We start from the raw sequence: 114,416 nt of genomic DNA, 5'->3' as shown, positions 1-114,416 counted from the left end.
GGTCGGCGACATCCTCACGTTCGCGAACCCGGTGTTCGACAAGGCGAATGCAAACCAGGTCGCGACGGACCAGGGGTATTGCATTCGCACCGAGGTCGGGAAGTCCTGGGAGTGCGAGTGGACGATGTTCCTCGCCGACGGTCAGATCTCGGTCGCCGGGCCGTTCTTCGACACGGAGGAGTCCGTGCTCGCAATCACCGGCGGCACGGGCATCTACGCGCAGGCGAGCGGCGAGATGTACCTCGGCTTCCGGGACGTGGCGCCGCCGAAGGTCGAATACGATTTCGTGTATCACGTGATCGTCCCGTATTGAGGGACGTCCCCGTCAATCGACGCGCGAGGCGGCCCCGGCCATTCGGTCGATCCAGGCCGCCTCGGTCGCGCCGAGCGGCGGATTGCGTTCGAGGCGCGCTTCGAGCGGGCGCGGGCGGGTGAGCGGATCTTTGGAATGCGCTCGCAAATGCGCCGAGCGAATCACGCCAGCGCGGCCGTTCATGCCGAAGAAGAGCGCGAAGAGGTCGGGACCGACGGCGCGGCGTGGTGAGGGGCGCACCTCGAATTCGGCGCCGGAACGCAGGCGCGCGGTGAAGCCGGCGACGAGGTGATCGGCCGGATCGAGCCACGGATCGGGCGCGCCGGGGGCGCCACGCGCGAGCCAAGCATCGACGGTCGTCCCAGCGAGGTCGGGCGCGCCGCTGCCGAGTCCGAGCGTGAGGCCCGACCGAGAGAGAAACGTCTCCACCTCGGCGAGCGTGGCCTCGCCGCTCGCATGCACGAGGAGCGAGGCGCGGTCGAGCGTGGGGCTCTGAGGCGGCGGCGGGACGGGGCGACGCTCGGGCGGGTCGCGTGGCAAGAGGTTGCCGGGGTTCATGATGCCGCGCGGGTCGAGGACGTGCCGGAGGGCGTGCACGACGTCGATGCCGCGCCCGAGCTCGGCCCCGAGCCGCGGCGCCTTGCTGCGGCCCACGCCGTGGTGGTGCGAGAGCGTGCCGCCCGCGCCGATCGCCGCGTCGAGCGCGGTGCGCCAGGTCCAATCGTAGACGGATTCCATCGCGGCGGGCGTGGGCGCGCTGCCGGCGAACGTGAAATAGATGCTGCAGCCGTCCGGATAGGCGTGCGAGAGGTGCGCCATGACAAACACGTTCTTGCCGAGCGCCTCGCGCACAGAGCGGTAAAGCTCGCCGAGGCGCGACCACGGAGCCGCAACCTCCATCGTGTCGCTGAAGGCGCCCGCCATGAAGACCGGCGATTGCCGATAACTCACGCTGTATCGATGCGAGAGCCAATGCCGGGCCGGCCCCTCGCCGAGGTCACGCGCGCCGCTCGAGAGCGCGATCTGCCTCGCCCGCACGAGATCCGCCTCGCTCTGCGCGGCCTGCCCCTCGAAGACCAGGATCAACGTGGCGCCGCCGAGCCAATCCGACGGCGCCGCATCGACGATTCGATTGAGCACGCCCGGACGGCGCAGGATCCGCCGCAGGACAGCCGCGCCAAACCCGGCGCCCTCGCCCCGTTCTTCGAGCGTCTTTTTCGGCCCGGCATGTTTGCGCCGGCGCACCGAACCGAGGCGGGCGATGAACGAATCGAACACGTCGTACAGGCGCGCGACCGCGGGGCGGATCCCGCTCTGGAACATCTGCCGCATCGCCTCCCAGCCGGCCTCGACCGTCGGGAACGAGAAGGCGCCGAACGCGCGCGCCGCGGGCGCTGGGTGGAGCCTGAGCCGCGCGGAGGTGACCACGCCGAGCACGCCCTCGCTGCCGATGATCAGCGGCGTCGCGTCGGGCCCGTGGAGGCGGCGATCGAATCGGACGATCTCGCCCTCGCCGACCACACATTCGAGCGAGGCGACCATGTCCTCGATCTTGCCGTAAAGCCCGGAGCATTGCCCCGCGCTGCGAGCAGCGACCCAGCCGCCGACGGTCGAGCAGAGAATGGACGAAGGAAAATGCCCGAGCGTATGGCCCGCGGCATTGAGATCCTCTTCCAGCCGGATCCCCAGCGCGCCGGCCTCGACGTCGAGCACGCCCGCCTCCGCGTCGAGCCGTCGGACGCGGTCCATGCGCTTCAGGTCGAGGACGACCGTGCGTTCGTCCGGTAAAACACCGCCGCACACGCCCGAGCCCGCGCCGAACGGGACGAGCGGGATGCCTTCCTTCGCGCAGAAGCGGACGACGGAGGCGACGTCCTCCGTGTTGTTTGGCCAGACGACCACGCCGGGCCGGTGGTCGGCGATGCGGCCGTCGGAGACGGCGAGGTGGTGGCGTGGCCAGAGATCGCGCGCGTAGGCGATTCGATCGACCGGCGAGGCCGAGACCGTGAGGTTCGGCAGGGCCTGACCGAGCGCCGCTTCGAGGTTCACTTGCGCTCGGCCACGATGACGAGCCGCGGCGACTCCGAGCCGAAAAAGACGCCCGGATGCGCGGGGTGGCCGGTGACCTCGACGACCTTGAAATCGGCGTCGTGCATCATCTTGCCGATCTCGTGCAAGGCGTAGAGGCGGATCGAATAGTCGATTTCACGCGAACGGCCGTCGTCGAACATGGCCGTGCGCTTGACCTTGAGGCGGCTCGTGAAGAAATCGACCTGCATCTCATCCATGCACACGCAGCCGTCGCCCTCGAACCAGACGAGGCTCGGCTGGCGAGGGACCACGTAATCACGGTTGATGATGTCGAGCACGAGGATGCCGCCGATGCGCAAGGCGCGGTGCATGCGGCGGAGGACGTCGAGGTTTTTCTCGTCGTCGAAATAACCGAAGCTCGTCGACCAGCAATACAGGCCGTCGAAGACCTGGTCGAACGCCATCTCCCGCATGTCGCCCTGCAGGAAATTGAGTTTTTGTGCGCGGCCCTGGGCCTCGTCGGCCGCGAGCGCGAGCATGTTGAGCGAGAGGTCGTAGCCGACGACGCCATACCCGCGGCTCGCGAGCTCGACAGCGTGCTGGCCCGTGCCGCAGGCGAGGTCGAGGATCGTCGCGCCTTTCTCCAGACCAAGGCACGCCTCGATGAAATCGGCCTCGCGACGGATCACCTTGGACTCGGTGCGATCCATCGTGCGGATCATGTCGTCGTCGAAGAGGTCCTCCCACCAGGGGCGCTGACGACGGCGGCTCGGCTCAGGAAGGCTGGGCGGCTTGGATGACGCAGCCGCAGGCGGCGGGGTCGCCTGCGCGGCCGGCGGCGGGGGCGGGGCCTTGGGCGGCGGGAGCGAGGTCGACGTGGTCGGCACGACGCCCGGGTCGGGGACCGTCGGCGCCTGACGCCTCGGCGGCGGCGGCGGGGGCGGCGGCTTCTTCGGCGCGGACGCCTGCTGCGCGTCCGCCAGAGATGCCTTTCGCTCGCCCTCCGAGACACGCTCGGGCTCGATCTCCTCGAACGCCTCGACCTCGTCCGCCCTGGCCTCCTCGGCGACGGCGGAAACGAGGTCCTCGTCCGCCTCCTCCTCGGCCACCTCGACCACGAGCTCGGGCGCCGATTCGAGCGACTTCGCCCGCGGAGCCGCCTCGAGCTTCTCGATCGGCGTGACCGGCGTGTCCATCGCGGGTCGGGGCGGGGCCGCGGGCGGCGGCGCGAACGCCACGGTCTGCGCCTGCTCGGCCGCGAACTGCGCGGTGAGGACCGCGACCTCGGGCGGACGCGGCGTCCAGCCCTCCTCGACGAGCTCCTCTCCGGGGAGCTTGGCCGGCGGGACCCACGAGCCCCGCGGCTTCGACGTCGTCGCCTCGGCCGCGGGCATCGCGGGCGGCGGCTCCGAATAGACCTTGACGGGCGGAAGATCCTCACCGACCGAGAGGATCCGCATCGGCTGGATGACCTCGGCGCTCGCATCCGGCGAAGCGGGGAGCGGCTCGGGCGGCGCGGCTTCGGCCACGGGCTCCGGTGCCGGCGTCGCCGTGTCGTCCGGCAGGACGATCTGCCCCTCGGACGCGGGCATCGTGTCGTCCTCGGTCCTCACCGCGCGGCGCGAGCGACGGCGCGGCAGCGGCGGGGGCGCGGCGCGCTCCGGCTCGACGGCGGCGGCGGCCGGCGTCTCCGTGGGCGTCTCGATCTGGGGCACCGCGGGCGCGGGGGGCACCGCGGGCACGGGGGCCGCTGCGGGCGGGTTCGACGCGCGGGGCGGCGGGACGTTGGTGTTCGGGCGCGGCGGCGGGGACGAGGCGCTCGCGGGCACGCGCGAGGGGCGCGGCGGCGCCGGGACGCTGCCTCCCGGGCGGGGCGGAAGGGGACGAGGCGGCGCCCCGTCCACGCTCCCCACGGCACCGGCGACGTCCGGGACGCCGGGAGGGGGCCCGTCGATCCCGTTCGAGGTTTGCGTCGCCGTGGAATCTTCAATCCCGCGGGGAGGTGTCTCGTTCATCGGCTGTCGGCTCCGTGCAGAGACTCGCCCATCCGGATCGGACCGCCCTGGATCCCCCAGGGACGGGCCTTGCCCGGCTCGACGAAGAGAACGGCGGTCGAGCCGAGATGGAACATGCCGATCTCGTCCCCGCGCTTGACGGCGTACCCCGGCGCGATCGTGTGCTCGCCGTACGGCACGTCGCGCGCCTCGATCCCGCTCACCGTGATACGACCGACGATCATCGCGGCCACCATCACCACGGTGATGCGCCCGTGCGCCTCCGTGTCGATGCAGATCGCGACGCGGCGGTTCACCGAGAAGAGCTTCGGCACGTGCATCTCGCCGATCGAGTTCACGGGGAAGTACTCGCCGGGGAACGAGCGCACGAGCGAGATGGTGCCGCCGGCGGGGGCGTGCACGCGGTGGTAGTCGCGCGGGCTCAGGTAGACGATCGCGAACTGACCGCCCTCGTAGCGGCGCGCGTCTTCGGCGTCGCCGACGAGGTCGAGGGCGGAGTAGTCCTTGCCCTTCACCCGGAAGACGCCGTCTCGTTCGATGAGCCCGAACGAGTCGATGCGCCCGTCGGCTGGGCTGAGGAGGGCCCCCTCGTCGGGGCAGAGGGGTCTGGCGCCGTCATGCAAGGGGCGCGTGAAGAAGGCGTCGAAGCACGAGAAGCCCCCTTCGGGGCACACGGCTTCGGCCATGTCGACGCGATAGGCGCGGGCGTAGATCCCGACCACCGCGGACGTGACCGCTTGGGGTAACGGGAGGTCGCAGAGACGGCCTACGGCACGGGTGATGCGCTCCCGCGGGAGCGCACGCAGGATCTGGGCGGCAGCGTACGTGGCGATCATCGTAGAGATCGGAAAAAGTCGGCCTGGCGGAGCTTAGGCACCGGGCGGGATTAGGGTCAACGGCGGAGCGCGACCGCGGAATCGGTTTTCACGGGGTTTCACTCGTACGACCCTGCTGCCCGACGCACGGATGGGTGCGCCTGGACGGTTGGGTCGTGAGGCGTGTGTGTGTTCGGACCAACATGACGGCCCCGCACCCCCTCGTCAACGTGGACGGGCGCCCGCCTTTGGGGTGCCGCGCATGGGGCGATCCGTTTCGGCGCGGCGCCGCTCGGTCTTGGTGCAGTGCCGGCGAGGCTTCCTCGCGATCTGCGGGAAAAGGGCGGGATTTCGCGTCGGCACGGCCTTCGCAAAGGGGAGGCATCGAAGGCAACGACGAGGAGGAATCACATGGAGATCACGTTCTGGGGCGTTCGCGGCAGCATTGCTTCTCCGGGTCCGGACACGATCGGCATCGGCGGCAACACGAGCTGCGTCGAGGTTCGCTGCGGCTCGACGAAGTTCATCCTCGACGCGGGCACGGGCATCCGCGCGCTCGGCGACAAGCTCATGCGCGAGGGGTCGGTCGAGGCGACGCTGCTCCTCTCGCACGTCCACTGGGACCACATCCAGGGCATCCCCTTCTTCGTCCCGGCGTACGTGCCGAGCTCGAACATCCAGGTGGTCGGCAGCGCGAACGGCGTGATGTCGCTGCGCGACGCGCTCGCCTACCAGATGACGGCGCCGGTCTTCCCCGTGCGGCTCGACCAGCTCGGCGCGAAGATCGACTGGCGCGAGGTCCGGAGCGGCGAGCGCTTCCAGATCAACGACGTCGTCGTGCGTGTGGCCCGCCAGAACCACCCGGGCGGCTCGTTCGCGTACCGCCTCGACTGGAACGGCCGGAGCGTCGTCTACGCGACGGACACCGAGCACTTCGCGTGTATCGACCCCGAGCTCTACGCGCTCTCGCGGGGCGCCGACGTCCTGATCTACGACTCGCAGTACACGCCCGACGAGTACCGCGGCACAGCGCCGGGCAACTCCAAGGTCGGCTGGGGTCACTCGACGTACGTGGCCGGCGTCGAGCTCGCGAAGGCGGCGGGCGTCGGGCAGTACGTGCTCTTCCACCACGACCCGCGCCGCTCGGACGCGGGGGTCTTGGACCTCGAGCAGAGGACGCGCGAGCTCTTCCCGAACGCCGTCGCCGCGCGCGAGGGCATGGTCATCGGCCTCGACTCCATCGCCAGGGCGGCCTGATGGGCCTGCCCGCGCTCCGCGTCCGGGACGAGCCGACGATGGTGACGTCGGCGGCGTGGCACCTTATGCTCGAGCTCGCCCCAGGCTCCATGTCGCGCCTCTCCCTCCTCGTCGATCTCGCATCGCTCCTCGCGCGCGAGGTCGACCTCGACGCGCTCCTCGGCACCGCGTGCGAGCGCCTCGCGCAGGCGATGTTCGCCGACCGCGCGACGATCTGGCTCGTCGACGCCGAGCAAGGCGACCTCGTGACGCGCGTGGCGCTCCTGCCCGAGCTGCCCGCGCTGCGCCTTCCGCTCGGCCGTGGCATCGCGGGATACGTGGCCCGCACGGGCGAGGTCGTGCGCGTCGGCGACGCCGCGACCGACCCGCGCTTCGATCCGACGGCGGACCGGGCCACGGGCTACACGACGCGCTCGATGCTCGTCGCGCCGATCCGCGAGGAGGCGCGCGCACCGGTGCGCGGCGTGGTGCAGCTCCTCAACAAGCAGGGCGGCGGCAGCTTCGACGAGGAGGACGAGCGGTACCTCGTCGCGCTCGCGAGCCAGCTCGCCCGCGCGCTCACGATGACCACGCTGCGCGCGGCCGACGGGGGCAATCCCGGCCTCGTGCTGCAAGGTCCGTTCAACCGCATCGTCGGCCGCAGCGCGCCGATCACGGCCGTCTACGAGAAGATCCAGCTCGCCGCGCAGACCGACGCGACGGTGCTTCTGCGTGGCGAGACCGGCACCGGCAAGGGCCTGTTCGCCCGCGCGATTCACGTGAACTCTCGGCGCCAGGCGCGCCCGTTCGTCACGGTCGACTGCACGACCCTGCCCGCGCAGCTCGTCGAGAGCGAGCTCTTCGGCCACGAGCGTGGCGCGTTCACAGGCGCGGATCGTCGCGTCCCGGGCAAGGTCGAGCTCGCCGAGGGCGGCACCTTGTTCCTCGACGAGCTCGGCGACCTGCCGCTCGACATCCAGGGCAAGCTCCTCAGATTCCTTCAGGATCGTACATTCGAGCGGGTCGGCGGGCGCAACACGATGCGCGGCGACGTGCGTGTCGTGTGCGCGACGCACCGCGATCTGGAGAAGGCCGTCGCCGAGGGTCGCTTCCGCGAGGACCTCTACTACCGCGTGCGTGTCGTGGAGATCGAGCTGCCGCCGCTCAGGACGCGCGGTCGCGAGGAGATCGAGGCGCTCACGCGGCACTTCGCCGACCTCTACGCGCAGCGCTACGGAAGGCCGACGCCCACGTTCGATCCGGCCGCGCTCGCCGCCATCGGCAGCCACACCTGGCCGGGCAACGTGCGCGAGCTCGAGCACTGGATCGAGAGCGCCATCGCGCTCGCGCCCGACGGCCGCATCACGCCGGCGCACCTGCCCCGCAGGCGCCCGACGACCATCTCCGACGGGCGCTCGAGCAGCGAAGAGGAGGTCCGCTTGCCGCTCCACCTCTCGCTCGACGACGCCATCGAGCGCTACGTCGGCTCGGTGGTGGCCGCGTGCGACGGCAACAAAACCGAGGCCGCGCGCAGGCTCGGCGTCGGTCGAAACACGATCGCGCGCGCCCTCTCGCGCCGCCACGGCGGAGGCCCGACCTCACGCGGGCCCGACTCACTCCTCGGCGGCTCGCACAGCCGCGGCGACGACGACTGACGACGATTCCTAACGAGGCATGCGGCGCGCGGCTTCGCAGATCGCCGCGCGGATCGCGTCTTTCGGCAACTCCGGCGCGGCCTTCTCCTCGCACGCCACCGCGGGTTCGAGCGGGTCGAGCGCGATGCCGAAGCGGAACGGGCGATCGAGATCGCTCGCGTCCGGGTGCAAGAGACCGTTCAGCGAGTGCCACCGCCCGAAGCGGTTGTACACGTCGTCGATACGCTCCACGAGCGGCGCGGCGTTCTGCGTGTCGCCCATCGCGAGCAAGGACTCCGCGAGGTGGCACCGCACCGACGCCTCGTGCGGGATGAGCGCATGCGCGCGCGCCCGCTCGATCGACGCCGCCCGCGCGTGCCCTCGACCCTGCAAGAGCTCCCCCAGCCGGATTCTCCGCGCGATCTCCTTCACGTTCGCCGGCATCGCGCCCGGCTCGAGCTCCGGCGGCAGATCCTTCGGCAGGCTCGTGATGTGCCCGCGCCAGCGCTTCACCCACGTCTGGAAGTCCGCTGCGCTCACGTCGGCGATCGCCTGCTCGAAATCCTTCGAGCTCTCGGCCGCCTTGAGACGCACCACGAGCTGCGGCAGCGCTTCTTCTCCGGCCTCGCGCGCCCAGTACCGCACGAAGCTCGCCACCTCGGCGAAGGCCACCTGCGCCTGCTCTGCCGACGGCAGCATCGCGATCGACGGCCCGATCTTGTCGAGCTCCACGCCGAGCCCCTTGTCGAGGCCCACGCGCGCGACCACGTCGGCCGCCGGGAAATCATCGAGCGGCTCCTTCTCGCGCCACCGCACCTCCTGCCGCTTCGCCACGCCTTCTTGCAACCACAAGGGCGCCTTGTCGCGCGTGCCCCGCGTGAGCGCGAGGTGCGTCAGCTCGTGCGCCAGCGTGTCGAGCCACGCGTAACCGTTCGTCGTGGCGCGCGGCGAGATCATCGTCACGCGCCCCCACTTCGCCACGGCCACCGTGCCCGTCGTCTGCGCCGCCTCCTCGGGCAAACCCGTCATCGCCGCGAGCGTGAACTGATCACGCACGAGATCGATCCGCATCGGCAAGGGAAGCTCCACGCCGAGCTCCTTCGCGAGGTTCTCGCGAGCCTTGAGTGCCACGTCCACGATCAGCGGCACGAGCGCGCGATCCTCGTCGTCTTGCAACCGCACGATGACGCCGCGCTCGTCGTCGCGCACCGTCACCGTCCCGGCCGTCGCGCGCGCGCATCCGCGCGACACGTCGCCGAGGTCCATCGCCTCCGGCCGGTTCGTCAGGTCCGGCCGCGACAGCACGGCCACGGCCCCGTCGCAGTCGCCTTCGTAGAGCAGGAGCCGCGCCGTTTCGAGCGCGAGCGCCGTGTCCGACGTGTCCGCGCCGTCCAGAATCTTGCGCGCCGCTGCTACATCGAGCTCCAGCGTCGCTTCCCGCGCGCGCCGCGCCCGATCGAGATCGCCGAGCAGCGGCACGTACGCCTCGCTCGCCGCCGTGACGCTCATCGACGTCACGACCGCGAGCGCGCCCAGAAGAACCTTCCGCATCGCGACAGACCTCATCGCAGGAGCCCCTCCGCGTAACGCTTCACGGCTTCCTTCAGCAGCGGATCCGACGAACCGCCGAGCCCTTCGAGCACGCGCTTGCGGAACGCGTCGGGGCCCTTGTGCCCTTCTTTGCCGGGGATGTCCGCCTTCTTCGCCATCGGGCCATCACTCGACTCGGACCGCTCCTGGCTGTTCTCGTTCTCTTCGTTGTTCCGCTCGCCGCGCGCCATCTCCAAAAGCCGCTGCGCGTTCTGCTGATGTTCGAGCCCCGCCTCGCCGTCCCCCTCGGCGAGCGCGCGCTCCGCGTCACGCATGCTCTTCTCCGCGCGGTCGAGCAGATCGAGCGTCTCTTCGGGCAGACTTCCATCACCCGCCGCTCCCTTCTCCCCGAGCTTGCGCGCGCGCTCGGCCATCTGCGCCTCGCGCTTGCCGCTCTTCTCGAGGTCGCCCTTCGCGCGCTCCGCGGCCGATTTCCGCAGCTTTTCGAGCGCCTCCTCCGCCCACGCGAGCTCCTCGCCGAGGCCTGGCCGCGCTCGCTCCGCCTCGCGACCGGCGCTCTGCTCGCCGAGGTCCCATTCCTGGGCCGATTGCCCGCGCTTCTTCGCGTCTTCGAGCGCGCGCATCGCCTCCTTGCCGCTCTGCACCGCGTCGCGCGGACGACCTTGCTCCAGCGCGTCGGCCATCGACTCCGCGAGGTCACGCGCTTGTTTGCCCGCGGCCGTCGCCGAACCCGGCTCGCCCGCGCGCCTCGGCAGATCCTTGATCGCCTCGCGGATCGCCTCCGCGTGCTTCTTCGCCTCGTCCTTCAGCTCGTCGAGCTCGTCCTGCGAGAACGCTCGTTCGAGCGCCTGCTCCACGTCTTCGAGCTCGTTCGCATGCTCGCGGATCAGGTCTTCGAGCTCTTGCTCGCCCGCCTCGGCCGCATCGTCCGCGCTCGAAGGATCGCCGTCGCCCGTCCCGCTCCCGCCCGCGGCCGACTCCGTCCCGCTCCCGCTCCCGCCGCCACCCGCGAACGACGGATCCGGATTTCGCAGACGCGCCGCGAGGTCTCTTGCCGCGAGCTCCGCATGAAACAGATCGTTCGCCTTCCGCGCCCGATCGATCCGCCGGAGCCCATTCGCCACGATCTCCCCGAGATCCAGCCCGAGCGTCCCGAGCCTAAGGAGCTGCTTCCCTCCCCCGTCGAGCACGGTCACTGCCGCGTCGAGCCGCACCACGCCGTTCGCCGTATCGCTCCCGCGTTGCCCTGCCGCGACGGCCGTCGCCTCGGCGGCCTCGTCCGCGACCACCGCGAGCCGCTTTGCCACACGACGCGTGTCCGACGTCCCGAGCGAGCGCGCGGCCGCGTCGATCGCGAGCAGCACCTCCTCGCTCTCCTCGACGAGCTTCTGGTGCGTCGTGGCCGACGGCTGCTTCTGCTCCTCCGCGAGCGCGACCTCGAGCCTGCGAAGCTGCCCGCGCGCGAGCGCGAGTGCGCGACGCGGAAACCGCAAACCGCCGTACGTCCCGGCGAGCGCCTCCTCCACCACGCCGAGCGCCTTCTCCTGCGCCTCGCGCTCCTTCTTCACGTGATCGGCGTTCTGCGCGCCCTTCGGCGCGTCCTCCACGAGCCGCATCGCGACGAGGTCCGTGAGCGCGTCGCGCGCCCGCACGAGCGCTTCATACCGGAGCGCCTCCGGCTCACCGACCTGCGGCGGGATCACCACGATCGCTGCGCTCTTGCCCCACTTCGATCCGACGATCGGATCGTTGTCGCGCGCCTCCACCGTGATCTCGACAGGCAGGAAGTTGCGCTTGAAGAACGCGTCGCCGCTGAAGACGATCCGGTGCGATCCTCGATCCGACCTGGGATCACCCTGCGGCCGCGACAACACGCGCCGCGCCTCGCGCCCGCCCGAGCGGTACACGAGATCCACCTCGCGCAGGCCGTGATCGTCCGTCGCCTCGTACGACACGACGATCTCCGGCTCGTCGAGCATCCGCACCGTGCGCGGCGCGTCCTCCACCAAGACCTTCGGCGCGAGGTCCGGGATCGACGTCACCTGTTGCTCATCGGCCTGCGGAATCCGCACGTCGCCGAACCGCGCCGCGATCCGGAGCGTCGCCGTCTCACCGAGCTCCCACCGCGCCACCACGCCGCCCACGCCATCGAACGCGAACGGCACCTCCACCTTGCCGTCCGTCAGCACGAGCGTGCGGCTCGGGTACGTCGGGCGCCCGTGCACCGTGATCATCGTCCCGCGCGGTAGCGACGTCGCCTCGAACGTGTCGATCACGCGCCCGTGCTGATGCAGGTACTCGGGCGGTTTCGCGACGATGTTCACGTCCTCGAGGTACGCGAGCGGCAGCGGCGCCTCGCCGCCCCGCGCCACGAGCACATCGAGCCCCTCGATCACGCGTTGCTCGATCGCCGCGCCGAACACGGCCACGAGCGCGAACACGAGGCCCGCCACGGACCAGCGCCGCGCCGTGACGGAAGCACGCTCCGCGATACGCTCGATCGACGCGCGGCTGAGCAAACGCGCCAGGTGCAGACGCGCGAGCGACGGCGATCCACGCGTCGCGTCCTTCGCCGTCTGCTCCACGAGCCCGAGGCCTCGTACCGTCGCGGCGGCGAGCTCCGGGTCCGTCGGACCGATCGTCTCCAGGATCGTGCGCCGCGGGTCTTGCCGACGCCGATGCAGCACGATCGCGCGGGCCACGAGGAACACGCAGAACGCGGCGAGCAGCGCGGCCACGGTCGCTCGCACGGCTGGCGTCCCTCGGCGGGCGAGGTGAGCCAGGCCGATCACCAGGGCGGCGGCGAGCGCGGTCAGCGCGCGGCGCGCGGAGGGACGGATCTCGGCTTCCCAGGTGGAACGAAGCTGGGCGAGCAAGGCAACCGGGACGTCGTGCTCCACGGCGGAGAACGTAGCAGACCGGAGGCTCGTCGCTTCTCCCCTCCGTTGCCGCCCTCGGGCGCCTCCCGTACGATGCGAGAGCGGCCCTCGTCCTTGCGGCGCCCGGGCTCCTGCTTGCTCACGCATCCCGACATCCGGGAGATCTCGCTTGGCGAACATCGGCTACATCCAGGTCGTCCGGCATTGCAACCATTTTTGCGGGTTCTGCTCGAACCCGACGACGCCCTACGTGCACACCTTCGAAACGATGAAGGTGCTCGTCGACGATCTGGTGAAACGCGGGTATTTCGGGGTCATCCTCACCGGCGGCGAGCCCACGCTGCACCCGGAGCTGCCGCGCATCGCGGCGTATGCCTCCGCGCAGGGCCTCCACGTGCGCATGATCACGAACGGCTCGCGCCTCGCGGATCCCGAATTCGCGCGCAGCCTGGCCGAGGCGGGCGTGCGGCTCGTGCACGTGTCCGTGTATTCGGTGCGCCCCGACGTCGAGGCAATCCTCCGCGGCACGGACGGCACGCTGGAGAAGGCGTTCGCCGCCGTGCGCAATGCCCACGAGAATGGGATCGAGGTCAACATCAACTGCGTGATCAACAAGCTGAACGCCGATCACCTCGACGAGAACATCGACCACTTTATCACGCACCACCCGTACGTGCGCCATTTCGTGTGGAACAACCTCGACCCTTCGATGGGCCGCGCCGAGGTGAACCAGGCGCAATTCACGCCGCGCCTCTCCGATTTCGAGGTCTCGCTCCAGCGCGCGATGCGCAAGCTCCACGCCTCGGGCCGCTCGTTCCGCGTGGAAAAGGTCCCGCTCTGCTACATGACCGAGTTCGCCTGGGCGAGCACCGAGACGCGCAAGATCGTGAAGGGCGAGGAGCGCATCGTGCATTTCCTCGACAACAAGCAGACCGTCCGCCAGACGGACTGGGAGCACATTTACGCGCCCGCCTGCAACCATTGCACGCTCCGCCCGATCTGCGGCGGCCTCTTCGATCGCGGCGCGGCCTACGACCCCGAGGAGCTTTATCCCGTCTTCGTCTCCATGGACGCGGTCGTCGATACGATCATCACCGACCCGAGCGATCCGAGTTATCCACTGCGCACCTTGCCCGCATGGAAAAAGGATTTTGAACATCGCCTCGCCGCCGCGCGCTCGGGCGAGGACAAACCACACGCGTCCGCCGAGGAAATGCGCCCGCCGGATGCGCCGCCCGTCGGCATCGTGACGGAGAAGGGCCTCCGGCTCTTCGAGGCGAAGCGCAAGAGCGAGGCGAAAAAGGCCGAATCCCTCGGCGTATCGATGGAGCGCGTCGATATCGCCCTGCCCGAGGACGGACCGAACGGGGTCTAGGATGTACCGTGCGAAGTAAACTCGATTCGGCGGATCTTGGCGGCGAGCTCTGGGCCGGCCCGTATCGACTCGACTCGCTCATCGCCCGCGGCGGCTTCGGGTTCGTCGCACGCGCGACGCACGCGCCCACGGGCCGCGCCGCCGCGGTGAAGGTCATGCACGCCGACCTCTTCGCCGATCCCACGGCGATCCCGCGGTTCGAGCGCGAGGCGGCCATCATCTTCGAGCTCCCCCACCCGAACGTCGTCCGCGTGCACGAAGTCGGCCGCCTCGCCGATGGGCGCCCCTATTTCGCCATGGAGCTGCTCACCGGCCAGAGCCTCGACGCGCGCCTCGCCGACGCCGGCAGGCTCGCGATCGACGAGGTCCTCGGCATTCTCGAACCCCTCGGAGGCGCGCTCGCCGCCGCCCACGCACGCGGAATCGTCCACCGCGACATCAAACCCTCGAACGTCTTCCTCGCCGAGGGCCGCGCCGAAGGCCGCGTCGTCCTCCTCGATTTCGGCGTCGCCAAGCTCCTCGACAACGCCGGCCCCTCGCTCACCGCTTCCCGCGCGACGCTCGGCACGCTCCCCTTCATGGCGCCCGAGCAGGTGCTCGGCCAGCCGCTCGATACACGGGCGGACGTGTATGCGCTCGGCGCGCTCGCATTCGCCATGCTCACGGGAAAACCGCCGTTCGGCGATCAGGCCACCGCCGTCGTCCGGCAGATCCACCTCCACGCCCGCCCGCCCAGGCCGAGCGAGCGCGCGCCCGTCGATCCCGCGCTCGACGAGCCCCTCCTCCGCGCGCTTTGCCGCGATCCCGCAGGCCGATATGCCACCGCGCCGGAGTTCGTCCGGGCACTCCGCACCGCAAGCTCTGCCGCGACGAGCCCGCCAAACCCGAAGCGCCATGCTGCTTTGATTCGCCCTTCCATGGCCGTCTCCGTCGCGCTCCGCGCCGATCCGGCCGCGCTCGCGGACGGCGACGAGGCGCTCCTCACGGCCCTCGAAACGAGTTTGCCCCTCGTCTCCGCCGAGCTCACCGCGGCCGGGCTCGTGCTCTCCAAAGAGACAGCGACAAACCTGCTCGCCGTATCGCCCACGCCGCCCGACCCGCCCTTTGCCCGGCGCGTGCTCGAAGCTTGTGTCCGCGCTTATCGCCGGGTCCTCGCGGGTCCCTTGTCCGGACAACCTGCCGACCTCGGCATCGTCGCGCACGTCGGCGTGCTCCACACGAGCGAAGCCGGCACGATCCTGCCCGGCGGCCTCCTCGATGTCACCTCGTGGTCGCCGGCACCGGTACGGGGCGTCGTCGCCACGCAGCAAGCGCTCGACCGCCAGGACCTCCCGCGTTCGCCCTTCCCGAACGACCCGCGGTTTTTCTTTCTGGAACGATGACGAGCGCCGTCACTCCTCCGTGGCCGAAATCCCGTGCCGCCGCAGAAGCTCCCGCAGGTGATTCCGATCCATGTGCGCCGAGCGCGCCGCGCGGGATAGATTCCCTCCGCTCTGCCGCACCAGCGTCTCGATGTATCCACGCTCCCACCGCGCCACGGCGCGCTCCTTCGCCGCGCGGAACGAGCCGAGCGCGATATCGTCCTCGTAATCGGTCGTGGCCGGCGCCGCCGCCTTCGGCGTCGAACCGGGTGGCGCCCCGAGCGTCGCCTCGAACCAGAGCTCCTGGTCCTCCATCAGGATCGCCCGCTCCACCGCCGCCCGCAATTCCCGCACGTTCCCCGGCCAATCCTGCTTCGTGAACGCCGCCACGAGCTCCGCTGGCGGCAGCGGATCGCCCGACCGCGCGAATTGCTCGTAAAAATGCGCAACGAGCGGCGGGATGTCCTCACGCCGCTCCCGCAGCGGCGGCAATCGAATCCGCACGATGTTCAGCCGATAATAAAGATCCGAGCGGAACGTCCCGCGGTTTACCTCCTGCCTGAGGTCGCGGTTTGTCGCGGCGATCACCCGCACGTCGAGCTTGATCGGATCGAGGCTCCCGATGCGCCGCACCACGCGCTCTTCCAGGGCCCGGAGCAGCTTCGGCTGCATGTCGAGCGGCAGCTCGCCGAGCTCGTCCAGAAACACCGTCCCGCCCGCCGCCGCTTCGAACGCGCCCGCCCGCGATTGCAACGCCGTCGTGAACGCGCCGCGCATGTAGCCGAAGAGCTCCGCCTCGATCAACGTCGGCGGGATCGAGCTGCAATCGATCACCACGAACGGCCCTTGCGCGCGTGCGCTCTTCTGATGAATCACCTCGGCGAGCAGGCCCTTGCCCGTGCCGGTCTCGCCTTCGATGAGCACCGTCGAGTCCGAGGTGGAGATCCGCGGCAGGGCCGCGAAGAGCCGGCGCATCGCCATGCTCTGGCCGAGGATCCGGCCATAACGCTCCTCGTCGGCGAGCGGCTCGACGATCTCGTCGGGCAGCGGATCGAAGCGCAGCGTCGATTTGCCCACGCCGAGCACGGCGCCGGCGCCGAGGTAGGCGCCTTCCACGCGGAAGCCGGAGACCCGCGTGCCGTTGCGGCTGCCGAGGTCGCGCACGAGAAACCCGCGGTCCGTGACGGTGATGACGCAATGGTGGCGCGACACGGCGCCGTCGGTCAGGACGAGGTGGTTACCGGCGGCCGTGCCCACGGAGAGCTCGGCGCCGTCCGAGACGCGCTCGACGCCTCGATCGGGCCCCGCCGTGACCTGGAGGCGAAAGCGGCCGATGGCGCACTCGCGTGGGCGAACGACGAGGGCCACCGTCTCCTTCGCGTGCGGTTCCTTGCTCATGGTGCGGGCACGGTATATCAGCTACTCTGACACGACGCACGAGGTCATGGTCCAGAACCGAGACAGGGTCTACCCCATCAAGGCGCCGGACCCCGATGGGATGCTCTCTCCGACCCGCAAGATATGGTTTCGCGAGCGGGCGACGCTGTGGAGGCAGTATCTCGACGAGCGCGAACCTCGGAAGTACGAATTACGTCGGCGAGGGGCATTGCCCCCAATGCGGCGCGGTCGCGATGAGGCCGAGCACGAACCCAACGCGTGCGGCGCGTTGTGCGCCGATCCGGGGCGCGGATAGCATCACGGCGCGATGAGGCTTGCCTCCTTGCTCTTGCCGGCTGCGGTCGCGGCGACGCTCGCGCCGGCGTGTCGCGGCGTGCCGGATACGGCGAAGCCTGACGCGCAGACCAGCACGGACGCGGATGCGCCGTCCTCGGGGTCGAACGAAGCTGCGTGCCTGAGCCTCAACACGTGTGGCACGTGGAGTGGGTGCGTGAAGGCGCGGCCCCAGCCGCTCCCGTTCTCGGTGTCTCCGGCTGACCCGCCAATCACGCGCGGCGACTGGTACCGCTTCGACTGGGACGACCGGCCGAACCAGGTCGGCGATCGCAGGCCGATCTGCGTGGGCGACGCAGGCGCGTGCTTCGAGGGGCTCAATCACTTGATCCCTTGTCTGCCTTATTTCAGCCCGACAGCGCCCGACTATCGCTGCGAGATGATTGACGGCGTATGCACGAAAGTCGCGGCGTTGACGCCGCCCGCCCAGGTCCGCTGAATCCGCCCTTCGTTTCGAACGCTCCTCGGCATTCAATCGCGCGCGGCGTCGCGCCGACGGCAGGTCCGCCGGGACCCCGTACCGGCCCTCGTGCTTAGAGGACCGTGCAGCCAGAATTACACTGTCGACGTCAGCCGGCAGGAGCTCCCCGAACGAAGCCGGAGAACACGAACTCCCATACTTGCTCGCCCGAAGCAGTTGCTCTTCGTCGGGCGCTCGGTACCATGCCCCCGGATGATTGGTCGGCAGCTCCTCACCGACTACGAGATCGTCCGCGTGCTGGGTCAAGGCGGCATGGGGACCGTCTACGAGGCGAGGAGCACGAAGACCGGCCGTCCCGTGGCGATCAAGTGGCTGCACGTGCGCCCGTTCGCCCCCGACGATCCGGACCTGCTCCGCTTCGAGCAGGAGGCGCGTATCGCCGGCTCGCTCGCCTCGCCGCACGTCGTCGCGGCCTTGGCGGTGGATCACGATCCCGAGACCGGCGTGCCGTTCCAGGTGATGGAGCTGCTCGACGGCGAGGATGTGCGCGCGCTCCTCGGGCGCTTGGGCCCGCTCCGCCCCGACGTCGCGCTTCGAATTCTCGCGCAGGCTTGCGAGGGGCTCGCGGCAGCGCACGCGGTGAACGTCATTCACCGCGACATCAAGCCCGAAAACCTCTTCCTCGCGCGGGGCGAGGGCGGCGACATCACCGTAAAACTCCTCGATTTCGGGGTCGCCAAGATCCGGCGCACGCCCGAGGCTGTGGGTGAGGGCGGCGCGCTCACGGCGCCCGCGATATCGATGACGCAGAGCGGGCAGGTCATCGGCACGCCGCTCTACATGGCGCCCGAGCAGATCGAGAATCCCAAGAAGGTCGACGCGCGTTGCGACGTGTATTCGATGGGCGTGACGCTCTACGCGATGCTCGCGGGGGCACCGCCGCACGCGCACGTAAAATCGCTCGTGGAGCTGCTTTATGCGATCACGACGCAGCCGCCGCCGCCGCTCGCGGAGGCCGCGCCCTGGGTACCGGCCGAGATCGCGCGGTTCGTGGACAAGGCGACGGCGCACGTCCGTGAGGACCGTTTTCCGACCGTCGAGGCGATGCGCGACGCGCTCCGCCCGCTCCTGCCCGAAGGTTTTTCCTTGCGGCAGGAAGCGCTCACCTCCGTGATCGAGGACGAGCGGAAGGTTGTCGCGACGAACCCGGCGGCTCTCCCACAGACGAAGACGGAGCGGTCGGCGGAGACGGTGAAGACCGCGCGGGCGGGCGCGGCAAGGCGAGCGTGGATGGCGGCCGCGATGGCGATCATGGTCCTCGCCATCGCGGCGTTTTTCCTGGTCGGCCGTTAGAAGCAGGCGGTGGACGTTTCGCGGCGCGGCGCACTCCGGACTGTCGCAATCGGAGCTTACAAGTCGTACCCCTCCTCGCGCCTGGTGATGTGCCTGTTCCCCGACGAACCGCATTGCAAGACGCCGCCCAGGGGGTCGTAGGAGCACGCGGAGTCGCAGTTCCCCACGACGTTGAGATTGCAAGAGGGGTTCGTGCCGCAAAGGCGCTCGTCGAGCAGTTGCTCCGCGTCGCAAGTGTCCGCCACGTCATCGAAGTAACAGACGTTGGCGACGAAATTCGGCGCGAACAGGTTCCCCCATGCGCGCGACTCCGACACCGGGAACTCCGTAAGCTGCGCCGAGGTCGGCTGGAGCTCCGCGCGATCTCCCTGGAGGAGGATGGGCATCACGATGCCGTATCCATTGAGGTGGGCCAGCAAGCAAGACGTGACCCACCATTGATTGTTGCTGCTGAGAGAGCTCGTCCGCCACTGCCCCGCGAGCCCGAGCCAACCCGCGTAGGTGATGCCCGTATCGGGGTCCGTCATCGATGTGCCTCTGGGCAATGCGCACTCCGCGAGGTATTTGAGGGCCTCGCTCCTGCACGCGTTCGAGACCGCGGACAGATCCGCGACGCCGCCTTCGGGGAGGTTGCCCTCCGCATCATTGTGGAGCGGCTCCTGCGAGAGGTTCCTGTACGCCGACTGGACGCTCGGGTTCCAGAAGCAATCGACGCTGAAGCCATTGGTGTTGCCCGGCGGATTGTCGTCCGGCCCCAGCGTCTCGAGGCCCACCGCGAAATCGTCCTGCTCGAACGGATTCGAGTTCGCGGCCACGCAGCCGGAGGCAAAGGTGCCGGTCAGCAAGGTAAGAATGGCAAATGAGCGCATTGCAGTCATGGGGATCTCCTTGTGTTGACGGGGGACGTGCACGTTCCGGGCCAAGGGCGAGATCCTTCCAACGTGAGGCTTTTTCGAGGAAGCCTCGCGCCCCGGGGCGGGCGACTGCGGGGGCGGGCCTGCAGCAGGCGCAGGCCCGCGCCATCACCCCCCGTGGAGCAGCGCGGCGCGGCTCACTCCGGGATTTCGCAATCGGAGCCGTACCAGTCGTAATCCTTCACGCGCACGCTGATGTGCTTGTTCCCGGACGAACCGCAGTGCAAAAAGCCGCCGATCGGGTTGTAGAAGCACGCCGTGTTGCAGTTCCCCACGAGATTGAGATTGCAATACGGGCTCGTGTCGCAGATGCGCTCGTCGAAGAGTTGGTTCACGTAGCAAGACGTCGCCATGTTCGTGAAGTAACACACGTTGGCAACGAAATTCGGCGCGAAAAGGTTCCCCCACGCGCGCGATTCGGGCACCTGGAACTCCGTGATCTGCGCCGAGGTCGGCTGGAGTTCGGAGCGGTCTCCCTGCAGCAGAATGGGGACCTCGATCCCGTACCCATTGAGGTGCTCAAGCAGGCAAGACGTGACCCACCACTGGTTGTCGCTGCTCAGCACCTGCGTCTTCCACTGATCCGCGAGGCCGAGCCAGCCGTTGTACGTGATGTTCGTATCCGGATCCGTCATCGAGGAGCCCTCGGGCAATGCACACCGGGCGAGATACTTGAGGGCCTGGTTTCTGCACGCGGACGTGACCTGGTCCAGGTACGAGATGGTATCGGAAATATTGCCCTGCGCATCCACGTAAAGCGGCTTCTGCGCGAGGAGCCGGTAGGCCGCCTGGATGTTGGGATTCCAGAAGCAACCAGGGTTGAACAGGTTGTTGCTGCCCGGCGGCCTGGGATCGGGGTCGCCGGGATCTTGCGTCTCCAGGCCAACCGCGAAATCGTCGGCGCCAACCGGATTCTCCGCCTCGGGCGCCGCGCAACCCATGAAGGCGACGCTGGCAGCAACCACGACAAAGGAAAAGCAATGCGATTTCAGCATGGGGGGCTCCTCTTCAAGAACGACGTGGGGAACGGGTAGCACAGCTCGTGCCACGTACCCCAGCCCGGCACGGGCGCGGCTTTTCGTGGGTTCTCGGGCTCATGGCGCAGACCCCTGCGGGGAGGTCCCTGCAGGCGATGCTGGCCACGGCATGCAAGCCCGCCACTCGGGCGACGTTCACGGGAGGAGAGCGCCGATCTCCTTCCGTTCGTCCTCATACTTCCGCGCGAAGAGCGCGTTCTCCCGGAGCGCCGCATCGAAGGCCTCCTTCGCGCGGCGCGCGGCCTCCACGCGCTCCCTCTCGACCCGCGACGTGCGTGCCTGCACGAGGCGGAGTTGCCCCATCGCTGCATACGCAGTTGCCATGTGCGGGTTCTTGGCGAGCGCCTTCTCTGCCATGCGGAGGCCCTCGGCGAGGTCCGCCTGGAAGCTTTGACCGGACCTCGCCGACCATTGCGCTCGCAGACCATACACCTCGCTCATGATCTGGTAAGGCGTGGATTGCTCCTTGGCCTCCTCCAGGACGGGGGTCATGATCATGAAAGCGGTGTCGAAGCTCGATGCGGTCGCGCTGCCACGCCGCACTTCGGCGCGAATGGTCAGGATCTGGATGCGTGCGTCGAGGATGCGCAGCGCCATGTTCGCGCCGCCATTGATGGCCGCCGCGTCCCCCACCCGCCGCCGTGCCTCACCGAGGAGAGAGCTCGGATCGAGGCCCTCGCGCAGCGCGTGCTCGGCCGAGAGCTGCCGGCACCTCGCCACCTCGATGAGAAAAAACATGTCCCGCGGTGATTCCCCCGCGAATCTACGGATGGCGTCGATGGCGGCCTCGGTGAATCGCCGAGGGTCGCGGCCGAGGGCCAGCTCGTGACCGCCGAGGATTCGGTACGTGCGCGCCTTCCAATAAGCCGTGCGCCACGGATCGGCGGCGCTTCGCTCGTCGAGGGCAGCCAAGGCGTCGAGCGCGGCCTTCACGTGCCCGTCGGCGGCCTCCCCCCGCTCGAGACTGTTGTCCACGAGCATCGCGAGCACCTCCACGAGCATGAATGCGGGGATCGAGAACCGGGGGTCCAGCGCGAGAGCGCGCTCGAATTGTCGCCTCGCTTTCTCCAGCGCGCCCCTGGCATCCCGGCCTTTTCGGCGGTCGATGTCGGAGGCGAGGATGTACACCTGCCCGAGCTCGTTGTACGACCAGGTGAACAACGGATCGAGCTCCTGGACGCGCAAATAGGCCTGGATGACGTCCTCGATCGGGACGTCCTGACCTCGGGTATCCAGGTGCTTCGCGCGCTCGTACAAAGCCACGGCGACCGCATAATGAGCCATCACGTCCTGCGGTCGCGCGCGCAGGGCCTCCCCGGCAGCGTCGACCGCATCCTGGGCGGTGGTCAGCGCCGAATCCTTTGCGTTGCTGCCGGATACGGCATTGGCCCGCGCAACGAGGAACAACGCGCGCTGCACGAGCGACCTGCCATCCCTGCTGCTCGCCTGCACGGCCCGGTTGCAAGCCTCGACGCCGGCCTCGAACGGGACCTGCCGGTTCGTGTTGCTGTTCAGCGCCGCCCACCCCATCTTCTCCCACAACTCGCACTCCGCCCGGTGCACCTCCGGATCACTCCGCCCCATGTTCGACGCGGCCGCATACGCCCTCGCCGCAGGCTCGAAATACGATTTCATCTTCTCGTAATCGAACGCCGCGTCATGCCGATACTTGCTCCCCTCCGCGAAGAGCGCGTCCCCTTCGAGTTTCTTCGCCTCGTGCATCCAGGGCGCCTTCTCGAATGCCTCCCGCGCCTTCGCCGCGGCCTCCTCGTTTTTCCCCTCGTACAGCGCGATGAGCCCCTCCGCGTAGGCCGGCACCTCGATCCGCGCCCCCATCGCTGCCCGCAAATGCCCGAGCGCCGGATCCCGGAGATCCCTCGAAAGCTCCGCGACCTTCTTCTGCCGCTCCTCCTCGTTCGTGATCCGCCGCGTCTCGGCGAGCGCCTGCTGATAGATCTCGCCAATCGCCCGCCCGAGCGCATATCGCAAATCCGGCGACGAATACCCCGCCGCGATCGCCCTCTCCAGATGCTCCCGCGCCCCCTCCGGATCCCCGAGCGCGAGATATCCACGCCCGATCGCATAATGCCCCGGCCCCTCCCCCACCTTCCCCGCGGCTGCCATTCGCTGCTCGATCTCCGCGAGCCGCGCGCGCACCACGTCCCTTTCCCGCTCCACGTCGTGCAGCGGATACGCATACGCCGCCCGCAGGAACAGCTCCATTTCCTTCACGCCCTCGCCGAGCTCCCGCGCGAGCTCCGCCTGCTCCGCCGCCTGCCGCTGGGCCCGCACCCACACGCCGCCGAACCCCAGCGACGACGCGACGCCGAGCGCCAGAAGCGCCGCGACCAGCTTATGCTTGCGCGCCCTCTTCCAGAGCAAGTATCCGACCGAGGCGCGCTTCGCCTGGATCGGCTCGCCGTCGAGGAACCGCTGCAAATCCTCCGCGAGCGACCGCGCCGAATCGTATCGCCTCGAAGGATCCCGCTCGAGGCATTTCATCACGATCGTTTCGAGCTCCGAAGGCACCCCCTTTTGCACCCTCCCGATCGTCGGCGCGTCCTCGTACGCCACCATCATCAAGAGCTTCCACGGGTGCTCCGCAATGAACGGCGGATGCCCGACGATCATGTCGTAGAGCGTCGCCCCCAGCGAAAACACGTCCGAGCGCCGATCCATCGCCCGCACGTCCCCTTTCGCCTGCTCCGGCGGCATGTACGCCGGCGTGCCGACCACCGCGCCCGTGCGGGTTTGTCCGCGCTCCGAGACCTCCCGCGCCAATCCGAAATCCATGATGTACGGCTTGAGTGAACCGTCCTCGCGCTTCTCCACGAGGATGTTCCCCGGCTTGATGTCCCGGTGAATGATCCCGAGCCGGTGCGCCTCGTGCACCGCCGTCGCGATCTCGCACATCAGCTTGACCCGCTGCTCCAAGGTCAGCCGATCCTTCCAGCGCGACAGCGGCTCGCCGTCGATGAATTGCATCGCGATGTACGGCTCGCCGTCGGCCTGCCCGGCCTCGTACACGCGGCAAACGTGCTCGTGCTGAATGCGCGCCTGCGCCCGCGCCTCGCCCAGGAATCGTCGCCAGAGCTCCGGATCGTCGCCCTTCAAGAGCTTGAGCGCCACGGTCCGGCCGAGGCGCGGATCCATGGCGCGGTAGACCGTGCCCATCCCGCCTTCGCCGACGAACGTGATGTCCTGGTATCGCTCCGAGAGCGACGGCGGCACGCCCCGCCGCTCGGCCGGCGGGCCGGGCAGGACGAGCGGCACCGTCGACGCGTGCCCGATCTCCGCTTGTCCTCCGTCCTCCGCCGACATGGGACCGGGAAGATACACGCGCGAAGGCGGCCACGACAGGTCCACGTGATACCCTGTCCCCCCGGCCATGCTCCGCGCCCTCCTCGACCACCTCGCGCGCCTCTTCTCCCCGGCAAAACCGAAAGAGCCGCCCGCGCCCGCGCCCGACGAGGCCGAGGACGACGAACCTTTGCCCGACCCCGACGCAATCGCCGTGCTCCCGATCGAGGACGCGATCGACCTGCATGGCTTTGCGCCCCGCGACATCCCCTCCGTCGTGGAGGAATATCTGCACGAGGCCCACGCGCGGGGTTTTCCCGAGGTGCGGCTCATTCACGGCCGCGGCAAAGGCGTGCAGCGGCGCGTCGTGCAATCGATCCTGGCGCGTCACCCGCTCGTCGAATCGTTCCGCGACGCCCCGGCCACGCGCGGCGGCTGGGGCGCGACGATCGCGCGGCTCCGCGTCAATCGATCGTGACCGTCACGCCCACGCCGAAATGATCCGAGGCGAACGCTCGGCCCTCATACCTTGGAGGACAACCCGAAAGCTCGCCGAGCGGCGCGACGAACTCCATCGCGATCTGCGTCGGCGCGGCCCGCCGCGACGTCCACACGTAATCGATGAGCGCCCGCTCCGGGCCGCCCTCGTGAAACGCCCGCGCCACGTCGTTCAACTCCGTATCGTACGTCAAGAGCCCCGCGCGCGCCGTGTGGTCCGTCAAGCTCTCGCCGAGCCGCCGCGCCAAACCCTCGTATTCGCGGGTTCCGCAAGGCACGTTCAGATCCCCGCAGAGCACCGTGGGCACGCCGCTCGAAAGCGGCTCCCGCAGCGCCTCGCAGAGCTCCTCGACCTGCGCCTTTCGCACCGCGAGGCACTCCTCCGGCGACACGCGCCCGTCGTCCGCCTGCAAATGCGTGTTCACCAGGAAAAGCTCGCGCCCGCCGGGCAAACGAACCTCCGCGAGCGCGGCGCCCTTCCGGGCGAATCCGTCCGCTCCCACGCCGTGCGGCAATCGCAAAAAACGCGCTTTCACGGGGAAACGCGAGAGGATCACGAGGCCCGCGCCGACGAGCGTCTTGGTCACCGCGCAGGGACCCGGCGGATCGTGCCAGAGCTCGGAAAAACCTCCCGCCGTCCGCAGCGCTTCCAGCCGCTCGTGCACCCCGCCCACGAAGTTCTCCTGGATGCACACGATGTCGAAGCGCGAGAGCGCCTCGATCACCGCCGGCGCGCCGAACCGCTCGGGCCAGAAAGGCCGGCCCTCCAGAAAATCTTCGAGGCTCTGCGGCGCGCCGAAGCAGTTCCAGGTCGCGAGCCGAACGGACAGGGGCCTTTGGTCATCCATCGGGAAATCATCCTAAGCAATTCGCGTGCGCCCGGCTACTTGCCGCTTCCTTTCCTGAAAGAAGCGTTTTTCCCGCGCTTTCGCTCGGAAAGCGCCCAGCGGATGCCCATCTCCAGCGTCGAGCGCGTCACGATCGTGCCGAGATCGAGCCCGAGCCCGACGATCGTGTGCGCGACGTCCGGCCGCAGGCCCGTGAGCAGCACCTCCGCGCCGAGCAGCCGCGCCGCTTGCGTCGCCGAGACGAGCGCGCTCGCCACCTGCGCATCCACGACGCCCACGCCCGTCACGTCGAGGATCACGACCTCCGCCGCATGCGCCACGATCCCTTCGAGAAGCGTCTCGAGCACCTGCCGCGCCCGCGCCGAATCGAGCACACCCACGATCGGCATCGCGAGCACACCCTGTCCAATCGGCACGAGCGGCGTCGACAGCTCCCGCAGCGCGTCCGCCTGCCGCCGGATGAGCTCCGACGTCGATCGCTGCTCGGTGATGTCCGTCGCGAGCCCCACGAGCCGCACGACCTTCCCCGACGCATCCTTTACCGGAAATGCCCGATCCCGCACCCAGCGGATCGTCCCGCCCGGCCGCACGACCCGATATTCGATATCGTATTCGCCCTTCTCCTGCAGCGGCAGCGCTTCGAGGACGCTCGAGTGATCGTCGGGGTGAATCGCTTCGAGAAAATTGGAACGGTCTTCGTATACTTCCGACCGCGGCCGGCCCCACACGTTCTCGTAGGCAGGGCTCACGTACACGAGCCCGTGTTCGTCTGCGTTCGTCATCCAGAAGACGTCGGTGATCGTCTCGGCGAGGAGGCGGAACGTCTCCTCACGCTCGGCGAGCGCGCGCGTGGCTTTTTGGGCCTCGGTGACGTCACTGAGCGTCGCGACGTACTGCTCGATCGCGCCGTCCGCGCCCCGTTGCACCATCACGTTGACCAGGATCCACACGCGATCGGCGGTCTTCGGCCGATCCACGCCGATGATCATGGCCGAAAGCGACTCGCCTTTCCCGAGGGCGCGCGCCATCGGGGCTTGGTCGGGGGGCAAGGGTTTGCCGTCCTCGTCGAGCATCGCCCAGCCCGGATCGCTCGGGGCGCGGCCGAGCATCTGCGCCTCGGTCAAGCCGAGTAGCTCCAGCGCGCGGCGGTTCACGAAGCGCATCTCCCCCCGCGGCCCGCGGATGATGAGGCCGATCTGGAGGTTCCTTAGCAGCCCGTCGAAGCGCGACTCCATGGCCGTGAGATCACGCGTCCTTCGGGCCACGGTGTCCTCGAGCTCGCGCCAGCGCGCCGAGGTGTCGGTCATGTCGCGACCGATCGACACGATGAACGAAACGCCGCCGTCCGCGCCGCGCATCGGCGTGTAGCTCGTGTCGAGGTAGACGACCTCCCCCGATCCGCCGCGGATCTTGTGCACCACCTGCACGACCTCGCCGCTCGAAAACGCGCGCTCCACGCACTGCTCGATGCTCGAAGCCCGGTCCCCATAAAGATCCCGCGGCGACTTGCCCGCGAGCGCCGCCGGCTCGAACGCGAACAGCGCGGTCGCCGCCGGGTTTGCATAGACAAACCGCCGCGCCACGTCGTAGACCACGCAGACATCCTTCGACTGCGCGAAAAACGTAGGCGCATCGAACGGCAGCGGTGGGGCGGGGGCGATTGTAGAGGTGACCATGGGCCTATCGTATTCGCAGGATCGCGCAAGGGACGTGCACCACGCAACTGGGATCCGAAAGCCAAGACCGGAGCAGGATTTCGCGGGGCTTCCGCCAGGGGCGTGACACGCCACGCATGGCGGGCGTGCTGGGCCACCTCGACCGGGGCGTTCGTTGGGAGAGCCAAAAACTAAGGGCGTGACAAACGTGGGGATTCGTTGAAAATGGTGGCAGAGCGCGGCCACGATCCGCGCTGCCTTCGAGGCACGATGAGCAAGGCGCGCGCAGGATCGAAGCCAAAGCCCACGAAAAAGGCCGCCGCAAAGGCCACGAAGGTCGGAAGGAAGACGACCTCGAAGGCCGCCGCGAAAAGGCCCGGGGACGAGCCTGCCCTCGCGCCGAACGCGCCCGAGATGCCCGAGGTTCGGTCCGCACGCACCGAGCCTCCGCCCGCCGCGGACGCGTCGCTCGTCAAGAAGTGGGCCGAGCGCGGGGCCGCGCTGCTCCGCGAGCTCGCCGCGCACGGCGCCGAGGACCACGAGTATCGCGTGGACCTGAAGGACGGACGTTTCGTGTGGCTCGACCCGCGCGGACGCGTCTCGGCCGAGGCCCGCGCCCGCGCGCTCTGCAGCTACGCGCCCACGACGTCCTCGCTGACCATGGCCTGGGCCGATCCGCTCCTGCGCGCGGCCTCGGTGCGTCCCGTCGAGCGGCTGCCGACGGAGCGGGACGACGTCGACGAGGAAGAAGCCTGGGGCGTGGCGATCGCCGCGGCCGAGGCCTCGGGCGCCGAATGGCTCTACCGCGTGGCCGCGCCGCACTCGTGGTACTTCCTCGCGCTCTCGGACCTCTCGTTCCAGCCGATCAGCGCGTCGTTCACGCCCGGTTCGCCCGCGGGGCTCGTTCTCTTGGAGCTCGAAGCAAGTCGCAGGGCGATCCGCTCGGGCGCGGAGCCCGCCGTGGTGGTGCGCGAGCGCCTCGCGCGCGTGGGCAGCGCGCTCCTGCACGAGGCCGAATACGCCTACCGCAGCACGGACTGGGTCTCGCGGCTCGCGCGGACGGGCAAACGGCTGGAGAAGCTCGCGGGCAAGGTGCCGGTGCCGTCGTTCGAGTCGGTCGCGAAGGGCGCCTCGTCGTCGGAATGGCTTTCGCCGGACCTCGCAGGTAGCCTCGACGAGGCGCTAGGGCTGCTCGTCGACGAGTGGCGCCTCTTCGCCTAGGGCCCGCACGATCGCATCCACCCCCCCCGCGCCCGCCGCGATCTCCACCGCGGCCTCGGGTTTGTCCGTCTGGATGATTCGCACGGCCCCGTCGTTCCCCTCGGTCACGACGTGCGAGAACCGATGCGCCGCCGCATATCGCAAGGCATCCGCCCCCGACGCGTGAAACGCCGTCGCGATGCCCCGTGCTCGCAGCGACGCGGCCAGCGCCTCCCCCGGCGGATCCGCGGACACGAGCACCCTGAGCGGCCGCTCCTCCCGCACGCCCGCGGCCTCCCGCGCCCGCGCAATCGCGTCGAGGTGCAGACCAAACCCCACGGCTTGCAGCGGCAAACCAAAACGCCCGAGCAAATCGTCGTATCGCCCCCCCGCGCCCACGGGCTCGCCCGGCCCCGGCGCGAGCACGTGGAAGATCGGCCCCGTGTAATACGCGAAGCCCCGCACCTCGCCGAGATCGAGCCGCAAGACGTCCCCGAGCCCGCTCTCCCCCGTCCCACGCGCCGTCTCCCAGAGCGCCCGAAGCTCGCCGAGCGGCCCCTCCGCCCTCGTCCCGGCAAACAGTTTTTCGGCGCGGGCGAGAATCTCCTCGCCCGGCCGATCCTCCGCCCCGCCCGCGAGCTCCGGCAGCGCCACGAGCGCGTCCGCCACGCGCGCCGGCACCCCCGAAGCCTCCCGCCCCGCAAGCAGCGCCCGGAGCCGCGTGGCGTCCTTCTGCGCCAGCGCGTCCGTCACCTCCACGTCGAGCGGCGACGGCACCACGTCGACCAGGGCGCGCGCGATGAGCGCATGGCCGAGGTCGATCACGAACGATTCGAGGCCCACCGCGCGCGTCACCGAGGCGAGGAGCCGCAGCGCTTCGAGGTCCCCCTCCGGCGACGGCGCGCCGTAGAGCTCCACGCCGGCCTGCGGGATTTGCCGGTGCTTCTTGGCGCGACCTTGGCGGCGCCGGACGATGGTCCCTTCGTAGCAGAGCCGGATCGGCACGGGCTCGGCGGCGAGGCGCGTGGCCACCATCCGCGCGATCTGCGGCGTCATGTCGGGACGGAGCGCGCACACCTCCCCCGACTCCGGCTCCACGAAGCGCAGAACGTCGCCGGGGTCGAGGGCGCCGAGGCCTTTTTCCAGCACCTCGGCCAGCTCGAACGCCGGGGGCGTGACCGGGTCGTATCCGTGCAGAGCGAAATGGTCGAGAATTGCCCGGGCGAGCGCGCGCCTTCTTCGCGTCTCCTCCGGTAAGAGATCACGCATCCCGGCGGGCAGCGGATGCGATAGCGCCTTGGGCGGAGAGCCAGAACGGTCCACGTCAGGCTTATACCGCGGCTGGGCAATCCGTGCGCATCGTTTGTGCCCTCGCTGCGATGGCCCACGCGATCCGCGAGGCGCGGAGGCACATACCTCACGCCCCGACGTGCCAGCGGCGCCAGCCATTCGCGCGGATCCCGACCTGCCATGCCTGGCAGATGACTTGCTAACTCCGACCACCTGCCAGGCGCGCCCACGAAGTGCCGGGAATGCGCTGGCGATGGAGGCTCTCATGGCCGTCCAGGCCGTCACGACGACGCGTACCTCCGCGGCACCGCCCGCGCCTGCCGGGGCCGAGGCCCGGCTCAGCGAGCTCATCGAGCGCGTCAAGAATGGCGACACCGTGGCGCTCGACGCGCTCACGCGTGCCATCCGACCGCATGTGGAGCGGCAGCTCGCTCGGTATCCCGTCTCGGACGAAGACAGACTCGATCTCGTTCAATCGACGCTCCTCCAGGTCATCCGACGAATTCGCTCTTTCCGCGGCGATTCGAGCTTCACCACGTGGCTCTTCCGGGTCACGGCGAATGAAGCTCTGATGCTGATGCGCTCCCAGAGGCGTCAGCGGGCGCGGTTCGTCGGCGGCCTCGACCTCGAGGACCTCAGCGTTCTGCCCACGATGCGCGCCCCGGCGCTCGAAGACGACGCGGCGAGCGTGGCCGAGCGCGAGCGGTTCGTCCGGCTCGCCCTGGGCGAACTGCCGAACGACTATCGGGACGTGGTGATGGCGCATTACCACGAGGACCTCGGGCTCCAGGAAATCGCCCAGAAACTCATGGTGAGCGAAAGTGCCGTCCGTTCGCGGCTGCACCGCGCGCGCCTGCGCCTGCGCGCCATTCTGAACGCGACACCTTATGGTCGCGAGCTGCAGGCGGGATTCGGCCCGGTCGAGCGCCGGGGACCGACGGCTGGGTGACGCCCCACCCACCCCTGTGCGGCCTCCCGTACGCAACGCCAGGGTGACACCGATTTGCCACCGACGGACCCTGTTCGGCATGGAAAACGGTGGTAAGGTCCGACCATGCGCCCTTGCGTCTTGCTTTCGCTCTTCGCCTCGTCCCTCGCCACCATGGTTATTGCGTGTGCCACCTCGAACGGAGGCGACGGCCCGTCGGGCCCTTCGGGAGACGGCGGAGCCGGGGCGACCGGGGGAGCCGGTGAGGGAGCGGGCGCGGGCGGCTCGGCGGGCGCGGGCGGATTTTTCCTGGACGACGGGGGGACGGGCACGGACGCGCCGTTCTCGGACGACGCCGCGTGCGCCTCGACGGCGTCCGAGGCGACGGTCGAAAAACTCCCCGTCGACATCATCTGGGTCGTCGACAACTCGTCGAGCATGGAGCCCGCGATCATCGAGATCAAAAAGGGCCTCAATGCGTTCGCCGCGCTGATCGCGGCGAAGAACCTGGATTACAAGGTCATCATGCTCTCGCTCCGGAACAAGACGAGCCCGGTGCAGATCAGCGGCAGCACGCGGTATCCGATCTGCATTCCGGCGCCGCTCGCGGGCGACGACAATTGCGGCAATGGCGCGCGTTTCTTCCATTCGAGCGTGGACATCCGCAGCGTCCAGCCGCTCGAGCAGTTCCTCGGCACGCTCGGACAAACGGACGGCTACAAGCTCGGCGACGAGAGGGGCGGCGAGCCGTGGAAGCAAGAGCTCCGGCCGCAGGCGACGAAGACGATCGTCATCGTATCGGACGATAACTCCCGGCTCTCGGCGGCCAATTTCGAGTCGTTCCAGGGCGGGAAGAACCCGGCGAACACGCTGACCTTGCCGCCGGGGATCCTGAACCCGACGTGGAACGGGCTCTTCACCGATTACGTATTCAGCGGCATCTACGGCTGGGACTCGCTCTCGAACCCCAACACGGTCTGCCAGTACGCGGACGGCACCGAGCCGCCGAGCTCGGGCCCGACGTACACGACGCTCGTGAACAAGACGGGCGGCGTCCGGGCGAAGCTCTGCGACGGCAGCGCGGCGTGGCAGCCGTTCTTCGACGCGGTCGCGCAGGCGGTGGACCAGACGGCGAAGCTCTCGTGCGAGCTCGCGATCCCGAAGCCGCCCTCGGGCGAGGACCTCGATCCGGAGCTCGTGAACGTGGCCCTCTCGGACGGCGGCGCGCCGACGTACCTGCCACGCGTGGCCGACGCGGCCGCCTGCAATGGCGGCGGCTGGTATTACGACGATCCCGCGGCGCCGAAGAAGGTGATCCTCTGCGAGAGCTCGTGCGACCAGGCCCAGGCCCTGGTCGGCGAGGACAAGACCGGGAAGATCGAGGTCTTCTTCGGCTGTCAGTCGATCATCAAATGACCACGCCGATCCGCTCGAAGGGCGCCCGGAGGTCCTCCGGCAGCGCCGCTTCGAACGTGATCGGTCGCCCCTCCCACGGATGCACGAAGCCGAGCGAGCGCGCGTGCAGCGCGAGCCGCGCGAGGCCGAAGCGATCCCGATATTCGCGGTTCAGCGCGCCCTTGCCATAATTCGCGTCCCCGATCAGCGGGTGGCTGATGTGCTTCATGTGCCGGCGCACCTGGTGGAGCCGGCCCGAATGCGGCTCCGCGTCGACGAGGGAAAGGTGTTCGCCCCGCCAAACCCGGCGGAACGACGTCGAGGCGGGTACACGCGGGCCGCCCTCGCGGCGGGGGATCGGGTGGTCGATCGTGCCGGCCTCGGGCGTGACGCCGCGGACGAGCGCGAGGTAATGCTTTTCGACCCGGCCCTCCTCGAACATCTCGCAAAAGACGCGGGCGCTCTCGGGATCGAGCGCGAAGACGAGCACACCGCTCGTGGCGCGGTCGAGGCGGTGGACGGGAAAAACCTTCTGGCCGATCGAATCGCGGACCTCGTGCATCGCGGTCCGCTCGTCGTCGGACCAGCCGGGATGGACCGCGAGGCCGGAAGGTTTGTCGACGACGACGAAGCGTTCGCCGTGGTGGAGGATCGAGAGCAACGCGCCTAACGCAGCTTGATCTTCGTCGTCGGCTCGCGCCAGCGCTGCACGATGCCGGGCAGCATCGACAGATCCCGCACGGTCACGTCCGGCCCCGCCTGCACGAGCGCCTCGACCGTGGAGAAGCCGGACTCGACGCCCACGGCCCAGGTCCCGGCGTTTCGAGCACAAAGGATGTCCTGCGGGCCGTCGCCAACCATCACCACCGCCGCCGGCATCGAGCCGAGCTGCTTCGCCGCGAGCAGGAGCGGCGCCGCGTCGGGCTTGCGCTCCTTCGTGTCGCCGCCCGCCACGATCACCCCGAACCGATCCTCGATGCCGAGCGCACGCAGCACCACGTCGGTCGTCGAGCGAGGCTTGTTCGTGCAGATGCCGAGCGCCATGTTCTCCATCGAGGAGAGCGCCTCGATCGCCTCCAGCGCGCCTTTCGCCCAGCGCGTGAAATCGAGCGGGTGCTGCTTGTAGTAGTCGACGAAGAGGCGGACGAGCTCGTCGACCTCCGGCGCGTCCTCCGGGATCTTCGCCGTCCTCGCGCAGAGGGCGCGCGCGCCGTCGCCGACGAGGCGCACGATCACCTGCGCGGGCTGCGGATTGCGCCCCGTCGTGAGGAGCGCGTGGTTGATCGCGGCCACGATATCGCCGCGGCTGTCGAGCAGCGTCCCGTCGAGATCGAACACGACCGCAGTGGGGGGAAGCACGGGGCTCATCCTAGGCGATCGCCTACCGGGTCTGGAAGGGGCTCCCCGGGTTTTACTTCCGCGGGCCGGTCACGCGGATCTCCCGGAGGCGCGCGCGCAGGGCCGCGTATCGCTCCTCCATACCCCGACGTGTGTCGGGCGAACGCCAGAGGTCCTTTCGTTCCTCGGGATCCTGGCCGAGGTCGTAGAGCTCGTAGCCAGCGTTGTTCGAGACGATCAGCTTGAGATCGCCGTGGATGAGCGCGCGGCGCGCGTCGTTGTAGGGGCCGGCCGGCATGTCGATGACGACGTCACGCTCGGCCGGCGTTTGCCCCTCGGGCAAGAGCACGTCGGAAAGGAGCGAGGTGCCCGAGAGGAAATCCGGGCCGTCGGCGGCGGATTTCGGCGGCTCGATGCGGAAGAGGTCGAGGACCGTGGGCGTGAGGTCGATGAGGCTCCTGCGCGCCTCGATGCGCGCGGGCTTGGCGCCCGGGACGTGCACGAGGAGCGGCACGCGCACGAGCGGCTCCCAGAGCTCGAAGCCGTGGCGGAACATCTTGTGCTCGCCGAAGGCCTCGCCGTGGTCGCTCGTCACGACGATCGCCGTGCGTTTGCCCCAGGGCGCCGCGCGGATGCCGTCGATGAGCCGGCCGATGTGTTTGTCCGTGAACGCGACCTCGCCGTCGTAGAGACCGCGCTGGCCGGCGCCGAAGCTCGGCACGTCGTCGTGGCGCAGGTAGTCGGCGTGCGGGTCGAGGTAGTGCACCCAGAGGAAGAAACGTCCCTGCGTGTTCTCCGGCTTCGCGAGCTGCGCCAGCGCCGCGTCCGTGAGCGCGTGGCTCGACTTCATGTCCGCCACGTCCCAGGGCGCGTTCTCGGGTGGCGCGGCCGAGAGATCGACCACGTCGAAGCCGGAGTCGAGGCCGCCGAACTTGCCGAAGTAGCGGTGCGCGTGGACGCCCATCGTGCGGACGCCCGCGCGCGAGAGGCGCTCGGCGAGGAAGGTCTCCGTCTCCTCGAACTTGTTGAAGTGCCCCCAGTTGCGCTGCGTCTCGCTGCCGTACTTGCCGATCAGCATCGGGCCGACGCTCTTGCCCGTGTACGAGGCAAGCGAGTAGGCCCGGAGGAACACGGCGCTCTCGGCGGCGAGCTTGTCGAGGTTCGGCGAGACGGGCTGCGGATAACCGGCGTAGCCGAGGTCGGCGCGCAGCGTGTCCACCGTGATGAGCACGACGTTGAGATCGGCGGGGACGTCGGCGCTCTTCGGCGCGGGCGCTTGTGCTGCGGGCGCGGGCGCGAGCGCGGCGAGGACCTCGGCGCGGAGGTCCGTGCCCGAGCAGTCCTCGTCGATGCCGTTGTCGGGGATCTCCACGCCGAGCGGCCCGACCGACGCGTCGCCCTCGCGGCAATCGCCACCGCCGAAGAGCGCGCTCGCGCCGTCGTGATCCCGATCGGCGAGCTTGCGCATCGCCGCGAGCGAGAGCTTGCCGAGCGGCGCATCCCGCTCGATCGCCTGCGCCACCGGCGCGCCCTCGCCCCCGAGCGAGACGGCCGTCCGCGGCGCGAGGAGGACCGGCGCGAGCGCGACGAGCGCCGCGACGAACGACCTGCGCGGCGAGGCAAGCGCGGACGAGAGGAACGCGGCGAACGCGACGAGCGCGAGCATCCCGACCGCGCGCAGATCGAGCTCGGGGCGCTTGAGCACGCCGTAAATCCCGAACAGCCCGCCTTCGCCGCTCGGCCCGCCCGTCGCGACGCCGAGGCCGAAGAGCAGGCCCACGACCACGAGCGCGGCGAAGGCCGTCTTCGCGGGATCGACGAACGCGGGCCGGCCCTCGCTCGCCGTGGCCAGCGCTTGCCGCAGCGCCGGCGTGAGCGCGAGCGAGAGCAGCGTCGCGAGCAGGCCCACGAGCAGCGTGCCCGTCGCGATGGAGAGCCCCGCGAGCGGCGCGGCGACGTCGAGCGCGAGCAGCGCCCGCGCGAGCTGCGCGGAGAGCGTCATCCACAGGAACGCGGCCACGATCGCGAGCGGCACGAACGCGGCCACGTCCGCGGGCCGGCCCTTGGCGCGCGCTCGCAGCCACGCGACGGCCGACGCGGGTGTCGGCGCCGCCTCCGGGAAGAGGAACACGAGCGACGTCGCCACGACGAGCCCCACGACGAGCGAGACGGGCGCGACGAGGCCCGCGTCGGCCACGAAGATCGCGAGCGCCTTGCCGGCCTCGATGCGCTCCTCCTCGCCGCCGCGTGCGTAGGCGGTGTCGAGCGCGGCGGCGGCGAGGCCCGCGATCGACGCGCCCATCGCCCCGCGGGCGATCCGGCTCGCCCAAGCTCGAACGTACAGCGCCGTCTTCATCCCTTGTTTCGAGCGCGCGGCGCGCCTCTCTTCGCGAGCGGGTGCGCCGCGTCGTACACCCGGGTCAGGTGATCGATCGAGACGTGCGCATACCGTTGCGTCGTCGACAGGCTCGTGTGCCCGAGCATCTTCTGGATCGCCCGCAGATCCGCGCCGCCGTCGAGCAGGTGCGTGGCGAACGTGTGCCTGAGCGCGTGCGGATGCAGATCTGCGCGGCCCGCTCCGAGCGCGCCGTACCGATGCACGAGGTGTTGCACTTGTCGCACGCTGATGCGCCGGCCGAGCCTCGACACGAAGAGCGCCCGTTCGTCGAGCGCGCCCGTCTTCGGGTTCCTGAGCTCCTCCCGCCGCCCGAGCCATCGCACGAGCGCGGCGCGCGCATGCGAGCCGAACGGAACGATCCGCTCCTTGCGCCCCTTGCCGAGCACGCGCGCCCGTCCTCCGTCCGCCTCGATCTCCACGTCGCCGACGTCGAGCCCCACGAGCTCCGACACGCGGAGCCCCGAGCCGTACAGCACCTCGAGGATCGCTCGATCCCGCTGCCCCTCCGCCGTCGCCTCGTCCGGCGCCTCGACGACCTCCGCCGCGGCGTCCGCGTTGACGAACGTGGGCATCGGCCGCCGCACCTTCGGTAGCTCGAGCTCGGCCGCGGGGTTCTTCTCGATCTCCCCGCGCCGTTCGAGCCAGCGCAGGAAAGCTCGCACCGCGGCGATCTTCCTGCCGATCGAGGGCGGCGCGTGCGTCCGGGCGAGCTGCCCGAGGAACCCTCGCAGGACGAACACGTCGAGATCTCCGGGGCCGCGAACCCGCCCGCGCCGCTCCTGCACGTGAGCGACGAGCTGGGCAAGGTCTCGACGGTACGCGGCCACGGTATGCGGCGACGCTCGACGCTCCTCGCCGAGATGGCGCACGAAACGCGCCACGGCCTCCTCGAGGCCCGCGCCCTTCGCGGCGTTCTCCGGGACCGCGCTCTTCACGGCCCTTCCCGTAGCATCGCCCCCCGCCCCCGGGCAAAGAGACGACGGTCCCCATCGATCGACCGGCCCGAACCGGAACGTTCCGCGAAAAGATGCCTTCCGTGGGAGGGAACGGGTAGATTGCTCCTCGGGGAACCTATGGAAGGCGAGACACTCGACGGCCGCTACAAGCTCGGGGAGGAGCTCGGCCGCGGGGGTCATGGCGTCGTGTACAGGGCCGAGGACCTGCAAACCGGGACCGAGGTCGCCCTGAAGCGCCTGCGCAAACAGGTGAGCGACGACCCGCAGCTCCCCGCGCGCCTCCTCCGCGAGGCCCAGTCCCTCGCATCGCTCTGGGGCACGAGCGTCACGCGCATCCACGCGTTCGGGACCGACCCCGAGGGCGCCTTGTACGTGGCCATGGAGCTGCTCGATGGCGAGAGCTTCGAGGCGCACCTCCAGGACCTGGAGTGCTTCGGCGATCGTTTGAGCTCGTACAACCTGCTCACGCTCCTCGATCCGATCGCGCGCGCGCTCCACACCGCGCATGCGCTCGGCATCGTCCACCGCGACGTCAAACCGGCAAACCTCTTCCTCGTCTCGCCCGAGCGCGGCGGCGGCGTGCGGCTCCTCGACTTCGGCCTCGCCCAGGTCCTCGGCTTCGAGGCGCTCACAGCCGAGAACAAGCCCGATGGCTCGCCGAGCTACGTCGCGCCCGAGGCGTGGCGCGGCGAGCCGCTCGATCATCGCGCCGACGTCTACGCCTTCGGCGCCGTCGTCTACCGCGCGCTCGCCGGCCGAGCGCCGTTCCAGGGCGACTCCCTCGCGGATCTCTCCCTCGCCGTGACGACCGCGCCGCGGCCCGAGCTCGCCTCGATCCGGCCCGACCTCGCCCCCGAGATCGACGCATGGGCGGCCCGCGCGCTCGCGGCCGATCCAAACCAGCGTCATCCGTACATCCCCACGTTGTGGAACGACCTCATCCGCGTGATGATGAACGGCAAAGGCCCGAGCGCCGATCGGGTGCGACAAACCTTCCGTCTACCCGGCTAGCCCCGCATGTCGCCTACCGAAGAGAGCGCGCAGTCCATCGAGATCGACGCCGAGGCCGAGGCCGAAGAGCCGCTCGACGTCGACCAGGCGAACGCCGACGCCCATCAAAAAGCGCTCGAACGCGCGCGGGATCTCATCGGCCAGACGATCTCGGAGCGCTACCGCATCCTCGACCTCCTCGCGATGGGCGGCATGGGCGCGGTCTACCTCGGCGAGCACGTGCTCATGCACAAGCGCGTCGCCGTGAAGATCCTGCACCCGGAGAGCGACGACAACCCCGAGATCGTGGCGCGCTTCGAGCGCGAGGCCCTCGTCGGCGCGCACATCGACAACCCGAACATCGCCCACGCGACCGACTTCGGGAAGCTCGACGACGGCTCGTACTTCCTGATCCTCGAGTACGTCGAAGGAAAAAACCTCGCCGAGGTGATCCGCGAAGGCCCCATGAAGCCGCGGCTCGTCGTGCACGTCGCGCGGCAGATCTTGATCGGCCTGCAAGCCGCGCACGACCTTGGCATCGTGCATCGCGACCTGAAGCCGCGAAACGTGATGCTCGAAGCGGGCTTCGTGGCGAAGCTCATCGACTTCGGCTTCGCGAAGGTCTCGGTTGGCAAGCTCCCGCTCACGGTGCCCAAGGAGGGCCGACCGCCCTCGCGCCTCACGGGCGTCGGCGTGATCTTCGGGACGATCAATTACCTCGCGCCCGAGGCGGCGCACGGCATGGACGCGGTCGACGAGCGCGCGGACCTCTATGCGCTCGGCGTGATGATGTACGAGATGCTGACGGGCAAACACCCGTTCGACTCGACCGATCCGATCGAGATGTTCCAGCATCACCGCACGACCCCACCGCCGCCCTTCTCGGTGCGCGCGCCGGACGTGAAGATTCCCGCCGAGCTCGAGCCGCTCGTAGGCAAGCTGCTCGAAAAGGATCCGTACGAGCGATTCTCGAACGCGGGCGCGGTGATCGAGGCGCTCGACGCGCTCTCGATTTCGAGCGAGGTCGTCGAGGAAGCTGCCGTTCGTTCGAAAAAGACCCCGCCGCCGCCCTCGGTTTCGGTGCGCCCCCCGGAAAAACCGAGCGAGAAGGCGAGCGAGGAAAAAACGCCGGAAAAGGCGCCGCCGAGCGCGGAGCCGCGTAAGAAAAAGAAAAAGGCGCGGGGCGATGAAACCGCCCTCTCCGCGCGGCGGGCGCCCGAGAGAAAGCCGAGCCCGATCAATTACACGCTCGCCGTCGTTGCGATCGTGGCCGTGCTCGCCGCGGCGTTTTTCGCGTCGCGCTGACGCGGGCGCACCGCGCCAAACGAGGCAGCTCTTCCCCTGCGGTGCATCACCGTGGTACCCTCACCTGCATGCTCGGCGATTTGTCATCGCCTGCTGTTTTTTTCGCTGGAGGTCTTCGATGGGGGAGGATGTTCGTCGAGGCGCCCGTATCGCGCGTGCGCTGTTCTTGCTGGCCGCTGTTGCCGCAACGTCTGCCGTCGCCGTCCCTACGGCCCTTGCGGAGGACGATACGTCCGAGGGCGATCAGGATGATGGACCGTCCGATGACCAGGACGCGCAGAAGAAGCCGAAGCAGAAGCCGATGCCGGCTATGATCGATATCTGCATGACCAGCGCGGTCATCGCACCCACGAAGGCGGACGGAAGCCCGTGGGACCCTGGCCCTCCGAAAGCGACCGAGGACCAGCGAGCAAAATCCAACGAAGCGTTCAGAATGCTGGCAGCGCTTGCTCGCAAGCATCCGGCTATGGTTGCCGCTGAGCTCACCACCGTTCTCTCCGGCTCCCTATTTCGCGCGTTTGGCAAGCCCGATGTTTTCGGGACCCTCGAGGTAGCACCCACGGGCTCGTATGATGGGAAGCTCTCGCGCAAAATGGACCTCGCCTCCAAGAAAAGGCCCGTACGGGAGTTCCATCCGAATTTCGGCACCTCAACCTGCTTCAAGGCTGTCCCCTGGCACAAGGAGCTCCGTCTTCGTGTCGACCTGACAGACCAGGACGTGGCCTTCGATGATAAAATTGCAACCGTGGTCGTCCCTGCGTCCGATGTGGCTGCTGCCTTCGAATTCGGCAAGGTCTTCCATGTGTATGTTGGCGATCAGGACACCACCCAATTGAAATTCGTGGCGCTCGAAGTCACACGCACGGCGGACGAATAAGCGCACTTGCGCAGAGCAGGGCCTACCCTGCAAACACGTACGACGGCCGGCAGCAGAATGTGACCGCGTTCTCCACATCCACCATCGCCTCCCCGTACGGCTCGCCGCCGCTCGCTTCGCAGGTGCCGGTCATGTACATCGCGGGGCTGGTTTCCTTGCCGCCGAGGGCGCGGCCGTTCGGGAAGATTGGATCGCAATCACCGCCGAGGGATGCCGTTGTCTTCTCCATGAACTGCGCGGAGCAGGCCCCATCCTGAAACAGCCGCAACGACGACACGCACGCCCCGCCACTCGGCGCGCCGCACGCACATTCGGTGCACCCGCGGCCTTCCTTCACCTTCTCCGGATACATCCAGCGCGCTGGCTCGCCCTGGTAGTTCGTGGGGCATTGCGTATGCAGCCCCTCGCGCCAGATACAGATCCGGTTGGGAAACAGCGCCTCGGGGAGGCACATCTTGCCCGCATCATCGCAGAGCGAGGTATCCGTCACTCCGCGACAAGCGAGGCTCGTCGTCTGCCATTTCGTGACGAGGCCGGTCACTTTGGGCACTTCGACCACGTCCACTTCGCACTTCTCATTTTGCGGAGGCGGAAGCGGTCCGATCTCGATCGATTGCAGGCAGGGGACGCCGCTCCCCGGCGGGCATTCGGCGCCTTGGGGCAAGGCGTTCGCGGCGGTGCAGCTCCCGTCCCAGCCGGCAGGGCCGTCGAAGGGAAGTGTCGGGGCGCTTGGGTCGTCGCAGGTGCCCGCGCGGATTGTGATGGAGGTGGGGACCGGGTCGCAATCAGCCGTCGCGGGCTTGCACGAGCATGAATCACACGTGGCGGGGGGCGCGACGAGATCCGAAAACATGCGCGCCTGCACGGCGGGCGCCGTGTTGGGAAGACACTTGGGCTGGTTCTCCTCGCCCTCGACGTTTTCGCCGATCCACACGAGAAGCGGCGGATCCGCGTGCCAGAAGATCGCGTCGTCGCCTTCGGGGAGAGGCACGCACGTATGCGTTTCCGTCGGGCAGCGGCCGTTGTCCGCGGTGGGGCCGTCGGTGCCGGCGTCCGCGGGGGCGTCGGTGCCGGCGTCCACGCAGATAGGGGCGGGAAAGTGAGTGTCGGGATTGCACTCGTTCTCGAACGTCTCGGGTATCCCGCTGCATCCGGCTCCCAGCGCCACGGCGGCCCCGCTCATCACACACACGAGGGCGAGCCCGATTCGGATCCTTGATTTGCGCATGCCTCCATGTTCTAGGGTTCGTCCGGGAACTGTCAAGCGTTCTCGGACGAACCCTAGAACTTCCAGAACGCAGAAAGAGACGTGCCGATCATGATCGCGGGTTGTTCCACGAGAACGGTTTGCCCGAGGGCGATTCGCGTGCCCCGCGAGAGACCGAGGACATCTCCCGCCACCTGAACGCCCCACGACGAGCCCACATCGAATCTGCCGCCTACGCGACCGCCAAAGCCCGGCCGGAAGCCAACATCCGTGTCCCTCTTGAAGGTGTTTTCGTCCCAGTTGACCGTGATCACGCCGAGATGGCCGACTGCGCACCCGTAGATCCACCGCCAGTGCCCGCACAGCCCGAGCAGGCCCCCCGCCGTCATCGTGGAGACCGGTTGCCCCTTGACATCACCCGCAAGCCATGCAGCCCGCCCCTCCAGCTCCAGCGACACATGCTCGTGGAGCTGCAAGCCCCCCGTGATCGACGCGCCCACCGCTGGCGCCCATGTCGCCGCGCCAAACACCACGACCGGCCCCAGGCCGACGAAGCCACGCATGGGGGGCTTCTTATCGGGCTTCATCGACGGATCTTCGTAGGCGAACGGATTCTCCTGCTTGGGAATGTCTCGCTCGATGTAGATGCCGAGCGCGTGATCGGCCTTCGCCTTCGTCACCGAAAGCGGCGCCGGGGGCGTGGACGGGACGACCTCGATCGCGGGCGTCACGTCCGGTGCGGGCTCGGGCTCGACCTTCGGCGCAGGCTCGGGCAGCTTCCAGCGCAGGTTCGCCGTGGCCCTCTTCCCGGCGGGGCAATCGACGGTCTCCGTCACCTCCCCATGCGCTTCCGAGGTGCCTCGCACCACGGTGCGCCCGGGCTTGACGAATACCGTGGAGCCCGGAACGCTTGGGCCATCGACAGGGCTCCCCTCGACGAACACCAGCGCATCGAACACGTTGCCGAGAATGAGAAGCTGACAGACACGCGAGCGCACCCCTGCGAACGCGCGGGCGAGTTCCTCTTTCTCCTTCAACGTCGCGCCTGCGCCGCCCTCCAGCGCCATCAAGAGGTTTTGCGCGGCGGCGAGGTCCTTTCCGAGGCGCACCGCCAGCATGCCGAGGCGCGCTTCGACCTCGGGATCTTCGCGTAGGTCGAGCGCCTCATTGTAGGCCGCGACCGCGATGTCGACGTTCCCAGCGGCCCGCGCCTTGTCCCCGACCTTGAGGAGCGCGGCGACGGCGCGGTCTATCTCCGCATCATCCGGCTCAGCAGCGGAGGCGATCGACGCGAGGAGCGGGAGCCAGAGCAGGGCGGTGAGGGCTACGGCGCGCGGCATGACGGGATCATGATATCGCAACCCGCACAGGAAAAAGCGAGGCCGACGCGAGTGTCTTCCTGCGTCTCAGGTCACGAGCGCACGCACAGCGTCGGCCTCCGGGGATACCCCTTACCGGAGACAAACCGGGGAGTCAAGTCCCTGGACAAACATTTGGTTCCGGGACGAACGCGCTCTGGAGGCCCTGCACGACGGGCCGGAGCGTTCCTCGGGCCCACCACGGGGCCCGAGCGGCTGTGTCATTTGAAGCTTGGAAACATGAGATCCTCCCCTCCGAGGAATGTCACCTTGCCGCCCGTCAACATTTCAATTCCTCGCACGTCGACGGGCACGCTTCCCATTGCCATGTGAAGCGCTTGCACCGAATCGATCCCCCAAACTTTCCGCTTTTCTCGCCGCCTACCGGGCCCGCGTATCTCGTACACGACGGACCAATCGTTTCCTTCTTTTTGAGGTGCGCTGATTCGCACCCTGACATTTTTAGGCTTTGACTCCTGGGAGTGGCGGAATTCAAGTATCCTCTCGGCAACGACCCTTTTTATCGTGGGCATTTGTCCTTCATTGCCTCTCGTTCGCAGGCGCGCCGACAGTTCGCCCGGTCCTCGTTCGATTGCGCCCAGCAAATGGCCCTGTCCCTCGCACTTCGCAACTTGCGGCAGCGCGCGTTATCCATATTCCAAATGGCTTCGCACGCATTGTAACATGCCTCAAGGGGGGTATAGGCCGCATTCTTGCACCGTTCCTTCTCGGCTTCCTCGTCGGTATCATCCTTCAACGACACGGCCGCGACCACCACGAGCACCGCGACCGCGACGACGATCATCGTCCCAGACGACCCGACGACCACCGGGATCAACCTGATCACCTGGGGCAGCGCCCACGTGTTCGCCAGCAGGCCTCGCGTAGGCAAGAGGCCGCCGCGCGAGACCAGCTCGTCGCTGTCCGGCGAGAACCCCGCGTCCGCCATCCTTCGCAGCGCTTCCATCATGCATTGCTGGACGCCGGCGTCGTCGAGCCGCGGGCCCTTGGGCTTCACCGCCGTGACGCGGTCGCCCGTCAACTCGACCGCGAACTCGATCTCGTACGCGTTGTGCCGAAGCCGCTGGCCCCCGTCTTTGACGCACGCTTGAAGCGCCTGGACCGTCATCGGAGGGAGCGCGAGCCCGCTGCCCTGCCTGGGCGCGACGGCGTGCTCGTCGCTCGCCCCGCATCCCATAGGCACCATGGACACAGCCATGCACGTAGCGACCACGGTCACCCCCGCAAGCCGCCGCTTCCCCATGAGCCCACCCCCTCCCCCCTCAACGTAGGTAAGGCAGGCTACGAGACACAAACGATCTCCGTCAACCGTTTTCCCGGCGCGCAAAAAGCCTTCAAGGATCAACTCGAAGCGGTGCACCGCCGCTGTGTGAGCCGATCCTGGTGAACCGTAAGGGCTCCATTCCCCCCGTGAACGCGGATCCCGGTCAACTGCAACACCTCCCGCCCACCCCTTGCAGGTGACCAGCATCAGGAACAAGGGGGCGAGTCGACCCCTTGCAACTGACCCGTGGCAGCCCGAAGCGCAGTCGACTCCGTATCGCAGCCGATCCCGGTCTTCCTCGACACCCGCCGTCCCATGCCCCGAGGCACTCCTCATCAGGCGCAATACGTGGCCCGTGCCCCTCGCGCCTCCCCCTTGTCATCCGCTCGTTGACACGGCTCCCCGTTGCATGCGACCGTCCTTACCCATGCGCGACCTGCACCTGGGTGATCTGGACATCGGTCTCGAGAACCTCGCGACCCAACGCAAAGCGGACCTCGACCTGTCCGCGGCGGGGAAGCTGTATGGCCCCATGCTCGCGAAGAGGCTCGAGGCCATCCAAAAGCTCCCCGAAGTGCTCCGCAAGCGTCCCCTCGTCGCCGAACTGGAGGCGACCGATATCCGTCACGACGGGTACGGCGGCGCCATCTTCGCGTATGTAGAGGCCATTCTCCTTCTGCCCATTGCCTCGGACGCGACACGCGCGGCAGCCCTGCGGATCCGGGAGGCATTCGTCCCGAACAAGACCGGCCTCACGGATTCGTATGCAGAGGAAGCGGCGACGGCCAAAAAGAACAGGCCCAAGCTCGCCGAGCTGGAGGCCGAGTTGAAGATGCTGCCGGCGCCGGACGGCAAGACGCTCCACGACTGGGTGAGCGGCTTCCTCGACGCAGGGGACGAGCTCTCGACGTTGCTGAACGAGCGTTCTCTCGCAGGCGTGAGCGGCAACGAGAACGGGAGCAAGCTGCGGAGCGAAACGATCAAGCTCCTTTACCAGTTCCGCGCGACGCTCCGGACCGAAATGGACGAGAACCCGGCCCTACCGCGGGACCTCGAAGGGCGCGTGTTCAGCTACTTCGATGAGCTGAATACCCGCAGGAAGCGGGCCGGAAAGTCGAAAGAGGCGGATGCGCCTCGACAGGAGCCGGAAGGTGGGTCCCAACAGGGGTAGGTTCAATCGCCCGTCGTCGGCCCCGGATCCGGAATCGGGTCGCGCATCGTGACGAACTCCTCCGCGGCCGTCGGGTGAATGCCGACCGTCGCGTCGAATTGCGCCTTCGTCGCGCCGCATTTGATCGCAATGGCCACGCCCTGGATGATCTCCGGCGCGTCCGCGCCGACCATGTGCGCGCCGACCACCTTCTGCGTCGCCCGATCCACGACGAGCTTCATCATCGTTCGCTCGTCCCGCCCCGAGAGCGTGTGTTTCATCGGACGGAAGCGCGCGCGGTAGACGTCGACCTTGCCGTACCGCCGCCGCGCCTCGTGCTCCGGCAGGCCCACCGTGCCCACCGGCGGCTGCGAGAACACCGCGCTCGGCACGTTCTCGTGGTCCATCTCGGTCGGGCGATCGCGGAAGAGCGTCTCCGCCACGGCCCGCGCCTCCGCGATGGCCACCGGCGTCAGGTTGATCCGATCGGTCACGTCCCCGACCGCGAAGATGCTCGGCACGCGGGTACGCGAATACGAGTCGACCTTGATCGCGCGCACCTCATCGAGGGCCACGCCCACCTCCTCGAGCCCGAGCCCCTGCGTATTCGGCGCGCGACCCGTGGCGAACAACACGACGTCCGTCTCCAGGATCTCGCCGCCCGCAAGGCGCACGGACAAACAGTCGGCTTCCTTCGCCACGCTCCGCAGGATCGTCTCGCGCAGGATCTTGATGCCGCGCTTCTGCATGCCCTCGGCCACGGACTCGCGCACGTCCTGATCGAAGCCGCGCAGCACGTTGTCGCCGCGCAGCGCGAGCGTCACCTCCGCGCCCGCGGCGCGCCAGATCCCCGCGAATTCCACGCCGATGTAGCCGCCGCCCACGACGAGCGCGCGGCGCGGCACGTACGGCAGATCGAGCGCCTCGTCCGAGGAAATGCCGAGCTCCTTGCCCGGAATGTCGGGCCGCACGGGCCGACTGCCCGTCGCGATGAGCAGGTGCCGCGCCGTGTATCGTTTGCCGCCGACGTCGACCGTGTGCGGATCCACGATCCGCGCGAACCCCTCGATCGTCGTGACGCCCGCGTCCCGCAGCATGCGCACGTAGATGCCGTTCAGCCGATCGAGCTCACGATCCTTCGCCTCGATGAGCTTCGCCCAGTCGAGCTTGGCCTCGCCGAACGTCCAGCCGAAGCCACGCGCGTCTTCGAGCTCCTCGGCCACGTGCGCGCCGTGCACGAGCAGCTTCTTCGGCACGCAGCCGCGCAGGACGCAGGTGCCGCCCACGCGGCGCGCCTCGCAGATCGCGACACGCGCGCCGTACGAAGCCGACCTGCGGCTCCCCGCCACGCCGCCTGAGCCTGCGCCGAGGGTGAAGAGATCGAAATCGAACGTGGTCATCGCGGGGCCTCCTCGGCGCGAAGTATGCGGGAGGAACGGCTGGCGCGCGATGGCGTTTGGAAAAACGCTCGGCCCGGCCGTTACTTGCGGCCCGTCTCGCTCGAACGCATGCAGCGCCGGAGCGCCTCGCGCAGCGTCGAGAGCGTGATGATCTTCGTGAGATCGATCCCGATCTGCACCATCGTCTGCGCGACCGCCGGCCGGATGCCCGTGATGATGCAGCGTGCGCCGAGCAGCTCGGCCGCGCGCACGAGCCGCCCGATGTGATCGGCCGTCGAGGTATCCACGATGTCGACGCCCGTGAGATCGATGATCGCGTACGTCGCGACCTTTTTGGTGATCGCGTCGAGCAGCCGCTCCATCATCTCGGCCGCGCGCTGGCTATCGACCACGCCGAAAAGCGGCAGCGTGAGCACGCCGTCCCAGACCTCGATGATCGGGGTCGAGAGCTCCCGGATCGCCTCCTCTTGCCGCGCGATGAGCTCGAGTTTTTCCCTGAGCTCGCGCTCGGCCAGCGACCGTTCCTCGACTTCCTTGCGCACGCGCTCGAGCGCCACCGCGAGGTCCGCCTTCGTGGCCTGGTCCGAATGAAAGAGCGCGTCGAGCCGGTCTTCGAGGCTCCTCTCCGAAGCCCGGATGACGAACTCGTCGTAGGCGTCGCCCTTGGAGGCGAACGCCGTCTGCTCGGCCCAGCAGGACGGAACTCCGAAATAACGCTGAAAAATCCCGGCGAATTTACCGCCCACGTAGGCAGAGCCCCAATCGGCCTCGATCGCGCGCTGCGCCATCGACTCCCAGCCATTGTGGACCCGGACGCGCGCCTCGCCGGTTTTCAGGTCGGCGACCACGAGCTCCCAGCGCCCCCAGCCCGCCGAAGAGGCGATCGCCGCGAGCGCCTCGAAGCCCTTTTCGAACGTGGGCCCCGCGGCAATGACGGCCCAATCTTCGTCCGTGCTGTCGCGGCCGCCGCCATGGAGCGCGAGCCGGAACCGCTCGGTGCCCACCATCCGGTGAAAACCGGACAAGAGCCCGGCGATGGACGATTTCGTCCACATCGTCACGGCGGGAGAGCCGGCCCAGGTGCATACGCCTTTCTCGGCGTCCCACTCGACATCGATTCCCCCGACAGAGATCTTGTCGCCCATCTTTCGGACTCACCTTGCAGTGAAAGAAGAGCGTATCGCGGGCGCCGAAATCAAGCCAGCGAAATCAAAAGTTGCAGCCATAGCGTAGTACGCCGCCATCACGAGTGACAACGGGCTGACACTGCTCTGCAATCGTGACCGTGTACCTGGAAAACGGTGCAGGCGCGCCTTCGCCAGAGCGAGGCGCGGGCGCTCACGCGGCTCCCACGTGGTCAGGAATTTTTGGGCTTTTGCGGATCCACCGGACGCATGAAGCGGCGCAATGCCTCGCGCAGCGTCGATAGCGTGGCGATTCTCGTGAGGTCGATCCCGATTTCGACCATCGTCTGCGCGACCGCGGGGCGAATGCCCGTGATGATGCATTTCGCGCCGACCAGCTCCGCCGCGCGCACGAGCCTTCCGATGTGATCGGCCGTCTCCGCGTCGATCGTGTCGACGCCCGTCAAATCGATGATCGCGACACGCGCGCCTTTGTGCATGATCGCGTCGAGCAGCCGCTCCATCATCTCGGCCGCGCGCCTCGCATCGACCACGCCGAAGAGCGGGACCGTGAGCACGCCGTCCCAGACCTCGATGATCGGGGTCGAGAGCACCCGGATCGCCTCCTCCTGCCGCGCGATGAGCTCGAGTTTTTCCCTGAGCTCGCGCTCGGCCAGCGACCGCTCCTCGACCTCCTTGCGCACGCGCTCGAGCGCCACCGCGAGGTCTGCCTTCGTGACCTGATCCGATTGAAAGAGCGCGTCGAGCCGATCTTCGAGCGTCCTGTCCGAGGGCCGGACGACGAATTCGTCGTAGGCGTCGCCGTCCACCGCGAACCGCGTCTGCTCGGCCCAGCAGGTCGGAACCCCGAAATGGCGCTGAAAAATTCCGGAGAGCTTGCCCGCGACGAAGGACGCACCCCAGGAGACCCCGAGCGCGCGCTGCGCGACCGATTCCCAGTTGTTGTGGACCCGCACCCGGGCCTCACGCGCGGCGAGGTCGACCGAAACGAGCTCCCAGCGCCCCCAGCCCGCCACCGCCGCGACCCGGATGAGCCTTTCGAACCCCTCCTCGAACGTCGGCGCCGAGGTAATCATGCGCCAATCACGCTCGACGCTGTCGCGCCCCCCCTGCTGCATCGCGAGATCGAACCGCTCGGCCCCGACCATTCTCTGCACCGTCGTGAGCAGCCCCGCCATGGTGCTCTCGATCCACGCCGTCATCACCGGCGCACCGCCCCACAAGCAAAGCCCCTCCTCCTCCCGCCACTCGATGTCGATGCCGGCCACCTGAAGCTTCGAATTCATGGCGCCGACGATAGATCGAGCACGAAAAAATCGCACCCGAGAAACGGGAAAATCACGGTCTACAATGTGCTACATTACACCACAGGATCGAGATGCTTCTGGAAGAACGCGAGGACGCGATCCTTCGCGTCGAGCGCGGAAGGCTCGTGGTAGCCGGCGTGCATCGGCAGGAGCGGGCCGATCTTCTGGAGAATCGGGCCCTCGATGCGCGTGTAAAACGAATGACCCGCGTCCTCGTAGACCTTGATGTCCGCGGGGACGCCGAGCTTGTCGAGGCTCCTCCGCAAGCGCACGGGCGCGTCGCGCAGAGGCTCGTCGAGCCCGCCAAAGCTCGCCACCGTCGGGCAGGCGCTCGGCAGATCCTCGGGGACTTCGCCATAGAAAGGTGCAGCAACCTTGTAATGGCCCCGCATCGCGAGCACGATCGCGAAGCCGCCGCCCATGCAAAAGCCGACCACGCCGAGCCGCTTGGCGTCCACCTCGGGGCGCGACGCGAGATACCGCCTCGCCGCGTCGAGATCATCGAGCGGACGGCCGCTTTGCTTGACGATCGAGCGAATCGCACGCGCGACGCAGAGGAGCTTCGGGCCGCGGTGAAAGAGGTCCGGGATCAGCACGACGTACCCCGCCTCGGCGAACTCCCGCGCGACGCGCTTCATCTCCTCATTGAGGCCGAACACCTCGTAGATGAGCAAAAGCCCGGGGCCCGGCTCCTGCCGGTCCGGCAGCGTGAGGATGCCCCGCATCGAAAAGCCGTCGTCGCAAGGAAACCTGATCTCGCGCTGATCCATGAAGCCCCCTTCTACCACGGGGGGGCCGCATCCTCAGCCGAGAGAGCGCTTCTTGCCGGGCGGCGCGCCCTGCCCCGCGGACGCCGGCATGCGCACCGAAGGCTTGCGCGCAGGCCTCCCCTCCGTGCGGGGAGGCGCGAGTTTGCGCAACGTGGCCTGCACCTCTTCACGCACGTGCGGGCCAAGGAGGCGCTCGGCCTGGGCCACGACACGGCCGGCGAACGCGGCGAGGATGGCCTGGCCTTCGAGGTCGTCCTGCTCAGGCGCGCCCGTCTTGCGCCGGTGTTCCTCATAATCCCGGGCGCACGCGCCGAGCGGACCCGGCGCGGAGAGGGCGCGACGCACGACCAGGCGCGCGCCCCGCTCGCTCGTGACCGCCGGGAGCTCCGCGGCGATGCGGAGGGCGCCCTCGACGTTCCCGGCCGCGGCGAGCATGGGCGCGAAGTACTTCCGGGCGAGCTCGACGAGGCGCGGGGCGAGCGCCTGCTCGTCGAGGACCGTGACGTCCGGCGAGAGCAGCCCGGCCACGCCAGCCTCGTGCAGGAAGGCGTTGAGGACCCGCGAGCGTGTCGGGGCGACGCGCAGATACGTCCCCGAGCCCCGCTCGTCCGGACGTACGGCGGGCATGCTCTTGACCGAGCGAGGCCGCCGCGCCCGCGCGTGGTGCTGGGCGGCGAGCGCCTTCTGCGCCTCCGGATCGGTGCCCGAGACGAGCTCGGACACGCGCTTGGCGGGGCCAAAGGCTGGATCCGACGGTTTCGTGTGGCGCTTGCCGCTGGACATTCGACGGGGTGGCCCCGAAAGGAGCCTGCTCGTCCGTCTACCACGCGGAAAGCGTTCAGGTGTGGAGAACTTGGAGAGGCTCGGACGAATATTGTCCGAGGCTGGATCCAGGCTGGTTTTGGAGAGAGGGCTCAGGCGGCGCGGAGGACCTCCTGGATGGCGTCGAAGCTCGCGGGCTTGACGAGGTGGGCGTTGAAGCCTGCTTTCAAGGCGCGATCGCGGTCCTCGGCCTGGCCGTAGCCGGTGACGGCGACGATGAAGGGGCGCGTGGCGTCACCGTCGCGCAGGCGCCGGCAAACCTCGTAACCGTCCATGCGCGGCAGGCCGATGTCGAGCAGGACGATCTCGGGACGGCCGTTCGAGACGGCCTCGAGGGCCGCCTCTCCGTCGTGCGCGACGGCGACCTCGTGGCCGAGGGTTTCGAGCAGCGCGGCCATGGTCTCGGCCGCGTCGATGTTGTCGTCGACGACGAGGACGCGGCGGCTCTGGCCGGACAAGGGGAGATCGGTTTCGTGCGGGAGCGTCATCGGGACCTCCTCGAGGGCGAGACGGACGATGAATTCGCTGCCTTTTCCCAGCCCCTCGCTATGGGCTTCGACCCTTCCGCCATGTAGCTCGACGAGGCGGCGAACGAGAGAGAGCCCGATTCCGAGCCCCCCTTCCGAGCGGTCGAGGGTGCGCGTCGATTGATAGAATGTGTCGAATACATGCGGTAGGTCCTTCGGGTCGATCCCACGGCCGTTGTCCTTGATCCGGATGAATGCTTCGTTTCTGGGCCCCCTTTCGATGCAAAGGTGGATGCAGCCGCCGTCGTCGGTGTACTTGGCCGCGTTGTTCAGCAGATTGGCCACGACCTGCGTGAGCCGCGCCGCGTCGACGTTCACATGGAGTAGCTCCGGGCAAGGCGCGAGGACGAGCTCGTGGCTCCGGGCGTCGATGAGCGGCATCGTCGATTCGACCGCCTGGGCCACGATCTCGCAGAGCTCGTGCGTCTCCCTTTGCAACGTGATCCGGCCGCGCGAGATCCGCGAGACGTCGAGCAGGTCGTCGAGCAGGCGCACGAGGTGCTCGACCTGCCGCTCGATCACGGCGCGGGACCGCAAGAGCCGCGGCTCTCGGAGCTCGAGCTGCTTCTGGATCTCCACGGCCGTCTTGATGGGCGCGAGCGGATTGCGGAGCTCGTGCGCCAGCATGGCGAGGAATTCGTCCTTGCGGCGATCGGCCTCGCGCAGGGCCTCCTCGGCGCGCGTCTGATCGGTGACGTCCTGGACCAGGATACCGATGCCCACGATGTCGTCCGCCTGGCGAGCCCGGATCGGATAATAATTGCATGACCATTGCCGGACCTCATCCGGGCGCGCACGCGTCTCGCCGGAGACGACCACGTTGAGGAACCGCTCTCCCGCGAGCACACGGGCGTACACGTCCTCGACCTTGGACCAGAGGTCGGGGACGAGCTCGACGACCCGGCGCCCGAGGTGCTCGGCAACCGAAAAACCATTCATCACCGCCAAACTCTCGTTGACCTGGACATACCGGCATTCCCGATCGAGCAGGGCGATGCCGACGGGCGCATACGCGAAGAGGCTGTCGAGCAGGCCGAGCGTCTCTTCGGTCAAGCGCTGCATCTCGCGGAGCGCCTCCTCGTTGCGCTTTCTTTGCGTGATGTCCTCGATCACCGCGGTCGACGTGGTGATCACCCCATGAACGTCCCGCAAGAAAAAGGCGTGCACACGCACCCAGGCGATGCTGCCGTCCTTGCGGAGATACCGCTTTTCGGTGCGGTACACCCGCCCTTCCCGCGCCGCCTCCCGGTACCCGGCCACGTCCTTGTTACGATCCTCGGGGTGCGTGAGCTCGCTGAAGGTCTTGCCGAGGAGCTCGGTCGCCGAATACCCGGTGATCTCGCAGTAACACGCGTTGACCCGGAGCAAGCGCCCGTCCTTGACATCCGCCTGCGCCATACCGAGGGGAATCCACTCGTAGAGCTGCCGGAACAGCTCGTCGGTCCAGCGTGCCGCGCTCTCGGCGGCGTGGCGCGGCGTGAGGTCGCGGATGACCGTCGCGCGCGCCGGACGGCCCTTGACATGGACGTTGCCGCCACGAAGCTCGGCCACGAATCGGCTGCCGTTCTTGCGCTGGAGCACGGCCTCGTACGCGGTCTCGACGCCGCTTTTGCTGTGCTCCGCGATCAGAGGCCGAAATTCCTCGGGCGCGAGCATTTCCTTGCGGGTCCCGAGAACCTCCTCGCGACCATACCCGAAGAGCTCGGTGAAGGCCTGGTTGACGTCGAGGATCACGCCCTCGCTATGGAGGACCAGCGGATCGAAGGAGGCCTGCGCCAGGGCGCGAAATCGCTCCTCGCTCTCGCGCAGGACCTCGACCTCGCCCATCGTGCGCACCTCGCGGGCGCGCAGCCGCTCGAGCAGGGTCGTGCAATCGCCGAACTGGCGAGCGGAGCGGCGCATACGCTCGCCGATCCAGGTAATGGCGAGGCCGAGCGCGACGAACGGCACGACGAGCAAGAGCGCGCTCCCGCCGGCCATCGCCCCGCGGGCGAGCACAGCGAGGCCACAGAGCGCCGTGGCGAGCAGGCCGGGCCCGAGGCCGCCGACCACGGCCGGAAAGGCGACCGCAAGGGAAAAGAGGGACAAGGGTGGACGCTCGCCGAGCCACCGTTCGAGTGACGCATGCACGGCGATCGCCGCGAACGGCGAGAGGACAGCCAGGAAGAGCCCGAGCGACGTGGACCGTTGTGTTCTATGCGTGTGCATTCGGCCCCATGACGTCACGGATCGTTACGTAATAGAGCCCTACTACGATCTAGGCGAGCAGCACGTCACGCTGAATGCATTTTCTCGACGCTGTCCGGAAAAACCTGTTTTCCGCAAGGATGGGCTCGCTGCGGAGAGTGTTCGGCTCAGCAGCCCGGGCCGGTCGGGCAGCTCCCTTCGCGGGGCGTGGCGCTCGCGGCGCCGATGTCACACCAGGTGGGGAAGATGTCGGGCAAACCCTTGGCATAAGGTGATTCGCCGGCGCCGAGCCAGTAGGGGTGGTCGAGGACGAACTGCCACATCGACGCGTAGCTCGTGAGCCCGTTCATGGCGTCGATGGGCGGCTCGGCGTGGCCGCAGTTGTGAACGCATTCGAGGAAGAAATGCCCCCGCTCGGCGAGGTTCTTCTCGAGGTCCTTCGAGGCGGTCTCGAAGTTCATGACGCCGAAACAATTGTCGGTGGGGCCGCCCCAGAGGACGATCGCCGGCATGCGATGCTCGGGGTTCGGGAAAGGCTTGATGAGGCCGCCCGTGCCGCCGGAGAGCGAGATGATCGACGAGAGGTATTGCCCGCGGCCGCCCGCGAGCTGGCTCGTCCAGAGCGCGCCGGCGCTGACGCCGGCGCTGGCGACACACTCCTTGTTCACGCTGAACTGCGCCGAGACGCAGGCGAGCATGTCGTCGAAGAAGACGAATTCCTCTTCCATGCGCGCCGGGGTCTGCGTGGTGTCGAAGGGCCATTTGAATGTGATGTCGTCCTTCGATTCGGGGATGACGGCGATGAAGCGCTGGCTGTCGACGGCCGCCTGGATCTGGCCTTTCTCGAAAAAATCATCGGCGCTGCCGCCGAGCCAGTGCCAGAGGAAGATCACGGGGAGGCGCTCGTCGGGCAGGATTTCGGTGGGGACGACGAGGCGAAAATCTCGGTCGGCGTCGCCACTCTTGATGAGGTTGTGGCCGGAGACGAGCGCGGGACATTCGCCGCCCGAATACTTGGGCGGCTCGGGCGCGAGGGGCGCGCCCGCCGGAGGCGCGTCGCCGCATTTCAAAAAGACACTCGCGCCGCCCCCGCCCCCCGCGCCGCCTCCTGCGCCCCCCGCGCCCCCCGCGCCGCCGTCGCCCCCGGCGCCGCCCGCGCCGCCCGTGCCCCCGGCCGCGCCGGCGCCCGATCCCGCGAGGCCGCCCGTATTGGCCGACCCGCCGTCGTCACCGCAGCCCTCGGCCATTGCGACGAGCCCGAGAAGTGCAAGAAAAATCGCGCCGTACTTCATAACGAAGACCTCCCGGAATGGTCTTACACCCGGGGCGGCGCGGCGGAAAGTGGATCCGGGACACGGGTGACATTGCCCGCGAGTGGGACTTGTGTCTTGTGACACACCGGTGTACCGTGCTTCCTCTCTCCGTGGAGTTGACATGTCTGCTGACCCGGCGATCGTCGATCTCGTCGTCGACTTCTACCAGGAGCTGTTCCGCAGTCTCTTCTCGTCGCCATTTGCCGAAGATCTGCGCAGGGAACGTCTGAAACGAGACGCGATGCGCCGACAGGTGGAAGAGGTTGCGAATGCGGCATCGCAATCCGTCGTCCGGCTCTTCATGACGGAAGAGCTGAACGAACCACAGGTACGCGCGATCGTGGAGGGCTGGGCAGCGCTGTCGTCGACCCTCCGCCTGCCCGACGTCTCGACGTCGGGCAGCAACCCCGAGGAGCTAACGGAGCGGCTGCTTCCAGCACTTGGCTGCCCTCCCGCGGTCCAGACGAATCGTCATGAGACTGTGTATCGGCTGGGGTTGCACGGAGTCATCCAAGTCTTGATGTTGACCGGGCCGGTCCTGGCCGAGTGGAGGCGTCTCTCCTTCTCCCAGCACTACGAGCCCGTCCGCAAGGTCGTGGCGAAGCTCGACGATATCGGCGAGAAGCTCGCGTTAGGCGTTTCTCAACTCGAAACAAGCGATGGGCGGTACGAATTAAGCTACCGCGACTTCTTATTGCAGCGGTTCAATCGTGTAGAGGCAGGTACCGTTCGGATGACGACGAACATGGACGTCGATCTCCGGGAGCTATTCGTAATGCCGCGAATTGAAATCCGCGAGCACGGGCAGGCGAGAACGGTGGCCGAAGATTGCGGCAACTTGATGAAGCTTGCGGACGCACGAAAATCGCTGGGAGAACGCCGGAAAGGGACGAGTTCTCAAAAGCCTGAAGGCGTACCTGTTCTAGATGCCGTCAGAGATAATCGTTGTCTGGTGATTGTGGGACCGCCCGGCAGCGGGAAGTCTTCATTTCTTGAGTGGCTCCAGCTTCAGGTCGCAGGGGTCGACGAGCAACTCGTCCTCGCAGGACAGCAAGCGATACCGTTGCTGCTCCGAATGAGGCAACTCGTCGCGACCGAGCTTCCGATAGGTAGTGCCATGGTTGAAAAGGCGACCGGGAGTCGGGAACTCGTCACGATCATGCCAGACGGCTGGCTCGAGCGACAGATGAAAGGCGGTCGAGTGCTACTCATGATCGATGGCCTCGACGAGGTTGACCCAGAGTTGCGTGCCCGCTTTGTGATTCCATGGCTTGAGGGGCTCTACAAGGAATACCCCGGATGCCAGTTCGTCGTATCGTCCCGACCCGTGGGCTATGCTGAAGGAGCACTCTCGGCGCTAGAATTCGTAGAGGGGAATCTACTCGACTTCAACGACAACCAAGTTCATGAATATGCACGACACTGGTGCACCGCGATCCGCCTTGGTCGTAACGAGCCGGAGGATGAAGCGCGCCAGAGGGGACACGACGACGGGACGCAGATAGTCCAAAGCTTCGAAAGCCACGCGTACGTGCGTAACCTGGCCAGCAATCCTTTGATGTTGTCGGCCATCTGCCTCGTGAATTACTTCGAAAGCGGGAAATTGCCTGAAGACAGAGCCCGACTCTACCAATTATGCGTAGAGGGACTGCTTCACAACTGGGACAAACGGCGAGGAATCCACGGCGCATTCGACTTACCAGAGAAGCTGCGCATCTGCCGTGAGATCGCGATCGGCATGCAATCCGCCGATAGGGCTGAATGCCCGGTGGATGAGGCGCGACAGATGGCCGCCACGGTGCTCGCGAATGAGGCAAGAGCAAAGGACCTAATCGAGCACATTCGATATCGAACTGGACTTCTTATCGAACGCCGTCCTGGCGTCTTTGCCTTCGCACACTTGACCTTTCAGGAATACCTCGCAGCGCTCGCCGTCCACGAAGGGAACCACGCGAACATCACCACCGAACAGGTGGTGCAGGAGCATGATGACGGCCGGTGGCATGAGGTCATCGCACTCTATTGTGGAATCGCCCCGGTACCAGCAGCACGCTGGGTGCTTGAAAGCTTAATAAGGCACAAGGACACCCCATCGCTTGCACAAGTGTTAACGGAGTCATATTTCGCCACGGGTAGAGAACTGCCACAGGACATCGACATTCGAAAACGGATTATTTGCCGAGTTGCGAGTGCACCGGGCCGTTCATTTGGCACCGGCCTTGTTCGCTTCCCCGTCTCAGAAGTCGCACCCGTAGCAAACGAAAAGGTAGGAACCCCCCAAAGCGAAATCTCCGCAAGTCAGGCACATTTTTGGCTCGACTTACATAGCAAATTTTTAGATTGGGACCACTTACTATCACGCACTCTCGATCGCGACTGGGGATCGACCATGGGATTTGGTGAACTAATCTATCTCCTACACCGCCACGCCATCCCGGAATCGATAGAAAAATTAAGCGTTTGCGCCCAATTTTACAGCGAACCGGGCCCACATTTCAAGGGTGGCGTGCAGTACGATCGAATGGCAATGGTTGCGTTGTTCGCACTTACCCCGAACCCTTCTGTTGTCGCAGTACAGCCCGCACACTCAGATAGGCTCTTGCTACGAATGCTACAGAACATTCCACTCACTTTGGACCGCGATCCGCTCACGACCCAACGACTCACCGACGAACTGGCAACCCTTTTTATACCGTTCCTCGAACGCAAAGGCACAGCCTTAGACGAACCAGAGCGGACCGAGCTATTGCATCTCGTGCGCGCAGTTCGCAAATTTCTCAAGGGCAAGCAAGCTCGCCAAGAGCCCATCAAGGTCGCCATTCATTCAATTGACGCCTGGCTCCGGTCCGTGGCCCCGAACACTCACGCCCCCCAAAAACCAAAGCGGAACCGAAAGCACTCACAATGACCAACCCGTCTCCCATCTCCCCTGCATTCCATAATTTCATGCGGAACGGCGACTCTCGTGAAAAAATGGACGCGCTCGTCATCTATCGGGCCCCGAAGGCGAACACGCTCCCTCCCCCACGCGGGCGCCTGCGCGATCTCCAGAACAGGCTTGATAGCATCAAGGCCGCACAGCGCCCCGTCGAAGCAAAGCTATTTTCGCAATACAATAAGGTCAGCGGAGGGCACGTTCCGGGCGGCCAATCCCTTGGTATTGAGCGCGTCGGCGACATCCTGCCCGTGGCGAAGGCCGACGTGACCCCGAGGACACTGCCTGAGCTCGCCGAGCAACCGAACGTCATCGCCATCCTGCCGAACCAGAAGATCCGCCTCATTCAGCCCAAGGAGATCAACTACAAGTCCCTTCAGAAGAACGAGTCCAAGAACAAGTTGACCTGGGGCCTTGAACGGCTCGGGGTCCCAGCGCTCTGGGATACGACGAAAGGCGCCAAGATCAACGTCGCCGTGCTGGATACCGGCGTCCATGGCGACCACCCCGCGCTAAAGGGACGTGTGAAGGACTTCGTCGTCTTCGATCCGCTGGGCCGCCGTATCGAGTCGAACCCCTCGTTCGACGCGGGGCAACACGGCACCCACGTGTGCGGCACGATCGCGGGCGGCAAGACCCCCGACGGGGTATCTATTGGCGTCGCCCCCGAGGCAAACCTGGTGGTCGCCGCTTGCCTCATCGGCGATGCCACGTTGCTAACCCTCATCCGCGCCATCGAGTGGGCCATCGGCAGAGACGCCGATATTATCAGCATGTCCCTCGGGTTCACGTATTACGAGCCCCTTTTCGCTGAAGTGTTTCGCGATCTTATCGAAAAATACGGCGTCCTACCAATCGTTGCCATCGGCAATGAGAACCACGGGAACACGAGTTCGCCCGGCAGCGCACATAATGCACTCTCCGTCGGCGCCCTTGAGTCGATGCCGCGCGGCAAAGTCGATGTGGCCTCGTTCAGCAGCGGCGCGAGCCTCGTTTTCCCCGGAGAAGAGGTCGCGCTAGTCACGAAGCCGGACGTGGTGGCCCCAGGCGTCCAGGTCTACTCCTGCATTCCGCCTGAACGTCGCAATGGCAAGGATTACGAGTACACGTACATGGACGGAACGTCCATGGCGACCCCGCACGTCGCAGGTGTCGCTGCCCTCCTCATGGCAGCGAAGCCTGATGCCCCCGTTGCGACCATCGCGCAAGCCCTGAGAGACACGGCGGAACACCCGTCAGGCAAGGAGAAGACCCCCGATAACCGTTGGGGGTACGGCATGATTCGACCAGCTGAGGCACTCAAGGTACTCTAGGTCACAGGAGGCGCCGACTTCCAATGGCCGACGAGCGAAGAAGCACACCGGCAGGTACCTCGAAGATCAGTCCGGAGTTCAGGCGCCGGCTAACCGGATTCCCGCGCGGTGAGAGGGTCCGCGCCGTCGTCCTGCTCAAGACGGAGATTGAAGGTGGTGGACGGCGGCGCAACCGGCAGGAAATCATGGAGGCCACGAAAACAGCCGCCCGCATGGTCATGGCTGAGCTTGAGCCGCTTCTCTCCGCGACCGGAGGGCACTTCCTCGCCGATTCGCCCGACGCACTCGGCAGCGTCCCGGTCGAAGCCACCCCGGAGGGACTGGAAGCATTATCGACGAACGAAAAGGTCCGTGCAATCCTAGAAGATCAGCCTATCGCTCTTTATACCCCGGCGACGGGCAGACGCTCCCGCCCTTGAAAGTCGCGATCTTTCAAAACCGCGGGCGCGTCCGCGGGATCATCGGCAGCTCGCCCGGCGGCAGCGCCTGCAGCGCCGCCAGGAGGTTCGCGGCGCCGGCCTTCGTCTTCTCGATGCCCGGCGCGATCGGCGCCGTCTCCTCGCGCTCCTCGTAGAGCTCACGCGGAAGCTCCAGCAAGAATCGGCTCGGGGTGCGCGGCACGAGCTTGCCGCGTTGCCCACGGGCCATGCAGCGCGACATGAAGAGTTTTTCCCGGGCGCGCGTGACGGCCACGTAGAAAAGGCGACGCTCCTCTTCCAAGCTCACCGCGCCGTCCTGGTCGCCAGGTACGAAATCGGTCGCGCGCTCGACCGTCGTGCGCGAATGCGGGCAAAAGCCCTCCTCGACGCCGATCACGAAGACGTACGGGAACTCCAGGCCCTTCGAGCCGTGCATCGTGGTGAGCGTGACGCGGTCCGTCGCCTCTTCATCCTGCTCGTCCATACGAAGCGCGAGCAGGCGCAAAAACTCGGCGAAATGCTCCCGATCGCCCTTTCCGGCCTCATCACGGCGCGCGAAGACCTTGAGCAGGCCCTCGACGTTGCCCCAGCGGCGCGCCGCGACCTGCGGGTTCGCCGAGGCCGCCATGATGTCGGCTTTGAGGCCGATCGCCTCGCAGAGCTTCGCCGCGATCTCCGCGCTCGGCAGCTTTTGCTCGAACGCGAGCCGCCCGCCCTCGATGATCCGGACAAACTGCCGGCACCCTTCGAGCGCCCCCGGCGGCAGCTCCCGCACCGCGTGCGCGCGCTGCACGACGGCCCAGAGGCTCATGTCCTGCGCGGTCGCGTGCGCCGTGATCTTGTTGAACGCGACCTCGCCGATGCCCCGCGCCGGATAATTCACGACGCGCCGCAGGGACATCTCGTCGTCCGGCGAGAGCACGACCTTGAGGTACGCGATGAGGTCCTTGACCTCCTTGCGCTCGAAGAACTGCTGGCCGCCGATCATGCGCAGCGGAATGCTCCGCTCCTTCAAGGCCTGCTCGATCGGCTGAGCCTGGAGGTTCGAGCGGTAGAGCACGGCGATGTCCTTGGGGCGCACGCCATGCTTCTCGATGAGCTGTTGCGACTCGGAGGCGACGAAGCTCGCCTCGACCTCGGGATCGGCGCAGACGACGACCTGCACGATCGGCCCGTCGCCCTGCGTGGGCACGAGGATCTTGCGATGCCGTTTGCCCGACTGCTTCGCGAGGATCGCGTTCGCCACGTCGAGGATCGGCTTCTTCGAGCGATAGTTGTGCTCGAGCTTGACGACCTTCGCGCCCGGGAAATGGTCCTCGAACGAGAGGATGTTCTTCACGTCGGCGCCGCGCCACGCGTAGATCGACTGATCGTCGTCGCCGACGACGACCACGTTCCGGTGCGCGCCCGCGAGCTGCAGCACAAGCTCGAGCTGCGCGTGGTTCGTGTCCTGGTACTCGTCGACGATGAGGTACCGGTAGCGCATCTGGTACTTCTGGAGCACGTCGGTGCGTTTTCTCCAGAGGCGGACGAGCTCGCAGATGAGATCGTCGAAGTCGAACGCCTGGAAGGTGCGCAGCGCCGCGAGGTACTTCGGGTAGACGAGCATGCTGATCTCGTCGTACTCGTCCACGCCGCGGCTCTTGCGTTGCTTCTCGAGCCACTCCTCGGGCGTGATGAAGTCGTTCTTCGCGGCGGAGATCCGCGCCAGGATCGCGCCGATGTCGTAGTTCTTCGTGGTGCGGAGCTCGCGCAGGATCTCGCGGATCGCGCTCGTCTGGTCCGCCTGGTCGAGGATGGCGAACTTCGAGCCGCGGAAGCCGAGCGCACGGGTCTCCTGGCCGAGCGTGTCGAGGCCGAAGCGATGGAAGGTGCAGACCTTGAGGTCCTTCGCGACCTTCGGGCCGACGAGCTTCGCGACGCGCTCGTGCATCTCGGCGGCGGCCTTGTTGGTGAAGGTCATCGCGAGGATGCTGGTCGCGGAGACGCCCTTGCCGAGCAGCCTGCCGATTCGCTCGGTGACGACGCGCGTCTTGCCCGAGCCTGCCCCGGCGAGCACGAGCATCGGCCCGAGATCGTGCTCGACCGCCTGCTTCTGAGAGGGGTTGAGATCGATCGCCACGGCCGGGGGGTAGCGCGGCCGCGGCGGGTTGGGTAGTCGGAAAATTTCGCGGTGCGTCGGGGCCCAGGATCAGGGCGGATTCCAGGATGGGATCACGGAGGCGTCGCGAACTGGCCGGGGAACGGATTGGCGTCGTGGCGCTTGTTCACTTCGTCGTTCGTCCAGGGGAACGGGTTCGTGCCGCGCTCGTGGAAGAAGGCGAAGCCGATGACGCCAACGTTGCGCGAATCGCCGCCGGACTTTTTGGCCGCGTACGAGCCGCGCACGGAGCCGAAGCGGAAGGCGGCGACAGCGTCGACGCTCTGGCGGAAGCCGTCGATCTCGAGCTCGCCGTGCGGCTGCACGAGGTAGCCGCGCTTCGAGAAGCCCGCGGCGCGGCCGTCGATGACGTCGAGACCGTCGACGGAGACGACACACTCGATGCGGTTCGGCGTGCGGTTACGAATGACGATCGTGTAGCGGCGGCCCGCCTCGCCGACGATGTAGTTCTTGTCGCTCGCGACAAACCCGTTGAGGAACGCGCCGTTCTCGTCACGCAGGCCGACGAGCAGCGCGCCGCCCGCGACGGGGGTGACGCCGCCCGAGGTGCGACGGAAGCCGACGGCGTTCGCCATGGCGCGCGCGCCCTCCTCGTCGTTGTAGAAAAGGCTCGCCATCGAGAACGGGCTCGTGGGTTCGGCGCGCTGGAACGCCACGGTCGTGATCGACGACGAGCGCGTCTCGCCCCACTCGGTGCCGAGGCCGGGGCGGTTCTGCGGCGGCTCGGGCTGCATGACCTCGGCGCGCTTGGCCTCGGCCTCGAACGCGCCGGGGCGCTGGGAGGCGGTCCCTTGCACGGCGGCCGGGGGCGGCGGAGGCGCGGCGGGCGCAGCCTCGTCCGCGGCGGGGAAGGCGGCTGAATCGCTGCCAAACTGACCGGCGGAGGCCGTGCCGGCCGGGGTGGACGACTCGACAGCCCTCGCCTCACTCGGCGCCGCCGAGCCACCGCCCGTGTAGGTGCTCCCGCCGCAGCCGACGGCGGAGGAAAACAGCGTCGCTAACGAAACAGCCAAAAACCCACGTCGGATGAGGTCCATCGTCGTTCTCCCCACGGCTCGCGCCGTTCGCCGGTGGAAACGGAGGCGTGCACGAAGACCTTACACCGATCGCGAAGGGATCGGATCGTTCACGACGCCGCCGAACGAAGTGTGGGGCCCGAGGAGCCTGCCTAGGGCGAGACCCGCGGCAAGCGAGACGATGGCAAGGACAGAGACCACCATGCGGCGCGTGCCTTCCGACAGCGGCGTGACGCCGCTCCGGGAAGGCGGGCGAGAAACGTCCGCGGAGAAAGCGGACGGCGTGGTGATCTCGGCGGCTCGCGTGGTGGGGGCGTAAAGAGGGGCGACGAGCGCGGGGATCTCGGCGGCCATGGCTTCGGCCGAGGCGAAGCGGTCGTCCGGGTCTTTTTCGAGGGCGCGGAGGATCCACGCGTCGAGGGCCGCGGGAATGGGCTGCGGCGCGAACCACGACGGGGGCGCGGGGATCCGATCGAGGTGGGCAAAACGGAGGGCATCGAGGTCTTTGATGTCGTCGAAAGGGCCACGGCCGGCGACGAGCTCGTACAGGACGAGGCCGAGGGCATACAAATCGGTGCGCCCGTCGACGGGTTTTCCCTCGAATTGCTCGGGCGCCATGGTGCGCGGCGTCCCGAGCGAGGCGCCCCGCGCGCCCGGGCCTTCGCAGCCCGAGGCGGGCTCGGCGGCGCCGAGGTCGAGGATCTTGGCGCGACCGTCATCGCAAAGGAAAAGGTTTTCGAGCTTGATGTCACGATGCACGAAGCCCGCGCGGTGAAGCGCGCCGAGGCCGCGGAGGACCTGCGATGCAATGGTGAGGGTCGTCGGCACGGAAAGGACGCCGATACGAGCGAGCTCGGCCCGGAGGTCACGCCCTTCGAGGAGCTCGAGGACGAGGTAGGGGCGGCCGTCGTCCGTGAGCAATCCGAGGTCGAGGACCTCGACGAGGTTGTCATGACGCACGCGGGCGAGGATCCGTCCCTCGTCGGCGATACGCTCTGCGAGTCCGTGGCGCTCGGCATTGGCGGGGAGGAGCGCTTTCAGCGCGGCGCGGCGCCCGAGCAGGGCGTGTTCGACCTCGAAGACCTCGCCGACGCCGCCCTTGCCGAGGGGGCGAAGGATGATCCAAGGCGTGCCCGGCGCACGCTCGCCGCAGCGAAGAGGCGTGGAGCGCACGGGGGAGCGGGTGGAAAGAGGGGGAAGGCTCTCGTCGGGCTGGGTGGAACGCTCGTGGACGTCCGTGCGGAGGGTAGCGTTTGTCACGACGCCCTCCGTTCGGCACCGGAGAAAGCCTCGGGCGCGACGGCGCCGCGGATCGCGGCGGCGAAGGCGGCGGCCGTGGGATAACGTCGCGCAGGTTTCTTTTCGAGGGCCCGCGCGACGACGCGAGCGAGGGCGGGCGGCGCGTCGGCGACGTCGTCGAGGCGGCGCGGTGCGAGGCCGAGGTGGGCGCGCATGAGGGTGAGCAAATCGGATCCGGCGAGGAGATCGAAAGGGCCACGGGCGGCAATGCATTCGAAGAGGACGATGCCCATGGCATACACGTCGGTACGAGCATCGACGCGCCCGCCGAGGATCTGCTCGGGGGCGAGGTAGCGGGGCGTGCCGAGGATGATTTCCTGCTGCGTGGTGCAGAGAGCCGCGGCGCCGGAGACCTTGGCAATGCCGAAATCGAGCATCGCAGGGCGCGGGGGCGCGGCATTCGCGGCCACGAGGAAGATGTTGCCGGGTTTGACGTCGCGGTGCACGACGCCCTGCCGATGGGCGGCATGCAATCCATCGAGCGCGCCGGCGACGACGGACGCGGCGAACGCGGGCGCGAGGGAGCCTTTGCGGAGGCGGGTTTCGCGGAGGGTCTCGCCGGCGAGGCGGGGCATGGCGAGAAAAGGACGACCGTCCCGGGTCATTCCCATCTCACGCAGAGGGACGAGGTTCGGGTGGCGGAGCGAAGCGAGCAGGCGCCCTTCCTGGAGGAGGCGCGCGGCGGCCTCCTGGGAGTCACGCAATTCGTGACGGAGCACCTTGATGGCGAAGAGCTCGCCGGAAGGGCCCGCGGCCTCGAATACGTCGGCGGACGAACCGCCGCCGATCAAACGAACGACACGATAACGGGTCCCCACGAGCGAATCGGTTGGAAGCGCTGCGACGTCGATGAGCATGAGTTCGTCCTCCCAGGGGTTCGTCCGAGCATGACCCCCACGCACTCATGTCGACAGGAAGGGGGCGGCAGTTGCGTGTCGGGACGAAAAAATCGTAAATGGGAGGACGGGCGTTCAGGTCTGTCGCGGGAGCGCTGGACGGAGATCCAGGGGAGGGAGCCGGGGAACGAACATCCGTGCGTCGAGTGCGGGCGCACCTGGCGTGGCGTCCGCGAGCCCGTTCCTGCAGCTCGCGCGAGCGTCTGACCGCAGAGGCCCTCGGTGAAGAGCGCGCGTCGCGGAGAGCGTGCGACCGCCGAGCGCGCCCGAGTGAATCGCCCTCGCGATCACCGAGCACGGGTGGGCCCGCGCGGGCTCGCTTTGGGACTACGGCCGGGCAGGGGATTCGGCTCGATTCCACGCGCGCGCAGATAGGTGGCCCCCCAGTCGCGGAGCGTCCGCAGGACGGGCGCCAACGTGCGCCCAAACTCGGTGAGCTCGTACTCGACCTTGGGCGGCACCTGCGGATAGACGTGCCGCACCAGCACGCCGTCTTCCTCGAGCTCGCGCAGCTGGAGCGTCAGCATCCGCTGCGTGGCGGTCGGGATGCGCCGCGTGAGCTCCATGAAGCGCAGCTTGCCGCCGAGGAGATGGAACAAGATCAGGGGCTTCCACAGCCCGCCGACCACCGATAGCGTGGCTTCCACGCCGCAGCCGCTCTTCGGATCGTGACGTCGGGATCTCATACTTACAAAAATGGTAGTATAGGCGAAAATTGTGCGTTCTTGCAATGCCTGCGGTGGCGACCTAAACGTCCGTGACCCGGAGGCGACATGCACGCACTGCTCACAAGAAAATCGGCGTCGGGCCTCTCGACGGAGCTGACAGATTTGCCCGCGGACCAGCTGGGTGAGGGAGAGGTCACGCTTCGCGTCGAGTGGTCGACGGTCAACTACAAGGACGCGCTGGCCCTGACCGGACGCGGCGATATCATGAAGGTGCTCCCGCTGGTGGGCGGCATCGACCTGGCCGGGACCGTCGAGTCGTCCGAGGACGCGAATTTCAAGGCAGGCGACCGCGTGCTGGCGAATGGGTGGGGGCTCAGCCAGACCCACCACGGCGGTTACGCGGAGCAGGCCCGGGTGCCTGGAGCTTGGCTCGTGCCCGTACCGGATGCGTTCAGCACACGGGACGCGATGGCGATCGGTACCGCCGGCTTCACCGCGATGCTGTGCGTCCTCGCGCTCGAGCACGCAGGGCTCGCTCCCGACCGCGGGCCGATCCTGGTGACCGGCGCGAACGGCGGCGTGGGAGGGGTCGCGATCTCCTTGCTGTCGACGCTCGGCTATCGGGTCCTCGCGTCGACCGGACGCTTGGCGGAAGCGGACTATCTGAGCTCCCTGGGGGCGGCCGAATGCATCGACCGAGAAGAGTTATCGAAGCCGGGGCGCCCGCTTGGCAAGGAGCGGTGGGCCGGCGCAGTGGACTCCGTCGGCAGCCACACCCTCGCCAATGTCCTCTCGCAGACGCAGTACCGCGGCGCGGTCGCGGCGTGCGGGCTGGCGCAGGGCATGGACCTGCCCGCATCCATGGCGCCGTTCATCTTGCGCAACGTGACCCTGGCCGGCATCGACTCCGTGCACGCACCCAGGTCGGCGGAAGCAGGCCTGGGCGCGCCTGGCGACCGATCTTGACCTTGGAAAGCTCGCGTCCGCAACGCGCGAAATCGGCCTCGCGGACGTCCCCGGGGTCGCGGCAGAGATGCTGCAAGGCAAGGTCCGCGGCCGCACGGTCGTACGGATCCGCTGATTTGAAACGACGCGAGAGCCCGCGGCGCGCCGCGCTTTCGCCCACCCCACTTCGGCGAGCGGGCGCGCCCGCACGCACACCATTTGGTCACCTGAGAACAACGAGAGATGAGGAATGAGATGACCCAAGCACAAGAGCCCAAGGCGCAATTGGCGGTCGAGGCGCGCGGCGCCACCTTATTGGTTCGCATCGACGCGGGGCCGCTGCAGGTGTTCGGCGCCGACTTGGCGCGGCAGCTGGAAGCGCTGGTGGAGCGAGTGGACAAGGATCCTGACGTCCGTGCCGTCGTGCTCGCGAGCAGCCACCCGACGCGCTTCATCAGCCACGCGGACGTGAAGTGGCTGCAGGAGGGGGGCGCGCAGTATCTGGCGAGGCAGCAGTCGGGGGCCGCCGCCCCTCCTCCGCCGCCGGACTACGTCGGCCTCGATCGCCTGCACGCGCTCTTTCTGCGTATGAACAGCGTCGCCGCCGTCTTCGTAGCCGCGCTGGAAGGCGCCGCGCTCGGCCTGGGTGCTGAGCTCGCTTGGGCTTGCGATCTGCGCGTCATGGCGGACAGCGACGCGTTCATCGGCCAGCCGGAGGTGCTGCTCGGCATCATGCCCGGTGGGGGCGGCAGCCAGCGACTGACGCGCCTTTTGGGCGTCCATCGTTCGCTTCTGGCCATCCTCGATGGCAAACCGTTCACGCCGGCGCAGGCGTTGGAGATCGGCGCAGTGGACGCCGTTGTGTCGAAGGCGAACGTGGTCGCGAAGGCCATCGCGCTTGCCGACGAACTCGCCAAGCGCCACAAGCCGAGCCTCGCGGCCATCAAGCGCTCGGTGTACTTCGGCGGCTCGCTCCCGCTCCCCGAAGGCATCAAGCTCGAGGCGAAAGAATTCCTGGGGCTCGACGTCGCCGAGGAAGGCCAGAGGCGGATGCGCGCGTACCAGGAGCAGACCGCCGCGCGGGGAGAGCTGCCGCTCTACATTCCGGGCGGGTACGAAGCGGCGCTCCAGGCCGGCCGGACCACCGACTAGCACGAGATCCACATAGAGCGCACGGGTCGCCGTGTCCTCGATGCTCAACGCTCGCGGTCAATGCAGCCACGGCCACCTCGAACGCAGTTTTCGTCTGCCCGTGCGCCATTGCCGACAGAACCGCGAGCTCCGGCCTTCTCTGCGCCTCCGCGATGTCCGCCACGACCGGGACGCCAAGAAAAACCTCGCCGCGCGAAGCGCGATTCGATTGACGCGGCCCAGGCGCTCCCCCACGCTCCCCGGTTCATGCGCCGCCGGGTCTCCTCGCTCGCCGTTGCCCTCATGCTGCTCGTCTCCACGAGCCCGAGCCGCGCCGACGGGTGGAACGTTTTCACGGTCGGGCCGATGGGCGGCGTCGTGTTCGGACCTGAGCAGCCCGCGCTGGGGCTACTCGGCGGTGAGATCACGTTCGTGCATTACGGGAACGCGTCCGGCCGAGGAGTGGGATACGGAGGCTTCGTTCAGGCGAGCGCCGTGGGCTTCGAGCGCGCGCGGGTTTCGTTCGGCCCGCAGATCAATACCTCGATCTTCGGTGCCGAGGTCGGGGCCACATTCGAAAGCGCGACCAAGGAGCGAGCCGCGTTCGTCGGCGCGCACCTCGCGCCTTTCGTGTCGATCGGATTCGCCTCGATCACGTTCCAGCTCGACATCCCGTTCGCACCGCTCTCGGACGGCCCGCTCCCCCCCGTCGAGATGGTCTTCGGCGGCACCCTCAAGCTGCCGATCGATCTCAAATATGGGGTCCTATCGCCACTCAAAGCGCTGCGATAGGCGCCGGTCAGTGCACGAGGAACCACCGCACGCCGGGCTTGATTTCCATGTGGAAATGGTCGGCGTGGTCGGTGTTGTAATTCGGCGAGAGCACGTACGTGAAGATGCCCGCGTCCTGGGATTCGCACACGAGCGCGCGGAGCTCCTGCGCGACGGGCTGCTCGGGCTTGCGGGCTCCCTCGCCGCAGGTCTTTTCGCCGATCTTGCCGTGGAAATGGTCGAGGACGCTGATCCAGGTGCCGTCCTTTTTACGCAATCGGCCGACGTCGATCGCGAGCCCCGCGGGATGACGCGTGCCCGGCGGGGCCCAGCGCGGGTGGGGCACGGTCTTCGCCGGCGCTGCGTGAGGCTCGGTCTTCGCGGGAGCGGCTTGTACCTCGGGCTTCGCCGGCGCCGCTTTCGCCTCGGCCTTCGCCGGCGCATGATGCGGCGCGGTCTTCGGCGCATGATGCGGCGCGGTCTTCGGCTTTTCGCTCGCCGTCACCATCTCGCGCGGCTTTGCCTGGACCGCGGCGGGCGCCTTGTGTTTCGTGCCCTTCGTCGCGCCCTCGGAATGCTTGGTCCCGAGCGCGCCTTTGCCAAGGTCCGACGCCTTCGCCGCATTCGCTTGCGGAAGCTTCGAGCCTGTCTTGGGCGTTTCCGCTTTCGGCGCCTCCGCTTTCGGCGCCTCCGCTTTCGGCGCCTCCGCTTTCGGCGCCTCCGCCTTCTGTGCATCCGCCTTCGGCGTCTCCTTCTTGGGCGCCTCTTTCTTCGCCGATTCCTTCTTCGGCGCTTCCCTCTGCGCCGGCGCCTTTTTCGCCACCACGGGCGCAGGCATCTCGCGGGGCACGTTCGGCCGGTACATCGTGTAATGGACGAGCTCGTCGATCTCGTGACGTTCGAGCACCGCCGTGAAATCGTCGAGCGCAAGCGCCAAGCGCGCGTCGAGGATCTCGAACATCGACGTCGACCGCTGCTCCTCCGGCAACGCCGAATGGATCAACACGCCGTGCAGGCGCCCGGTGAGCCGGACCGGCGCGCGCACGCCGGGCACGGGGTCGATGCGCACGTACGGCAGGCTCCTCTTGTCGAGCTCGGCGAATGCCTCGTCGTCCGTCATGTTCGCGTATCGATACGCCGGGCTCGCATCGACCACGGAGGCGTCAGGCGTCACCAGGAACGGCGAGACCGCGCTCGCCGGACGGGTGCAGAGCATGCCCGCGCCGAACGTGAGCGCCGCGAGACAGGACGGGCCGAGGGAGCGGAGAAGCGAACCGAGCACCACGAGCCGACTGTACCCACCGTCCCCAGGAAGGCCAGAAAATCGAAGATCTTCCCGGACCACCCCCTGACCACGGGCTCGCGCCGCCGGCCAGACGAAGCTATCCTCGCCGGCGCGTGCTGCCGGATCCTCCCGCCCCCCTCGAAACCCCCGCGCCGCCGCCCGCCCCGGGCCTCGGCGCCGAGAGCCCCGCGCCCGCCGCGCCCCTGGAGCCCGTCCCCGAGGCGCCGAACGCGCGCCGCCCGCTGCTCGTCGCGCTCGCCACGACGCTCCTCGTGACCGCGCTCTCGTACCTCGCGCCCAAGGATCACGCGGGCACGGCCGTGGGGCTCGCGTTCCTCGCGGTCACGTGGTGGCTCGTCCTGCGCGGAGACGAGCACGTGATCCGCGCGCACGGGCTCTCGCTCGGAGGCCTGCTCGAGCCGCTCCCGCTCGATCGGCGCAGGCTGCTGCGTGACGCGGCCTCGGCCTCGCTCTGGGTGCTTTTGCTCGCGGCGATCATTTTCCCGCCGTTCTGGTTCGGCTTCAAGCTGTTCTGGCGCGTGAAGATGCCCTTCGTGTTCCGGGGCTTCGAGTCGCCGTTGAACGAGATTTCCGGGCATTTTCTGGCCGTGGCGCTGCCCGAGGAGGCGTTTTTCCGGGGATACCTCCAGACCCGGCTCGACGCCGCGTGGCCGCCCCGATGGCGCGTGTTCGGGGCGGAGCTCGGCCCTTCCTTGATCGTCTCGTCGGCGATCTTCGCGATTGGGCATTTTTTGACCGTGCCGAGCGTGGACCGGCTCGCGGTGTTTTTCCCGTCGCTCGTCTTCGGCTGGCTGCGCGCGCGGACGGGCGGCGTCGGCGCGGGCGTCGTGTTCCACGCGCTCTGCAACATCTTCTCGGCGACGCTCCAGCGCGGCTACGGGTTCTCGCGATGAACGCACCGAAACCCCGCGCGGCGCTCTTCGACATGGATCGCACGCTCGTGCGCAAGGAGACCGCGAGCCTTTACGTGCGGTATCTGCGCGACATCGGCGAGGCGTCGACGTTCGACCTCTTGAAGACGTTTTACTGGGTCGGGCAATACACGCTCGGGCTCCTCGACGCAGAGAACATGGCGGAGAGGGCGCTCGCGCCGCTTACAGGCACGCCCGAGAGCGCGCTCATCGCGCGCTGCGAAGACTGGTTCGGCAAATACGTGGAGCGGCACGTCGCCGACGCGGGACGGCGCGCGGTGAAGAGGCACAAGGAGGCCGGCGACGTCTGCGCGATCGTGACGGGCGCGACGAAGTACGCCGCGCGGCCGCTGGCGCAACGACTCGAAATCGAGCACGTCGTGGGGACCGAGCTCGAGATCGACGCGCGTGGCCATTTCACGGGTCGGGCGGAGCGGCCGATTTGCCTCGGCGCAGGGAAGGTGCGGCGCGCGGAGGCGCTCGCGGACAAACTCGGGTTCGTGCTCGAAGAGGCGACGTTTTATTCGGACAGCGTGACCGACGTGCCCCTGCTCGAACGGGTGGCGAAGCCTGTCGCCGTGAATCCCGATCCGCGGCTCGAACGCCTCGCCCGACAGCGCGGGTGGCGCATCGAGAGGTGGTGAGATGGTCGCCGTGGACTTCCCGGACAAACCCACGACCGTCGAGATCCGCGAAGAGGGCGATCTGCTCGTCGTGTGGCTCCGCGGCGATTACGACACGCAGGTCGAGCGGTACATGCAGGCCCTCCGCGGGGACCTGGAGAAACGCCACGGCTACCGGCTCATCCTGATCCACGTGGGGCAGGCCGGTACGATCACGACCGAGGCGCGGCGGGAAATGGTCGCGTGGAACCGGGAGCGGAAGGCGCCGGGCGCGGTCGCCATTCTGGGGGCGAGCTTCACCGCGAGGACGCTCGCGAAGATGGTGCTCACGGCCGGCCGTCTGCTCACGAAGCGGCGCGTCGATTTCGGTTTTTTCGAATCCGAGGCCGAGGCGCGGACGTGGCTCGCCGAGCGGCGCAAGGAACTACGCGAGCTCATCCGGTGAGGTGCGGAGGCGAATGAGGCGGCAATTCGGGGAGCAAGTCGCGTGGATCGAGGAGCCGAACGTCTTCGCCATGCGCCTCTCGGGGGAAATCGACGGTCCGTCGCTCGAAGGGCTCCTCGATTTTCAATCGGACTGGTCCGCAGGAAAAGACCATATCTTCGTGCTCTGCGACCTCTCCGCGGTCACCGGAGCGACGATCGAGGCGCGGCGGGTGCTGCAGGGCAAGCGCGTCACGACCCCGATGACCCACCTCTGCATCGGCGCGAGCTTCACGATCCGGGTTGTGACCGAAATGGTCGTGCGGGCGGCGCGATTCATCGGGACGGCGCCGCGCGAGATGCAGATCGTGTTTTTCGCGTCCGAGGCCGAGGCGCGCGCCTACCTCGACCGTCCACGGCCGTCCAGGCGAGGGAAACGAGCATGAACGGCATTCCGCGGCGAAAGACCGCATTCGTGACGGGCGGGACAGGGTTTCTCGGCTGGGAGATCATCCGGCAGCTCCTCGAAGCGGGGCACCACGTGGTCGCGCTGTCGCGGAGCGGGGATTTGCCGGGAGACCTGCCGCGGGCCGCGCTCGAAATCGTGCGGGGGGATCTCGACGACGTGGAGACGCTGACCGAGGCCATGCGCGGCGCGTCGGTCGTGTATCACGTCGCCGCCGACGTGCGAATGTGGCGCGCGAAATGGGTGGAGATCGAGCGGACGAACGTCACGGGCACGCGGAACATGCTCTCGGCGGCGCGGCGCGCGGGCGTCCCGCGATTCGTGTTCACGTCGACGGGCTCGACGATCGGAAAGCCGTATCCGCCTCCCCATGCGGTCGTCACGGTGGACGAGACGAGCCCGTACAATTTCGCGCCGCTCCAGATGGTCTATCCGCACACGAAATGGCTGGCGGAGCAGGAGGTGGAGCGCGCCGGGCGCGAGGGGCTTTTCGTGGTGATCACGCATCCGGTGGCGGTGTTCGGTCCGGGTGACTGGAAACGAAACGTGCTGCCGCTCTTTTGGGCGACGCGGAAGGGCACGACGATCGCCGCGCCGAACGGGATCCGGACGACGTGCGACGTGCGGGACGTGGCGACGGCGCACCTCGCGGCCGCCGAGCGGGGGAGCTCCGGGCGGCATTACATCCTCGGAGGCGAGGCGCTCTCGGTGCGCGCGCTGCTCACGCGAATCGCCGCGGCGGCCGGCGGGAAGGCGCCACGTTTCACGCTGCCGGATCGAGCCGTGATGGGTTTGTCGTTCCTGATGGAGAGCGCGTCGCGCCTCACGGGCCGGCCGCCGATGCTGAGCCACGAAATGGCGCTGCAAAGCACGTTTCGGGTGCGTTTGTCGTCGGAGCGGGCGGCGCGGGAGCTCGGGTATACGTCACGGCCGCTCGACGTGTCGCTCGCGGATGCGGCGCGGTTTTACCGGGAACAGGGGTGGCTCTGAGCAGGCCCGAGGACGAAGGCGTCAGTGCGTATTCTCGACGTGCACCCGCCGAACATCCTTGAGCCGTTCGAGCCGCTCGATCAGGTCGCCCACGCGGAGCGCCGATGGAAAACCGACGTCGAAGGTGATGGAGATCCGCCGCTCCTCATCGAGGCGCCGCTCGTAGTCGATGTTGAAGACGACGACGTGGAGTTCATCGAGCAATGCCTCCACGTCGTCGAGTTGCTTGGAGTCGGCGAGGACCACCGAGACGCGCTTCCGGACGAGCACGTTGCTTTTGCCCTCGAGTCGCCGCACGACCGTCTGCACCACGAGCCCCATGGCCGTCACGACGGCGGCTTCGAGCAGCATGCCCGCGCCAGCACAGAGACCTATCGCGGTCACCAGCCAGAGGCCCGCTGCGGTCGTGATCCCCTGAATCGTCAGCCCGGTCCGCAGAATGACGCCGCCCGCTAAAAAGCCGATGCCCGATACGACGGAGGCCGCGATGCGTGAGCCGTCCACCTCGACGAGCTCCCCCTCCGTGTACCCTTGAAAGTAGACGAAGTGAGCGGACACGACCATGAACGTGGCCGATGCCGTCGCGACGAGGAGGTGCGTTCGCAGGCCCGCGCGCTTGCCGTGCCGGTCGCGTTCGTAGCCGATGATTCCGCCGAGCGCCGTACCCACGACGATGCGTGTGATCATCTCAACGTGAGAGATCATGGCCTCGACTCCTCGAGTCACACCCATTGTGCACGCGTGGAGCGGCGGCGCAAGCCTCGGGAGCGAGGGAGGGGTGCCAGCAAGTTGCACGCCCCGATCGGTGCTGGTAAAACTTCGCTCTCTTCGATGGAGCCGTTCGATCCAGACTCCTCACGGCGCACGATCGCCACGCTCGACGTCGCGCTCGGGTGCATTGCGATCCTCGGATTGGCGTGGATCCCGTTTTTCTGCTGGTCCGTCTCGCTGGAGAAGTCCTGGGCCCGCGCGGCGGGTGAGCGAACAGCGGCCGCCCCGTCAGCAAGCACGGAAGCGGCTCACCGCGAGTTGGTCACGCCCGAGCAGGAGCAGGCGGGCGCGCTCGTATGGGTATCGCCGGGGCCCTCCGCCGCCCGAGGGGAGCTCGACGAGGTTTTTCTCGACGAAATCGACGACGCGCTCGGCAGTTGCCTGCCCGACGACGACCATCGCGAAGGGGCCACGATCCGGCTCGTCGCAGACGAAAAAGGGGCCGAAGACGGCAGCCGCGACACGCATATCCTCGCCGTCGAGTACCGGCCGCCCGTCGGCGAGCCGTCTCGGTTTTACGAGTTCGTAGGGCACGAGTTGCAGGGTTATTTCGACGCGACGGGGACACAGGCCTGCTCGACCGGCTGGCGTTCGCCCCTCGCCAATCTGCGCAGGACGTCCCCCTTCAACCCGCGCCGCATGCACCCGATCCTGCGCCGGCCGATGCCGCATCAGGGGACGGATTTCGGCGCGCCCAAAGGGACGCCGGTTTATGCGTCGTATCGCGGCACCATAAGCTTCGTCGGCCCCCACGGGGCGCACGGAAACTGGGTCGCCATTGTGCATCCGGACGGGACCGAAACCGGGTATGCCCATCTCTCCAAGTTTGCACAAGGGCTCGAGGTGGGTGATCAGGTGCGCGCGCACCAGCTCATCGGTTATGTCGGAAGCACGGGGCGCTCGACGGGGCCCCACCTGCATTTCAGCGCACGCGCGAAGGGTACCTATTTCGACGCCGAGACTCTCCTCACCCCGCCCGCCACGGCCGTGCCCGAGGCAGAACGGCACGTCTTCCTGAAGGTGAAGGCCGAGCTCGATCAGCGGCTCGACGCCGCGCCACGCCCGGCACACTGAGGTCACGGCAAGGGCGGGTTTTCCGGCGCGGGCGCGGGCTTCGACGGCGGGGGCACGATCGTGTCCTTGTCCGTGGGCGGTGCGGTCGCCTCACGGCGCGGGGGGTGGAGCTTCGCGTAGGTGTCGACGGTCCAGACGGCCATGGCCGCGATGACGGGGCCGAGGAAGACGCCGACCGGGCCGAAGAGCTCGAGGCCGCCGAAGATGCCGGCCAGCGCGATGAGCGGGTGCATGCGGGTCGACGAGCTCTGCACCCAGGGGCGGACGACGTTGTCGGAGAGGCCGATGATCACGGCCGAGATCGCCATTCCAATCGCGCTGCCGACGTGCCCCGTGGCGAAGAGGTAGATCGTCGAGCCCACCGTGACCGGCGTCGTGCCGACGAGCGGGATGAACGAGAGGAGCGCGGCGAGGACGCCGAGCAAGAACGCGTTTGGCACGCCGAACACGTTGAGGGCGAGCAGCGCGAGGCTGCCCTGGACCACGGCCGTCGCGAGGATGCCGAGGATCGCGCCATTGACGGTCTCGCGGACGGAGGCAAAGAGCTCGCGCGTCTGGTTCGGCGGGAATGGCGAGAAGCGGAACATCCAGCGGACGAGCTTGCCGCCGTCGCGCAGGAAATAATAAAGCGAGACGCCGAACAGGAAGAGGCTCAGGATGAACCCCGGCAACGCCGTGGCCATGCCGCCGACGAACGTGGCCGCGAAGGACGCCGCGCGCTGGCCGATGTTCTGGATGGCCGCCTGGAGCTGAGGACCGCCGATGTGGATGCTCCGGCCGCGAATGTCGATGCCCTCGGTCAGGAACGACTGGAAGCGCTGGATCGTCGGCGTCCAATCACGGGCCAGAAATTCGCTGATCGACTGGATGGCCTCGATCGTGAAGAAGACGAACGGGATCACGACGAGGATGATCGTGGCGAACGTGAAGAGGAGCGGCGTATGGCGCTCGGCGCGGCCCAGCCGGGGTTTCGCCTTCTCGGCAAGGGGGCTCAGGAGGAGCGCGAAGAGGCCGCCCAGGACAATCGGGACGAGGAGCGTCCGGATCATCCAGAAAAACAGGACGAGCAGCGCCGTCCTCAGCACAACGGAGAGCCAGCGATCTCGGTCCATGGACAGCACGCCTCGCTGAACCGGAGACCTGGGATGAAAGAGGCGCGGCGTCAACCGGAACGGCAGGCCGCCGCGCGACTTCGAAGAGCGTGCGGTCAGAGGCCGTCGCAGACGGGGGTGCCAGTGCTCGGGCTGCAAGCGCCGGCGTCACAGAGGCCGCTCGCGCATTCGGCGGAGACCATGCAAGCCGCGCCGTCCGGCTTCGTGGGCGCGCAGGCGCCCGCGCCCGCAGCGTCGTCGCAGAAGCCGCTCGCGCATTCGACGCTCGTGACGCACGCCGCGCCGTCGGTCTTCTTCGCAGCGCACGTCCCGGCCGCGACGTCACAATAACCGCTCGCGCAGCCCGCATTGACGGAGCACGCGCTGCCGACCTCTGCGGGCGCGGCGCAGACGCCGGACTGGAAATCGCAATAACTGCTCTGGCAATCGATATCGAGTTCGCACGCGCCGCCGTCGGCGGTCGGGGCGACGCATTTCAGCATGCCCTCGTCGAGCCGGCACGTGAGGCCCGGGCCGCAGAGGCCGTCCTGGCAAGGTTCGCCCTCGCCGGGCGGGGCCTTGCAGGTGCCGAGATCCGCGCCCGAGGCGCCCGCGCAGGAGGCGCCAGGGTCCTTGCATTCGTCGTCGGCGAGGCAGGCGCCGCCGAGCGCGACGGTGCCCTGGAACGCGGCCTCGCAATCGAGGTCCTCTTCGAGGAAATCGGTGCCGAAGAAATCGGCGCAGGTCGCGGATTCGGCCTTCGTGAAGCAGGCGTCCGAGCGCGCCGCGTCGTAGACGAGGCGGCCGGCGTCGATGCCCTTGCGGAGGTCGACGACGACGGCGCCAAAAAAGCTCTCGTATCGGGCCTCGCATTCCTGCTGGGTCGCGGGGACCGGGTCGAAGAGGAGCACGTCGTCCCGCTCGGCGGCGTCGCAGCAGGCGAAGACGCGGCCGCACTGGACGCGGGCATAGGTTTTGGGGAGGCCGGCGAGCGGATCGTCCGGGGTTTGCTGGGGATCGTCGCTGCAGCCGGCCCAGACGAGGCCGCTCATGAAGAGGCCTCCGAGAATCTTCGCAATCGTTCGCACGGCCCTTTTTAGGAGTTCTCCGGCGGAGAAGCAACAACGCCGTTCGTCCCGAAAGGGTCAGGGCTGGAGGTGCACGGGGTGCTTGGCGATGAGGGCGGCGATCTCGTCGAGCTCGGGGTCGGACGCGCCTGCCTTGGCTTCCTCGATGAGCGTGAGCGCGCTCTGGAAGGCTTCCTTGCTCGGATTCTTGAGCGCCTCGGCATACGCGACGATGGCCTTGCCCTTGGCGAGCTGGGGCTTCGGCGCGGCGAGCAGATCGGCGAGGGTCATGGTGACCTTCACCTCGCGGTCGAGATACGTGAGCGGGGTCTTCCAGCGCGCGACGACGGTGATGCTGTCGTTCGGATCGACGACCGACGGGTCACACGCTTTGATGACCTGGTTGAAGATCATCGCGTCGCTCGGAGCGAGGTGCTGCGGCTCGACCTCCTCGGGGTTCGTCGAGTACTCCTCGCCGTAGAATTTGAACATGCGCATGTACCAGGGGAGCGTGATCTCGACCTGCACGCCGCGCGCGGCGACCTCCATGGTCTCGTCGAATCGATCGACGAACATGCGCGTCGCCTCGGCCGGGTTGTCGAGATAAACGTATGCGCCGCGGCCCTTGTCCGTGACGGTATCCATGAGCAGGTCGTTGTAGTTCTCGCCGGGGCCCGCGCCGACGCCGACGAGGTAGATGCCCTCCTTGTCGGCGTCCTCGGATTGCAGGCCGATGAGGTCCTCGTCCGTGACGCCGACGTTGGCGCCGCCGTCGCTGATCAGGATGACGCGGTTGAGCCGGCCCGTGCCGTAATGCTGGCCCGCGAGCTGATAACCGACCGCGAGGCCCGTCGAGAGATCGGTGCCGCCGCTCGCCTCGATGGATGCGGCCATCGCGAGCACCTGCGGATCGTTCGGCCCCGTGACCTTGTGGCCGGAGAGGACGATGTTGTTGCTCGTGTTCCAGGTGACGGCATTGACGATATCCCCCTCGGCGAGGCTCTGCGCGATGGCGGTGATGGTGGCGCGCTCGCGCTCGATGGGCTCGCCGCCCATGGAGCCGGAGGTGTCGAGGACGAACGTGATCGTCACGGGGCGGCGAGGCTTGACCGCGTCGTAGGAGCGGACGCCGAGCTGGAGGTCGAGCTCGCCCGCGACCTTGGTCTCGCCGAGGTGCGGGAGGATCGAGAGCTCGCCGGTGGGCGGCGCGGGGTACTGGATGCGGTAGTAGTTGAGGAACTCGTACGTGCGCACGAGGCTCGCGGACGGGGTGATGCCCTTGTTCAAGAGCTCGCGGATCTGGACGGGAGAGCCCATCGAGTTGGAGTCGTCCGCCGAGAGGTAGAGGATGACAGGGCTGTCCTTGTCGAGGCCATCACACGCAAAAGGTGCAGCGGCGTCGGTGCCCGCGTCGGTGCCCTCCGAGGGCGGCGGGGCCGGTGGCGGCGCGACGTTACCGCCCGAGGATTCTCCCGGCGGCTCCGAATAACCCCCGAAGTCGCTGCCAGCCTCGTCGGCCCCGCACGCAGCGAGACCCACGGCGACGATCAGCGAGAGGGCGGCCGAGCCTATGAAAACGACGTTCTTCATCGAGCACCTCCGAGCCTCACCCCCAACCCCTCTCCACGCGGTGGAGAGGGGCAAAGAGGCATTTCATCTCCCCTCTCCACCGCGTGGAGAGGGGGCGGGGGTGAGGTCTGGAAAGCAACGGACATGCCCTCCGCGATCAACGCAATGCCAGCATACGCACCGTACGAGGCTTCATGCGCACTTCGAGCGTGCCCGCGCGGGCCTCGAAGGTGGAATCGTCGATGAGGTCGGTCGCCTTCGTGCGCGCAGCGCCGGCGCTGACGCGGGCGACGATGTCCCGCTCGGAAGGATTGACGATGAAAAGCACGCGCGGCGCGCCCGAGGCATCCTCGTGCACGGTGACGTAGACGCCGCCAGGGTCGCAGGCGTACGCGGGGAGGCCGAGCGTCTCGATCGCATGCGAGACGGCCGCGTCGGCCGCAGCGGGGACGTCGCCCGTGAGGAGGCCGTCCTCGCCGAGGCGGCGTAGATCGAAGGGGACGGAAAGGGGCCGGAAGGCGCCGTCGAAGCGAGGTTCGCGCGGGCCGATCGTGACGCGCGCGCCGCGCTCGTGGGCCTCGGCGAGGCGCTCGAAGAGCTCGGGCTTCAAGGCGCCGGAGGTGGCGCAGATGAGCCAGCGCGCGTCGCCGAGCGCGATGTCGCGGTCCTCGCCGCCCACGACGGCAAACGGCACGCCGCGCGCTTCGAGGGCTTGCTCGAAGGCGCGGGCGAAGTTGTCGGCCTCGATGGCGAGCGGATACCCGAGGCCGAGGTCGTCCTCGACGCAACGCTCACGCGCGCCGGCCCCGACGATCGAGAAGAACGCGCCGGAGAGCGGGCCAAACGCGTGCATGACCCGCGCGAGCCTGCGCTCGGTGCGAGGAATGAGGATGCGGACCGGGGTTTTTCGGCGCAGGTCGTGGAAGCTCGTCTGTTCAAGGGCGGCCGAGAGCTTCCGCCAGAAGACGGCATAAGGCCGCGCGCGGCCGTGGCGATCGATGGGCGCGCCGATCCATCGGTCGCGCTCGACGGCCATGTAGACGTTGAAGCCACGCAGGCCGTACGCGAGGGCGCAGAGGACGGTGAAGGCGCCGTCGCGCTCGTCGAGGGGCGGGAAAAAGGGCGGAAAGCCCGCGCCCATCTCGCAGGCGAACGCAGGGACGGAGAGGGCCTCCGAGCGCGTCGCGAGCTCGCTCGTGCGGCGCGCGATGACGGCGCGGCTCGTGGGATCGGCCGCGTGGTAGTAGTCGAGCCCGACGAGGTCGACGACCTTGGTGACACGCGCGGCGTTGAGCGGCGTCGCGTCCTGGCCCGGCGGGAGGTTGTGCGTCGTGGGCAGCCCCTCCATGCCCGCCGCGGCGAGCGCGCGGCCGAGGCGCTGGAACGCGGTGGCGAGCAGGTGCTCGTGGAACTCGGACCAGTCGAGGTGGCGCGCGAGGTCACGCGGGCGCTCGGCGTCGAACTTGCGCGGAGGGTCGATCGAGGAGAAGCGTTTGACCTCGCCGCGGCGGCTCGACGGGACCTCGCCCTCCGCGAGCTCGGTGCCGTAGGAGGCGCGCAGGGCGTCGATGGTGCCGTATTTCTCCCGGAGAAACTCGCGGTAGAGGCGGATCGCGTCGGGGTGGTAGTCCTGGTCGTAGGCGCCGTCGCGGAAGTAGAGCGCGCCTTCGTTGTCGATCTGGAAGAGGACGATCGGCCCGTTCGGGTAGAGGAGCGGCGTGAGCACGGGGCCGAGGGCCTGGAAATACCGGGCGGCCTCGTCGTGGAAGGCGTCGCTCGCGTAGCTCGGGACGGGGAACGCGAACGGGAGCATGGGAAGCATCACCGGGTTCTGGTCGGGCGATCGCGCCTGGCAGGCCGGGTCCCAGACGATGCGCTCGGGGAGGCCGAAGTACGTGAGCTCGGCGTTGATGTGCGGCCCGGGACGGGCGATGACGTACAGGCCGAGCTCCTCGGCGATGCGGCAGAAGCGGGTGATGTCGCGCTGGGGGTCGGTCGCGCCGAGCTCGAGTTTGCCGGGGGCGACCTCGTGAACGCCCCAGGGGATGTAGATGTCGACGAGGCGGAGGCCCATGGCCTTGACGGCTTCGAGGCACGCGCGCCACTCGTTCGGATCGAGGCGCCAGTAGTGAACGGCGCCCGCGCGGAGCGGAACGACCTCGCCAGCGATCTCGAGGCCCCCAGGGACGAGACGCACCCTACGATCGAGGCCCTCGCCCCCTGCCCTGTCTTCACGTGCGGTCATGACGGCGGGAGCGAGGGTAGCAAAGAAGGGACGAACCCGGTGAGCTTCAAAGGCGGACGAGGCGCCGAGTTTTGGTAGTGTACGCCCATGGCGAGCAAGACCCACGTCGACGGCAACAAGGTGACGATCGACGACAGCCTCTACCACGTGAGCTCCGCGGGCGGTCAGTACGCCGTGAACGACGAGTTCGGCGTGCGAACCGGCTACTTCTCGGTGCGCGGCCGCGTCGTGACGCCGGAGGACTACGGCGTGGAAGGCGCGCACCCCATCTTGCAGATCGGCAAGTTGTGGGCCGCGGCGAACCTGTGGAAAGCGAACGAGAAGTCGGCGTCGTCGGTGCCCACGAAAGGTTTCTGCCGGGTGGTGACGCACGAAAAGGCGAGCGACGCGGACCTGGAGAAGGCGCGCGCGCACCGCGCCTGGATGCGAAAGCAGCCCGGATGCAAGGCAAGTTATTTCGTGACGGATCCGGCGACCGGAAAAGGAATGACGATCAGCATTTGGGAGACGCGTGATCAGCTCAATGCGTTCAAGGAGGCAAGGCCGCCGGAAGGCGCCGTCGCGCTCAAATCGCTGAGCGTGGAGGTGTTCCCGATGGTGGAGGAGCCGTGAACGTGAGAATGTGATCTCCCACGCGGAGGTCACATGCGTCGACACTTCTTTCTTCTTTCAATGGTCCTCGGCGGCTTCTGCCTGCATTGCGGCGGTGGAGGCGACGCCCCTTCATCGAGCTCCAGTTCATCGAGCTCCGGCGGCTCCGGCGGCGCGGGCGGCTCCGGAGGCGTGGGCGGCTCCGGCGGCAGCGGCGCGTCGGGCGGCGCGGGTGGCGCGGGCGGCGGCGCGGGCGGCGGCGAGACATTCTTGCCGCTCGACCCGAGCTTCGGCGCGGCGGGCCTCGCCACGACGGCCGGGAGCCAGCCGAACAGGGATATCGTGTATGCCTCCACGCGCCAGCCAGACGGCAAGACCCTCGTCGCAGGCGGCACGTCGGACACCTCCTACGGCGAGGGATTCCTCTTCCGCGCCAACGCCGACGGCACGCTCGACAAATCCTTCGGCGACGGCGGCAAGGTGCTCGCGACGACACGCAGCCGCGCCGCGTTCCACGGCGTGGTCGTCGCGCCGAATGGAGACGTCCTCGCCGCGGGCCTGGCTTCGCCGCAAATCAGCCTCAACCTCACCCGCGTGCTCGTCGCGCGCTTCGATGCGACCGGCAAGCCCGTCGCTTCCTTCGGCGAGGGGGGCCTCGTGCTCGGCGCCTCGGGGACGGCGTTTTCGATCGCGCTCCAGCCCGACGGCAAGATCGTCGTCGCTGGCCTGCTCCTTCCGCCCTTCCAGCAGCCCGGATACCTCGTGCAGCGCTTCCTCCCCGACGGGAGCGTGGACATGGCGTTCGGGAACGCGGGCATCGTCGAGATCCCGTTCGAAGATGGGTCGTTCGCCTCGGCCGTGGCCCTCACGAACGAGGGCAAGATCGTCATCTGCGGCATGCCGGGCGATGGCTCCGGCACGACCCTCGTGCGGCTCCTGCCGGATGGAGCGCTCGATCCGAGCTTCGACGAGGATGGCATCCTCATGACCTCGCTCCTCGACCTGTACGATGATGCGAACTGGACGTCGCCCCTCTCCGGCTCGATCTGCGGCGTCGCGCCGGACGGCAAGATCCTCGTGGCGGGCGGCAGCCCCCTCGCCACGTCGGTGCTCCGCCTCGATTCGAGCGGCAAACCCGACACGACGTTCGGCGGCGGGGACGCGCTCGCCTCCCTTGCCATTGCGGACGGCGGCTCGGCTTGGGCCGAGTCCTTGCGGATCCTCCCGGATGGCTCGGTGCTCGTGGCATTCCGAACCGACGATGGGCCCTACGCCGTGGCGCATTTCTCCGCGGACGGGACCCTCGACACGAATTACGGCACGGCGGGCCTGGCCAAGTTCCCCACCATGGGCGCGGTTCGCGAGATCACCCTGGCCCCCGATGGAAGCGTCGTCGGCGCCGCCCGCTCGAGCTTTTCGAACATCGGCACGACGCTCGCGCAGCTCACGCCTTCCGGCGCGCAGGACACCACGTATGGGCAGGGGGGCATCAGCACGCTGCAATCGGGCGCGACGCGTGACGTCGCCTTTTCGGTGAAGCTCGCCGCGGACGGCAAGATCGTCTCGGCCGGCACGATGGGCGCCCAAACGGTCGCCACGAACGCCATGATCACGCGGCACCTTTCGGACGGCACGCCCGACGCGGGCTTCGGCGCGGGGGGCGTCGTCCTGCTCGACAAGGTCTCGCCGGCCGTGGACCTCGCGCTGCAACCGGATGGCAAGACGCTCGTCATGGGGGCTGCCTTCGGCACGAGCTCCTACGGGGTGGCGCGGCTCGACGCGTCGGGCGCGCCCGACACGAGCTTCGGCGTCAATGGAACCGTCAACCTCCCGGAATCGATGGCCACGGCGATCACGCTCGGCGTCGACGGCGAGGGGCGCGTCGTGGTCGGAGGGATTGGAATGGGCTCGCCGTATGGGATCCCCTCGTTCGCGAGGCTGCTCGCGACGGGCGCGCTCGATACGACCTTCGACGGCGACGGGGCGGTCACGCTGCCGGCGACGTTGGGACAGGTCCACGACCTCGTGGCGCTCGACGACGGCACGATCGTCGCCACGGGCTGGAAGGATTACACGAGCTCGTTCGTGGTCCGATTGCTCCCGAGCGGCGCGCTCGACCCGTCCTTCGGCGACGGGGGCGTGACGACCGTGCAGAATGCATCCGCGCTGAACCGGCTTTCGCGGGAAACGAACGGCGGATTTTTGGTGGCGGGCATCTTCATCGTGCCGGGCGCCCTCGACGGCTTCGAGATCGGCATCGCGCGTATCGACGACAAGGGCGTGCGTGACATGACGTTCGGCGAGAATGGTCTCGTCAAGCGGAGCGTCGAGGGCGTCGTGACCTCCGACGTCCCCGCGGTCATACCGCTGCCGGACGGCGGTTTTTACGTCGCGACCACGGCGGTGCTCGACCGCGAGACGATGGTGGTCTTCAAGTACCTGCCCGACGGCAAGCCCGACCCGAGCTTCGGCAATGCAGGGCGCGCGCTGGTCTCGGCCCCGGGGCCGTGGGGAGCGTACGATGGGCTTTTGCAGCCGGACGGGAAACTCGTCCTCGCCGGGCGCGGATTCTCGCCGAAGAGCGGTACGGATTTCGGGCTCGTGCGGATCGCGCCGTGAAACGCGTGATGTTTCCAATGGTGGTAGCTTTGCAAACATGAGAATGTGACCTCCTTCGCGGAGGTCACATGCGTCGACACTTTTTCCTTCTTGCAATGGTCCTCGGCGGCTTCTGCCTGCATTGCGGCGGCGGAGGCGGCTCCCCTTCTTCGAGCTCCAGTTCGTCGAGCTCCGGCGGCTCCGGCGGCTCGGGCGGCTCGGGCGGCGTGGGCGGTTCCGGTGGCGTGGGCGGCTCCGGCGGCTCGGGCGGCTCGGGGCCGAACGTCCCGGAGGCCGTCGTCGCGCTCGACCCGAGCTTCGGCACGGACGGCGTCGCCACGGCGGCCGGAAACAAGCCCAATTGGGATCACGTCCACGCCTCGTTACGCCTTCCGGACGGCAAGCTCCTCGTCGCCGGCGGCACGTCCGACACTTCATTTGGCGAGGGGTACCTCTTCCGGGCCACCGAAAGCGGCACGCCCGACTTCTCGTTCGGCGAGGGCGGCAAGGTGCTCACGAGCAACCTGACCCGGACCTCGTTCCAGGCGGTCGCGGTCGCTCCGAATGGAGACATCCTCGCCGCGGGCCTCTCCGTGCGCGGCACCGAGCAGAGCCACGTCCTCCTCGCGCGCTTCGACGCGACCGGCAAGCCCGTTTCTTCCTTCGGCAAGGCGGGCCTCGCGCTCGGCGAACAGGGGGTGGCGGTTTCGATCGCGCTTCAGGGCGACGGCAAGATCCTCGTCGCCGGCCGGAGCGGCGAGCCTCTTTCGCCGGGATACCTCGTGCAGCGGTTCCTCGCCGACGGGAGCATCGACTCGAGCTTCGGACAGGGCGGCGTCCTCGAACCCCCGTTCGAGAATGGATCGTTTCCTTCGAGTGTGAACATCACCGGCGACGGCAAGATCGTCCTCTGCGGCAAACACGGAAACTTCGATGGAATGGCATTCGTGCGGCTCTTGCCGAGCGGCGCGCTCGATCCGAGCTTCGACGGCGACGGCAAGGCCGTGGTGGAGGAGCTCCGCCTGTTCAATTACGACCCCGCGACCCCGGCCTATGCGTCGTCATTCTGCGCCGTCGCGCCGAATGGGAAGATCTTCGCGACCGGGGAGGCCACGGGGGGTACCTCGGTCCTGCGGCTCGACGCGGATGGAAAACTCGACCCGACGTTCGGCGACGGGGATGGCATCGCGACCACGTCGGTCTCCGCGAACGCCGCGGAATCCATGCAGCTCCTTCCGGACGGCAAGGTGCTCACGACGTTCAACGGCTCGGGCGGGTACAAGGTGGCTCGGTTCGACGCGAATGGGATCCTCGACAAGACGTATGGCGTGGATGGGATTGCGCCGGTCCATCCGGCGTGCAGGGTCCGCGACATCACCGCGGCCCCGGACGGGAGCGTCATTGCCGCTGGGCGGTGGGACTTCCCGCCGAGCACCGGCACCACGCTCTCGCGGATCACGCCGGACGGCGCGCAGGACGACGCGTACGGCCTGGCAGGGCTCGCCACGCTGCAATCGGGCGCGTCGCTCGACGCAGCCATGTCCGTGAGACTCGCCGCGGACGGGAAGATCGTCTCGGCGGGCACCACGGATTATGGCCATGGATACTTCACGAACGTGATGATCACGCGGCACTTACCGGACGGCGGGCTCGACGGGGTCTTCGGCCCGGGGGGCGTCGTCGTGCTCGATTCGCTCTCGAGAGCGCTCAGCGTCGCGCTGCAATCGGACGGCAAGACGCTCGTCGCGGGCGTTGCCCTCGACCCGTCCGTCCGCCATCTCGTGCGGCTCGGCGCGACGGGCGCGCTCGACCCGAGCTTCGGCGACAATGGCGTGTTCAACATACAGCACCCGCTCCAGGGCACGCCGAATCCGATCGCCGTCGACGGGGACGGGCGTATCGTGATCGGAGGGACGACGAAGGGCCCGTTCTTCAACATCCCCTATGTCAAAAGGCTCCTCGGGACGGGCGAGCACGACACGAGCTTCGCCGTCGACGGGTTTCTGGCGCTCCAGTTGACGGAGGCGCTGATCACGGACCTCGTGGTGCTCGCGGACGGCACGATCATCGCCTCGGGCCGGAGCGGCGCCACGACGTCCTACGTGGTCCGTGTCCTCCCGACCGGCGTGCTCGACACGTCCTTCGGCAATGCGGGGGTGACGACGATCGAGAATTCTTTCCCGGCAACCCGCCTGGCGCGCCAAACGAACGGAGGATTCCTCGTGGCGGGCCTCTTCATGAAGCCGGGCGACGTCGACGCCTCCCATCTCGGGATCACGCGCCTCGACGACAAAGGCGCGCTCGACATGACGTTCGGAACGAATGGCCTCGTCGAGCAAAGCATCGGGAGCCTCGCGCCCACGGGCGTGCCCGCCGTTGTGCCCCTGCCGGACGGCTCGTTTTTCGTGGCAACCGAGGCCGTGCTCGACCGCGAGACGATGGTGGTCTTCAAGTATCTGCCGGACGGAAAGCCCGACGCGAGCTTCGGCAATGGTGGGCGCGCGGTGGTATCGGCCCCGGGGTCGTGGGGCGCGTACGATGGGCTCTTATCGCCGGACGGAAAGGTCATTCTCGCCGGTCGTGGGTTCTCGCCGAAGACCGGGACGGATTTCGGCCTCGTGAGGCTCGCGCCGTAGGGTCAGGTGGAACGCGGCGCCGGGCGCGTAGGGGGGGTTCGCGCCCGGCGCCGCGTCATGCTCTGCCTCGGGTCATCGAGCGAATCATGGCGTCGCTGGGACCGAAGGGTCTATGCAGAGTAAGAATCGACCCACGGAGCGTCAAGGGTCTGACGGTGCGGAGTCCGGTAGGAGAGCAAGATTCCAGCGGATGCGCACATGGGGACGGCGGACAAACGACGCCGACGCGCGCTCGGCGGACGTCGACACGAGTCCTTGTGAATGTTGAGGTTGTCCCAGGTGACGATTAGCCTCCGCGGCCATGTCCGACGCCTGGCTCGACCCCACCCTCGTCCGCAGCCGTCTGAACGGTCCCGGCGAGAACGCGCTCCGCAAGGCATTCAAGCCTGACAACGAAGCTCACGCCGCGACGCTCCTCGCCCTCGACGACGCCGAACGTATAGGCCTCCTCGAACGCTCCGATGCGTTCGGCTCCTTTCGTCGCGCGTTGAACCAGCTCTCGCACGCGTGCGCGAAGACCCGGCCGCGCGACGCGCTCGTGATCTTCGATGCGCTTCTCCAGGGGAAAAATCCCGACCTCGCCACGTACTGCAACGCGCTGTGGGCGGTGCAGGACGACAACACGCACCTCGGCAAGGATCCCGAACGCGCCCGCAAATACCTCGCCGCCTGCCTCCCCCACGGACCGAAAAACCCCGCGATCTTTTACAATGCCGCGTGCGTCGCCATCGAGCTCGACGATCTCGACGCCGCGCTCGGCTACGTCGAGGACGCAGTACGCTTCGGGTATGGCGGCCGCGAGGCCATGCGGACGGCGTTCCGCACCGAGGCGCTTTTCGCGAAGATCCGCGACGACCGCCGCTTCTTCGACGCGCTCGACGACCGCGGTCCGCAGGGCGTCGCGCTGGTCGAGCGCGTGATTGCGAAGGTCCGTGAGGAAGGCTTTTCAGCGCTCGGCGTCGAGGTCTCGAAGAAGAAGAAGCGCGCCTGGCCGAAACACGACAAGGACTTCCGCCCGCTCTCGCCGGAGGTCCTCGACGCGCTCACGCTCCCGAACGGCGCGCCGCTGCCGCCGAGCCTGAGGAGGTGGCTCGCCTTCGACGCGCAATGGCTCTCGACGCTCGGATGGTTCGAGCTCGCGCCGGCATTCCGGTGGACCCCGCGTTCCCTCGAAGCCATCGCCAAGGCCGAATTCGGCGACATGGACGAGCCTCCCTCCGATCCCGAGCCGGGCGAGGTCGAGGAGGGCGAGCAATCCTGGGCGTCCTTCTTCGACGTGCCGGCAATGGAGTACGGATTCCTCGTGCCTGGCGGGGCCGAGCACCGCCGCGTGTGGATGCTCTCGAATGCGCCGGATCGCGAAGGCGACTATCCGGTCCTTTACATGGACATCGACGACGTGCCCTCGCTCGGGCCGATGTACCCGGGCTTCGACGTATGGCTCGCGCAGGAGGCGAACGTCATTCGCATCTCGTACGAGACGTACTCGAGCGCATTCGAGGACTTCCGCTTCGCCTCCCGCCTCCGGCACCACGCGCGGACGATGTGCGACGGCGCGGAATACGTGCAATGCCCGTCGGTGGCGCTGCGCCCGCCGCACCCGGACGACGGTGTCCGGGTGTCACTCGACCGGGACGACTGGTTCGAGCGTCTTCTCGCGCTGCGCGCGTCGCACCTGCCGGCCGACGACGCGCCGATCCGCGGCGCCTCGGCGGAGGACCTCACCTGGCTGCAAGAGCACCTCGGCGCACCTTTGCCCCCGGCCGTGGTCCGCTTTTACGAGCGGGTGAATGGCCTCTCGTGGGGACCGTTCCGCTTTCTCTCGATCGACGAGATACGCGACCGCGCGGCGCAGCGGAGCATGTTCGGAGAGGCGACGCCGCCGGCATCTCCGTTCGCCGTGCTCCTCGTGTCGCCGGGGACGGCCGACGGCTTCCTTCTCCTTTCGGAGGAGGGCATGGTCGACGGATACCAGTTCGCAGACGAAGATCTCTCCCTCACGTCGCCGAAGTCTGCGCTGGAAGAAGGGATCGAGAGCGTGCGGCATGCGGCGCTGTTTGCCGGGGAGGACGAGGAGGAGGTGGACGAGGACGAGGACGAGGACTGAAGGGGGCGTCGAGGGCGTAGCCCCGTGGCTCACCCCGATGGTGGCGGATCCGTAGGGGCGTCGACGGTGGCCCATAGGGCGGCGAGGTCGATGGTGAGGCCGTCAAGGCTGGGGGCGGGGAAACGCTCGTCGTCCGCGATCACGGCGAGCATGCAGTAGCCCTCGGGTCCGATCTCCGCAAATTCGAGCACGCGCGACACCGAGTCCAGGCGCCAGTACCATCGAACGCCGAGGTGGGCGTATTCGCGCGCCGCGTGTTGTCCGACGCGACGCAGATCGACCTGATTCCTCGTGAACACTTCGAGGATCAGAGCGGGTATCGAGGTCGCGTCGTTCTTCTTCGATGGGTCGCCTGGCATGTACACGCAGACATCTGGCTTTCGGCCGGTCGCGTGGGAGACGGCGAGCTTGTGACCCCGTCCGTGGACGACGCCACCGCGGGGGATGGCCCAGTCGCGCAGCGTGGCGAGAAACCACGCCGCAATCGCGTCCTCCCGCGGCGTCGAAATCTTCTCCGCGATGAGGAAACCGTCGACGAGCTCACCGGGGCCTTCATGGGCGAGCCATTCGTCGATCGTCATGGGTTCGGCGCGGAGGATGCGGGGCATGGCGGGAGGAGGAGGGGGCTCGGGTTCCTCGGAAGGGCCTTCCCAGCGATCCCAGCCTTCGTCGGGCTCCGGGATATTGAGCGCTTGGAGGACCCTGCGCGCCGCGTGCACGATGGGCTCCGGGGCGGGGCTCCTCGGCTCCCAGGTCGCGACGTGGCCGCGGAGCTCGCAAAGCGCCTGGGTGAGCCCCGTGGAGTCGACGGAGGAGCCGAATGCCTTCACCGCATCTTCGAGGACCTTGGCGAAAGCTTCTCGGGTCGGGGTTTTCTTTTGTTGATGAAATGCATTCGCCAGCACCCGCGGCGCCGCGAGCAGCCCGGCGAGATTCAAAGCGTCAAAAAGGCCCGTCGCGAGGACTCTGGCGCGGTCCTCTAGAGCTTCCTTGGGATCGTCGTCCGCCATCGGTACGCCTCACGGCTCCTTGCAGATCGGGCCGACGAAGTAGCCCTTGAATGCAGAGATTCCACCGGCGCCGATGGCGACCACCTTGCGCGGCGCAAGCCCCGTTTCCTGGCACACGTAAGCGCACCAGGTGGTCAACACGAGGCTTTTCAAGAGGTCTGCAACCCAATCTGGACATATCGAGCACCTCGATTTGCCACAGTCCGTGACGGTGCACCGATGATTCACCGCGGGCGCGTTGTATTCGCAGCGTATGTTCGATTTGCAGTTGAAGTCGAATTCGCACGCCTCGCTGTACGGGGCGGTGTAGAGCGGGAGCGTCGCCGGATCGAGCGTTGCGAGCCACGCATCCGCCGAAGCCGACGCCGCGGGCAGGTACTGCGCCATGAGCTGTCCGAGCGCGTCGGCGTCGAGCGTACTCGGGTCGATCCCCGAGGACTCGGCCTGCGCGACGAGGTACGCGGTGGTCAACGACGACTTCGCCTGCACGAGCGCGAGCTCCTGGGGATCGATCCCCTCGAAGGGATCCGCCTCCTCCTCGGGCGTCGGCTGCGGCTCGTCCGGCTGGTCAGGCGTGTCCGTCCTCCCGTCGTCCGTGGTCTGCTCCTCCTCCGAGATGGGCCCAAACCTGATGACGCACCCCGGGATCGTCGAGTAGGCGGCGAACGTGGCGACGAGGCCGGCGAGTAGCTTCGACCGGATGGCTCTGTCCATGGGAACCCCTCCTTGGTTTCCTGCCGTACCACGAGACGACGAGACACGGCAAGACACCGGCAGGTCGCTTACAGATTCCCCTTGTCTGCCCCCCGCCCCCTCGCCTAGCGTCGTACGCCTTCCCACCTCCAGAGGAGACCATGGCAGACAAGAACATCGATCAGGACGAGACGCAGTTCTACGGCCCGTATGCCTCGAAGAAGATCCGTACGCGCCTCGTCGGGCAGATCCCCGCGTTCGATTCTGCCTTGAACTACATCGCCGATCGCCTCGACGACACCACGCACGCCGTCAAAGCCGCCGTCGATGCAGCCCGGGAGAAGGACGCCGCGCGCCGCAAGGGCACGCAGGACAAGCGGCCTCTCCTCAAGCAGGCTCGCCGATTGCTGGGACAGTTCAGCAAACATCTCGGTGCGCATGACGCAGGGATCGTGGATCGGAAGGTCTTTTTCGTCCGCGATGGCACCGCGACCGGCGTCGGCAATGCCGCGCATGATGTGCTCCTCGCCGTCACGCATATCACGACGAAGCTCGCCGATCCCAAGGTGACCGTCCGTGACGCTGCGCATTGGCACGGGCAGTTCGATTCCATGATGAAGACCCTCTCCCCGGTCGTCGCGTACGCGCAGGATGTGCAGGTCGATCGGCAATCGATCACGCCCGAGGTCGAGGCCGCGCGGCAGGCGTGGCTCAATCGGTACCTTGCCGCGCGGTCCCTCGTGGAAGGCGTGCTCCGGGAGCTCGGCCGGCTCGAACAACTGTCGCTTTTCTTCTACGACCTCCGCGTCCCCGCCGGCACCAAGCTCACCGAGCCCCCGCCGGACGAGCCGCTCGCGTCGAAGACGTCGGACGAGGACGATCAGGACGACGAAGCGTGACAGACGGGCCGATCGGCTACCCATCGGTGGCCCAGACCGAGACAGGTGGCTCGATCGGGGGCCGATCCGCTCGCCTGGAGCTTCCTAACGCCTCGATCGGCTGCCGATCTGCCTTCCTGGAGCCTCCAGACGCCTCGATGGGCTGCCGATTCGCTCGTCTGGCGCCTCCAGACACCTCGACCGGCTGCCAATCGGCCCACCTGGAGAAACCTACCGTCCGGATCGTGTGGAAGCAGACCGCCCGCCTGCTACCTGTAGAAGGCCATGCGCCGTGGCACCCTTCGGAAAGCCGCACGCTTGAACCCCGGCGGACTCTTGCGCCTCGCGCGCTTCCTGCGCCTGCGCGTCGAAGGAATGAGCCCGCGCCAGGTGGCAAGCCTCGTGTACTGGCGGATCACGCGAGAGCGCTATCGAAGGTAGGCGTCACGCAGAGAGGGACCTTTCGAGAAGGCGAATGGCGTCATGCCGCAATGACCCGTTGACGGGGGTCAGGGAAGGTTCATCGATGGCTCGTCCCTCGAGTTCCTCTATAACTACGAGCCGCTGATCGCCGATCTGTTTGATTCTGTGCACATTCAAGACATCAGCGCCAAAGGACCGCGCCGTCGCTCCACGATGGGGATGGCGAGGCCTTACGGCGGGCGCGGGGCGGGCAGCTGCCTATCCGTCTGCGATCACCCACGCTATAGCGAGAGTCAACGAGCGCAGGAGGGGCAACCGCCGGCACGCGACAGGCGTCGACGCGGGCGGAGACCGCGGAAATTATGACAATAGAGACAACCTTGACACGCAGCAGAGCCGAGCGGTGAGTGTTCTATTGTGCGTTGTGCCAGGTGCTCACAACGTCTCCGGCAACAACCCCAACGAATGCTGCTGAGGTTGTCTCGGCGCCCCCGTCGCAAGCTTTCCAAGAACATCAACCAGTGGGTTACCTATGACATTCTTGAGGCGACCACTGCTGCCCAAAGAACCGCCACACGATTCGCAGATATGCGTCGAGTGTGGAGTAAATGCCAGCTCACCTCTATCGAAGTGCGGCAGTCCACACGAGGCGCAGACGATGTGCACGACACGGTTCTCGATATGAGGCAGCGCGCGCTGGGCCATGAGAGTCTGAACCATTAACGGATCCAGGACGACCCCATCCACCACAACGCTAGCAAACGTATCATCTATTACGGGCAACTTGCTTTCTGCGGCGAATGCGAACGCATGAACGTGGATCCCATACTCTTCCGGCCGTTCACCCGTTCTGATGATGGCTGGATTGGATCCCCATAGCTGTATGCCACCAGGATATTCCGACTGCCGTATACGGCAACGACGCGTAGCTTTTCGAGGTTTTGCCGAACCCAGGCCGTACTGGGCTACACACAACGCAGGATTTCCAATTGCGGTATCGGCATCTCGAAATTGCTTCCCGCAACCTGCACATAGATGACCGCGATGTGGATGAACGCTAAACCAGTCCTTATCAAGGTGTGCCCATCCGCAGTAGGTACACTCGATGTACTTCATGGAAAAGCCGAACGCGGAGGTCACCATATAGTAGATTGCCTCTAGTTCGGATATTAGAACTCCGCCACTCGGCAAGCGTCCTTCCCCGTCGCACAGTCTTACGGCTCGGTAGGTACTATCTATGTCTTTGACTCCACCGGAGGCACGTCGGGCATGAACATGAATCCCGCGATCGAGCGGTAGGTTCGTTGTATCATACACCGGTGGAACCGCCCCCCATAGAGCAACACCACCCGGATAGCTTGCGATATCCAGGGACAGGATGTCTCGCTCCTGAATCGGAGGAACATGTGCGTAGCGACATAGTTGTGCTTGTCGACCGTACTTCGCCGTCGCGTCAGCCTTGTGTTTCAAGCACCAATATTTGGTACCACCGTCGCGACGCTTGCCCGTAGGGACTATCTCGCAGGTCGACATGATGGTCATCTCCTAGGCCGCTCGCTTTATTGACTGCAGCCATGCACGTAGAGCAAGTACCTGTTCCTCATTCAGCGTGGTCCCAAACCGGCCAACAACCTGCTTGGGCGACATCCCTTGCTTTTTAAGCACCTCACATAGAACTTCAAGTGTTTCGCTGCGCCCCCGCGCAATCTCTTGCGGTGTCACCAAAGCGATTGGGTTCTTGCCTATCAAATAGTTTTCGAGCCTTTGATCGAATCCATTATGCTTATGTGTATCCAAGGGGTGTTTGTGGCCCTCCGCGTTCACGACGACATTTCCTGTCAGTTGACCATCATCGAGCCTACGTAGACGTTGCTCTGGAAACGCTCGATACGCATCGTTCGCGTGTACCTTCGCAGCAACCTCAAATCCGCCCATCACGAACTGGGGAATTCCCCGAACCTTACCCGAGATAGTAAAGATGTGGTCTCCAGGGAAGACTTTCTTCCGTATATCGGGCCGACACGCACCCAAACTGGGCGAATCTCCTAGGTATGGGTCCTTCACGTGCTTACCCAGCTCAGGGTCGTATCCGCTTGAAGTTATGAATATCTTTCCGATCATTTGCCGCCTCCTACATCATTTGAATCCTCGTCACTCACACCCCACGCCAGCCGCTGCTTCAGCCTATTGCCCTGATGTGGTGATAGAATCTTGTCATGTTGTAGGCGCCCAACAACGATGCCAGGCCCTACACCCACCTCCTCAGCAAAATCGTGTATGCTTTCATTAGTAAACCTGCCAGCCCTCACGAACCTAGACAGGCTTTCGGGAGGAATCAACGTATCTGCCGCAAAGCGATTTGCCTCGTCTTCAAAACGCTGCATTTCGGGGTCGACAACATGGTCACCCAGGTCCTCGATTGCGTTATCAAGAACAAACGGACGATCCCGCCGGTGAAGGAGGATGTGCCCCAACTCGTGGAAAAACGTGAACCACAGCTGATCGTCCGTCTTGTACCGTAGCGTCAGGGCAATGAGAGCCCTGTTGCTAGACAACCATCGCGCGCACCCACTAATCCCGGTATTTGGAAGATCATGCACCCATACGACGGCAACACCTGCAGCCCCACACAACTCTTGCACAGGTGCCATTATCTGTTCCGCGCGCATACGTGTACATTGCCGCAGCTTGCTAATGACTGACCGGAGGCGCGCTTCATCAAACGGCGATGTTTCCAGTTCAGCAGCAGTAAGTTCGGCAGCTCTGACCCATGCTGCGGTCGCCTCCTCGCTCAGCTGAAACTTTCTAGTTTGGCGATAAGAAACATCAGCTGCCTGCCAAACTGAGGTCCAACTCTGAGGCGAAGACACGGCGAAGAAGGAGAGAAGTGCGTCCACGTCGTCTTGACCTTCTCGCACATCAAGCCATCCATACCGCTTCATTAGTTTCATGGGGAATTTGTCTGCCCAGTCCTTCCATCCGCTTGCCGCATCCCGCACGCGGCGCCGCGCCTCGGCTTCATCAAACTGTCGTTGCAGATTCAGCCAAAGATGCGCGGGGCGATGGAAGACCTTCTCAAGCGCAATGGCAGTGGCAGGCGTAATCGGAGCCTTCCCGGCACAAATTTCGCTGATGGTCTTGGGCGTCAAACCAGTCCGTCGAGCGAGTTCTCGCTGCGACCATGCGTTGAATTCAAGGTACTCGACCACCATACCGCCGGGATGCGGCACGATGTTCGGCTCGAATTTCGGTCCGCGCGTGTTATCCATGAGTGTCCTCGATCCCGACGATTTCGATTGCACGAATCAACTGCCACAGCTCCCGCTCGTCCACGGGCAGCGGCCCGGGAGGAAGGTCGAGAGGTACGAACAACAGCCGGTACGGCTGTTTCACGTCCATGGAAAAGGTCCCAGCGAGATCAGCCGTCAGCTTGTGGCAGCGCTCAGGGCCGGTTTTAGGCGGCCAGAAGTCGGCGAGTGTCGCAGCAGCGCGCAGGGCGGCCATGCGTAGCGTGATCTTCTTCGCCATCTCCATGCCGTACAGCTTCCTGCAGTCAGCGGGGCTCTCCAGCGCTGTCTGTAATTTTCGGCTCTTGAAGTATATGTCCATGTTCCCCACTGGGTGCACGACGCAGGCAGACGACGCGTTACCTAACGGGTAACACGAATCTGTGCGTCGCGCAAGGATGGGTTCGACAGCTTCCTCAAGCAGGGTCGAGATCTCGATGCTCCACACGGCCCACCAGGGCCAGGGAGGCAGACGTGACAGGGCGTCGCCTCCCCCCGAGGAGGCGGCGGCCGCAGGAGAGAGAGGTCGGCGCAGGAGATCAGGGCGTACATCCGAAGAGGATCCCCGACACCTCGCCGCCATCCTCCTTGGACCTCCTCTGCTACCACTCCCCTGTCTCGGACCCCGACCTCTCCGGGCCACCACCGGCGAAGCCTCGAGTGCCCGCACTTCAGTCACCGCCTCCCGGCGGAGCACGACTCGGCTCGATCATCGCTCCTCGCGTTCCGGCTGGACGCCTGAGCACATACGTCACAGCAGGGCTACCGCCGCCGCGACGCGAACCAACCGATCTCGAATCGAAGGCCGCAGCGTCGCGCTGATCGCTCACCACCCCGGCCCCTGCCCTCCAAGCACGATATGCAATCCCGCATCGTGACGTAGATCCTCGGCCCTGCCCCCCAGCGCTCGCTCCTGACCGTACGAATGCAGCACCACGTGCGGCACGAGCCCGAAGCTCAACACCTGCTGCTCTCCCTCCTTGCCCAGCGAAAACGCCACCCCCAGAGCCGCCGTCAATCGTGTCTCGTTCGAGAACACCCCGACGAGCTGGCCGCAGGGCTGCCACGGAGCTTCCTCGGGACAATCGTCGTCGCCCGGTAAATCGCGGTAGGCCGTGTTGTACGCCGCCCCGTGGCTCACGTAGAGGTTGAAGAGCGGCGCCACGCTGCCCAGGCGCATGCTCAGATCGAAGCCGGCGCGGCCCCAGGGGCCATTGCCGATCGCCGAGTAATACCCGCCGGCGCCGAACGCGAGGGAAACCGGGTCCCGGTTGTCCTCGTCGAGCAATGCGAAGCGCGCCTCGCCGCCGAGGCGCTGGAAGCCGAGGGAGGCGCCGAGCTCGAACCAGCGCGTGACGCCATAACGAAGGCCGACGTCGTACACGCTGAACCCGGCGCTCCAGAACCAGGGGAACGTCTCCGTCTCGGGGTAGATGTCCGCGCCGCCGGTGGAGACGGATTCGTCCTCGCCGGCGCCGCCCTCGAAGTGGCCCCAGCCGAAATTCCAGAGCGTGCCGTGGACGGACCAGCCGAACTTGCCGGCCGGCGTGGTGTCGCCCGTGCGTGGCGCGATGGCGGGGCTGCAGGCGGGGACGGTGAGGAGCAGGGGAAGGAAGAAAAGAAGATGCGGCTTCATGACCTCAGAATAAGGCCATGGGGCGCGTGATCGTCACGCTTTCTTGGATACGTCGAGCGCGCCCGAGAGCAGCAAAGGCAGGAGCGCGTCGCGGATGCTCGAGAGCCTTCGGTTTTGCGCTTGGAGCGCGACCATCGCCTCGGGGCGCGTGACGGATTGTTCGAGCGGGAGGCCGAGGAGCGCCGCGAATTGCAAGGCGCTCAGGACCTCGATGATTCGATCCTGGACGGGAAGCGGGGGTACGGCGAGCTCGAATTCGAAGAGATCGCTCTGGTACAGCTCCGGGTACGTCGAGCCGTTCGCCACCTTGTCGAGGTAGGGCCGGTTCGCGCGTAACCAATAGGCCAGGTAGAGCGGTCGTAATGCGGGGCCGCAACGAAAATTCAAAAACCCCTGGTTCGTGGCCATCGGGACGGCGTTCACCGCGACGGCGCCGACGGGCGCGCGCTTCGTCAGCATCACGGTTCCCGGCGGTAACAACTTCGCCGAGGAGTCTTCCAGGCCGAGCTGCGTGATCGAGCGCTCCGTGCGCGAGACGAAGAGGCCATCTTGCAGGCTCGTGATTTCCTTCGGGGTGAGCCAGGGGAGGTCACCGTCCCAGTATTCGTCGACCGACGTGCTCGGCGTGCCGCCGCTGTCGACGCGCAGGATCAATTCGCCGTCCGGCTCCAGCGTGCTCCGGCGCCAGCTCTTCGGGCAGATCAGATACGGCTCAGCCACGGAGGAGCTCCTCGAGGACACGCAAGGCCGCATTCGAGGCCCGATCGATCTCCTGGAATCGCGCGAGGATCTCGGCGAGCTCCGCCTGCAAGGCGCCATGATCCCAGGACGCCTCGGGGCGGCTCTCGAATCCCACGTATCGACCCGGGACGAGAACGTACTTGTGCGCGCGAACATCGGCGAGCGTCGCGGAACGAGCAAACCCGGGCACGTCGGCATACGCCGTGGGCTCACGCTCGCCGCGCCAGGCGTGGTAGGTGTCGGCGATTCTCTTGATGTCTTCCGCGGTGAGCACGCGTTTCACGCGGTCGTTCATCGTCCCCATCGTCCGCGCGTCGATGAAGAGGACGTTTCCGCCGCGGTCCTTCAGCCGTTTGCCCTGCTCGCCGATCCCGTTTTTCTTGTCGCGCGCAAGGATCCACAAGCACACGGGGATCTGCGTCGAGTCGAAGAGCTGGCCCGGCAGCGCGACCATACAATCGACGAGGTCCGCCTCGACGAGCTTCTTCCGGATCTCCCCCTCCCCCGATTGTTGCGACGACATGCTGCCGTTCGCGAGCACGAACCCGGCGATCCCCGTCGGCGCGAGGTGGTGCAGGAAATGCTGCACCCAGGCGAAGTTCGCATTGCCCGCGGGCGGCATGCCGAACGGGAAACGCGCGTCGTCGCGCAGGCGCGCGCCGCCCCAGTCCGAGTCGTTGAACGGCGGGTTCGCGAGGATGTAATCGCAGAGCAGGCCCTCGTGCAGGTCGCGCTGGAAGCTATCGGCCCATTCGCGGCCGAGGTCGCCGTCGATCTGCCGGATGGCGAGGTTCATCTTCGCGAGGCGCCACGTCGTCGGGTTCGACTCCTGGCCGTAGACACGAATGTCGCCGATACGCCCGCCGTGTTCCTCGACGAACTTCTCGCTATGCACGAACATGCCGCCCGAGCCGCAGCACGGGTCGAAGACGCGGCCCTTGTACGGGGCCAGCATCTCCACGAGTAGCTCGACGATGCATTTCGGCGTGTAGAACTGGCCGCCGCGTTTTCCCTCGGCCGCGGCGAAATGGCCGAGGAAGTACATGTACACATCGCCGAGGACGTCACGCCCGCGCCTCGCCTTGTCCTTGAAGCCGAGGTCGCCGAAGAGTTTTACCAGTTCGCCGAGGCGCGGCGTGTCGAGCGCGGGGCGGGCGTAGTCCTTGGGCAAGACGCCTGCGAGCGCGGGGTTTTCCCGTTCGATGGCGAGCATGGCCGCGTCGATGCGCTTGCCGACGCCGGGCTCGGCGGCGTGGCCCGTGAGGTACGACCAGCGCGCTTCCCGCGGGACCCAGAAGACGTTTTCGGCGCGATAGGTGGCCGGGTCCTCGGGATCGGCGCCGGCCGCGGCGAGGGCGGCGTGTGTTTCCTCGAAGGCGTCGGAGATGTATTTGAGGAAGATCAGCCCGAGGACGACGTGCTTGTACTCGGCGGCATCGAGGCTGCTCCGTAGCTTATCGGCCGCTGCCCAGAGGGTCGCCTCGTAATCGCCTACGCCTCCGCCGTCGGTAGCCTGTTTCGACGCGCTCGTTTTCGCCGTCCGGGAGGTCATCGGTCAGGCTCGGACGATTTCGCGGTCCTGCTCGGCCGCCGCAATCTGCAAGGGCCCGGGTCGATCCACGAGCCTGTGCAGCGAAAGGCACGCCTGGTCCACCATTCCGAGCAGCGGCCGCGGCGCCACGCCGAGCACCACGAGCCCAATCGCCAGCGGTAGCGCCGCCACGAGCTCACGGCCGTTCAGCGCGGGGAACTTGCCGCCGAACGGCTCCAGGTACTTGCTCGTCTGCCATTCTTCGCGGGCCTCGCCAAACAGGAGGTGCCCCATCGCGAAGATGTGCACCGCCGCGAGGGCCACGATTCCGATCGCTCCGAAGACACCAATCACCCGCTCCCGCGCGAACGCCCCCCACAGCGCGAGCAGGGGTCCCCAGAAGCCCGCGAGCAGCGGCAGTCCGAGCGACGCGAGCATGCCGAGACCAAACAGCGTCGAGAACAGCGGCATTTCCCGCGCGAGGCCACCGAATCGCCCGAGGTCCCGCGTCTGCACCCGCGATTCCAGGACCGAGACGAGCACGAAGAGCAGGCCAACGATCACGCCGTGCGTCGCCGCCACCACCACGCTCGCCTCGAATCCTTGCGGCGTGAGTGATCCAATCCCGAGAAGCGCAATCCCGCCGTGTGCACCGGCAATCCGCGCCAAAAACCGTTTCAGGTCGTTCTGCGCGATCGCCGCGAGCGCGGAGACGAGGATCCCCGCCGCGCCGAGAATCGAGATCGTCAGCGCGGCCCAGCGCATGCCATCCGGCAAGACGCCCACGTTGAGCCGCAGAATGCCATACACCCCGGTCGAGAGGAGCGCGCCGGAGAGGAGCACGCTCGTCGGCGCGTCGGCCTCGGCATGCAGGTCCGCGAGATACCCCGGGAACGGGAATGCGGACATGCGAAGCGCAAAGGCGACGAAAAGCGCCGTCCAGAGGACCTTCACGGCGGAATAGCCACCAACGGTAAGACCCTTTTCGACCCACGCGACACGCGCGAGCTCGGGGATCGCGGCCGCGCGGCGGACGGATTCACCCGTCGCGAGGTACGTCGGGTCGGCGTTTTGCCAGAGGAACCAGGAGGCGGCGCAGAGGAGCGCGGCGCCAATCAGGGAGGAGACGAGGACACGCGCGGCGGCACGGCGCGGGCCCGGGCCGCCGCGAAGCGCGACGAGCAGGCTCGTGGGGAGGACGCCGAGGAGAAAAAAGGCGCAGAACAAGAAGAGGTCGAGCGAGACAAGGACGCCGAGCGAGGCCGTGAGGAAGAGGCCCGCGAGGGCGTGGTAGGTGGCCGCGCGGTCGCGCAAGGTGGCACTCGCGATCGAGGCGACGAATGCGAGGAGGACGGCCGCCGCGACGAGCGCGAGCGAGATGCCGTCGACGCCGAGGAAGTATTCGACGCCGAGCGATGGGAGGAGGCGGGCACGTTCGAGGAACTGGAAGCCGTCGTTGCCGTCGGCGCGGCTGAAGGCGCGGTCGAAGCGAACGCAGAGCCAGGCGACGAAGACGAGGAGCGAGCCGTGGACGAGGGCGCTCGTCGTGGCGAGGACGCGCGGGTGATCACGTCGCGTGACGCGGAGGAGGAGCGCGAGGAGCGTGCCGAGGAGCGGGAAGAAGACGACAATGGAGAGCGGGTTCTTGCCGAGGAAGCCGAGGCCGAGCGGTCGTTCCGCGTGGATGGCGATGGCGAGGGGGCGGCCGGGTTCGCCGCCGTCGCTCAGGCTGTTCGATTCGACGAGGACCTGGCCGTAGAGCTCGCGGGCGCGGGCGGCCTCGTAGCGCCATCGGATGGTGACGCGTCGCTCCTGGCCGGGCGGGATGCGGGTGACCGCGCGGGAGCCTTCGACGGTGACGGTGATGCCGGGCGGGAGGAGCGGATCCGTGGCGGAGGTGCGGGCGTCGACGCGCGAGAGCTCGAGCGGGCCGGGGCCTTCGTTGCGAATGAAAAACGCGCCGGTCATGTGCTCGCCGTCGGGCGAGAGGGAGAGCTCGACGTGATCGCCGCCGAACTCGGGGCGAAGGGCGGCACGGCCCGCAGGTTCGTCGGCGAAGGCGGGAGCCGCGAGGCCGAGGATGACGAGCGCGGCGAAGAGGGAGAAGAGGCGCTCGAAGAGGCGCGCCGGGAGGCCGAGGACGAGGTCGTCGATCGTGGAGACGAGCTTCGAGGCGGCACGCGCGATCGTGTTGGCTGCTTCGAAGAGGGCCTCGCCGAGTTTTGCGCCGGGGCCGTCGAGGAGGGCGCGCGCACCGGGGAAGGAGAGGTTTTTCGCGGGTCGTTTCTCGCGTTGCTCGGGTGTTCGCAGGCAGGTCGCCGCGCGCACGAGCGCGTGGAGCGAGACGAGGACAACGGCGAAGGCAGGCTCGTCGAGGCCGATCGCGATGAAGGCGAGGCCGACGGCGGCAATCGTTACGAAGACGAAACGATGCGGGTGCCTGTGTTCGAGCGCGGCACGAAGCGCCGCGAGCGCGGTCGAGACCACGCCGAAGACGGTGACGACACTCGAGGCCGTGGGGCTCAGCGTGAAGAGGTCGGAGAATCGAACGAGGAGGAGCGGTCCTGGCGCGAGCGCGAGGCCGAGCACGAGCGCGAGCACAGGCGGAGAGAGAGACGACGCGGCGCTCGGGAGCCAGCCGGAGAAGGGAAAGGTCGCGCTCGTCGCGGCCGCGCCGAAGAAGAGCAGGAGGCACGCGAGCGTGACGAGGCCGATCGATCCAGCGCCGAGCTTTCCGGCGAGCGCACGAGCCACGGACTGCCGTCCCTCCGCGTCACGGATCACGAGCTGATCGTGGATCTCACGAAACGCGACCGTGGGGCCGAGCGGCGCGATTCGAACGTCTTCGCCCTCGGGGACGACGAGGCCCTCGATCCAGGCGGCCTCCAGGCCATCTCCCGTGACCGTGGCGCCGCCGCCCGGCACGATGACGACCGAATACGTGCCCGCGGCGATGTCCCGGCGCACGAAGGGCGCAACCGCGAAGGGCGCAGGGTTCTGCGCGAGCTGCGCGCGATCCGAGACGCCAAGGTACACACGCGCGCCCGGGTGGCTCGTGAACGTGAGGGTTCCGCGCTTCTCCGCGCGCTCGGCGATGATCTTCACGTCGCGCTCGCCACGCGGACGCTCGACGTCCTCGGCGAGCATCTCTTCGGCGGGGATGCGACCCTCGGCATACACGGGGACGAACCGCGCGCGGAAATCCGCGAGGAAATGGCCCTCGTCGAGCCACGCGCCGCCAAGGCCCCAGAAGAGGAAGACGAGGCCAGAGACGATCGCGGCGCCGCCGAGGCTCGCGACGACGCCCGCGCGCATGCCCGCGGATGCGGAGGCCTGCGAGGCCTTGCCTCCCACGATGAAGAGGCCCGTCGCGAGGACGACGGCAGCCCAGCCGAAGAGCCACACGATCGCATCGGCCGCGAGCGCGACGAGCGAGAGGCCGGACGCAAAGAGGGACGCTGTGGCGGCGAAACGAATCGCCGCGCGATCGTCTTCGATGAGCTTGCGCGCGGAGACGTGCGTGATCGCGACGACGAGGAGCGCGACGAGGAGAAAACCCGCGCCGAGCGGGTCGAGGACGAACGAGGCATTCGCGTCGAGCGAGCCGATACGCACGAGGCGGAAAGACACGTCGAAGAACGCGCGGCGCGCAGGATCGAGCGAGGCGAGGCGCGCCGTGTCGACGAGGGCGAGCGCGAGCGCGAGCAGCGTCGCGCCGAGGCCGAGGTGCGTCGCCCGGCGTCGTCCCATCCGCGCGCCGAAGAGGGCCACGACGATCGCGGCGAAGAGAGGCACGAGCGGCACGAGGCCGAGCGGCACGAGGGGCGCCTCGACGGGCGTGAGCGGACCGGCATACGCGGGCATGGCTGTCCGGAGAATGTCGCGCGCCTCGGAAGGCGCCAGCCCCGTTCGTCGGGCCCCGCAATCGAGCGGGCAAGAGCAGGGCGCCGTCGAGGCGAGGAGCGGGCGGGCGTGTCAGCATCAGCGGATGTCGACGGACACCGGCGTCGCATTCTTGGTCGACGAGACGGCGGGGGAAATAACCAGGCTGCGTGAGGAAAACCGGCGGCTACGCGAGGACCAGCGCCGCCTGGCCATGCTGGTCGAGGTGACGAACGACTGGATCTGGGAGGTCGACACGAACGGGGTCTACACGTTCGTGAGCCAGCGAATCCGCGATTTCCTGGGCTACGAGCCGGAGGAGGCGCTCGGAAAGACGCCGCTCGACTTCATGCCGCCCGAAGAGGCCGCCCGCGTGGGCGCCCTCCTCCGCCCGATCCTCGCGGCGCGCGCGCCGTTCAAGGACCTCGAAAACGTGAACCGGCACAAGGACGGCCGGCACGTGGTGCTGGAGACGAGCGGGGTGCCGCTCTTCGACGAGGCCGGCACCTACTGCGGATATCGCGGCGTGGACCGCGACGTGACGATGCGCAAGCTCGCCGAGTCGGAGCGGGCGCGGATGCAGGAGGAGATCATCCGCGCGCAGGAGTCGATGCTCGAAGAGCTCGAAACGCCACTCCTGCCCGTCGCCGAGGGCGTGCTCGTGATGCCGCTCATCGGCTCGGTGGACAAACGGCGCGCCGGGAGGATCGTCGACGCGCTGCTCGCCGCGGTGTCGTCCCGCGCGGCACGGTTCGCGATCATCGATCTCACGGGTCTGCGCGCCGTGGATCACGCGGTGCTGGAGCTGCTCTGCGAGGCGGTGCGCGGAGCACGGCTGCTCGGCGCGGAGGTGCTCCTGACGGGCGTGCGGGCCGAGGTGGCGCGCAAGATGGTCGAGCTCGACGTGGGCGAGATGCGGACGCTGAGCACGCTGGCCCGGGGGATCACGTTCGCGCTGGGGGCGCAGAGGCGGCGCTGACGAAGCAACGGCGCGAGGCCGGCGGGATCACTCGTCCTCGCCGCTGGTTCCCACGCCTTGCATGTCGAGCGGCCCTTCGAGGGCCACGCGCAGCGCCGAGAGGGCGCGCGCCGCGCGGGACTTCACGGTGCCGAGCGGCACGCCGTCACGCTCGGCGATCTCGGGATAACTGAGCCCTTCGAAAAACGCCGTCTCCAAGGTCGCGCGTTGCGCCGCGGGCAAACCGACGAGCGCGGCGCGCACCGCGCGACGTTCGAGATCGAGCACCGAGGTCGACTCGGGATCGATCACCGGCTCGATCGGCTCGTGCCGGAGCTCCTCGTCCGTGATCTGCGCCCTGCGCGTGCGTCGCCGCGCGCGATCGAGGGCCAGGTTTCGCACCGTGGTGACGAGCCACGCGACCACCGTGCCTCGCTCGGCGCGGTACTGATCGGCGCGCTCGACGATCGCGACGAACGCGTCGTGCACGACGTCCTCGGCCTCGAGCGCATCCCGCACGATCTTGAGCGCGAGGCCGTACGCGACGCTCGCGTGGCGATCGTAGATCTCCGCGATGGCGTCGTCGTCCCCATCACAGATGCGGCGCATGGCACGCGCGTCCAGCGCGTCCCGCTCCGCCCGGCTCTGGCGCCCACCCGCCGTCATGGCCACCTAACGAAAGGTGCACACTGGCCGAACGTCAACCGATTTACGGTGCGCATCGCCGTACGCTCCCGTGCTTCTGGGCATGCGTCCCAAGGATGGGCACGCCGTCAAGAAGGCTCCGGCTCCGCGTTCTTCGGGATGGACGTCGCCTCGGGCGTGCCGAGCGTGACCTTGCGCAAGAGCGCCCACAGCTCGGCGCGGCCCTCGCCCGTGACCGAGGAGAAATTGATCACCTTGCGCCCGGTGCTCTTCGCCATCGCCGCCGTCGCGCTGCGGCTCGCCGAACGCCCGATCTTGTCGACCTTCGTGGCGACGATGACGATCTCCACCGGCCGGCGCTGGACGTCCCGTGCCTCCTCCACGAACTGGATGAGCTCGAGGTCGTCCTCCTCCAGGCCGCGACGCACGTCGACCAGGATGACCAGGGCCGCGAGCGTAATGCGGCCCTTCAGGTACCCCTCGATGAGGTCCCCCCACGCCGTCCGTTCGGCCTTCGATCGTTTGGCGTAGCCGTAGCCGGGCAGGTCGATGAGGTGAAACATCGCGCCGTCCCTGGCGCGCGCCTCGAAGAGGTTGATCTGCCGCGTGACGCCAGGCGTCGCACCCGTGCGCACGAGGCCCTTGCGCTCGACGAGCGTGTTGATGAGGCTCGACTTGCCGACGTTCGATCGACCTGCGAAGGCGATCTCGGCCATCGTCGGGGCCGGGAGCGACGAGCCCGGCGCGGCCGCGGCGAGGAACTGCGCATGCACGATCTGCTTGGGATCGAGCGCCTTCTTTTTGCCTTCCGGCGGCGCGCTCGCCGGCTTCGGCCCCGCGGCCGGCTTCTTCTTCGTGGGCTTGGTTTTTTCGTTCACGGAACCGATCCTGGGCTGAACGTCGGTTTGCACGCGTCGCACTGGCAAAGCGAGCGGAGGTAGCGGAACGAGTAGATGCCCGTGTCGTGCTGGTCGCCCCAGGTGAACTGCAGGGCGTAGTTGCCGACCTGCTGGATCTCGCGAAGGCTGAGGTCGCCGCCGGGCACGAAATGGATGGTGCCGCCGTGCCCCTGGCAGACCGCGCAAGGGCAGTATCCGCGCAGGATCTCGTGCGGAAGCACGCTCTTGTGCCCGTCGGCCCACTCGATCTCCATGGTCCGCGCGCCATGCGGTGCTTTGACCATCGTGGGTTCGATCCTCGGATCGCTCATCGTGCCTGCTCCCTGTGATCTTGGGACCCGCGCGCTAGCATGAAGCTTCGGTCGACGTAAAGCAGCCATTTTCCTGCCGACCCCGAGGGTGATGCGAAGGTTCTGGACCGTCCTCTTTGCCGTGACGATCGCGCTGCACGTGACGTTCGCCGTGGCGGTCCACGCGATCTTCGTGCGTCTCGGCGTCCCCGCGCCGTGGTTCGTCGCGCTCGCGCTCTGCGCGCTCTCCGCTTATGCGTTTCGCGGACGGATCAAGCTCGCGTCGGCCGATCGTCCGGTCCCACGCCTGCAGCGGCTGCTCGTCGAGGAGCCGTATTACGCGCACTGGTGCGCGCTCGTCGCCGCGCTGCCGCTCTGGCTCGTCGGCCTCGCCCTCGCGATGCTCGCGAGCTTCGTCGTGCCGGCGACGCTCGTGCCGACGTCGGGCTCGCTCGCGATCGTGGCGTACGCGGTCGGGCTCGCGCTCGCCGGCTGGGGCGTGTTCGTGCGGCGTCGCTGGGTCCGCGTGCGCACGATCGACGTGCCCATCCGCGGTCTGCCGGCCGCCTTCGACGGCTACCGCATCGCGCACCTGTCGGACCTGCACATCGGCGCGCTCTGCCCACGCGAGCACGCCGATCGCTGGGCGGAGACCGTGCGCGCGCTCGATGTCGACCTCGTCGCGCTCACGGGCGATTACGTGACGAGCGGCAACGCGTTCCACGGCGAGATCGCCGATCTCGCGCGCTCGATGAAGAGCCGCGACGGGGTGATCGCCGTGATGGGCAACCACGACTACTTCGGCGACGGCGAGGCGCTCGTGGGGAAGCTGCGCGAGGCCGGCATCGGCGTCTTGCGGAACGAACGCACGGCCATCGAGCGCGGCGGCGAGCGCCTCACGATCGCAGGCGTCGACGACACCTGGTCACGCCGCGCGAACGTGCGCCGCGCGCTCGACGGCCACGATCACGGCGCGCCGCTCGTCGTGCTGGCCCACGATCCGCAGCTCTTCCCGGATCTATCCGCACGGGGCGCGTCGCTCGTGCTGTCGGGCCACACGCACTGGGGACAGGTCGGCGTGCCGTTTCTTACGAGGCGGTACAATCTGTCCGCCCGCGTGTATCGCTATCACGCGGACCTGTACCGCGAGGGCGACGCGTGGCTTTACGTGAGCCCGGGGCTCGGCACGACGGGGCCGCCGGTGCGCCTCGGCGCAGCGCCGGAGATCACGATCCTTCGGCTCGAAGCGAGGCCGGCCTGAGCACCCGCTCCGCCTGCCCGAGCGCACGCACGACGACCGCGCCCTCCTCGAACGGCGTGCGCGGCGCGCGGCGCTCCTCCACGCAATGCAGGAAGTGATCGATCTCCACGGCCATCGGCTCGCGCCACGGGACGCGGATCTCCTCGGTCGGCCCCTCGAAGAGTCCGTCACTCCGCAAAGGTGGACGGGAGAGAAAAATGCGATCCGGCGCGCGCACGTCGTCGAGCATCGCCACGGCGGATGAGCCCACGACCACGATCCGCCGCTCCTTCGTCGCATGCACGCGGGAAAGCTCGATCCGCGCGGCAAACCCGGTCGCGAGCCGCAAGCCGAGCACGACCGGATCCCCCTCCGGACCGCTCGTAACCTCGAGCGCCTCGATCCGGAGCGGCTCGATCGCATGCACGATCGAGAGATCGTGCGGCCCGAGCGACCAGAGCGCCGGCACCGATCGATCCCCACGAATGGAGAGCCGCGACGCCGCGAAGTGTCGGACCGTGCCGAGCGCGCCGTCGTGCACCATCGCGACGAGCCGCTCGACCGCCGGGTGATACCGCAAAAGGTGCCCCACCATCGCCACGCGACCGAGCGACGCCGCGCGAAGCGTGCATCGCTCCGCATCCGCCGCCGAGACCGCGAGCGGCTTCTCGACGAGCACGTCGAGCCCCGCATCGAGCGCCGTCAGCACGAGCGACGCATGCGAGCGCGGCGGCGTGGCGATCACCACGGCACGCGCGCCGAGCCCGATCGCCTCCTCCAGGCTCTCGACGATCGCCGCGGAGGGCGCCTTCACGCGCGCGACCTCACGCCGCGCCGCGCTCGTGTCGGCGACCGCGACGAGCTCGGCCCGCGGGCTCTCGCAGAGCACCCGGAGCAGGTTCTCGCCCCACGCGCCGCAGCCGACGAGAGCGACGGGTACGGTCACGGCCGCTCCCAATCGAAACGCATCCGCCGCGTATAGCGCCGGCCCGCTGTCCGGGAAAGGTCAGGCGAGGAAAGACCCGAGCGCGCGGAAGCGACGGTACCGATCGTCGACGAGCTCGTCGCCCGAGAGACCGTCGAGCGAGGTGAGCGTCTGCCACAAGGTCAGGTCGAGCATCCGCGCAGCCTCGTCGTGGTCTTGATGCGCACCACCCGTCGGCTCCTCCACGACGATGTCGACCACGCCGAGCTGGAGCAGCTCCGGCGCCGTGATCTTGAGCTGCGCCGCGGCCTCATCCGCGCGCGCGCCGTCGTTCCACAGGATCGCCGCGCACCCCTCGGGCGTGATGACCGAGTAGCAACCGAACTCCATCATGATCACGCGATTCGCCACGCCGAGCGCGAGCGCGCCGCCCGACCCACCTTCGCCGATGATCGTCGCGACGATCGGCACGCGCGCCCTCGCCATGGCCGCGAGCGCCGCGCCGATGGCCTCGCTCTGCCCGCGCTCCTCGGCGCCGATGCCGGGATACGCGCCGGGCGTGTCGATGAACGTGAGCACGGGCAGGCCGAACTTGTCGGCGAGCTCGTACATGCGAATCGCCTTCCGGTAGCCCTCGGGGTTGGGCATGCCGAAGTTGCGCTTCACGTTCTCCTTCGTGCCGCGCCCCTTCTGCTGACCGACCACGACGACGCTGCGGCCGTGGTACGTCGCGAGCCCCGCGACGATCGCCTGATCGTCGGCGAAGCGCCGATCTCCTTTGAGCTCAACCCATCCGGTGAACAGCCGCTTCACGTAGTCGAGCGTGTAGGGCCGGTTCGCGTGGCGCGAGAGCTGGACCTTCTGGATCGGCGTGAGGTCCGCGAAGATCTCGCGCGCGAGGCGCGAGGTCTTCTCTTCGAGGCGCTGGAGCTCGGGTTCGAACCTGCGATCGGAGGCGGCGAGCGCGCGCAACGCCCTCACCTTCTCGACGAGGTCTGCGATCGGCTTCTCGAACGGCAGCACGAACATGGCAGCCCGTGGTCACTCCGAGATCGTCGGTTCCGCGACGATGTTCGCGGGGACCTGCACCGACGTCGCCGCGCGGATCACGTTGAACACGCGCAGCGGCTTCTCCTTGCCCTTCACCTTGGCCGACGGGAGCTCCTCCGTTTCGAAGCGCCCCGCGAGCCTGTCGTGCGTCATCTCGCTGACCACGATCTGCCCCGCCAGCGCGACCGAGCAGAGCCGCGCCGACGTGTTCGCCGTGTCGCCGATGACGGTGTACGAGAGCGCTTTCGAGCTCCCGATGTAGCCCGCGACGAGCGGGCCCGTATGGATGCCGATGCCGATCGCGAGCGGCGCGAGGTCGCGCTGCAGGCGCCTTCGGTTGAAGTCGCCGAGCACCTCGCCCATCTCCAGCGCGCATTGCACGCTGCGGATCGCGTCGTCGGGGTGGATCACGGGCGCGCCCCAGATGGCCATGATCCCGTCGCCCATGAATTTGTCGAGCGTGCCCTCGTACTTGAAGATCGTGTCCACCATGAGCTCGAAGTACTCGTTCAGCATGTCGACGAGCTCTTCGGGCGGGGTGTTCTCGCTCATCGCGGTGAAGCCGCGGATGTCGCTGTTGAAGACCGTGCACTCCTCGACGCGCTGACCGCCGAGGCGCACCTCGAGCTGGCCGCTCATCACGCGCTCGGCGATGTTCGGCGAGAGCAGCCGCGAGAAGCGCTCGCGGGCGATGATCTCGTTCTCGATCTTCTTTCCGAGGATGTTGATCTCGATGAACATCGAGGCCTGGTGGGCCACGGCCACCACGAGCTCGAGGTCCTTCGGCTGGAACTGCGCGAGCGTCTCCGAGTCGAGCCAGAGCACGCCGAGCACGTCCTGCGTGTTGTTCGGCGCGACGAGCGGCACGACGATGGCCGAGCTGATCCGGTTCAGGATCATGCTCTTGCCCTTGGAGGCGGCGAAGTCCATGGCCGCGTCGTGCGTGAGGACGGCCGCGCGCTCCTTGACCACGTGGTTCAGGATCGTCGACGAGACGCTGATCGGCGCCGTGGTGCCGTCGCGGCGCTGCGAGGCGCGCGGCATGAGCTCGCCGTTCTGGTCGTCGCGGAGGAAGATGACGCCGCGGTCGGCCTTGATGAACTTGATGATGCTCGCGAGGACCTTGTCGAGCAGCTTCGACGTGTCGCGCTCGGAGGCGATGTCGCGCGCGAGCTCGTGCGAGAGGCGCAGACGCTCGTAGTCGGCGCGGAGCTGGTTGTGATCGTTCGCGAGGCGGTCGAAGGGCAAGAACCCCTTCTCCACCGCGGCGATCTGCGTGCCGATCTGGCGCGCTTGATCGTTCAGGTCGATGCGCGTGCCCTGCGCGACGTACGAGTGCGGGCCCGTGATGAACGTGTGCGCGCCCGAGCCCTTCCCCATCATCGTCATGTTGGGGTTCGCGTTCGGGATGCCGAGCGCCGGGTTTGGCGCCGGCAGCCCAGGCCCCTGCGGTCGCGGCGCAACACCCGGATGCGGCTGCGCGTGCCCAGCTTGCGGCGGCGGAGGGCGCGGTGGCATCGGCGGCGGCGCGAACGCACCGGGCGGCGGCCGGTTCGCGGGGACGGCGGGCACGGCAGGCAGGACGTGCGCCGACTGCGCAAGGGGCGAAGGCGCGACGGGCGCGGGCCCGGGCGTCGCGGCCCACGCTTGCGGCTGCGGCGGCGGAGCCGGAACGGGCGGCGGACCAGCGGCCACGCCTGCGACGGGCGTGTCGTCGAAGCGGCCGCGCGTCGATCCGAGGGCGATCTCGTCGCCGTGCTTCAGGGGAGCCTCGCCGCGGACCCGCTCGTTGTTGATGAACGTCCCGTTCAGGCTGCCCAGATCACGCAGGTAAAACTGCGTCCCGCGGAGCTCGATGATGCAGTGCTCCTTGGAGACGATCTTGTCGAGCAGCTGGATCGAGTTGTTGGGGTGGCGCCCCAACGAGTTCACGGGCCGCAGCTCGATGGCCTGCTGCCCTTCGGCGGTCTGCAGGATCAGTCGAGCCATCAGGTGAGCCGTTGCGCTTGCATTCCGAGAACCACGGGAGGCCCTGCCCACACGAATGCAGACGGCCGCCGAACCGGTACGGGCAGAAGTGTATTCCTTCTCGTGACATTAAGCGAGGGGTTCGACGCGCCGATCGTCCTTCCCCCGGCGCGGCCGCCAGGCTAGGCCCGAAACCATGGCCGCCGACCTTCTGCTCGCGATCGATCAAGGGACGACCGGGACGACCTCGCTCGTGCTCGACACGGCAGGGACGACCCGCGGACGCGCGACGCGCGAATTCCCCCAGCACTTTCCGCGCCCCGGCCTCGTCGAGCACGAACCCGAGGACATCTGGCAAAGCGTGCTCGAATCGGTAGAGGCCGCGCTCGCCTCGGCCGGCGTCAGAGGGGATCGCATCGCCGCCGTCGGCATCACGAACCAGCGCGAGACCACGCTCGTCTGGCAACGCGCGACCGACAAGCCCATCCACCGCGCGATCGTCTGGCAAGACCGGCGCACCGCAGATGCGTGCGCGAAGCTGCGCGAAGGCGGCCACGAGCCCGCGGTCAAACGCACGACCGGCCTCGTGCTCGATCCGTACTTCAGCGGCACGAAGCTCACGTGGCTGCTCGACAACGTCGACGGCGCCCGCGAGCGTGCCGAGCGCGGCGAGCTCGCGTTCGGCACGGTCGACAGCTACCTCGTCTGGCGCCTGTCCGGCGGCGCGATGGGCGGCTCGCCCGTGCACGCGACCGACGTGACGAACGCCTCGCGCACGCTGCTCATGAGCCTCGCGACGCTCGACTGGGACCCGGCGATGCTCGAGCTCTTCCGCGCCCCGCGCAGCGTTCTGCCGAAGATCGTCGACTCGGCCGGGCTCATCGCGAAGACGCTTGGTTTCCCGCACCTGCCCGACGGCGTGCCGATCACGGGCATCGCGGGCGATCAACAAGCCGCGCTCTTCGGCCAGGCGTGCTTCGATACGGGCGACGCGAAATGCACGTACGGCACGGGCGCCTTCGTGCTCGTCAACACGGGCGCGCAGCCGATCGCGAGCCGCTTCGGGCTGCTCACGACCGTGGGCTGGAAGGTCGGAAGCGAAGTCGTCTTCGCGCTCGAAGGCAGCGCGTTCATCGCGGGCGCGGCCGTGCAGTGGCTCCGCGACGGGCTCGGCATCATCCGCAGCGCGGCCGAGATCGAGCCGCTCGCCGCGAGCGTCCCGTCGAGCGAAGGCGTGACGTTCGTGCCCGCGCTCTCCGGCCTCGGCGCGCCGTACTGGGATCCGGACGCGCGCGGCATCATCCACGGCATCACGCGCGGCACCACGAAGGCGCACCTCGCGCGCGCGACGCTCGAAGGCATCGCGCTCGAAGTGACGGACCTGCTCCGGGCCATGTGCGACGACCTCGGCAAACCCCTCGGCCGCATGCGCGTCGACGGCGGCGCCGCGAACAACGACCTGCTCATGCAGTACCAGGCCGACACGGCGGCCATCACGATCGAGCGCCCGATCGAGCTCGAATCGACCGCCCGCGGCGCCGCCATGCTCGCCGGCGTCGGCGCCGGCCTCTTCAACGGCGTGCGCGACGCCGCCCGGATGTCCCGGGTCGAGCGGACATTCGAGGTCGGCATGTCCGACACCGATCGAAACGCCCATCTCGCCCGCTGGGCCGACGCCATCGCCCGCACCCGGTCGTCGCGCACTTGACGCCCTGGATCCGCCGCCCGGGACAGACGGACTCCGGCCGGACACGCCCGTCCGCTCGCTGGACGAGCATTTCCGGCGCGAACCTGCTACCTCGCTGTATTCTGGGAACAAGACGTGGGACGCTTGGCAAGCCGGCACACCCGACGCCCGAGACGAACCGGTCTTGGGGGGGCCCATCCCACGGAGATGGCCGAGCTTCCGGCCTGGGGAACAGGCACTATGTTGCGAGAGTTCACCCCAAAGCGACCTCACAGAGCGTAAAATTCTATGTCAACGGAGAGCTCCCGTTCTCACTTGGTTCCCCTGCAGAGGCCCGGCCGGCCCGCCACACGTCGGGTCGTGTCGCTCGATGAGGAGGAAATGCCGAAGCCTGAAAATCCTTCCACCTCGGGGGTGGTCTACCGGGACATCCCGATCGATTGGGAGGCGCTGGAGGACGCGTTCGAGAACAACGCGCCCGAGGTTCACTCTTACCTTCACCTCGTGACAGGTGATGTCCTCCGTGTCGTCGACGGAGTCGCGGACCCGCAGATGCACGCACGCATCGCGGCCGACGCGAACTACCTCCGCATCGATCCGGTGAGCTCCCGCGAGCAGTATCGCTGGATGGAGCGGTTCATCCCGATGGTGGAGGACCCGGAGCTGCAGGGAAAGCTGACGCAGGCGATCGACGGAAAAGGCGCCTTCCGCCGCTTCAAGGACGTGCTGATGAGCTACGGCCCGGAGCGCGAGCGCTGGTTCTCGTTCCGCAGCGAGCGTCTCCGCATCTTCATGGAAGCGTGGCTCAACGCGCACGCGCTGAACCCGATCGCACGCCCCGTGTGGGTGCCCGAGCAGCCGCCTTCCCGCGCAGAAGGACAGCCCGCGGACACCGCCGCCGCGGCCGCGCCCGTCCCGAGCACGCGCGAGATCCGCGAAGAACCGCCGCGCGAGCTGCGCCGCGGCAAGAGCGTCGAGACGCTGCGAAAGAATCTTCGCGACATCGCCGACGCCCTCGGGCCGCGCGACCTCGACACGCTCACGGCCTTCGCGGAGTTCTTGAAGGCACGTCGCGCCGCGCGCTCGTTCGCCCATCATTACGAGGGCAGCCACGCGCACACCGAGGAAGAGCCCGCTCCCGCCTCGCAAGAGATCGTCGGCGGCGAAGTGCGCTCCGCTTCGTCCTGACGCGCGCTAGCGCGAGCGAACGATCGTGACCGTGACGCGCGAGCGCGCGGTCTGGAAGTAACTCGCGATCGCTTCGCCGAGCCGCTGCGAAACGACCCACCGACCGAGCGCGACCGAAACCTGTTCGTACGGACGACCCGTGAACGGCGTCGTGCCCGTGCGCAAGAGCGCGCGGAGCTCGGGGTCGCTCGGCGCGAGCATCGGCGCGACCATGCGGTCGAGATAGAGGCTCGCGCGAGCCTGGCGTCGCAGGAGCGCGTCGATCTCGTCCGAGCCGATCCCTTCAGCCTTCGCCGCGGCGATGAGCTTGTCCCGTCCCTTCACGCGTTGCTCGAGCACCGCGCGCGCGGACTCGGCGCGGCTCGCGATCTCGGTCGCGTCGGGCGCAGGCAGGACGGGCAAGCTCGCGAGGAGCGTCTCGGCGATATGGCGATCGAGCGCCGCGCGTACGTGACGATCCGTGAACGGAGCGGGATCCGGATCCGGATCGGCCAGGGCCTCGAGGCGCGCTTCGAACGCGAGCTCGCGCTCGTAAACGAACTGCGGACGCGTGACACCGCCCGTCTCGGGCGCATGCCAGCGGACGACCACACGATCAAGCAGCGCGGGCTTCGTCTCGGTCTGGGCGCCGGCGGGCGCGGCGAACGCGAGCGCGGCGAGGACGAGCAGGACGGCCGGACGCATCGAGGCGCGAACTATACCGCGGGCGCGCCGCTCCATCGAGCGTGGCGCTGCGCTAGCCTCGCTCCATGGCCGAAAGGAGCACCCCTGCCGCATCGAAGCTCGCCGTGGTCACGCTCGTCGTCTCGCTCGCGGCGGCCGCGTCGACGCTCCTTCCGGCGCGCGCAGAGGAGCCGCTCCCGGAAGGGCCACACGCGAACGTGCGCGTGGGCCTCGTGTTCGACGTCGGCGGGCGTGGCGACAAGAGCTTCAACGACGCGGCGTACGAGGGCCTGTCGCGCGCGGCGCGCGAGCTCGGTGTGACGACGGAGGTGCTCGAGCCGAGCGGCGCAGAGGATCGCGAGGCAGCGATGCGCCTCTTCGCGGCGCGTGGCTTCGACCTCGTGATCGGCGTGGGGTTCATCTTCTCGACCGACGTGAACGTGGTCGCGCGTGATTTCCCGAGCACGCGCTTCGCCTGCATCGACTACGCGCCGCCGATGGAGGGCGTGATGCCGCCGAACATCGCGGGTCTTCGGTTCCGCGAGGAAGAAGGCTCGTTCCTCGTCGGCGCGGTCGCGGGGCTCATGTCGAAGACGGGCCACGTGGGGTTCGTCGGCGGCATGGACATCCCGCTCATCCGCAAGTTCGAGGCGGGCTACCGCGCCGGCGTGCACGAGGTTTGTCC

The 114,416-nt window shown here is 67.8% G+C and carries 92 protein-coding genes (2 of these 92 cut by a window edge); 38 read left to right on the top strand and 54 right to left on the bottom strand.

The genetic code is table 11. The features are described 5' to 3' along the window. A protein-coding gene (locus KEG57_RS08095; protein WP_272417480.1) for an allene oxide cyclase family protein crosses the window boundary here: on the top strand, positions 1 to 313 show its 3' portion. The gene continues 170 nt to the left of window position 1, outside the view; the window shows 313 of its 483 coding nt (coding positions 171–483); the start codon falls outside the window, past its left edge; it ends in the stop codon at positions 311 to 313. A gap of 12 nt (positions 314 to 325) precedes the next feature. Here the strand turns inward: KEG57_RS08095 and KEG57_RS08090 are convergent, their stop codons facing one another. From KEG57_RS08090 to asd, 3 genes are read right to left on the bottom strand one after another with little or no spacing between them, the layout of a single operon-like run. Continuing rightward, complete coding sequence (locus tag KEG57_RS08090) at positions 326 to 2,362, bottom strand: FAD-binding oxidoreductase (RefSeq protein WP_272417479.1); 2,037 nt, start codon at positions 2,360 to 2,362, stop codon at positions 326 to 328. Further along, a complete protein-coding gene (locus tag KEG57_RS08085) occupies positions 2,359 to 4,359 on the bottom strand; it encodes a class I SAM-dependent methyltransferase (RefSeq protein ID WP_272417478.1) in 2,001 nt (666 codons plus the stop codon). The genes KEG57_RS08090 and KEG57_RS08085 overlap by 4 nt, the downstream gene beginning before the upstream one ends. Beyond that, complete coding sequence (asd, locus tag KEG57_RS08080; protein WP_272417477.1) at positions 4,356 to 5,195, bottom strand: archaetidylserine decarboxylase; 840 nt, start codon at positions 5,193 to 5,195, stop codon at positions 4,356 to 4,358. The genes KEG57_RS08085 and asd overlap by 4 nt, the downstream gene beginning before the upstream one ends. A gap of 390 nt (positions 5,196 to 5,585) precedes the next feature. On the opposite strand from asd, the gene KEG57_RS08075 reads away from it, so the two are divergent. Continuing rightward, positions 5,586 to 6,431 (top strand): MBL fold metallo-hydrolase, encoded by an 846-nt coding sequence (locus tag KEG57_RS08075; protein ID WP_272417476.1) that lies wholly within the window; start codon positions 5,586 to 5,588, stop codon positions 6,429 to 6,431. Continuing rightward, a complete protein-coding gene (locus KEG57_RS08070) occupies positions 6,431 to 8,065 on the top strand; it encodes a sigma-54-dependent Fis family transcriptional regulator (RefSeq protein ID WP_272417475.1) in 1,635 nt (544 codons plus the stop codon). Before KEG57_RS08075 ends, KEG57_RS08070 begins: the two co-directional genes overlap by 1 nt. Positions 8,066 to 8,074: 9 nt before the next feature. On the opposite strand, the gene KEG57_RS08065 is transcribed toward KEG57_RS08070, so the two are convergent. Both KEG57_RS08065 and KEG57_RS08060 read right to left on the bottom strand, forming a co-directional pair. After that, positions 8,075 to 9,595 carry a hypothetical protein gene (locus KEG57_RS08065; RefSeq protein ID WP_272417474.1) on the bottom strand — a complete coding sequence of 507 codons (1,521 nt, stop codon included), beginning with the start codon at positions 9,593 to 9,595 and terminating at the stop codon, positions 8,075 to 8,077. Between the two features lie 11 nt (positions 9,596 to 9,606). Then, on the bottom strand, positions 9,607 to 12,495 hold the full coding sequence (locus KEG57_RS08060) for a DUF4175 domain-containing protein (RefSeq protein WP_272417473.1): 2,889 nt from the start codon (positions 12,493 to 12,495) through the stop codon (positions 9,607 to 9,609). A gap of 148 nt (positions 12,496 to 12,643) precedes the next feature. Between KEG57_RS08060 and KEG57_RS08055 the strand changes: the two genes are divergently transcribed. Next, a complete protein-coding gene (locus KEG57_RS08055; protein WP_272417472.1) occupies positions 12,644 to 13,849 on the top strand; it encodes a radical SAM protein in 1,206 nt (401 codons plus the stop codon). 8 nt (positions 13,850 to 13,857) lie between these two features. Then, on the top strand, positions 13,858 to 15,231 hold the full coding sequence (locus KEG57_RS08050) for a serine/threonine-protein kinase (RefSeq protein ID WP_272417471.1): 1,374 nt from the start codon (positions 13,858 to 13,860) through the stop codon (positions 15,229 to 15,231). A gap of 9 nt (positions 15,232 to 15,240) precedes the next feature. Here KEG57_RS08050 and KEG57_RS08045 read toward each other — a convergent pair whose 3' ends face one another. Then, complete coding sequence (locus tag KEG57_RS08045; RefSeq protein ID WP_272417470.1) at positions 15,241 to 16,608, bottom strand: sigma 54-interacting transcriptional regulator; 1,368 nt, start codon at positions 16,606 to 16,608, stop codon at positions 15,241 to 15,243. Positions 16,609 to 16,915: 307 nt separating this feature from the next. Between KEG57_RS08045 and KEG57_RS08040 the strand changes: the two genes are divergently transcribed. Both KEG57_RS08040 and KEG57_RS08035 read left to right on the top strand, forming a co-directional pair. Beyond that, a complete protein-coding gene (locus tag KEG57_RS08040) occupies positions 16,916 to 17,380 on the top strand; it encodes a hypothetical protein (RefSeq protein WP_272417469.1) in 465 nt (154 codons plus the stop codon). A 234-nt stretch (positions 17,381 to 17,614) separates the two neighbouring features. Next, positions 17,615 to 18,715, top strand: coding sequence for a serine/threonine-protein kinase (locus KEG57_RS08035; RefSeq protein WP_272417468.1), 1,101 nt, complete (start codon positions 17,615 to 17,617; stop codon positions 18,713 to 18,715). Between the two features lie 56 nt (positions 18,716 to 18,771). Here the strand turns inward: KEG57_RS08035 and KEG57_RS08030 are convergent, their stop codons facing one another. The 3 genes from KEG57_RS08030 to KEG57_RS08020 form a co-directional block, all read right to left on the bottom strand. Next, positions 18,772 to 19,593, bottom strand: a complete 822-nt coding sequence (locus KEG57_RS08030) for a hypothetical protein (protein ID WP_272417467.1) — start codon at positions 19,591 to 19,593, stop codon at positions 18,772 to 18,774. A gap of 173 nt (positions 19,594 to 19,766) precedes the next feature. Beyond that, positions 19,767 to 20,624, bottom strand: a complete 858-nt coding sequence (locus KEG57_RS08025; RefSeq protein WP_272417466.1) for a hypothetical protein — start codon at positions 20,622 to 20,624, stop codon at positions 19,767 to 19,769. Between the two features lie 177 nt (positions 20,625 to 20,801). Continuing rightward, the gene (locus KEG57_RS08020) at positions 20,802 to 23,987 is read right to left on the bottom strand and encodes a serine/threonine-protein kinase (RefSeq protein WP_272417465.1); all 3,186 of its coding nucleotides are present in this window, start codon (positions 23,985 to 23,987) and stop codon (positions 20,802 to 20,804) included. Positions 23,988 to 24,054: 67 nt separating this feature from the next. On the opposite strand from KEG57_RS08020, the gene KEG57_RS08015 reads away from it, so the two are divergent. Beyond that, a complete protein-coding gene (locus tag KEG57_RS08015) occupies positions 24,055 to 24,444 on the top strand; it encodes a Smr/MutS family protein (protein WP_272417464.1) in 390 nt (129 codons plus the stop codon). Here KEG57_RS08015 and KEG57_RS08010 read toward each other — a convergent pair. Together KEG57_RS08010 and KEG57_RS08005 are read right to left on the bottom strand one after the other, a co-directional pair. Next, positions 24,431 to 25,312: an endonuclease/exonuclease/phosphatase family protein gene (locus KEG57_RS08010; RefSeq protein ID WP_272417463.1), complete on the bottom strand. Its 882-nt coding sequence runs from the start codon at positions 25,310 to 25,312 to the stop codon at positions 24,431 to 24,433. The two genes, KEG57_RS08015 and KEG57_RS08010, sit on opposite strands and share 14 nt — an antisense overlap. Positions 25,313 to 25,347: 35 nt before the next feature. Next, entirely contained in the window at positions 25,348 to 26,988 is a 1,641-nt protein-coding gene (locus KEG57_RS08005; RefSeq protein ID WP_272417462.1) for a PAS domain S-box protein, read from the bottom strand. Positions 26,989 to 27,237: 249 nt separating this feature from the next. On the opposite strand from KEG57_RS08005, the gene KEG57_RS08000 reads away from it, so the two are divergent. Next, positions 27,238 to 28,188, top strand: a complete 951-nt coding sequence (locus tag KEG57_RS08000; protein ID WP_272417461.1) for a DUF6882 domain-containing protein — start codon at positions 27,238 to 27,240, stop codon at positions 28,186 to 28,188. On the opposite strand, the gene KEG57_RS07995 is transcribed toward KEG57_RS08000, so the two are convergent. Further along, on the bottom strand, positions 28,150 to 29,490 hold the full coding sequence (locus KEG57_RS07995; protein ID WP_272458341.1) for an ATP phosphoribosyltransferase regulatory subunit: 1,341 nt from the start codon (positions 29,488 to 29,490) through the stop codon (positions 28,150 to 28,152). The genes KEG57_RS08000 and KEG57_RS07995 overlap by 39 nt on opposite strands. 232 nt (positions 29,491 to 29,722) lie before the next feature. Here KEG57_RS07995 and KEG57_RS07990 point away from each other — a divergent pair, with 232 nt between their 5' ends. Next, positions 29,723 to 30,406: an RNA polymerase sigma factor gene (locus KEG57_RS07990; protein WP_272417459.1), complete on the top strand. Its 684-nt coding sequence runs from the start codon at positions 29,723 to 29,725 to the stop codon at positions 30,404 to 30,406. 105 nt (positions 30,407 to 30,511) lie between these two features. Next, positions 30,512 to 31,801 carry a hypothetical protein gene (locus tag KEG57_RS07985; protein WP_272458340.1) on the top strand — a complete coding sequence of 430 codons (1,290 nt, stop codon included), beginning with the start codon at positions 30,512 to 30,514 and terminating at the stop codon, positions 31,799 to 31,801. On the opposite strand, the gene KEG57_RS07980 is transcribed toward KEG57_RS07985, so the two are convergent. Genes KEG57_RS07980 through KEG57_RS07965 form a run of 4 tightly spaced genes read right to left on the bottom strand, consistent with a single transcriptional unit; the run spans position 31,794 to position 36,451 of the window. Further along, the gene (locus KEG57_RS07980) at positions 31,794 to 32,441 is read right to left on the bottom strand and encodes a pseudouridine synthase (RefSeq protein ID WP_272417457.1); all 648 of its coding nucleotides are present in this window, start codon (positions 32,439 to 32,441) and stop codon (positions 31,794 to 31,796) included. The genes KEG57_RS07985 and KEG57_RS07980 overlap by 8 nt on opposite strands. Before the next feature lie 5 nt (positions 32,442 to 32,446). Then, complete coding sequence (locus KEG57_RS07975) at positions 32,447 to 33,139, bottom strand: HAD family hydrolase (protein WP_372518155.1); 693 nt, start codon at positions 33,137 to 33,139, stop codon at positions 32,447 to 32,449. A 52-nt stretch (positions 33,140 to 33,191) separates the two neighbouring features. After that, positions 33,192 to 35,474, bottom strand: a complete 2,283-nt coding sequence (locus tag KEG57_RS07970) for a sulfatase-like hydrolase/transferase (RefSeq protein WP_272458339.1) — start codon at positions 35,472 to 35,474, stop codon at positions 33,192 to 33,194. Beyond that, positions 35,471 to 36,451: a tyrosine recombinase XerC gene (locus tag KEG57_RS07965; protein WP_272417454.1), complete on the bottom strand. Its 981-nt coding sequence runs from the start codon at positions 36,449 to 36,451 to the stop codon at positions 35,471 to 35,473. The genes KEG57_RS07970 and KEG57_RS07965 overlap by 4 nt, the downstream gene beginning before the upstream one ends. Positions 36,452 to 36,589: 138 nt before the next feature. Here KEG57_RS07965 and KEG57_RS07960 point away from each other — a divergent pair, with 138 nt between their 5' ends. From KEG57_RS07960 to KEG57_RS07950, 3 genes are all read left to right on the top strand, one after another. Beyond that, entirely contained in the window at positions 36,590 to 37,483 is an 894-nt protein-coding gene (locus KEG57_RS07960; protein ID WP_272458338.1) for a serine/threonine-protein kinase, read from the top strand. Positions 37,484 to 37,489: 6 nt separating this feature from the next. Next, positions 37,490 to 38,767 carry a serine/threonine protein kinase gene (locus KEG57_RS07955; protein ID WP_272417452.1) on the top strand — a complete coding sequence of 426 codons (1,278 nt, stop codon included), beginning with the start codon at positions 37,490 to 37,492 and terminating at the stop codon, positions 38,765 to 38,767. A 118-nt stretch (positions 38,768 to 38,885) separates the two neighbouring features. Continuing rightward, a complete protein-coding gene (locus tag KEG57_RS07950; protein ID WP_272417451.1) occupies positions 38,886 to 39,644 on the top strand; it encodes a hypothetical protein in 759 nt (252 codons plus the stop codon). 22 nt (positions 39,645 to 39,666) lie between these two features. Here KEG57_RS07950 and KEG57_RS07945 read toward each other — a convergent pair whose 3' ends face one another. The 4 genes from KEG57_RS07945 to KEG57_RS07935 all read right to left on the bottom strand — a co-directional run bounded on the left by KEG57_RS07945 (position 39,667) and on the right by KEG57_RS07935 (position 43,416). Next, positions 39,667 to 40,872, bottom strand: a complete 1,206-nt coding sequence (locus tag KEG57_RS07945) for a hypothetical protein (RefSeq protein ID WP_272417450.1) — start codon at positions 40,870 to 40,872, stop codon at positions 39,667 to 39,669. A gap of 53 nt (positions 40,873 to 40,925) precedes the next feature. Next, positions 40,926 to 42,191: a tetratricopeptide repeat protein gene (locus KEG57_RS07940; RefSeq protein ID WP_272417449.1), complete on the bottom strand. Its 1,266-nt coding sequence runs from the start codon at positions 42,189 to 42,191 to the stop codon at positions 40,926 to 40,928. 239 nt (positions 42,192 to 42,430) lie between these two features. Beyond that, positions 42,431 to 42,742 (bottom strand): DUF6968 family protein, encoded by a 312-nt coding sequence (locus KEG57_RS56060; protein ID WP_372518154.1) that lies wholly within the window; start codon positions 42,740 to 42,742, stop codon positions 42,431 to 42,433. Further along, positions 42,730 to 43,416, bottom strand: coding sequence for a hypothetical protein (locus tag KEG57_RS07935; protein ID WP_272417448.1), 687 nt, complete (start codon positions 43,414 to 43,416; stop codon positions 42,730 to 42,732). Before KEG57_RS07935 ends, KEG57_RS56060 begins: the two co-directional genes overlap by 13 nt. Before the next feature lie 505 nt (positions 43,417 to 43,921). Here KEG57_RS07935 and KEG57_RS07930 point away from each other — a divergent pair. Beyond that, on the top strand, positions 43,922 to 44,665 hold the full coding sequence (locus tag KEG57_RS07930; protein WP_272417447.1) for a hypothetical protein: 744 nt from the start codon (positions 43,922 to 43,924) through the stop codon (positions 44,663 to 44,665). Between the two features lie 2 nt (positions 44,666 to 44,667). Here the strand turns inward: KEG57_RS07930 and gor are convergent, their stop codons facing one another. From gor to KEG57_RS07895, 7 genes are all read right to left on the bottom strand, one after another. Further along, complete coding sequence (gor, locus tag KEG57_RS07925) at positions 44,668 to 46,044, bottom strand: glutathione-disulfide reductase (protein ID WP_272417446.1); 1,377 nt, start codon at positions 46,042 to 46,044, stop codon at positions 44,668 to 44,670. An 80-nt stretch (positions 46,045 to 46,124) separates the two neighbouring features. Further along, positions 46,125 to 47,189 carry an STAS domain-containing protein gene (locus tag KEG57_RS07920; protein WP_272458337.1) on the bottom strand — a complete coding sequence of 355 codons (1,065 nt, stop codon included), beginning with the start codon at positions 47,187 to 47,189 and terminating at the stop codon, positions 46,125 to 46,127. Positions 47,190 to 47,401: 212 nt separating this feature from the next. Continuing rightward, a complete protein-coding gene (locus tag KEG57_RS07915; protein ID WP_272458336.1) occupies positions 47,402 to 48,475 on the bottom strand; it encodes an STAS domain-containing protein in 1,074 nt (357 codons plus the stop codon). Between the two features lie 74 nt (positions 48,476 to 48,549). Further along, positions 48,550 to 49,266, bottom strand: coding sequence for a dienelactone hydrolase family protein (locus KEG57_RS07910; RefSeq protein ID WP_272417443.1), 717 nt, complete (start codon positions 49,264 to 49,266; stop codon positions 48,550 to 48,552). 33 nt (positions 49,267 to 49,299) lie between these two features. Continuing rightward, on the bottom strand, positions 49,300 to 50,049 hold the full coding sequence (locus KEG57_RS07905) for a hypothetical protein (RefSeq protein ID WP_272417442.1): 750 nt from the start codon (positions 50,047 to 50,049) through the stop codon (positions 49,300 to 49,302). A 131-nt stretch (positions 50,050 to 50,180) separates the two neighbouring features. Then, positions 50,181 to 52,823, bottom strand: coding sequence for a hybrid sensor histidine kinase/response regulator (locus KEG57_RS07900; protein ID WP_272417441.1), 2,643 nt, complete (start codon positions 52,821 to 52,823; stop codon positions 50,181 to 50,183). Between the two features lie 146 nt (positions 52,824 to 52,969). After that, on the bottom strand, positions 52,970 to 54,094 hold the full coding sequence (locus KEG57_RS07895) for an alpha/beta hydrolase family protein (protein WP_272417440.1): 1,125 nt from the start codon (positions 54,092 to 54,094) through the stop codon (positions 52,970 to 52,972). Between the two features lie 142 nt (positions 54,095 to 54,236). On the opposite strand from KEG57_RS07895, the gene KEG57_RS07890 reads away from it, so the two are divergent. Genes KEG57_RS07890 through KEG57_RS07880 form a run of 3 tightly spaced genes read left to right on the top strand, consistent with a single transcriptional unit; the run spans position 54,237 to position 58,782 of the window. Then, positions 54,237 to 57,023, top strand: a complete 2,787-nt coding sequence (locus KEG57_RS07890; protein WP_272417439.1) for an NACHT domain-containing protein — start codon at positions 54,237 to 54,239, stop codon at positions 57,021 to 57,023. Continuing rightward, on the top strand, positions 57,020 to 58,363 hold the full coding sequence (locus tag KEG57_RS07885) for a S8 family serine peptidase (RefSeq protein WP_272417438.1): 1,344 nt from the start codon (positions 57,020 to 57,022) through the stop codon (positions 58,361 to 58,363). Before KEG57_RS07890 ends, KEG57_RS07885 begins: the two co-directional genes overlap by 4 nt. 23 nt (positions 58,364 to 58,386) lie before the next feature. Further along, positions 58,387 to 58,782, top strand: a complete 396-nt coding sequence (locus KEG57_RS07880) for a hypothetical protein (protein WP_272417437.1) — start codon at positions 58,387 to 58,389, stop codon at positions 58,780 to 58,782. A 13-nt stretch (positions 58,783 to 58,795) separates the two neighbouring features. Here KEG57_RS07880 and KEG57_RS07875 read toward each other — a convergent pair whose 3' ends face one another. From KEG57_RS07875 to KEG57_RS07855, 5 genes are all read right to left on the bottom strand, one after another. Beyond that, entirely contained in the window at positions 58,796 to 60,904 is a 2,109-nt protein-coding gene (locus KEG57_RS07875; protein ID WP_272417436.1) for an ATP-dependent helicase, read from the bottom strand. Between the two features lie 92 nt (positions 60,905 to 60,996). Then, positions 60,997 to 61,980 carry a hypothetical protein gene (locus KEG57_RS07870; protein ID WP_272417435.1) on the bottom strand — a complete coding sequence of 328 codons (984 nt, stop codon included), beginning with the start codon at positions 61,978 to 61,980 and terminating at the stop codon, positions 60,997 to 60,999. Positions 61,981 to 62,040: 60 nt separating this feature from the next. Next, complete coding sequence (locus KEG57_RS07865; RefSeq protein WP_272458335.1) at positions 62,041 to 63,132, bottom strand: serine/threonine-protein kinase; 1,092 nt, start codon at positions 63,130 to 63,132, stop codon at positions 62,041 to 62,043. An 83-nt stretch (positions 63,133 to 63,215) separates the two neighbouring features. Then, positions 63,216 to 64,115 carry a serine/threonine-protein kinase gene (locus KEG57_RS07860; protein ID WP_272417432.1) on the bottom strand — a complete coding sequence of 300 codons (900 nt, stop codon included), beginning with the start codon at positions 64,113 to 64,115 and terminating at the stop codon, positions 63,216 to 63,218. A gap of 326 nt (positions 64,116 to 64,441) precedes the next feature. Continuing rightward, positions 64,442 to 64,840 carry a winged helix-turn-helix transcriptional regulator gene (locus KEG57_RS07855; RefSeq protein ID WP_272417431.1) on the bottom strand — a complete coding sequence of 133 codons (399 nt, stop codon included), beginning with the start codon at positions 64,838 to 64,840 and terminating at the stop codon, positions 64,442 to 64,444. 87 nt (positions 64,841 to 64,927) lie between these two features. Between KEG57_RS07855 and KEG57_RS07850 the strand changes: the two genes are divergently transcribed. From KEG57_RS07850 to KEG57_RS07840, 3 genes are all read left to right on the top strand, one after another. Further along, positions 64,928 to 65,788: an MDR family oxidoreductase gene (locus KEG57_RS07850; RefSeq protein WP_272417430.1), complete on the top strand. Its 861-nt coding sequence runs from the start codon at positions 64,928 to 64,930 to the stop codon at positions 65,786 to 65,788. A 234-nt stretch (positions 65,789 to 66,022) separates the two neighbouring features. Further along, positions 66,023 to 66,919 carry an enoyl-CoA hydratase/isomerase family protein gene (locus KEG57_RS07845; RefSeq protein ID WP_272417429.1) on the top strand — a complete coding sequence of 299 codons (897 nt, stop codon included), beginning with the start codon at positions 66,023 to 66,025 and terminating at the stop codon, positions 66,917 to 66,919. 246 nt (positions 66,920 to 67,165) lie between these two features. After that, entirely contained in the window at positions 67,166 to 67,690 is a 525-nt protein-coding gene (locus KEG57_RS07840; RefSeq protein WP_272417428.1) for a hypothetical protein, read from the top strand. Between the two features lie 7 nt (positions 67,691 to 67,697). Here KEG57_RS07840 and KEG57_RS55505 read toward each other — a convergent pair whose 3' ends face one another. Next, complete coding sequence (locus tag KEG57_RS55505; RefSeq protein ID WP_272417427.1) at positions 67,698 to 68,954, bottom strand: extensin family protein; 1,257 nt, start codon at positions 68,952 to 68,954, stop codon at positions 67,698 to 67,700. Between the two features lie 113 nt (positions 68,955 to 69,067). On the opposite strand from KEG57_RS55505, the gene mrtC reads away from it, so the two are divergent. From mrtC to KEG57_RS07810, 5 genes are read left to right on the top strand one after another with little or no spacing between them, the layout of a single operon-like run. Beyond that, a complete protein-coding gene (mrtC, locus tag KEG57_RS07830; RefSeq protein WP_272417426.1) occupies positions 69,068 to 69,868 on the top strand; it encodes a myxosortase MrtC in 801 nt (266 codons plus the stop codon). Beyond that, entirely contained in the window at positions 69,865 to 70,530 is a 666-nt protein-coding gene (locus tag KEG57_RS07825; protein ID WP_272417425.1) for an HAD family hydrolase, read from the top strand. The genes mrtC and KEG57_RS07825 overlap by 4 nt, the downstream gene beginning before the upstream one ends. A gap of 1 nt (position 70,531) precedes the next feature. After that, a complete protein-coding gene (locus KEG57_RS07820; protein ID WP_272417424.1) occupies positions 70,532 to 70,954 on the top strand; it encodes a hypothetical protein in 423 nt (140 codons plus the stop codon). 13 nt (positions 70,955 to 70,967) lie between these two features. Further along, positions 70,968 to 71,378: a hypothetical protein gene (locus KEG57_RS07815; protein WP_272417423.1), complete on the top strand. Its 411-nt coding sequence runs from the start codon at positions 70,968 to 70,970 to the stop codon at positions 71,376 to 71,378. Further along, a complete protein-coding gene (locus tag KEG57_RS07810) occupies positions 71,375 to 72,388 on the top strand; it encodes an NAD-dependent epimerase/dehydratase family protein (protein ID WP_272417422.1) in 1,014 nt (337 codons plus the stop codon). Before KEG57_RS07815 ends, KEG57_RS07810 begins: the two co-directional genes overlap by 4 nt. 21 nt (positions 72,389 to 72,409) lie before the next feature. Here the strand turns inward: KEG57_RS07810 and KEG57_RS07805 are convergent, their stop codons facing one another. Beyond that, the gene (locus KEG57_RS07805) at positions 72,410 to 73,093 is read right to left on the bottom strand and encodes an MgtC/SapB family protein (protein WP_272417421.1); all 684 of its coding nucleotides are present in this window, start codon (positions 73,091 to 73,093) and stop codon (positions 72,410 to 72,412) included. Between the two features lie 126 nt (positions 73,094 to 73,219). On the opposite strand from KEG57_RS07805, the gene KEG57_RS07800 reads away from it, so the two are divergent. Further along, on the top strand, positions 73,220 to 74,233 hold the full coding sequence (locus tag KEG57_RS07800) for a M23 family metallopeptidase (protein WP_272417420.1): 1,014 nt from the start codon (positions 73,220 to 73,222) through the stop codon (positions 74,231 to 74,233). Between the two features lie 2 nt (positions 74,234 to 74,235). Here the strand turns inward: KEG57_RS07800 and KEG57_RS07795 are convergent, their stop codons facing one another. The 4 genes from KEG57_RS07795 to KEG57_RS07780 all read right to left on the bottom strand — a co-directional run bounded on the left by KEG57_RS07795 (position 74,236) and on the right by KEG57_RS07780 (position 80,205). Continuing rightward, positions 74,236 to 75,345, bottom strand: coding sequence for an AI-2E family transporter (locus KEG57_RS07795; RefSeq protein ID WP_272417419.1), 1,110 nt, complete (start codon positions 75,343 to 75,345; stop codon positions 74,236 to 74,238). A 95-nt stretch (positions 75,346 to 75,440) separates the two neighbouring features. Continuing rightward, on the bottom strand, positions 75,441 to 76,376 hold the full coding sequence (locus tag KEG57_RS07790; protein WP_272458334.1) for a hypothetical protein: 936 nt from the start codon (positions 76,374 to 76,376) through the stop codon (positions 75,441 to 75,443). A gap of 93 nt (positions 76,377 to 76,469) precedes the next feature. After that, complete coding sequence (locus KEG57_RS07785; protein ID WP_272417417.1) at positions 76,470 to 77,981, bottom strand: vWA domain-containing protein; 1,512 nt, start codon at positions 77,979 to 77,981, stop codon at positions 76,470 to 76,472. A 136-nt stretch (positions 77,982 to 78,117) separates the two neighbouring features. Further along, complete coding sequence (locus KEG57_RS07780) at positions 78,118 to 80,205, bottom strand: beta-galactosidase (protein WP_272417416.1); 2,088 nt, start codon at positions 80,203 to 80,205, stop codon at positions 78,118 to 78,120. Positions 80,206 to 80,292: 87 nt separating this feature from the next. On the opposite strand from KEG57_RS07780, the gene KEG57_RS07775 reads away from it, so the two are divergent. The 4 genes from KEG57_RS07775 (at position 80,293) to KEG57_RS07760 (ending at position 88,137) form a co-directional block, all read left to right on the top strand. After that, positions 80,293 to 80,817: a hypothetical protein gene (locus tag KEG57_RS07775; RefSeq protein WP_272417415.1), complete on the top strand. Its 525-nt coding sequence runs from the start codon at positions 80,293 to 80,295 to the stop codon at positions 80,815 to 80,817. 33 nt (positions 80,818 to 80,850) lie between these two features. Then, on the top strand, positions 80,851 to 83,415 hold the full coding sequence (locus KEG57_RS07770) for a delta-60 repeat domain-containing protein (RefSeq protein WP_272417414.1): 2,565 nt from the start codon (positions 80,851 to 80,853) through the stop codon (positions 83,413 to 83,415). Between the two features lie 68 nt (positions 83,416 to 83,483). Next, positions 83,484 to 86,030 (top strand): NHL repeat-containing protein, encoded by a 2,547-nt coding sequence (locus KEG57_RS07765; protein WP_272417413.1) that lies wholly within the window; start codon positions 83,484 to 83,486, stop codon positions 86,028 to 86,030. Between the two features lie 301 nt (positions 86,031 to 86,331). Further along, positions 86,332 to 88,137 (top strand): SMI1/KNR4 family protein, encoded by a 1,806-nt coding sequence (locus KEG57_RS07760; protein WP_272417412.1) that lies wholly within the window; start codon positions 86,332 to 86,334, stop codon positions 88,135 to 88,137. 29 nt (positions 88,138 to 88,166) lie between these two features. On the opposite strand, the gene KEG57_RS07755 is transcribed toward KEG57_RS07760, so the two are convergent. Both KEG57_RS07755 and KEG57_RS07750 read right to left on the bottom strand, forming a co-directional pair. Continuing rightward, the gene (locus KEG57_RS07755; RefSeq protein ID WP_272417411.1) at positions 88,167 to 89,147 is read right to left on the bottom strand and encodes a Uma2 family endonuclease; all 981 of its coding nucleotides are present in this window, start codon (positions 89,145 to 89,147) and stop codon (positions 88,167 to 88,169) included. Positions 89,148 to 89,156: 9 nt separating this feature from the next. After that, a complete protein-coding gene (locus KEG57_RS07750) occupies positions 89,157 to 89,861 on the bottom strand; it encodes a hypothetical protein (protein WP_272417410.1) in 705 nt (234 codons plus the stop codon). 140 nt (positions 89,862 to 90,001) lie between these two features. On the opposite strand from KEG57_RS07750, the gene KEG57_RS07745 reads away from it, so the two are divergent. Then, on the top strand, positions 90,002 to 90,739 hold the full coding sequence (locus KEG57_RS07745; RefSeq protein ID WP_272417409.1) for a hypothetical protein: 738 nt from the start codon (positions 90,002 to 90,004) through the stop codon (positions 90,737 to 90,739). Positions 90,740 to 91,003: 264 nt separating this feature from the next. Further along, the gene (locus tag KEG57_RS07740) at positions 91,004 to 91,159 is read left to right on the top strand and encodes a hypothetical protein (RefSeq protein ID WP_272417408.1); all 156 of its coding nucleotides are present in this window, start codon (positions 91,004 to 91,006) and stop codon (positions 91,157 to 91,159) included. A gap of 1,527 nt (positions 91,160 to 92,686) precedes the next feature. Here KEG57_RS07740 and KEG57_RS07735 read toward each other — a convergent pair. The 7 genes from KEG57_RS07735 to KEG57_RS07705 all read right to left on the bottom strand — a co-directional run bounded on the left by KEG57_RS07735 (position 92,687) and on the right by KEG57_RS07705 (position 102,200). Beyond that, positions 92,687 to 93,262, bottom strand: coding sequence for a hypothetical protein (locus KEG57_RS07735; protein ID WP_272417407.1), 576 nt, complete (start codon positions 93,260 to 93,262; stop codon positions 92,687 to 92,689). Then, the gene (locus tag KEG57_RS07730) at positions 93,259 to 94,410 is read right to left on the bottom strand and encodes a HigA family addiction module antitoxin (protein WP_272417406.1); all 1,152 of its coding nucleotides are present in this window, start codon (positions 94,408 to 94,410) and stop codon (positions 93,259 to 93,261) included. The genes KEG57_RS07735 and KEG57_RS07730 overlap by 4 nt, the downstream gene beginning before the upstream one ends. After that, complete coding sequence (locus tag KEG57_RS07725) at positions 94,403 to 94,669, bottom strand: hypothetical protein (protein ID WP_272417405.1); 267 nt, start codon at positions 94,667 to 94,669, stop codon at positions 94,403 to 94,405. Before KEG57_RS07725 ends, KEG57_RS07730 begins: the two co-directional genes overlap by 8 nt. 585 nt (positions 94,670 to 95,254) lie before the next feature. Then, positions 95,255 to 96,064, bottom strand: coding sequence for a hypothetical protein (locus tag KEG57_RS07720; protein ID WP_272417404.1), 810 nt, complete (start codon positions 96,062 to 96,064; stop codon positions 95,255 to 95,257). A 33-nt stretch (positions 96,065 to 96,097) separates the two neighbouring features. Continuing rightward, entirely contained in the window at positions 96,098 to 96,784 is a 687-nt protein-coding gene (locus tag KEG57_RS07715; protein WP_272417403.1) for a restriction endonuclease subunit S, read from the bottom strand. After that, the gene (locus KEG57_RS07710; protein ID WP_272417402.1) at positions 96,777 to 98,357 is read right to left on the bottom strand and encodes a type I restriction-modification system subunit M; all 1,581 of its coding nucleotides are present in this window, start codon (positions 98,355 to 98,357) and stop codon (positions 96,777 to 96,779) included. The genes KEG57_RS07715 and KEG57_RS07710 overlap by 8 nt, the downstream gene beginning before the upstream one ends. Positions 98,358 to 98,360: 3 nt before the next feature. Further along, positions 98,361 to 102,200 carry an NADH-quinone oxidoreductase subunit M gene (locus KEG57_RS07705; RefSeq protein WP_272417401.1) on the bottom strand — a complete coding sequence of 1,280 codons (3,840 nt, stop codon included), beginning with the start codon at positions 102,198 to 102,200 and terminating at the stop codon, positions 98,361 to 98,363. A 124-nt stretch (positions 102,201 to 102,324) separates the two neighbouring features. Between KEG57_RS07705 and KEG57_RS07700 the strand changes: the two genes are divergently transcribed. After that, the gene (locus KEG57_RS07700; protein WP_272417400.1) at positions 102,325 to 103,197 is read left to right on the top strand and encodes a PAS domain S-box protein; all 873 of its coding nucleotides are present in this window, start codon (positions 102,325 to 102,327) and stop codon (positions 103,195 to 103,197) included. A gap of 27 nt (positions 103,198 to 103,224) precedes the next feature. Here the strand turns inward: KEG57_RS07700 and KEG57_RS07695 are convergent, their stop codons facing one another. The 3 genes from KEG57_RS07695 to KEG57_RS07685 all read right to left on the bottom strand — a co-directional run bounded on the left by KEG57_RS07695 (position 103,225) and on the right by KEG57_RS07685 (position 105,031). Continuing rightward, positions 103,225 to 103,842, bottom strand: a complete 618-nt coding sequence (locus KEG57_RS07695) for an RNA polymerase sigma factor (RefSeq protein WP_272417399.1) — start codon at positions 103,840 to 103,842, stop codon at positions 103,225 to 103,227. Between the two features lie 107 nt (positions 103,843 to 103,949). Beyond that, positions 103,950 to 104,699 carry a ribosome biogenesis GTP-binding protein YihA/YsxC gene (yihA, locus tag KEG57_RS07690; protein WP_272417398.1) on the bottom strand — a complete coding sequence of 250 codons (750 nt, stop codon included), beginning with the start codon at positions 104,697 to 104,699 and terminating at the stop codon, positions 103,950 to 103,952. Next, positions 104,696 to 105,031, bottom strand: a complete 336-nt coding sequence (locus tag KEG57_RS07685) for a gamma-butyrobetaine hydroxylase family protein (protein ID WP_272417397.1) — start codon at positions 105,029 to 105,031, stop codon at positions 104,696 to 104,698. Before KEG57_RS07685 ends, yihA begins: the two co-directional genes overlap by 4 nt. A gap of 91 nt (positions 105,032 to 105,122) precedes the next feature. Here KEG57_RS07685 and KEG57_RS07680 point away from each other — a divergent pair, with 91 nt between their 5' ends. Further along, positions 105,123 to 106,271 carry a metallophosphoesterase gene (locus KEG57_RS07680; protein ID WP_272417396.1) on the top strand — a complete coding sequence of 383 codons (1,149 nt, stop codon included), beginning with the start codon at positions 105,123 to 105,125 and terminating at the stop codon, positions 106,269 to 106,271. On the opposite strand, the gene KEG57_RS07675 is transcribed toward KEG57_RS07680, so the two are convergent. Genes KEG57_RS07675 through KEG57_RS07665 form a run of 3 tightly spaced genes read right to left on the bottom strand, consistent with a single transcriptional unit; the run spans position 106,237 to position 110,214 of the window. Further along, on the bottom strand, positions 106,237 to 107,196 hold the full coding sequence (locus tag KEG57_RS07675) for a Gfo/Idh/MocA family protein (RefSeq protein ID WP_272417395.1): 960 nt from the start codon (positions 107,194 to 107,196) through the stop codon (positions 106,237 to 106,239). The two genes, KEG57_RS07680 and KEG57_RS07675, sit on opposite strands and share 35 nt — an antisense overlap. Positions 107,197 to 107,256: 60 nt before the next feature. Beyond that, a complete protein-coding gene (locus KEG57_RS07670) occupies positions 107,257 to 108,204 on the bottom strand; it encodes an acetyl-CoA carboxylase carboxyltransferase subunit alpha (RefSeq protein WP_272417394.1) in 948 nt (315 codons plus the stop codon). Positions 108,205 to 108,216: 12 nt separating this feature from the next. Further along, positions 108,217 to 110,214, bottom strand: a complete 1,998-nt coding sequence (locus KEG57_RS07665) for an adenylate/guanylate cyclase domain-containing protein (RefSeq protein WP_272417393.1) — start codon at positions 110,212 to 110,214, stop codon at positions 108,217 to 108,219. A gap of 175 nt (positions 110,215 to 110,389) precedes the next feature. On the opposite strand from KEG57_RS07665, the gene glpK reads away from it, so the two are divergent. Together glpK and KEG57_RS07655 are read left to right on the top strand one after the other, a co-directional pair. Continuing rightward, complete coding sequence (gene glpK / locus KEG57_RS07660) at positions 110,390 to 111,901, top strand: glycerol kinase GlpK (protein ID WP_272417392.1); 1,512 nt, start codon at positions 110,390 to 110,392, stop codon at positions 111,899 to 111,901. A gap of 360 nt (positions 111,902 to 112,261) precedes the next feature. Further along, entirely contained in the window at positions 112,262 to 113,068 is an 807-nt protein-coding gene (locus KEG57_RS07655; protein ID WP_272417391.1) for a UPF0158 family protein, read from the top strand. A 6-nt stretch (positions 113,069 to 113,074) separates the two neighbouring features. Here the strand turns inward: KEG57_RS07655 and KEG57_RS07650 are convergent, their stop codons facing one another. Next, the gene (locus tag KEG57_RS07650) at positions 113,075 to 113,752 is read right to left on the bottom strand and encodes a hypothetical protein (RefSeq protein ID WP_272417390.1); all 678 of its coding nucleotides are present in this window, start codon (positions 113,750 to 113,752) and stop codon (positions 113,075 to 113,077) included. 65 nt (positions 113,753 to 113,817) lie between these two features. On the opposite strand from KEG57_RS07650, the gene KEG57_RS07645 reads away from it, so the two are divergent. Beyond that, positions 113,818 to 114,416 carry the 5' portion of a BMP family lipoprotein gene (locus KEG57_RS07645; protein ID WP_272417389.1) on the top strand. Its footprint extends 451 nt past the window's final position, so 599 of the gene's 1,050 nt are visible here — the first part of the coding sequence; it begins with the start codon at positions 113,818 to 113,820; its stop codon lies off the right edge, out of view.

It is taken from the genome of Polyangium jinanense, from assembly GCF_028435365.1.
This window is presented reverse-complemented; position numbering and strand designations above follow the sequence as displayed.

What these genes read in the sequence shown, in the direction of transcription:
- KEG57_RS07760 (WP_272417412.1), top strand. Translation starts at nt 86,332, where the DNA reads ATGTCCGACGCCTGGCTCGACCCCACCCTCGTCCGCAGCCGTCTGAAC.
- KEG57_RS07855 (WP_272417431.1), bottom strand. Translation starts at nt 64,840, where the DNA reads ATGAGATCCCGACGTCACGATCCGAAGAGCGGCTGCGGCGTGGAAGCC.
- KEG57_RS07685 (WP_272417397.1), bottom strand. Translation starts at nt 105,031, where the DNA reads ATGAGCGATCCGAGGATCGAACCCACGATGGTCAAAGCACCGCATGGC.
- KEG57_RS07670 (WP_272417394.1), bottom strand. Translation starts at nt 108,204, where the DNA reads ATGTTCGTGCTGCCGTTCGAGAAGCCGATCGCAGACCTCGTCGAGAAG.
- KEG57_RS07695 (WP_272417399.1), bottom strand. Translation starts at nt 103,842, where the DNA reads ATGACGGCGGGTGGGCGCCAGAGCCGGGCGGAGCGGGACGCGCTGGAC.
- KEG57_RS07870 (WP_272417435.1), bottom strand. Translation starts at nt 61,980, where the DNA reads ATGGACCTCATCCGACGTGGGTTTTTGGCTGTTTCGTTAGCGACGCTG.
- KEG57_RS07905 (WP_272417442.1), bottom strand. Translation starts at nt 50,049, where the DNA reads ATGTCCAGCGGCAAGCGCCACACGAAACCGTCGGATCCAGCCTTTGGC.
- KEG57_RS07940 (WP_272417449.1), bottom strand. Translation starts at nt 42,191, where the DNA reads ATGCCGCGCGCCGTAGCCCTCACCGCCCTGCTCTGGCTCCCGCTCCTC.
- KEG57_RS07990 (WP_272417459.1), top strand. Translation starts at nt 29,723, where the DNA reads ATGGCCGTCCAGGCCGTCACGACGACGCGTACCTCCGCGGCACCGCCC.
- KEG57_RS08010 (WP_272417463.1), bottom strand. Translation starts at nt 25,312, where the DNA reads ATGGATGACCAAAGGCCCCTGTCCGTTCGGCTCGCGACCTGGAACTGC.
- KEG57_RS07955 (WP_272417452.1), top strand. Translation starts at nt 37,490, where the DNA reads ATGTCGCCTACCGAAGAGAGCGCGCAGTCCATCGAGATCGACGCCGAG.
- asd (WP_272417477.1), bottom strand. Translation starts at nt 5,195, where the DNA reads ATGATCGCCACGTACGCTGCCGCCCAGATCCTGCGTGCGCTCCCGCGG.
- KEG57_RS07800 (WP_272417420.1), top strand. Translation starts at nt 73,220, where the DNA reads ATGGAGCCGTTCGATCCAGACTCCTCACGGCGCACGATCGCCACGCTC.
- KEG57_RS07665 (WP_272417393.1), bottom strand. Translation starts at nt 110,214, where the DNA reads ATGGCTCGACTGATCCTGCAGACCGCCGAAGGGCAGCAGGCCATCGAG.
- KEG57_RS07700 (WP_272417400.1), top strand. Translation starts at nt 102,325, where the DNA reads ATGTCGACGGACACCGGCGTCGCATTCTTGGTCGACGAGACGGCGGGG.
- KEG57_RS08075 (WP_272417476.1), top strand. Translation starts at nt 5,586, where the DNA reads ATGGAGATCACGTTCTGGGGCGTTCGCGGCAGCATTGCTTCTCCGGGT.
- KEG57_RS07985 (WP_272458340.1), top strand. Translation starts at nt 30,512, where the DNA reads ATGCGCCCTTGCGTCTTGCTTTCGCTCTTCGCCTCGTCCCTCGCCACC.
- KEG57_RS07900 (WP_272417441.1), bottom strand. Translation starts at nt 52,823, where the DNA reads ATGCACACGCATAGAACACAACGGTCCACGTCGCTCGGGCTCTTCCTG.
- KEG57_RS07710 (WP_272417402.1), bottom strand. Translation starts at nt 98,357, where the DNA reads ATGACCTCCCGGACGGCGAAAACGAGCGCGTCGAAACAGGCTACCGAC.
- KEG57_RS07805 (WP_272417421.1), bottom strand. Translation starts at nt 73,093, where the DNA reads ATGATCTCTCACGTTGAGATGATCACACGCATCGTCGTGGGTACGGCG.
- KEG57_RS07775 (WP_272417415.1), top strand. Translation starts at nt 80,293, where the DNA reads ATGGCGAGCAAGACCCACGTCGACGGCAACAAGGTGACGATCGACGAC.
- KEG57_RS07705 (WP_272417401.1), bottom strand. Translation starts at nt 102,200, where the DNA reads ATGCCCGCGTATGCCGGTCCGCTCACGCCCGTCGAGGCGCCCCTCGTG.
- KEG57_RS07850 (WP_272417430.1), top strand. Translation starts at nt 64,928, where the DNA reads ATGCACGCACTGCTCACAAGAAAATCGGCGTCGGGCCTCTCGACGGAG.
- KEG57_RS08020 (WP_272417465.1), bottom strand. Translation starts at nt 23,987, where the DNA reads ATGTCGGCGGAGGACGGAGGACAAGCGGAGATCGGGCACGCGTCGACG.
- KEG57_RS07770 (WP_272417414.1), top strand. Translation starts at nt 80,851, where the DNA reads ATGCGTCGACACTTCTTTCTTCTTTCAATGGTCCTCGGCGGCTTCTGC.
- KEG57_RS07960 (WP_272458338.1), top strand. Translation starts at nt 36,590, where the DNA reads ATGGAAGGCGAGACACTCGACGGCCGCTACAAGCTCGGGGAGGAGCTC.
- KEG57_RS07790 (WP_272458334.1), bottom strand. Translation starts at nt 76,376, where the DNA reads ATGAGCGGCCTCGTCTGGGCCGGCTGCAGCGACGATCCCCAGCAAACC.
- KEG57_RS08085 (WP_272417478.1), bottom strand. Translation starts at nt 4,359, where the DNA reads ATGAACGAGACACCTCCCCGCGGGATTGAAGATTCCACGGCGACGCAA.
- KEG57_RS07950 (WP_272417451.1), top strand. Translation starts at nt 38,886, where the DNA reads ATGGGGGAGGATGTTCGTCGAGGCGCCCGTATCGCGCGTGCGCTGTTC.
- KEG57_RS07795 (WP_272417419.1), bottom strand. Translation starts at nt 75,345, where the DNA reads ATGGACCGAGATCGCTGGCTCTCCGTTGTGCTGAGGACGGCGCTGCTC.
- KEG57_RS07720 (WP_272417404.1), bottom strand. Translation starts at nt 96,064, where the DNA reads ATGAAGCCGCATCTTCTTTTCTTCCTTCCCCTGCTCCTCACCGTCCCC.
- KEG57_RS07885 (WP_272417438.1), top strand. Translation starts at nt 57,020, where the DNA reads ATGACCAACCCGTCTCCCATCTCCCCTGCATTCCATAATTTCATGCGG.
- KEG57_RS07895 (WP_272417440.1), bottom strand. Translation starts at nt 54,094, where the DNA reads ATGAAGTACGGCGCGATTTTTCTTGCACTTCTCGGGCTCGTCGCAATG.
- KEG57_RS08005 (WP_272417462.1), bottom strand. Translation starts at nt 26,988, where the DNA reads ATGGTCACCTCTACAATCGCCCCCGCCCCACCGCTGCCGTTCGATGCG.
- KEG57_RS07655 (WP_272417391.1), top strand. Translation starts at nt 112,262, where the DNA reads ATGCCGAAGCCTGAAAATCCTTCCACCTCGGGGGTGGTCTACCGGGAC.
- KEG57_RS07785 (WP_272417417.1), bottom strand. Translation starts at nt 77,981, where the DNA reads ATGAAGAACGTCGTTTTCATAGGCTCGGCCGCCCTCTCGCTGATCGTC.
- KEG57_RS07755 (WP_272417411.1), bottom strand. Translation starts at nt 89,147, where the DNA reads ATGGCGGACGACGATCCCAAGGAAGCTCTAGAGGACCGCGCCAGAGTC.
- KEG57_RS07880 (WP_272417437.1), top strand. Translation starts at nt 58,387, where the DNA reads ATGGCCGACGAGCGAAGAAGCACACCGGCAGGTACCTCGAAGATCAGT.
- KEG57_RS07920 (WP_272458337.1), bottom strand. Translation starts at nt 47,189, where the DNA reads ATGGGCGACAAGATCTCTGTCGGGGGAATCGATGTCGAGTGGGACGCC.
- KEG57_RS07860 (WP_272417432.1), bottom strand. Translation starts at nt 64,115, where the DNA reads ATGCTCATCGACGTCGCAGCGCTTCCAACCGATTCGCTCGTGGGGACC.
- KEG57_RS08070 (WP_272417475.1), top strand. Translation starts at nt 6,431, where the DNA reads ATGGGCCTGCCCGCGCTCCGCGTCCGGGACGAGCCGACGATGGTGACG.
- KEG57_RS07745 (WP_272417409.1), top strand. Translation starts at nt 90,002, where the DNA reads ATGGCAGACAAGAACATCGATCAGGACGAGACGCAGTTCTACGGCCCG.
- KEG57_RS07910 (WP_272417443.1), bottom strand. Translation starts at nt 49,266, where the DNA reads ATGGATCAGCGCGAGATCAGGTTTCCTTGCGACGACGGCTTTTCGATG.
- KEG57_RS08035 (WP_272417468.1), top strand. Translation starts at nt 17,615, where the DNA reads ATGATTGGTCGGCAGCTCCTCACCGACTACGAGATCGTCCGCGTGCTG.
- KEG57_RS08000 (WP_272417461.1), top strand. Translation starts at nt 27,238, where the DNA reads ATGAGCAAGGCGCGCGCAGGATCGAAGCCAAAGCCCACGAAAAAGGCC.
- KEG57_RS07915 (WP_272458336.1), bottom strand. Translation starts at nt 48,475, where the DNA reads ATGAATTCGAAGCTTCAGGTGGCCGGCATCGACATCGAGTGGCGGGAG.
- KEG57_RS07725 (WP_272417405.1), bottom strand. Translation starts at nt 94,669, where the DNA reads ATGGCGAAGAAGATCACGCTACGCATGGCCGCCCTGCGCGCTGCTGCG.
- KEG57_RS07820 (WP_272417424.1), top strand. Translation starts at nt 70,532, where the DNA reads ATGGTCGCCGTGGACTTCCCGGACAAACCCACGACCGTCGAGATCCGC.
- KEG57_RS08045 (WP_272417470.1), bottom strand. Translation starts at nt 16,608, where the DNA reads ATGAGCAAGGAACCGCACGCGAAGGAGACGGTGGCCCTCGTCGTTCGC.
- KEG57_RS07680 (WP_272417396.1), top strand. Translation starts at nt 105,123, where the DNA reads ATGCGAAGGTTCTGGACCGTCCTCTTTGCCGTGACGATCGCGCTGCAC.
- KEG57_RS07970 (WP_272458339.1), bottom strand. Translation starts at nt 35,474, where the DNA reads ATGAAGACGGCGCTGTACGTTCGAGCTTGGGCGAGCCGGATCGCCCGC.
- KEG57_RS07750 (WP_272417410.1), bottom strand. Translation starts at nt 89,861, where the DNA reads ATGGACAGAGCCATCCGGTCGAAGCTACTCGCCGGCCTCGTCGCCACG.
- KEG57_RS07735 (WP_272417407.1), bottom strand. Translation starts at nt 93,262, where the DNA reads ATGATCGGAAAGATATTCATAACTTCAAGCGGATACGACCCTGAGCTG.
- KEG57_RS08015 (WP_272417464.1), top strand. Translation starts at nt 24,055, where the DNA reads ATGCTCCGCGCCCTCCTCGACCACCTCGCGCGCCTCTTCTCCCCGGCA.
- KEG57_RS07825 (WP_272417425.1), top strand. Translation starts at nt 69,865, where the DNA reads ATGAACGCACCGAAACCCCGCGCGGCGCTCTTCGACATGGATCGCACG.
- gor (WP_272417446.1), bottom strand. Translation starts at nt 46,044, where the DNA reads ATGACCACGTTCGATTTCGATCTCTTCACCCTCGGCGCAGGCTCAGGC.
- KEG57_RS07740 (WP_272417408.1), top strand. Translation starts at nt 91,004, where the DNA reads ATGCGCCGTGGCACCCTTCGGAAAGCCGCACGCTTGAACCCCGGCGGA.
- KEG57_RS08040 (WP_272417469.1), top strand. Translation starts at nt 16,916, where the DNA reads ATGAGGCTTGCCTCCTTGCTCTTGCCGGCTGCGGTCGCGGCGACGCTC.
- KEG57_RS07930 (WP_272417447.1), top strand. Translation starts at nt 43,922, where the DNA reads ATGCGCGACCTGCACCTGGGTGATCTGGACATCGGTCTCGAGAACCTC.
- KEG57_RS07765 (WP_272417413.1), top strand. Translation starts at nt 83,484, where the DNA reads ATGCGTCGACACTTTTTCCTTCTTGCAATGGTCCTCGGCGGCTTCTGC.
- KEG57_RS07840 (WP_272417428.1), top strand. Translation starts at nt 67,166, where the DNA reads ATGCGCCGCCGGGTCTCCTCGCTCGCCGTTGCCCTCATGCTGCTCGTC.
- KEG57_RS56060 (WP_372518154.1), bottom strand. Translation starts at nt 42,742, where the DNA reads ATGCCCACGATAAAAAGGGTCGTTGCCGAGAGGATACTTGAATTCCGC.
- KEG57_RS08025 (WP_272417466.1), bottom strand. Translation starts at nt 20,624, where the DNA reads ATGCTGAAATCGCATTGCTTTTCCTTTGTCGTGGTTGCTGCCAGCGTC.
- KEG57_RS07780 (WP_272417416.1), bottom strand. Translation starts at nt 80,205, where the DNA reads ATGACCGCACGTGAAGACAGGGCAGGGGGCGAGGGCCTCGATCGTAGG.
- KEG57_RS07945 (WP_272417450.1), bottom strand. Translation starts at nt 40,872, where the DNA reads ATGCGCAAATCAAGGATCCGAATCGGGCTCGCCCTCGTGTGTGTGATG.
- KEG57_RS07650 (WP_272417390.1), bottom strand. Translation starts at nt 113,752, where the DNA reads ATGCGTCCGGCCGTCCTGCTCGTCCTCGCCGCGCTCGCGTTCGCCGCG.
- KEG57_RS07730 (WP_272417406.1), bottom strand. Translation starts at nt 94,410, where the DNA reads ATGGATAACACGCGCGGACCGAAATTCGAGCCGAACATCGTGCCGCAT.
- KEG57_RS07935 (WP_272417448.1), bottom strand. Translation starts at nt 43,416, where the DNA reads ATGGTGCCTATGGGATGCGGGGCGAGCGACGAGCACGCCGTCGCGCCC.
- glpK (WP_272417392.1), top strand. Translation starts at nt 110,390, where the DNA reads ATGGCCGCCGACCTTCTGCTCGCGATCGATCAAGGGACGACCGGGACG.
- KEG57_RS07845 (WP_272417429.1), top strand. Translation starts at nt 66,023, where the DNA reads ATGACCCAAGCACAAGAGCCCAAGGCGCAATTGGCGGTCGAGGCGCGC.
- KEG57_RS07890 (WP_272417439.1), top strand. Translation starts at nt 54,237, where the DNA reads ATGTCTGCTGACCCGGCGATCGTCGATCTCGTCGTCGACTTCTACCAG.
- KEG57_RS08030 (WP_272417467.1), bottom strand. Translation starts at nt 19,593, where the DNA reads ATGACTGCAATGCGCTCATTTGCCATTCTTACCTTGCTGACCGGCACC.
- KEG57_RS07815 (WP_272417423.1), top strand. Translation starts at nt 70,968, where the DNA reads ATGAGGCGGCAATTCGGGGAGCAAGTCGCGTGGATCGAGGAGCCGAAC.
- KEG57_RS07810 (WP_272417422.1), top strand. Translation starts at nt 71,375, where the DNA reads ATGAACGGCATTCCGCGGCGAAAGACCGCATTCGTGACGGGCGGGACA.
- KEG57_RS08065 (WP_272417474.1), bottom strand. Translation starts at nt 9,595, where the DNA reads ATGCGGAAGGTTCTTCTGGGCGCGCTCGCGGTCGTGACGTCGATGAGC.